The 104137-nt window shown below is 65.0% G+C and carries 86 protein-coding genes, 2 tRNA genes and 1 pseudogene (1 of these 89 running past the window's edge); 38 read left to right on the forward strand and 51 right to left on the reverse strand.

Annotated elements, in window-relative coordinates; genetic code table 11:
• Both BN3789_RS00855 and BN3789_RS00860 read left to right on the forward strand, forming a co-directional pair.
• Nucleotides 1–651: the 3' portion of an ABC transporter ATP-binding protein gene (locus tag BN3789_RS00855; RefSeq protein WP_066828805.1), read on the forward strand. Its footprint begins 204 nt before the window's first position; the window shows 651 of its 855 coding nt (coding positions 205–855); its start codon lies off the left edge, out of view; its stop codon occupies nucleotides 649–651.
• Between the two features lies 1 nt (nucleotide 652).
• Nucleotides 653–1414, forward strand: a complete 762-nt coding sequence (locus tag BN3789_RS00860; protein ID WP_066828807.1) for an ABC transporter permease — start codon at nucleotides 653–655, stop codon at nucleotides 1412–1414.
• 204 nt (nucleotides 1415–1618) lie between these two features.
• Here the strand turns inward: BN3789_RS00860 and BN3789_RS00865 are convergent, their stop codons facing one another.
• Both BN3789_RS00865 and BN3789_RS00870 read right to left on the reverse strand, forming a co-directional pair.
• The gene (locus BN3789_RS00865; protein ID WP_066828810.1) at nucleotides 1619–2443 is read right to left on the reverse strand and encodes a helix-turn-helix transcriptional regulator; all 825 of its coding nucleotides are present in this window, start codon (nucleotides 2441–2443) and stop codon (nucleotides 1619–1621) included.
• Between the two features lie 135 nt (nucleotides 2444–2578).
• On the reverse strand, nucleotides 2579–3046 hold the full coding sequence (locus BN3789_RS00870) for a DUF6568 family protein (protein ID WP_066828813.1): 468 nt from the start codon (nucleotides 3044–3046) through the stop codon (nucleotides 2579–2581).
• A 3104-nt stretch (nucleotides 3047–6150) separates the two neighbouring features.
• Here BN3789_RS00870 and BN3789_RS00885 point away from each other — a divergent pair.
• Nucleotides 6151–7053: a PPK2 family polyphosphate kinase gene (locus BN3789_RS00885; protein ID WP_079988994.1), complete on the forward strand. Its 903-nt coding sequence runs from the start codon at nucleotides 6151–6153 to the stop codon at nucleotides 7051–7053.
• Nucleotides 7054–7146: 93 nt separating this feature from the next.
• Here the strand turns inward: BN3789_RS00885 and BN3789_RS00890 are convergent, their stop codons facing one another.
• Nucleotides 7147–8100, reverse strand: coding sequence for an undecaprenyl-diphosphate phosphatase (locus BN3789_RS00890; RefSeq protein WP_066828816.1), 954 nt, complete (start codon nucleotides 8098–8100; stop codon nucleotides 7147–7149).
• A 207-nt stretch (nucleotides 8101–8307) separates the two neighbouring features.
• Between BN3789_RS00890 and BN3789_RS00895 the strand changes: the two genes are divergently transcribed.
• Nucleotides 8308–8745 (forward strand): universal stress protein, encoded by a 438-nt coding sequence (locus BN3789_RS00895; protein WP_066828818.1) that lies wholly within the window; start codon nucleotides 8308–8310, stop codon nucleotides 8743–8745.
• Nucleotides 8746–8836: 91 nt separating this feature from the next.
• Here the strand turns inward: BN3789_RS00895 and BN3789_RS00900 are convergent, their stop codons facing one another.
• The 4 genes from BN3789_RS00900 to purH form a co-directional block, all read right to left on the reverse strand.
• On the reverse strand, nucleotides 8837–9904 hold the full coding sequence (locus BN3789_RS00900) for a sensor histidine kinase (RefSeq protein WP_066828820.1): 1068 nt from the start codon (nucleotides 9902–9904) through the stop codon (nucleotides 8837–8839).
• 8 nt (nucleotides 9905–9912) lie between these two features.
• Nucleotides 9913–10578, reverse strand: coding sequence for a response regulator transcription factor (locus BN3789_RS00905; RefSeq protein WP_066828822.1), 666 nt, complete (start codon nucleotides 10576–10578; stop codon nucleotides 9913–9915).
• A 100-nt stretch (nucleotides 10579–10678) separates the two neighbouring features.
• On the reverse strand, nucleotides 10679–11374 hold the full coding sequence (locus BN3789_RS00910) for a hypothetical protein (protein ID WP_147569465.1): 696 nt from the start codon (nucleotides 11372–11374) through the stop codon (nucleotides 10679–10681).
• A gap of 80 nt (nucleotides 11375–11454) precedes the next feature.
• A complete protein-coding gene (gene purH / locus BN3789_RS00915; RefSeq protein WP_066828824.1) occupies nucleotides 11455–13071 on the reverse strand; it encodes a bifunctional phosphoribosylaminoimidazolecarboxamide formyltransferase/IMP cyclohydrolase in 1617 nt (538 codons plus the stop codon).
• A gap of 250 nt (nucleotides 13072–13321) precedes the next feature.
• On the opposite strand from purH, the gene BN3789_RS00920 reads away from it, so the two are divergent.
• Complete coding sequence (locus tag BN3789_RS00920) at nucleotides 13322–13957, forward strand: GNAT family N-acetyltransferase (RefSeq protein WP_066828826.1); 636 nt, start codon at nucleotides 13322–13324, stop codon at nucleotides 13955–13957.
• 69 nt (nucleotides 13958–14026) lie between these two features.
• Here BN3789_RS00920 and BN3789_RS00925 read toward each other — a convergent pair whose 3' ends face one another.
• Entirely contained in the window at nucleotides 14027–15940 is a 1914-nt protein-coding gene (locus tag BN3789_RS00925; protein ID WP_066828829.1) for a DUF2207 domain-containing protein, read from the reverse strand.
• A gap of 165 nt (nucleotides 15941–16105) precedes the next feature.
• On the opposite strand from BN3789_RS00925, the gene BN3789_RS00930 reads away from it, so the two are divergent.
• Together BN3789_RS00930 and BN3789_RS00935 are read left to right on the forward strand one after the other, a co-directional pair.
• Nucleotides 16106–16624: a ferritin gene (locus BN3789_RS00930; RefSeq protein ID WP_066828831.1), complete on the forward strand. Its 519-nt coding sequence runs from the start codon at nucleotides 16106–16108 to the stop codon at nucleotides 16622–16624.
• A gap of 817 nt (nucleotides 16625–17441) precedes the next feature.
• Nucleotides 17442–18452, forward strand: coding sequence for a zinc ribbon domain-containing protein (locus tag BN3789_RS00935; protein WP_066828833.1), 1011 nt, complete (start codon nucleotides 17442–17444; stop codon nucleotides 18450–18452).
• A 96-nt stretch (nucleotides 18453–18548) separates the two neighbouring features.
• Here the strand turns inward: BN3789_RS00935 and BN3789_RS00940 are convergent, their stop codons facing one another.
• Together BN3789_RS00940 and BN3789_RS00945 are read right to left on the reverse strand one after the other, a co-directional pair.
• Nucleotides 18549–21188 (reverse strand): S-layer homology domain-containing protein, encoded by a 2640-nt coding sequence (locus tag BN3789_RS00940; protein WP_161938960.1) that lies wholly within the window; start codon nucleotides 21186–21188, stop codon nucleotides 18549–18551.
• An 845-nt stretch (nucleotides 21189–22033) separates the two neighbouring features.
• Nucleotides 22034–22639, reverse strand: coding sequence for a Crp/Fnr family transcriptional regulator (locus BN3789_RS00945; protein WP_147569467.1), 606 nt, complete (start codon nucleotides 22637–22639; stop codon nucleotides 22034–22036).
• A gap of 96 nt (nucleotides 22640–22735) precedes the next feature.
• Between BN3789_RS00945 and gluQRS the strand changes: the two genes are divergently transcribed.
• Both gluQRS and BN3789_RS00955 read left to right on the forward strand, forming a co-directional pair.
• Complete coding sequence (gene gluQRS / locus BN3789_RS00950; protein WP_066828839.1) at nucleotides 22736–23716, forward strand: tRNA glutamyl-Q(34) synthetase GluQRS; 981 nt, start codon at nucleotides 22736–22738, stop codon at nucleotides 23714–23716.
• 122 nt (nucleotides 23717–23838) lie between these two features.
• A tRNA-Ser gene (locus tag BN3789_RS00955) sits at nucleotides 23839–23929 on the forward strand.
• Between the two features lie 631 nt (nucleotides 23930–24560).
• Here the strand turns inward: BN3789_RS00955 and BN3789_RS00960 are convergent.
• The 3 genes from BN3789_RS00960 to BN3789_RS00970 form a co-directional block, all read right to left on the reverse strand.
• Nucleotides 24561–26978, reverse strand: coding sequence for a tetratricopeptide repeat protein (locus BN3789_RS00960; protein WP_066828840.1), 2418 nt, complete (start codon nucleotides 26976–26978; stop codon nucleotides 24561–24563).
• A 255-nt stretch (nucleotides 26979–27233) separates the two neighbouring features.
• Nucleotides 27234–27310, reverse strand: a tRNA-Arg gene (locus tag BN3789_RS00965).
• Nucleotides 27311–27526: 216 nt separating this feature from the next.
• On the reverse strand, nucleotides 27527–27877 hold the full coding sequence (locus tag BN3789_RS00970; protein WP_066828841.1) for a hypothetical protein: 351 nt from the start codon (nucleotides 27875–27877) through the stop codon (nucleotides 27527–27529).
• A gap of 147 nt (nucleotides 27878–28024) precedes the next feature.
• Here BN3789_RS00970 and BN3789_RS00975 point away from each other — a divergent pair, with 147 nt between their 5' ends.
• On the forward strand, nucleotides 28025–29035 hold the full coding sequence (locus tag BN3789_RS00975) for a dipeptidase (RefSeq protein WP_066828842.1): 1011 nt from the start codon (nucleotides 28025–28027) through the stop codon (nucleotides 29033–29035).
• Nucleotides 29036–29157: 122 nt separating this feature from the next.
• On the opposite strand, the gene serS is transcribed toward BN3789_RS00975, so the two are convergent.
• On the reverse strand, nucleotides 29158–30450 hold the full coding sequence (gene serS, locus BN3789_RS00980) for a serine--tRNA ligase (protein WP_066828844.1): 1293 nt from the start codon (nucleotides 30448–30450) through the stop codon (nucleotides 29158–29160).
• Nucleotides 30451–30582: 132 nt separating this feature from the next.
• Between serS and BN3789_RS12950 the strand changes: the two genes are divergently transcribed.
• Nucleotides 30583–30753 carry a DUF6724 family protein gene (locus tag BN3789_RS12950; protein WP_187119094.1) on the forward strand — a complete coding sequence of 57 codons (171 nt, stop codon included), beginning with the start codon at nucleotides 30583–30585 and terminating at the stop codon, nucleotides 30751–30753.
• A gap of 101 nt (nucleotides 30754–30854) precedes the next feature.
• Here the strand turns inward: BN3789_RS12950 and glyA are convergent, their stop codons facing one another.
• Nucleotides 30855–32105, reverse strand: a complete 1251-nt coding sequence (gene glyA, locus BN3789_RS00985) for a serine hydroxymethyltransferase (protein ID WP_066828846.1) — start codon at nucleotides 32103–32105, stop codon at nucleotides 30855–30857.
• A 377-nt stretch (nucleotides 32106–32482) separates the two neighbouring features.
• Here glyA and BN3789_RS00990 point away from each other — a divergent pair, with 377 nt between their 5' ends.
• Nucleotides 32483–33481 (forward strand): hypothetical protein, encoded by a 999-nt coding sequence (locus BN3789_RS00990; RefSeq protein WP_147569469.1) that lies wholly within the window; start codon nucleotides 32483–32485, stop codon nucleotides 33479–33481.
• A 216-nt stretch (nucleotides 33482–33697) separates the two neighbouring features.
• Nucleotides 33698–34237: a hypothetical protein gene (locus BN3789_RS00995; protein ID WP_066828851.1), complete on the forward strand. Its 540-nt coding sequence runs from the start codon at nucleotides 33698–33700 to the stop codon at nucleotides 34235–34237.
• Nucleotides 34238–34362: 125 nt separating this feature from the next.
• Here the strand turns inward: BN3789_RS00995 and BN3789_RS01000 are convergent, their stop codons facing one another.
• Both BN3789_RS01000 and BN3789_RS01005 read right to left on the reverse strand, forming a co-directional pair.
• Nucleotides 34363–35223, reverse strand: coding sequence for a PRD domain-containing protein (locus BN3789_RS01000; RefSeq protein WP_066828853.1), 861 nt, complete (start codon nucleotides 35221–35223; stop codon nucleotides 34363–34365).
• Between the two features lie 130 nt (nucleotides 35224–35353).
• Nucleotides 35354–37504: a PTS sugar transporter subunit IIABC gene (locus tag BN3789_RS01005; protein ID WP_066828854.1), complete on the reverse strand. Its 2151-nt coding sequence runs from the start codon at nucleotides 37502–37504 to the stop codon at nucleotides 35354–35356.
• A gap of 518 nt (nucleotides 37505–38022) precedes the next feature.
• On the opposite strand from BN3789_RS01005, the gene BN3789_RS01010 reads away from it, so the two are divergent.
• Nucleotides 38023–38256, forward strand: a complete 234-nt coding sequence (locus BN3789_RS01010) for a helix-turn-helix transcriptional regulator (protein WP_229254097.1) — start codon at nucleotides 38023–38025, stop codon at nucleotides 38254–38256.
• Between the two features lie 75 nt (nucleotides 38257–38331).
• Entirely contained in the window at nucleotides 38332–38832 is a 501-nt protein-coding gene (locus BN3789_RS01015) for a hypothetical protein (RefSeq protein ID WP_066828858.1), read from the forward strand.
• A gap of 45 nt (nucleotides 38833–38877) precedes the next feature.
• Here BN3789_RS01015 and BN3789_RS01020 read toward each other — a convergent pair whose 3' ends face one another.
• Nucleotides 38878–39465 carry a GNAT family N-acetyltransferase gene (locus BN3789_RS01020; RefSeq protein ID WP_066828861.1) on the reverse strand — a complete coding sequence of 196 codons (588 nt, stop codon included), beginning with the start codon at nucleotides 39463–39465 and terminating at the stop codon, nucleotides 38878–38880.
• Between the two features lie 309 nt (nucleotides 39466–39774).
• Here BN3789_RS01020 and BN3789_RS01025 point away from each other — a divergent pair, with 309 nt between their 5' ends.
• The 7 genes from BN3789_RS01025 to BN3789_RS01055 all read left to right on the forward strand — a co-directional run bounded on the left by BN3789_RS01025 (nucleotide 39775) and on the right by BN3789_RS01055 (nucleotide 45913).
• Entirely contained in the window at nucleotides 39775–40416 is a 642-nt protein-coding gene (locus tag BN3789_RS01025; protein ID WP_229254098.1) for a helix-turn-helix domain-containing protein, read from the forward strand.
• Nucleotides 40417–40586: 170 nt separating this feature from the next.
• Nucleotides 40587–41327, forward strand: coding sequence for a helix-turn-helix domain-containing protein (locus BN3789_RS01030; protein ID WP_066828863.1), 741 nt, complete (start codon nucleotides 40587–40589; stop codon nucleotides 41325–41327).
• Between the two features lie 284 nt (nucleotides 41328–41611).
• Nucleotides 41612–42610 (forward strand): GNAT family N-acetyltransferase, encoded by a 999-nt coding sequence (locus BN3789_RS12955; RefSeq protein WP_202615042.1) that lies wholly within the window; start codon nucleotides 41612–41614, stop codon nucleotides 42608–42610.
• A gap of 41 nt (nucleotides 42611–42651) precedes the next feature.
• Nucleotides 42652–43062 (forward strand): DUF5655 domain-containing protein, encoded by a 411-nt coding sequence (locus tag BN3789_RS01040; protein ID WP_066828865.1) that lies wholly within the window; start codon nucleotides 42652–42654, stop codon nucleotides 43060–43062.
• 58 nt (nucleotides 43063–43120) lie between these two features.
• The gene (locus BN3789_RS12960) at nucleotides 43121–43462 is read left to right on the forward strand and encodes a hypothetical protein (protein WP_066828867.1); all 342 of its coding nucleotides are present in this window, start codon (nucleotides 43121–43123) and stop codon (nucleotides 43460–43462) included.
• On the forward strand, nucleotides 43411–43974 hold the full coding sequence (locus BN3789_RS12220; RefSeq protein WP_202615043.1) for a fructosamine kinase family protein: 564 nt from the start codon (nucleotides 43411–43413) through the stop codon (nucleotides 43972–43974). The genes BN3789_RS12960 and BN3789_RS12220 overlap by 52 nt, the downstream gene beginning before the upstream one ends.
• Before the next feature lie 457 nt (nucleotides 43975–44431).
• The gene (locus BN3789_RS01055) at nucleotides 44432–45913 is read left to right on the forward strand and encodes an ATP-binding cassette domain-containing protein (protein ID WP_066828871.1); all 1482 of its coding nucleotides are present in this window, start codon (nucleotides 44432–44434) and stop codon (nucleotides 45911–45913) included.
• An 82-nt stretch (nucleotides 45914–45995) separates the two neighbouring features.
• On the opposite strand, the gene BN3789_RS01060 is transcribed toward BN3789_RS01055, so the two are convergent.
• The 5 genes and pseudogenes from BN3789_RS01060 to BN3789_RS13135 form a co-directional block, all read right to left on the reverse strand.
• On the reverse strand, nucleotides 45996–47348 hold the full coding sequence (locus BN3789_RS01060; RefSeq protein WP_066828872.1) for an alpha-amylase family glycosyl hydrolase: 1353 nt from the start codon (nucleotides 47346–47348) through the stop codon (nucleotides 45996–45998).
• 123 nt (nucleotides 47349–47471) lie between these two features.
• Nucleotides 47472–48167, reverse strand: a complete 696-nt coding sequence (locus BN3789_RS01065) for a DUF3784 domain-containing protein (protein WP_066828876.1) — start codon at nucleotides 48165–48167, stop codon at nucleotides 47472–47474.
• A gap of 456 nt (nucleotides 48168–48623) precedes the next feature.
• Complete coding sequence (locus BN3789_RS01070) at nucleotides 48624–49283, reverse strand: YczE/YyaS/YitT family protein (protein ID WP_066828878.1); 660 nt, start codon at nucleotides 49281–49283, stop codon at nucleotides 48624–48626.
• Nucleotides 49284–49362: 79 nt separating this feature from the next.
• Nucleotides 49363–49584: a macro domain-containing protein gene (locus BN3789_RS13130; protein ID WP_066828880.1), complete on the reverse strand. Its 222-nt coding sequence runs from the start codon at nucleotides 49582–49584 to the stop codon at nucleotides 49363–49365.
• Nucleotides 49585–49630: 46 nt separating this feature from the next.
• Nucleotides 49631–49894: pseudogene (locus BN3789_RS13135) on the reverse strand (macro domain-containing protein); the annotation flags it as partial.
• A 554-nt stretch (nucleotides 49895–50448) separates the two neighbouring features.
• Between BN3789_RS13135 and BN3789_RS01080 the strand changes: the two are divergent.
• Nucleotides 50449–50886 (forward strand): Rrf2 family transcriptional regulator, encoded by a 438-nt coding sequence (locus BN3789_RS01080; protein WP_066828882.1) that lies wholly within the window; start codon nucleotides 50449–50451, stop codon nucleotides 50884–50886.
• 385 nt (nucleotides 50887–51271) lie between these two features.
• Nucleotides 51272–51793 carry a nitroreductase gene (locus BN3789_RS01085; protein WP_066828884.1) on the forward strand — a complete coding sequence of 174 codons (522 nt, stop codon included), beginning with the start codon at nucleotides 51272–51274 and terminating at the stop codon, nucleotides 51791–51793.
• A gap of 90 nt (nucleotides 51794–51883) precedes the next feature.
• Here BN3789_RS01085 and BN3789_RS01090 read toward each other — a convergent pair whose 3' ends face one another.
• The 8 genes from BN3789_RS01090 to BN3789_RS01125 all read right to left on the reverse strand — a co-directional run bounded on the left by BN3789_RS01090 (nucleotide 51884) and on the right by BN3789_RS01125 (nucleotide 62502).
• On the reverse strand, nucleotides 51884–52867 hold the full coding sequence (locus tag BN3789_RS01090; protein WP_066828886.1) for an SGNH/GDSL hydrolase family protein: 984 nt from the start codon (nucleotides 52865–52867) through the stop codon (nucleotides 51884–51886).
• A gap of 63 nt (nucleotides 52868–52930) precedes the next feature.
• The gene (locus tag BN3789_RS01095; protein WP_066828888.1) at nucleotides 52931–54496 is read right to left on the reverse strand and encodes an MBOAT family O-acyltransferase; all 1566 of its coding nucleotides are present in this window, start codon (nucleotides 54494–54496) and stop codon (nucleotides 52931–52933) included.
• Nucleotides 54497–54523: 27 nt separating this feature from the next.
• The gene (locus BN3789_RS01100; RefSeq protein ID WP_066828890.1) at nucleotides 54524–54757 is read right to left on the reverse strand and encodes a phosphopantetheine-binding protein; all 234 of its coding nucleotides are present in this window, start codon (nucleotides 54755–54757) and stop codon (nucleotides 54524–54526) included.
• A gap of 186 nt (nucleotides 54758–54943) precedes the next feature.
• Entirely contained in the window at nucleotides 54944–56188 is a 1245-nt protein-coding gene (locus BN3789_RS01105; protein ID WP_066828892.1) for a diaminopimelate decarboxylase family protein, read from the reverse strand.
• Nucleotides 56189–56353: 165 nt separating this feature from the next.
• Nucleotides 56354–57946 (reverse strand): amino acid adenylation domain-containing protein, encoded by a 1593-nt coding sequence (locus tag BN3789_RS01110; RefSeq protein WP_066828894.1) that lies wholly within the window; start codon nucleotides 57944–57946, stop codon nucleotides 56354–56356.
• 731 nt (nucleotides 57947–58677) lie between these two features.
• Nucleotides 58678–60327: a sensor histidine kinase gene (locus BN3789_RS01115; RefSeq protein ID WP_066828897.1), complete on the reverse strand. Its 1650-nt coding sequence runs from the start codon at nucleotides 60325–60327 to the stop codon at nucleotides 58678–58680.
• 40 nt (nucleotides 60328–60367) lie between these two features.
• Nucleotides 60368–61126: a response regulator transcription factor gene (locus tag BN3789_RS01120; protein WP_066828899.1), complete on the reverse strand. Its 759-nt coding sequence runs from the start codon at nucleotides 61124–61126 to the stop codon at nucleotides 60368–60370.
• A gap of 224 nt (nucleotides 61127–61350) precedes the next feature.
• Nucleotides 61351–62502, reverse strand: a complete 1152-nt coding sequence (locus BN3789_RS01125; RefSeq protein WP_066828901.1) for an aldo/keto reductase — start codon at nucleotides 62500–62502, stop codon at nucleotides 61351–61353.
• Between the two features lie 179 nt (nucleotides 62503–62681).
• Between BN3789_RS01125 and BN3789_RS01130 the strand changes: the two genes are divergently transcribed.
• Both BN3789_RS01130 and BN3789_RS01135 read left to right on the forward strand, forming a co-directional pair.
• The gene (locus BN3789_RS01130) at nucleotides 62682–62948 is read left to right on the forward strand and encodes an autorepressor SdpR family transcription factor (protein WP_066828903.1); all 267 of its coding nucleotides are present in this window, start codon (nucleotides 62682–62684) and stop codon (nucleotides 62946–62948) included.
• Nucleotides 62949–62950: 2 nt separating this feature from the next.
• Nucleotides 62951–63628 (forward strand): SdpI family protein, encoded by a 678-nt coding sequence (locus BN3789_RS01135; RefSeq protein WP_066828905.1) that lies wholly within the window; start codon nucleotides 62951–62953, stop codon nucleotides 63626–63628.
• A 159-nt stretch (nucleotides 63629–63787) separates the two neighbouring features.
• Here the strand turns inward: BN3789_RS01135 and BN3789_RS01140 are convergent, their stop codons facing one another.
• Nucleotides 63788–64729 carry a LysO family transporter gene (locus tag BN3789_RS01140; protein ID WP_066828907.1) on the reverse strand — a complete coding sequence of 314 codons (942 nt, stop codon included), beginning with the start codon at nucleotides 64727–64729 and terminating at the stop codon, nucleotides 63788–63790.
• A 217-nt stretch (nucleotides 64730–64946) separates the two neighbouring features.
• Between BN3789_RS01140 and BN3789_RS01145 the strand changes: the two genes are divergently transcribed.
• Together BN3789_RS01145 and BN3789_RS01150 are read left to right on the forward strand one after the other, a co-directional pair.
• Nucleotides 64947–65687 (forward strand): SDR family NAD(P)-dependent oxidoreductase, encoded by a 741-nt coding sequence (locus tag BN3789_RS01145; protein WP_066828912.1) that lies wholly within the window; start codon nucleotides 64947–64949, stop codon nucleotides 65685–65687.
• A 160-nt stretch (nucleotides 65688–65847) separates the two neighbouring features.
• Nucleotides 65848–66504, forward strand: coding sequence for an MBL fold metallo-hydrolase (locus tag BN3789_RS01150; protein WP_066828914.1), 657 nt, complete (start codon nucleotides 65848–65850; stop codon nucleotides 66502–66504).
• A gap of 121 nt (nucleotides 66505–66625) precedes the next feature.
• On the opposite strand, the gene BN3789_RS01155 is transcribed toward BN3789_RS01150, so the two are convergent.
• The 4 genes from BN3789_RS01155 to BN3789_RS01165 form a co-directional block, all read right to left on the reverse strand.
• The gene (locus tag BN3789_RS01155) at nucleotides 66626–69760 is read right to left on the reverse strand and encodes a vitamin B12-dependent ribonucleotide reductase (RefSeq protein WP_066828985.1); all 3135 of its coding nucleotides are present in this window, start codon (nucleotides 69758–69760) and stop codon (nucleotides 66626–66628) included.
• A 322-nt stretch (nucleotides 69761–70082) separates the two neighbouring features.
• Nucleotides 70083–70817 (reverse strand): class I SAM-dependent methyltransferase, encoded by a 735-nt coding sequence (locus BN3789_RS01160; RefSeq protein WP_202615045.1) that lies wholly within the window; start codon nucleotides 70815–70817, stop codon nucleotides 70083–70085.
• Nucleotides 70818–71407: 590 nt separating this feature from the next.
• Nucleotides 71408–71665 (reverse strand): hypothetical protein, encoded by a 258-nt coding sequence (locus BN3789_RS12880; RefSeq protein WP_161938961.1) that lies wholly within the window; start codon nucleotides 71663–71665, stop codon nucleotides 71408–71410.
• A gap of 138 nt (nucleotides 71666–71803) precedes the next feature.
• Nucleotides 71804–74320 carry an excinuclease ABC subunit UvrA gene (locus BN3789_RS01165; RefSeq protein ID WP_066828916.1) on the reverse strand — a complete coding sequence of 839 codons (2517 nt, stop codon included), beginning with the start codon at nucleotides 74318–74320 and terminating at the stop codon, nucleotides 71804–71806.
• Between the two features lie 166 nt (nucleotides 74321–74486).
• Here BN3789_RS01165 and BN3789_RS01170 point away from each other — a divergent pair, with 166 nt between their 5' ends.
• The 3 genes from BN3789_RS01170 to BN3789_RS01180 all read left to right on the forward strand — a co-directional run bounded on the left by BN3789_RS01170 (nucleotide 74487) and on the right by BN3789_RS01180 (nucleotide 79092).
• Nucleotides 74487–75470: a LacI family DNA-binding transcriptional regulator gene (locus BN3789_RS01170; protein WP_066828917.1), complete on the forward strand. Its 984-nt coding sequence runs from the start codon at nucleotides 74487–74489 to the stop codon at nucleotides 75468–75470.
• 157 nt (nucleotides 75471–75627) lie between these two features.
• On the forward strand, nucleotides 75628–77607 hold the full coding sequence (locus BN3789_RS01175) for a PTS sucrose transporter subunit IIABC (protein ID WP_066828918.1): 1980 nt from the start codon (nucleotides 75628–75630) through the stop codon (nucleotides 77605–77607).
• Between the two features lie 66 nt (nucleotides 77608–77673).
• Nucleotides 77674–79092, forward strand: a complete 1419-nt coding sequence (locus tag BN3789_RS01180) for a glycoside hydrolase family 32 protein (protein WP_066828920.1) — start codon at nucleotides 77674–77676, stop codon at nucleotides 79090–79092.
• 123 nt (nucleotides 79093–79215) lie between these two features.
• On the opposite strand, the gene BN3789_RS01185 is transcribed toward BN3789_RS01180, so the two are convergent.
• The 3 genes from BN3789_RS01185 to BN3789_RS12230 all read right to left on the reverse strand — a co-directional run bounded on the left by BN3789_RS01185 (nucleotide 79216) and on the right by BN3789_RS12230 (nucleotide 80928).
• Nucleotides 79216–79545 carry a TFIIB-type zinc ribbon-containing protein gene (locus BN3789_RS01185; protein WP_066828922.1) on the reverse strand — a complete coding sequence of 110 codons (330 nt, stop codon included), beginning with the start codon at nucleotides 79543–79545 and terminating at the stop codon, nucleotides 79216–79218.
• A gap of 316 nt (nucleotides 79546–79861) precedes the next feature.
• On the reverse strand, nucleotides 79862–80452 hold the full coding sequence (locus tag BN3789_RS01190) for an HdeD family acid-resistance protein (protein ID WP_066828924.1): 591 nt from the start codon (nucleotides 80450–80452) through the stop codon (nucleotides 79862–79864).
• A gap of 326 nt (nucleotides 80453–80778) precedes the next feature.
• Nucleotides 80779–80928 carry a hypothetical protein gene (locus BN3789_RS12230; RefSeq protein WP_229254107.1) on the reverse strand — a complete coding sequence of 50 codons (150 nt, stop codon included), beginning with the start codon at nucleotides 80926–80928 and terminating at the stop codon, nucleotides 80779–80781.
• A 48-nt stretch (nucleotides 80929–80976) separates the two neighbouring features.
• On the opposite strand from BN3789_RS12230, the gene BN3789_RS01195 reads away from it, so the two are divergent.
• Entirely contained in the window at nucleotides 80977–81324 is a 348-nt protein-coding gene (locus BN3789_RS01195; protein ID WP_066828929.1) for a hypothetical protein, read from the forward strand.
• Nucleotides 81325–81372: 48 nt separating this feature from the next.
• Nucleotides 81373–82329, forward strand: coding sequence for a 2-hydroxyacid dehydrogenase (locus BN3789_RS01200; protein WP_066828931.1), 957 nt, complete (start codon nucleotides 81373–81375; stop codon nucleotides 82327–82329).
• A gap of 166 nt (nucleotides 82330–82495) precedes the next feature.
• Here BN3789_RS01200 and BN3789_RS01205 read toward each other — a convergent pair whose 3' ends face one another.
• The 12 genes from BN3789_RS01205 to BN3789_RS01255 all read right to left on the reverse strand — a co-directional run bounded on the left by BN3789_RS01205 (nucleotide 82496) and on the right by BN3789_RS01255 (nucleotide 98686).
• On the reverse strand, nucleotides 82496–83458 hold the full coding sequence (locus BN3789_RS01205) for a hypothetical protein (RefSeq protein ID WP_161938962.1): 963 nt from the start codon (nucleotides 83456–83458) through the stop codon (nucleotides 82496–82498).
• A gap of 407 nt (nucleotides 83459–83865) precedes the next feature.
• The gene (gene nifJ, locus BN3789_RS01210; protein WP_066828935.1) at nucleotides 83866–87393 is read right to left on the reverse strand and encodes a pyruvate:ferredoxin (flavodoxin) oxidoreductase; all 3528 of its coding nucleotides are present in this window, start codon (nucleotides 87391–87393) and stop codon (nucleotides 83866–83868) included.
• A gap of 438 nt (nucleotides 87394–87831) precedes the next feature.
• Nucleotides 87832–89994, reverse strand: coding sequence for an ATP-binding cassette domain-containing protein (locus BN3789_RS01215; protein ID WP_066828938.1), 2163 nt, complete (start codon nucleotides 89992–89994; stop codon nucleotides 87832–87834).
• Between the two features lie 10 nt (nucleotides 89995–90004).
• On the reverse strand, nucleotides 90005–92248 hold the full coding sequence (locus tag BN3789_RS01220; RefSeq protein ID WP_202615047.1) for an NHLP family bacteriocin export ABC transporter peptidase/permease/ATPase subunit: 2244 nt from the start codon (nucleotides 92246–92248) through the stop codon (nucleotides 90005–90007).
• Nucleotides 92249–92710: a hypothetical protein gene (locus BN3789_RS01225; protein ID WP_066828940.1), complete on the reverse strand. Its 462-nt coding sequence runs from the start codon at nucleotides 92708–92710 to the stop codon at nucleotides 92249–92251.
• A gap of 9 nt (nucleotides 92711–92719) precedes the next feature.
• A complete protein-coding gene (locus tag BN3789_RS12560; protein ID WP_154018713.1) occupies nucleotides 92720–92893 on the reverse strand; it encodes a hypothetical protein in 174 nt (57 codons plus the stop codon).
• Between the two features lie 126 nt (nucleotides 92894–93019).
• Complete coding sequence (locus BN3789_RS01230) at nucleotides 93020–94927, reverse strand: PP2C family protein-serine/threonine phosphatase (protein WP_066828942.1); 1908 nt, start codon at nucleotides 94925–94927, stop codon at nucleotides 93020–93022.
• Between the two features lie 192 nt (nucleotides 94928–95119).
• Complete coding sequence (gene recR, locus BN3789_RS01235; protein ID WP_066828944.1) at nucleotides 95120–95716, reverse strand: recombination mediator RecR; 597 nt, start codon at nucleotides 95714–95716, stop codon at nucleotides 95120–95122.
• Between the two features lie 68 nt (nucleotides 95717–95784).
• Nucleotides 95785–96105, reverse strand: a complete 321-nt coding sequence (locus BN3789_RS01240) for a YbaB/EbfC family nucleoid-associated protein (RefSeq protein ID WP_066828946.1) — start codon at nucleotides 96103–96105, stop codon at nucleotides 95785–95787.
• A gap of 337 nt (nucleotides 96106–96442) precedes the next feature.
• Entirely contained in the window at nucleotides 96443–96727 is a 285-nt protein-coding gene (locus BN3789_RS01245; RefSeq protein WP_066828948.1) for a hypothetical protein, read from the reverse strand.
• On the reverse strand, nucleotides 96706–98082 hold the full coding sequence (gene dnaX, locus BN3789_RS01250) for a DNA polymerase III subunit gamma/tau (RefSeq protein WP_066828950.1): 1377 nt from the start codon (nucleotides 98080–98082) through the stop codon (nucleotides 96706–96708). The genes BN3789_RS01245 and dnaX overlap by 22 nt, the downstream gene beginning before the upstream one ends.
• Before the next feature lie 409 nt (nucleotides 98083–98491).
• On the reverse strand, nucleotides 98492–98686 hold the full coding sequence (locus tag BN3789_RS01255) for a hypothetical protein (RefSeq protein WP_066828952.1): 195 nt from the start codon (nucleotides 98684–98686) through the stop codon (nucleotides 98492–98494).
• A 158-nt stretch (nucleotides 98687–98844) separates the two neighbouring features.
• Here BN3789_RS01255 and BN3789_RS13140 point away from each other — a divergent pair, with 158 nt between their 5' ends.
• The 5 genes from BN3789_RS13140 to BN3789_RS01280 form a co-directional block, all read left to right on the forward strand.
• Complete coding sequence (locus BN3789_RS13140; protein ID WP_079989000.1) at nucleotides 98845–100338, forward strand: protein kinase domain-containing protein; 1494 nt, start codon at nucleotides 98845–98847, stop codon at nucleotides 100336–100338.
• Nucleotides 100250–100528: an FHA domain-containing protein gene (locus tag BN3789_RS01265; RefSeq protein ID WP_229254111.1), complete on the forward strand. Its 279-nt coding sequence runs from the start codon at nucleotides 100250–100252 to the stop codon at nucleotides 100526–100528. The genes BN3789_RS13140 and BN3789_RS01265 overlap by 89 nt, the downstream gene beginning before the upstream one ends.
• 6 nt (nucleotides 100529–100534) lie before the next feature.
• Nucleotides 100535–100948: an FHA domain-containing protein gene (locus BN3789_RS01270; RefSeq protein ID WP_066828962.1), complete on the forward strand. Its 414-nt coding sequence runs from the start codon at nucleotides 100535–100537 to the stop codon at nucleotides 100946–100948.
• Nucleotides 100945–102822, forward strand: a complete 1878-nt coding sequence (locus tag BN3789_RS01275) for a Stp1/IreP family PP2C-type Ser/Thr phosphatase (RefSeq protein ID WP_147569475.1) — start codon at nucleotides 100945–100947, stop codon at nucleotides 102820–102822. The genes BN3789_RS01270 and BN3789_RS01275 overlap by 4 nt, the downstream gene beginning before the upstream one ends.
• Nucleotides 102822–104137: FtsW/RodA/SpoVE family cell cycle protein (locus BN3789_RS01280; protein ID WP_147569477.1), on the forward strand; the 1316-nt coding region annotated here is incomplete at its 3' end. The genes BN3789_RS01275 and BN3789_RS01280, both read left to right, overlap by 1 nt.

The following is a 104137-nucleotide window of genomic DNA, read 5'->3' on the forward strand; positions in this document are numbered from 1 at the left end:
GGCCGTCCCATCGAGAACGCGAGCGGCGCCGACTACGATCGTATCGGCATCCTGTCGGACACGAGCGCCCTCTACGAGCGGCTCACCATCGAGGAGAACCTGCGCCTCTACGCTCAGGTCCGCGGGCGCGGCGGACGCGGCATTCCCGCCCTGCTCGAACGCGTGGGCCTCGATCGCGACCGCAAGACGCTCATCAAGAACTGCTCGAAGGGCATGCGGCAGCGAGCCGCCCTCCTGGCGACGCTCGTCCACAGCCCGGAGCTCGTCTTTCTGGACGAGCCGACAAGCGGGCTCGACCCTGCAGCGCGCGCCGAGGTGCACAAGATGCTCGCCGATCTGCGCCGCGCCGGAACCACGGTGTTTCTCACCACGCACGACATGGCTGAGGCCGAGTCCTGCTGCGACCGGCTGGCGATCCTGAACGAGGGCCGCATCGTGACGATGGGGACCCCGCGATCGCTTACCATGGAGCATGCGCGCAACCGCCTGGTCGTGACGACGCGCACGCACGGCGTCGTCGAGCTCACCAAGGACGCCGCCAGCGCCGACACCGTGCGCGACCTCCTCGCCGCCGGCGAGGTCCTATCGCTGCATTCCGACGAACCGAACCTCGAAGAGGTCTTCCTCGAGCTCACCGGAAAGGAGTTCTAGCATGAACGCGACGTTGCGCCGAGTGGGCGCGCTGGTCGACAAGGACCTCATGGACCTCATCAAGAACCCCACGATGCTCGTGGTGCTGCTCATGCCCATCGGGTTCATGCTGCTGTTCCGCCTCGTCATTGGGGACACCGCCGCCGATGCGGGGCTCACCGGGGCCGACCTCGCAAGCGTTGGCGGCGAGATCGACAAGTTCTTCCTCGGCTCGGGCCTGTGCATGAGCATCGGCATGGTGGCCTCGATGGTGCTGATCTACGGCATCGCGGAGGAGAAGGAGAAGCACACCCTGCGCACGCTCATGCTCGCCAACGTGGGCGCAGGCGAGGTCGCGGCGTCCAAGGGCGGCGTGGCGCTCCTCGCCGTCGTGGCCGTGGGCGCGGCGTGCTTCTTCCTCGCGGGCGGCGAGCCCGGGCTGCTGCCCGTCTACCTTGCGCTCACCGCGCTGGGGGCCGTCCCCGTGGTGCTCATCTCGCTCGTGCTCGGCCTCGCCTCGCGCGACCAGATGACGGCGGGATTCTACAGCGTGCCGGTGATGCTGCTAGCGCTCGTGCCCACGTTCGGCATGGCGAGCGAAGCCATCAAGACCGCCGCATCGTTCACACCGCTCGGCGGGGTCTACGACCTGCTCGGCCTCGCCTACGACGGGCATCTGCTCAGCGCAGACGCGCTCATGCCCCTCGCCGTGACGCTCGCGTGGGCGATCGCGGGCGCAGCGGTCTTCGCCGCGCTCTACCGCAGGCTCGCACGGGACAACTGACGCATCAGGACTGAGCTGAGCAAGTCGATGGCGGGCCACACTCGATCCTGCCGCCCGCCATCGACCACTTTTTCATGAACGAAGATGGGTTGAATCGACATTTCCGCAGGATTCGCACTCCCGACCCGACACTTTTTCATGAAACAGGACCGCCGGAACGATGCCGACGGCCCTGGCTTGCAGCCATCCGCGAAAAAGAGTCGCCTACCCTGTGCGCCTTCTTGCGATCACCCAGAACACGAGCAACACGACTGCGCCGCCTGCGATGACAAGCCAGTCGCGGGGAGAGTCGAGGCCGCCCGTCACAACTCCGAGGGCGGCAGCACTCATGACCCAAAGCGCCGGCAGGATGGCCGCCGTCCATACCGGACGCGTAAAGCGCCCCAAGACGAAAGACGCCGTAAGCGCGACAGCAACGCCGAGAATGACCACCAGCTTGCGGAACGCCTGCGCATCAAGCAGGACGTCTCCCACCACAAGCACCCCAATACCGACAGCAAGACCCACGAACACCTGAAGCACGAGCCGCATCCCAAAAGCGGCACCGCTCTCACGTGCCACCTCGACCGGATCACCCGTCGCGGCGCCAAGGAGCTCGGCGGCGCTTCTCGCGTCCTCGCTGCCATTCTTTCGGCGCGCAACAAGCATCACGACCGAAAACACCAAGACGAGCACGGTGAGCAGCAGGCGCAGCACGGGTTCCAGATAGTCGCGCCCCGCCACCGCCGTCACGGCGAGCGCCGTGATCACGACGACCTCGACCGTCGCCAGCGCCACCGCGAAGACCTTCGTCCTTCGCTCGCTCTTCTCGACCATCTCGCGCATCTCGTCCACGTCCCCTCTCACCAGCTCGTCAATCGTGGTGTCGAAGAGGTTCGCGAGGAGCAGCATGCTTTGGACATCCGGAAGGGTCTTGCCCGTTTCCCAGTGGCTGATCGTGACACGGCTCACGTACAGCCTCTGTGCGAGTTCATCCTGCGAGAGCCCGAGCCGGGCGCGCCGTTCTCTGATCTGGTTGCCGATGTCCATGCGTCTTCCGCCCTCTCGATGCCTATCCGACGCCCCAAACGTAGCCGACGGGGCCGCACGACGCAGTAAAAAGTGGTTTACAAGCGCTCTGAGCAGGCATGATGGCGAGATGGACAGATGGTGCCAAATAGCAGGTTACGCGAGCTCGCGCTCGATCGCCTCGCACAGCGTGTCGTCGTCCACGTCGAGATCGACCTCGAGGCCGCGTACCGAACCCGCCGCGTCGAAGTGCAGCACCGTCGGCACCCAGGTCACGCCGTAGCGCGTCCTGAACGCAGACAGTCCCTCGTCCGTCTTGCTGTCCGTGCTATCGAGGTAGAAGACATCGATCGCGCGCTTCGCGAACACGGGCGCCATCACCGGGATGAGCCTGCGGCACCAGCGGCAGGTCACCCGGCCGACGTACAGGTAGAAATCCCGGCGCTCGGCGATCATGGCCTCGATCGCCGGCACGTCGACGGCATGAAACCCCCGCACGATCTCGCGATAGATTTCCGACTCCCGCTCGACGCGCTCCTCGTCCGATGCGGGCGCAGGCACGCTGCAGGTTCCGTCGATCGAGCAGACCGCCGCAATCGGCTGTACGTTCTCATGCTCTGCCACAGCTGACCTCCTGACTAGCTCAGTTTGACGATCGGGGCGAAGCCCTTCATGAGCTTCTTGGTCTTGCCGCTCTTGTCGAACTGCACCTCAATCATATCCCCTTCGGCCGAGATCACGGTTCCCGTGCCGAACGTCTTATGGCTCACGGTATCACCGGGCGCGAACGTCTCCGCCGCGCGCGCGACATCGGGACGGCGCTGCTCGACCGCGGGCGACGCGGACGCCTTCGCACGCGTCGTGTGCGCGACGCCACTGCCGAACGTGGCGGGCTTGAGGCCGGCATCCGGGCTGATGCCCGTGTGGCGCGACACGCCCGATCCGCCCGTGGAGCGCGTGCGGGAGCCGAAGACGCGCCCGCCGTACATATCCGAACCCATGCCCGAGCCGAACGTGCCGCGGCGGTCGCCGCGCTTCTCCCAGCCGGTGCCCTCGAAACCGGACGACCCGATGCCGGAGAACTCGATGTGCTCCTCGGGGATCTCGTTGACGAAGCGCGAACGCGGGTTGGCCTGCGTCGAGCCGTACGTACGGCGCGTCGCTGCATAGGTCAAGAACAGGCGCTTGCGCGCACGGGTGATGGCGACGTATGCCAGGCGGCGCTCCTCCTCGAGCTTGCCCGGGTCGTCGGCCGCCGCGAAGCCCGCCACGTGCGGGAAGATGCCCTCCTCCATGCCGGCGACGAACACCGCGGGGAACTCCAGGCCCTTCGCCGAGTGCACCGTCATCATCGTGATAGCGCTCGCCTGCCCCGATAGCGCATCCAGGTCGCTGCGCAGCGCGAGCCACTCGAGCAGCGCGGGCAGGGCCGCGCAGGCGAGCGGGCCATAGGTGCGCTCGATCTCGTCGGCGACCAGGGCGGCCGGCAACGGCTCGACGGAGATCGGAAGAGCACACGTCTGAACTCCAGTCACCAGATCATCTCGTATGCCGTCTTCTGCTTGAAAAAAAAAAAAAAAAAAAAAAAAAAACAAGCAATGAGAAAAATACCAACTGTAAAAAAATTAGAAATAAATTCATACAAAAGTAACAACATCAACACGGCAAGCGCAGGAACTACAACGGACACAACAAAGAACACCACAACATAAACTAACAATTCTAAATTACCAAATGCGAACGAGACATATGACATAACACAAAACAACTCGCACTGACACTACCAGAACACACACAGCACGGCGGAAGCCTCGCCAGATCCGCCCGCCCCAGCCGGCAGGTCCGAGATGCCGGCGGCGCGCAGCTCCTCCAGGCTCTCGAGCGTGCCCTCAATATCCTCGTGCGTCTCCTCGAACTCCGCGGCGACGCCCAAGAATTCCTGGATGTTCTCCGCCCGGCTCTCGGCTTCCATGGTCCCCTCGGCGCGGAAGGCCTGCACCAGGCCGGCACGGTCGACGATCGCCTCGACGACGTCCTTGAGCTCGCCGCTCATGCGACGGCCCTCGCGCACGATGCCCACGAACGACGCGAGTCCGTTGCGGACCTTCGCGGAGAACATCCCCGTCTCCGCCGTCGCCAGCTCGCACGCCTGGAAGAACGAGCAGCGGTTCTGCTGGGCCAGCTGGTCGATCTTGGCGATGGACGTCGACCCGATGCCGCGGCGCGGCGTGTTGATCACGCGCTTGACGCTCATCTCGTCGGCGGGGTTCACGATCATCTTGAGATACGCCATGACGTCGCGGATCTCGGCGCGGTCGAAGAAGCGCGTGCCGCCCACGATGCGGTAGGGCACGCCGGCGCGCAGGAACATGTCTTCGAGGATGCGGGACTGGGCGTTCGTGCGGTAGAACACCGCGATGTCGTCGTAGCTCGTCCCCGCATCGTGCAGCTTGTCGATCTCCGCGGCGATCCAGCGGCCCTCGTCGCGCTCGTCGCTCGCCTGGTACGCCTGGATCTTCTCCCCGTCGCCCGCGTCGGTGAACAGGCGCTTGTCCTTGCGCTGCGAGTTGTGGCGCACCACGGCGTTCGCCGCGGCGAGGATGTGGCCGGTCGAGCGGTAGTTCTGCTCGAGCTTGACCACCTTGGCGTCGGGGAAATCCTTCTCGAAATCGAGGATGTTCGAGATGTCGGCGCCGCGCCAGGAATAGATCGACTGGTCGTCGTCGCCCACGACCATGAGGTTGTGGTACTTGGCGGCGAGCAGGTTCGCGATCTCGTACTGCACGTGGTTGGTGTCCTGGTACTCGTCCACGCTGATGTAACGGAAGCGGTCCTGGTACTTCTCGAGCACCTCGGGACGCGTGCGCAGCAGCTCCAGCGCGCGCACGAGCAGGTCGTCGAAGTCCATGGCGTTCGCGGCGCGCAGGCGGCGCTCGAGCTCCGCGTAGACGCGTGCGGCCTTCTCGGTCCTGGGGTCGTCGGCGCGGCTCGCCATCTCGTCCGGACCGATCATGGCGTTTTTGGCCGTGGAGATCTTGGAGCGAATCATGTTGATGGGGTACTGCTTCTGGTCGATCTCCATCGCGGCCATGATGTCGCGCACCAGGCGGCGCGAGTCATCGTCGTCGTAGATGGTGAACTGGCCGGTGTAGCCGAGCAGGTCCGCGTCCTCGCGCAGCATGCGCACGCACATGGCGTGGAACGTGCACACCCACATGCCGCGTGTGCCGTCCGGAAGCAGGGCCTGCAGGCGCTCGCGCATCTCGGCCGCGGCCTTGTTGGTGAAGGTGATGGCGAGAATCTGCCACGGGCGAACACCCAGGTCGGCAATCATGTGCGCGATGCGGAACGTCAGCACGCGCGTCTTGCCCGAGCCCGCGCCCGCAAGGACGAGCAAGGGGCCCTCGGTCGTGAGAACCGCTTCTTTCTGCGCGGGATTCAAGCCGTCGATGTCGACGACGGGACGAGCCGGCGCAGACGGCGCGGGCGCATCGTAGACATCGAGCGGGACCTGCTCGTATGCGGGCTCCTCGGCCGCACGGGCGGCCTGCATGTTTCTCTCCCACGGTAGTTGTTGCGGCAACGGCATGCGCGTACTCCAGACGATCGGCGGCCCGCTGCGGCGGGCCTGAGTTTGAGCCAAACCAGTATACCCGCACGCGTGGACAGCCCTCCTGCTCGGCCGGCACTTTTTGGGGAACAAGAACGAATGACGGACGGAGGAATCTATGAAGGTCGAAAAGGCTCTGAGCAACCTGACCATTACGAGCGGCAAGGGCTTCAAGCTCGAACGCGTGCCCTGCTCGTTCAAGGTCGACAAGCAGGAGCGCCCCGCCTGCGAGCAGCTGCTCGCCGAGAACAAGGCACGCATCGAGGAGCTGCAGGGGGCGCTGTACGCCGATGCGCGCGAGGGCGTCATCATCATCCTGCAGGCCATGGATGCCGCCGGCAAGGATTCGATGATCCGCCACGTCCTGGGAGGTATCAACCCCATCGGCATCGACGTCCGCAACTTCAAGCAGCCGTCGAACCTCGCCCTCACCCACGGCTTTCTCTGGCGCTCCTTCTCCGCCCTCCCCGCTCGCGGCAAGATCGCCGTGTTCAACCGCTCGTATTACGAGGAGTGCCTCGTGGTGCGCGTGCGCGGCATCTGGCGCACGTACCGCATGCCCGCGCGCTGCCTCGATATGGACGAAGACCAGTATTTCTCGGAGCGGTTCGAGGACATCCGCTGCTTCGAGCGCTACCTGACGCGCATGGGCCACCGCGTCGTCAAGCTGTTCCTCAACGTCAGCGCCGCCAAGCAGCGCGAGCGGTTCCTCGAGCGCATCGACGACGTGTCCAAGAACTGGAAGTTCTCGGAAAGCGACCTGTCCGAGCGCCTGCTGTGGAGCGACTACCAGCGCGCGTACGAGGAGATGATCGCCGGCACCGCCACCAAGCGGGCGCCCTGGTACGTCATCCCCGCGGACCAGAAGTGGGTCGCCCGCGCGTTGGTGTCCCAGATCATCCTCGACACACTCGAGGACATCGACCCGCACTACCCCGCGCTCACCAAAGAGCAGCGAGGGCGCCTCGCCGCATGTCGAGACGCCCTCGTGACCGGTCCCGCCGCCGACGTGGACCGGTAGGGATAGTACCGAAAAACAATGACAAACTCGTATTCATGCCTTCCCGGCGCGGCCGGGGCCGCCGTGCGCCCCGTGAGGAGCGCCGACCGACCGTTACAGGCCCAAGGCGGGAGCGATCGCGAAGAAGTACGCGAGCACCAGCACGCCGAGCACGATGCGGTACACGCCGAAGCCCTTGAAGTCGTGACGGCGCACGAAGCCCATGAGCCAGCGGATGGCGATGAGCGACACCACGAACGCGGTGAGGCAGCCCACGCCCATGATGGCCAGCCCGTTCGTGCCGAACGTGCCGCCGTCCACCACGAGGTACTTCACGAGCTTGAGCGCGCTCGCGCCGAACATGACGGGCACGGCGAGGAAGAAGGTGAACTTGGACGCGACGGTGCGCGTGCAGCCGAGCAGCAAGCCGCCGATGATGGTCGAACCGGAGCGCGACGTGCCGGGGATCAGCGACAGCACCTGGAAGCACCCGATGCCGAGCGCCGTCTTCCACGACAGGTCCTCAAGCGTGGTGATGGATCCGAAGTCCGTATCGCCCTCGTCCTCGGCAGGCGCCGCCGGGGTGGAAAAATGCGCGCCCGCGGGCCTGCCGACCACGAGCTCGCCGCTCTCGATCATGCGGCGGCGCTTGGCCGCGCGCCAGTTCTCGATCACGATGAACGCGATGCCGTAGACGATGAGGGCCGCTGCGACCACGGTCGAGTTGTAGAGATGCGCCTCCATGAAGTCGTCGAGCGGGATGCCGATTGCCGCGGCGGGGATGCAGCCGAGCACGATCTTGCCCCACAGCCTCCAGGTATCCTTGCGGCCCTGCTTGCCCTTCGAGGGCGAAAACGGATTGAGGTCGTGGAAGAACAGCACGCAGACGGCGAGGATCGCGCCCAGCTGGATGACCACCTGGAACATGTTCCAGAACTCTTCGGTGACGTTGAGCTTCACGAACTCGTCGACGAGGATCAAATGGCCCGTGGAGGAGATGGGCAGCCATTCGGTGATGCCCTCCACGACGCCGAGAAAAGCTGATTTCACAAGCTCGATGATATCCACAAGCACGCCTTTCACACGCTGAACAGGTCTTTCCGCCGCCGGAGCGGGGCGTTGACCTCTCATTATCGCCCGCCGTCCGTACCTGCGCAAAAAAAGCTGCGCGTTCACAGAATTATTTACCAACATGGAGAAGGTGCGGGTATAACGAGAGCAAGGCACGAAGGCCGAGTGGCGCGCCGTGCGCGCCATACGTTTAAGGAGGTACTCATGAACGAGGGCTATTCCAAGGTATTCGTTTCGCTCGACGGCACCGAACAGCAGGATTTCGTGCTGGCGCGCGCCATCAAGGTCGCAGCCAACAACGGCGCGAAACTCTACATCGGCCATGTCATCGACTCGACCGCGCTTGAATCGGCCGGATCATACCCGGTCGATCTGGTGAACGGGCTCGAGGAGGCCTTCCGCAACTCCATCGCCGAACAGGTCCAGGAAGCCGAGGAGAACCCCGATATCGCCGGCGTGGAGATCATCATCAAGGCAGGACGCATCCGCGAGACGCTGAAGGACGAGATGCTCGATGTGATCCAGCCCGACCTGGTGATGTGCGGCGCCCGCGGCCTCTCGTCGATCAAGTACGCCCTGCTCGGCTCCATCTCGACCTTCCTGCTCCGCAGCACGGAATGCGACATCCTGGTCGTGAAGTAGCTTCCGAGCAACAACAACGCGCAGAAACGGCACCTTCGGGTGCCGTTTCCATGATGGTGCCTATTGGGACGGGGTCATGCGCCCCACCCTGCTAATGCTCGAAATAGTGCATCTTGTTGGCCGGGAAGACGAGCGTGATCGCAAAGCCCTCCCCTTCCGTCGAATCCGCCCGCACGGAGATGCCCATCTTGTCGCACAGGCGGGAGACCAGGTACAGCCCGATGCCGGTCGAGCGCTTGCCGCTCCTGCCGTTCTCGCCGGTAAAGCCGCGGTCGAACACGCGCGGCAGGTCGGCCTCCGGCACGCCGCAGCCGTTGTCGCGCACGGTGAGCTCGATGCGCTCGTCCGCCTGCCCGCTTTGCAGCACGCGCCCGGAGAACTCGATGACGGCGCCCTCGGGACGCGCGTATTTCACGCTGTTTTGGATCAGCTGCCCTAGGATGAACTCCATCCACTTCTCGTCGGTGAAGACCTCGATATCGAGGTCCTTGCGCATCGGCGCCACGCGCGCGGCGATCATCGCCCGGGCGTTCGCCTTGATCGCGGCGGTCACGAGCACCTTTAAGGAGTAGCTGCGAATGAGGTAGTCGCGGTCGAGCGTCTCGGAGCGCGCAAAGAACAGCGCCTGCTCGATATAGCCCTCCACGCGGTCGAGCTCCTCCTCGAGGGCGTCGGCCTTGCGCAGCACCGCTTCGGCGTCGTCGTCGGCGGGCACCGCGTCGACAAGGTTCTCGAGCGTGAGGTGGGCGGCGGCCAAGGGCGACTTCGCCTCGTGCACCCAGGTCTCGACGTACTCGCGGTAGTCGGTCGTCTGGCGCCGGTACTCCGCCACGTCGTCGTTGGCCGCCTTTGAGATCGCGCGCAGCGCATCGTAGACGATCTCGCCCTCGATGAAATCCGGACGATGGATCATCTCGGTGATCCAAAGCGGGTGCTCGACATCGGCGGCGCCCGCACTCAGATCGCGGTAGAACGAACGGCGCTGCAGATACGACGTGACGCTCTCCAAGATGCCCGCGAACACGATCAGGGCCGCCACGAGCAGGGCGATCGCCAGGCCGGTCCCCGCCACCACCAGCATGAAGCAGCAAAGCATCGCCGTCGCCGCCACGATGAACACGTTGAGGTAGGACGACTTGAGATACGACCAGTACGACATGCGGCCCCCTACACCGAGTAGCCGCGTCCGCGATGCGTGGCGAGGTACCCCGTGACGCCGATCTTCTCGAGCGTGTTGCGCAGGCGGTTGATGTTGACCGTGAGCGTGTTGTCGTCCACAAAGGCGTCGGAATCCCACAGGTCGCGCATGATGGCCTCGCGCGACACGATCGTGCCGGCGTGCTTGATGAGCAGCGACAGGATGCGCATCTCGTTTTTGGTGAGCTCCACCTGCTTTCCGTTCGCGCTGGCGACGGAGCGCGCCAGGTCGAGCTCGACGCCGTTGTGGGAGATGACGTTGCGCTCGGGTGCCGCGGACACGCGCCGCAGCAAGGCCTGGATGCGGGCGACGAGGACGCGCGAGCTGTAGGGCTTGGACACGAAGTCGTCGGCGCCCATCGTCATGCTCATGACCTCGTCGATCTCGGTCACGCGCGAGGTCAGGACGATGATGGGGACCTCAGAATGCTCGCGCAGCTCGCGGCAGACGAACTGCCCGTCGGTACCCGGCAGGGTCAAATCGAGCAGCACGAGGTCGGGAGCCGCGGCGACGATGTCGTCCACGACATGGTCGAACGTCTCGCACGCCGCCGTGCGGTACCCGTTGCGCGCGAGCACCTGCGCCAGCTCGTGCCGAATCGGCTCGTCATCCTCGACGATATAGATCAACGCCATGCGGCCCCTCCTGTCGTGTTGTCGTCTGCCTCCATTATGCCGCGCGCGACGCTTTTTGGGACGGGGCCGACCGGTGCGAAAGCAATTGGCCAGCGCGTCCCTAAGCGAAGAGCTTGGCCACGCCGTCTGCCAGGAGCTTGGCGAAGGCGGCGTCAGCGTCCGAGGCGGACGCATCGCTTGCGGGCACCACGCCGTGCTCGTCGGAGACGAGCAGGACGGTACCGGCCGGCAGAGACCCCTCGGCATGCACGACGTTATGCCCGCAGGTTTCCGCCAGCTGCTCGACGAGCGTCATGGCGCCGCAGAGGGGCTCATCGGGCGCCGCGTCGACGATGAGCGAGCCGTCCGCCACCGCGCAGAGCACCTCGGGCGCCACGCCGGTCTCATCGCGCTCGGCGCGCGCGAGGGACGCCCGCGATACCAGCGCGGCAGCGGACGTATCCTCCAGCGGCTCGTACGCGCCGACCGTCATCGCGGCGTTGCCGTTCACGTCGACGACCATCATGAGCACGCCGCACGGGTCGTCGTACTCGCCTTCCGCCAGCGACCATTCCACATGCTGCTTGGCCCATGAGAGCATGTTGCGGGCGAGCGGCGCACCGTTGACCGTGCGCTGCGACAGCGCGCGGATATGGCGGTTGAGCAGCGGCACGCGGCGATGGGCCATGCGCCAGCGGCACACAAGCGCCGGCTGGTCGAGCGAGAACGTCTGCTCGCGCTCCTGCTGCTCGCAGAACTCCTCGTATTCCCGCTGCTCTTGCGGCGTGGAGAATATCTCGCTATCGAACTCGCTCATCGAACTCACTTTCTCGTAGGGAACAAAAACGGGGTGCGACCGCAGCCGCACCCCGTTAGGTCAGCTCGCGCCGGCCGCAGTTAGTGGCGGAAGTGGCGGGCGCCGGTGAACACCATCGCGATCCCGTGCTCGTTGCACGCCTCGATGGACTCATCGTCGCGCTTGGAGCCGCCGGGCTGGATGATGCAGGTCACGCCATGGGCCGCGAGCACGTCGACGTTGTCGCGGAACGGGAAGAAGGCGTCGGACGCGCAGGCGAAGCCGCCCTTCTCCCAGCCCATGCGCTCGCACGCGTCCTCGGCGCGCTCGCAAGCGAGCAGCGCGGAGTCGACGCGGTTCGGCTGGCCGGGGCCCATGCCGATGCCGGCGTTGTTCTTGGAGATGAGGATGGCGTTGGACTTCACGCCCTTGCAGACACGCCACGCGAACATGAGCTCGGCCATCTCGGCGTCGGTCGGCTTGCGATCGGTCGGGCAGGTGAAGGTCGCCGGGTCCTCGGCCACGGTGTCCACGCACTGCACGAGCACGCCGCCGTCGACGGAGCGAAGCTCGAGGGCGGCATGGCCCACGGCGCCACCCGTGGCGAGCACGCGCAGGTTCGGGCGCTTGGCCATGCGCTCAAGCGCCTCGGGCGTGTAGCTCGGGGCGATGATGACCTCGACGAACTGCTTGTTCTCGTCGGCGAAGTGCTCGACGAGCTCGAAGGGGACCTCGCGGTTGCACGCGATGATGCCGCCGAAGGCGCTCTTGGGGTCGCAGGCGAAGGCCATGTCGTAGGCGGTCGTGATGTCGTCCGCCGTGGCGGAGCCGCACGGATTCTGATGCTTCAGGATCACGCAGGCGGGACCGTCGAACTCGCGCACGAGGTTCCAGGCGGCGTCGGCGTCCAGGTAGTTGTTGTACGACAGCGGCTTGCCCTGGATCTGCTCGGCCCCAACCAGCGGGTTCGCCGAGGAGCCCTTCTGCGCGAAGCCGTCGGCAAAGCGGTAGATCGCGGCGGTCTGCTGCGGGTTCTCGCCATAGCGCAGGTCGTCGACCTTCTCCAGGCGCAGGTCGAAGGACGCGGGCGGCTCCGCCTGCTCAGACGCCTCGGACGCCTGGGCGGCGAGCCACGTGGAGATCGCGGTGTCGTAGGCGGCCGTGGTCTGGTAGACCTTCAGCTGCAGGCGACGGCGGGTCTCGAGCGTCGTGGCGCCATCGTGGGCGGCCATCTCGGTCAGGATGCCGGCGTAGTCGGACGGGTCGGACACAACGGTCACCGAGTCGGCGTTCTTCGCGGCGGAGCGCAGCATCGAAGGACCGCCGATGTCGATGTGCTCGATGGCGTCGGCGAAGGTGACGTCGGGGTTGGCCACGGTCTTCTCGAACTCGTACAGGTTCACGACGACCATGTCGATCATGCCGATGCCGTGCTCAGCGGCCTCCGCCATGTGCTTGGGGTCGTCGCGACGGGCCAGAAGGCCGCCGTGCACCTTGGGATGCAGGGTCTTCACGCGGCCGTCCATCATCTCGGGGAACCCGGTGTACTCCTCGATAGGGATGACGGTGACGCCGCCCTCTTCCAGTGCGCGAGCCGTGCCGCCCGTCGAGATGATCTCCACCCCGTAGACGGTCTGCAGCTCGCGAGCGAACTCGACGACCCACGTCTTGTCGGTCACCGAGATCAAGGCGCGCTTGATCTTCACGTCTGTTGCCATGCAACCCCTCCTTCTTGTTGGCGCCCGCGGCGGTCGTACCTTCAACGGGCGAACTACCTTTCTAATGTAGCGCAACGCCTGCAGGCCGACCGGAACGCGCGAGACATTTTGAAGAAAATGCCAAGATGCCGTGGCGCTCATGAGGAAAAGCGCCTCCGAACGGAGGTAAACACGAAGACGTCATATCTCGGAGGGCATCTGGTGATAGAACCGACATGTAACGATACGCATCGACCGCACGGGAGCCGGCATGGTGTCAAAGGTCTCGTACCGCCCTTTCGATGAAACCGATTTCGACGAGCTCGCAGCCATCATGCAGCTCCATTGGCATGCGAGGAGCGCCAACGACGCCTACAACTACCTCGAGGCGTGCGACGATCTTGCCTACTGCCTCTCCACCTCGACGTTTTCCCAGGTCGCACGTATCGACGATACGCCATGCGGCATCGTGCTGGCACGCGCCGGCGCCGTCGACGGCAACTGGGAGAGGCGCTGGCTCGACGCCTCGAGCGACTTCATGGAACAGATGCGCGCAATCGACCCGGACGCCCAGCGGCGCTATCGCGACTTCATCGAGGCGTCCGTGCGCGTCAACGAGGACATGATCGGCCGCGCGGGCATCAACACCGATAGCGAGATCACGCTGCTCGCCGTGGCTTCGACGGCGCAGCATCTGGGCATCGGCTCCGTGCTGCTCGATGCCGCCTCCTCCTACGTGGCATCATGCGGGTTCACGGAGACGTACCTGTGCACCGACACGGACTGCACCTGGAAGTTCTACGAGCAGCGCGGGCTCAAGCGCATCGCGACGCACCGCGCGACACGCGAGGAGCGCCACCTGCTCCCGCGCGAGATGTACCTCTACAGCCTGGACCTCTCGAGCTGAGCAGCGACGCGCCGGGCGCCCCATAGCGAATAGGGGCACCCGGCGCAAAAGCAGGCGATCGGCGCTTTCCTAAAACGTGCCGCCTCCGCCACCGCCGACACCGCCGCCTCCGCCGACGGAGAAGCCGCCTCCCGTGCCCGCCCCCGAGCTGTCGAGACTCGTCGCGACCTCTGCCATGGATGCCGTCTGGACCTCGTTCATCTCGTGCGTCGGCGCATGCAGGCGGCCGTGGGGATAGCACCACCAGTAGATCGGGTAATAGTAGCCGCCGTATGCGTCCTCGCGCAGGTCGCGCGGAACGGCATCGGCGAGCTGGCGCAGCACCTCGTCGGACACGCCCAGGGCGACCGCCATGACCAGCAACTTGTTCCACAGCACCAGATCGCCCGGAACCGCCTCGTTCAGGCGCGTGAAGTCCTCGAGCCACCGCTTGAGGGCCTCGCAGCGCTCGCGCAGCTCAACGCCCTCCTGCGAGTACACGCGATACGTCATGGCGACGACGACGGCCACCACGAGCAGGGCCGTCGAGATGATGAAGGCCGGAAGATTCGCGAGGTCGGTCGCAAAGAAGAAGACGAGCGACGCGATGAACAGCGCGGCGGCGATACCCACGGCGACCGCCTTGAACGAACCGCCGTCGGTGCGGACGAGCATCCTCATCTCCAGGGCCGCCCGGATCTCCGCCTTCATGTTCTCGACGCGGTCGTTGTAGCCCTCGACGTCATCGGCCGCGGCATCTTTCATCTGGTCGAAGCGTATCTCCGTGACCCCGTCCGCAGCATCGCCGAAATACAGGTCGAGCGCCGCGCGGTCGATGGGAGCGGTCGCGGCATCGCGGTCGACCAGATGCAGTCGGTACTCGTCGCGCTGCTTCGTGCCGAACAGCCCGTCCTCCTCGATGGTCTGCACGTCGAGGGAGATGACGCGGTCGTCGGTCAGCTTCATGAGCGTCGCCACGAACGCGCGGTTCGGCACGTCCCCGTCGTCCATGAACGTCGCGATGACCGCGGGGTGATCGGCAGACGGCACATCGCGGAAATAAGTCTCCTGGAACACCGGCTTGGGGCTGCGCCCGCGCGTGTACTTGAGGTAGCCGATGATCGCGAGAAACAGCGCGGGCAGGCCGACCTGCGCGACGCTTCCCGCGGCGAGGACGGTGCGCGCCTGCTCGCGGCGCGCGTTCGCCTCCTCCGCCCATGCCTGCTCCTCGTCGAGGATCTTGTCGAGGCGGATCTCGGCAGAAGCCTGCAGGGTCGGCACCCACGATACCGGGAACGCGGCGCGAACCTCGGAGAACTCCCCCTCATGAACGCGCGGCACCGCGCAGCGAACGGCATGCGCGGCCTCGTCGATGGCGACCGTGCCGTCGAGCGGGCCGTGCGCCCACGCGTGCAGGCTCGATCCGTCCGATGCCGAAGATGCCAAGGCGCCAGCGAAATCAACGGTCAGCTCGACGTCGCAGGAGTCCTCTTCCCAATCCGGGCCGACGAACTGCCAGTACAGCTCCGCGGTGTCGACCCAGGCCATCACGGCGCCCGTCATGCGATAGGAGACCGTGACCTGCGCGGTGTCGCCGTCTTCCTGGGGCGTGAAGACCTTGAGCTCCAGCCCGTCCTCGGACGTCGACACGGTATACACGCCGCTCTCGCCTGCCTCGGCGCTCTGCGCGGGAGCAAACGGGATCGTGGCGCCGTCCTCGGCAACGGAGACGTCGGAGATCTGGACGGAAGATTCCACGCCCTGCTCGTTTTGGGAGGTGGGGATCGTCCAATACACGCCGTTGATGTCATCGTCGAACTCGAACGTGCGCGTCTCGGTCACCGCAAGCGTGCCGTCGGGCTGGACCGTCGCGTGGATACCGACGGCGGGCATCTCGAAGGAGTCGGCATAGGCCGCAGCGGGAACCAACATGCACAGGGCGCACGCCACCACCGCGAGCACATGACGGGCGCGCAGACCAACGTGGCCGGAAACGATGCTCATAAGCAGGCCTTTCAAGTAAGGAACGCTCTCGTTTGAGCATATTGTACCTAGAGTGCGCAGCGCCGCGAAGGGCATTCATGTCCGTGCGAGAGGGTATACTTTGTTCGACAGCGCGAACATGACGATTCGCGCCCCGACTGCGACGTTGATAAGGAGACAATGCACATGGCAATCAATGAGAAGGTCGCCGAGGTTCTCGAGGACCAGATCAACAAGGAGCTCTATTCCTCCTACCTGTACCTCACCTTTGCCGATTACTACGAGGATCGTGGCCTCAAGGGCTTTGCCAACTGGTACGAGATCCAGGCCAAGGAAGAGATGGACCACGCCATGGCGCTGCGTCGTTACCTGCTCGACAACGACTTCAAGCCCACGATGAAGGCCATCGCCCAGCCCGACAAGACCTTCGACAACGACCTCGCTCCGCTCGAGGCCGGTCTTGAGCACGAGGAGTACGTGACGAGCCTCATCCACCACTGCTACGAGGTCGCCCACGAGGCCCACGACATCCGCGCCATGCAGATGCTCGACTGGTTCGTGAAGGAGCAGGGCGAGGAAGAGGCCAACGCCCGCGACATGATCACGAACATGAAGCTGTTCGGCTGCGACCCCAAGGGCCTGTACGACCTCGACCGCGAGTACCAGACCCGCGTCTACACCCAGATGACCGCGCTGCCGCTGTAAACCACGGCAATCTGGCGATTCTCGGACCGAATGCCCCTGCAACGGATGCCGCTGCAGGGGCTTTTTCGGTTCTGCGCGGCTTGGGGCGACCGGGGCGCGGCTCAGCCCTGTACCCACGCCACCGCGCAGCGAGCGCGATGTGAACCCGGCACCGCCCGGTGGGGAAACCTCACCGCAAAAGCGCAGGAAAACGGGGGTTATTATATTTTCAGAATGAATTTGGTATCAACTCAGCAAGTATGGATGGGAAACGGCCATATCTGACAAGCCTTTGACCTGCGGTTTCTTCGTTCGGCCGGTTCCAGTGGCCCCGGGAAGGGCCTCGGATTCGCCCTGAAGCGGCCCTTTTAGCCCGTGAGTTGATACCAAATTCAAAACGAGACATCCGCGTACGTTGGTAAAAGGTTTTAGCAAGGTGCGGTTTTGCACCCGGGCGGATACAACGTCCTCCCCGCGCGTTCCGGACCGCCCCCACGGCAGATTCGCAGCGACAGAATCGTCCGGCACCTCATTGATCCCGCTCATTCATGAATGAACGGAGGCATTATCAGCGTTTGCCCAGGATTCCATTGTTTGACACCTCAACTATTTCATGAATGAACGGATCGGTGTCGTCGCTGGGCGAAAATGTCACCTCTTCGCCTCGCCGCCTCGTCCCATCCCCCAAGCAGTCCCGAAGCCTCAAGACAGAACGGACTCCGAAACAAAGCGTTCAAACCAGGAAGGCAAGCAGGGTTAATAAGCCACTGCGGCTCAGCGGCCTTCCTGCACGGCTGTTACAATGCTCGCAGAAAAGAATTCACGGGTAAGGAGCAGCATGTTTTGCCAGCATTGCGGAGCACGTGTTCCAGACGACGCCAAATTCTGCACCAAGTGCGGCACGCCGCTTCGAAGCGCCGCACCGCAACCGGCCCCGCAGCCGGTCGTCACCGCCTCTGAAAAAGTGCCGGTCAACCCCGTCAACTCCTATTCCGACCAAACGCACACGGCGCCGAAATCCAAGGCGCCCATGGCCGCTCTGGTGACGACAGCCGCCGCCGTGTTCATCATCGGCATCGCAGGACTGGTGACAGGGGGCTTCGGTCTGTTCGATAGCACCCAGGTAACGACGGTGGAGGACCAGCCCGCCGATACCGCATCCGAGACGGCAACCCCCGTCGAGCCCGAGACGCCCGTGACCCCCAGCTCCATTACGATCGACCTGAACCGCACGTCCGACTACCAGGAACTCAACGTCTTCATCACGAGTTTCTGTGAGCTCGCCTCGGGATTCAACGTGCAGGACCACTTCAACCGCGACGAGGAGCTCAGCGTGCCACAGCAACAGGATCTGATTCTGTTCATGCAGCGCCACATGTCCTACAACGCCAATCCGTATCTCGAAGACGTGGACGCAAGCGATCCCATGGCGGAGCTCGGGTACACCAAACGCGTCGACGTCAACTACTTCAACAGCCTCATGAGCCGCTACGTGGGCCTCACCTTTACTGACCAGCAGCTCACCACCGGCGGCAGCGAGGTGCGCGACGGCTGGTACTACTACATCGACAACGAGGGGACAACCTACCCCATCCAAAACGTAGCGGTCGTAACATCGGTGACCGACCAGGGGAACAACCGCTACGAGGTCGCCTTTAATATGTACAAGTCGACGACATCGCGCATTCCGGCAGAGATCTCTCAAGACACGCTGGGCCTGCCGCTGACCGACATGCTGGACGCGCTCGGCGCCAGCTCAAACGTTGTCTACAGCAGCACCGCCATCGTCGACGCACGCTACGATGACGACGGCAACCTGGCGTTCACGCTCTATCAGATGGGGGCGTAACGTCTGGCCCCGCCGTTGAGAACGGTTGCAGATGACAGATGCCCGGGGCGGAAATCATTTCCGCCCCGGGCATCGATGATTAGGTGACAGTTGTCTTTACGCGGTCGTGAGCACCCCCGCGTCCACGGCGTTCTTCATCATCGCGGCCATCTCGGCGCGGGTGATGTCGCGCGCGCCCTGGAGGCTGCGGGTGCCGTCGGGGTTCTCGACGCCGTTGACGACGCCGGCCTCGACGGCCCAGGCGACAGCGCTCCTGGCCCAGCCCGAGACCGAGTCGGCGTCGGAGAACCCGTCGAGCACCGAGGCGTCGACGCCCTCCAGGTCGGCGCCCATGGCCTTGGCGACCACGGAGCAGAACTGCTCGCGGGTAAGCGCGTCGCCCACGCCGAAGGCGCCAGCGCCCTCGTAGCCGGTCATGATGCCGTTCTCCACGGCCCAGTTAACCGCATCCGTGTACCAGTCGTCGGACACGTCGCCGAGGCCGGAATCGGGGGCGCCGGGCTCGCCGCCCAGGTAGTTGTAGAGCACGGCTGCCGCCTGCTCGCGGGTGAGGACGTCGTCGGGGCCGAAGGTGCCGTCATCGTAGCCGTGGAAGACGCCGGCCCCGATCGCCCAGTCGACGGAGTCGTGGTACCACTCGTCCTGGTCGATGTCGGGGAACGCGTGCGTGCCGCACAGCTCGCCGCCGTCGCAGCCGAAGACGACCTCGACCGTCGCGCCGCCCTCGGGCATCTCGAACGTGACGTTGCCGTCCTCGTCGGTCGTCGTCTCGACGCGGTTGCCCTCGGAGTCGGTCACGACAACCTCTCGCACCTCCTGCCCGGGCTCGGGCTCGCACACCACGGTCGCCGTCTCGCCGGCGGGGACCGGCTCGACCTCGACCGAGCCGCCCTCGGTCTCGGGGACGGTCACGTCCTCGTCGGAATCCGGCGTAGGCACGGGAGTCGGGTCGGGGTCGGGCGTGGGCTCGGGATCCGGATCGGGTTCAGGCTCGGGTTCCGGTTCCGGCTCGGGATCGGGGTCGGGCGCATCGGAATCGACAACGTTGACATACATGTACGCAGTATCCCCATCTGCGAACATCGCAGATTCCGTCTCGTCGAGCTGCAGCCCTCCCTCCAAGAGGTAAGACCCGGGTTTGCTCAAATCCAAGCCATCGACGTCCCAAACAACACTCGATGCGTACGAACTGCCGTCGGACAAGACGGCCGTGACCTCGGAGTGACCGAATGCCACATCGTTCACATCGACGCTCGATCCGACCTCGATGTACGCATATTCGGGCTCGATAAAGCTGCACATCAGCTTGATCTCGGAAGAAGCGACCGTCACCTTGGCGACGACCTCCCCGCCGGTTGCCGCCAGCGCGATCTGCGCTTCCTCCGGGAGCGACTCTGCGTTCTGGACCGTTCCATGAACGTCGACCGTGGTGCCGGGCTCACTGAACCGGTCTGCGGAAAGCTCCTCCCACTCGACCTCCGCCGGCACGACGCTACCATTCTCGAGCTCCACGGGGAACATCTGGGGGAGCTCCGGAACGGTACCCTGCTTGCATGTAAGCGTGAGCAGGCTGTCTGCCGCGGCGTCATCCGCGACCACCCCAGCGGCATCGGCGACATGCACCGTTATTGTTCGGTCGATGATCATGCCGTAGCGGTACGCCCCGAACGTGTTCTCGCACATCTGCACGTCGACCGTAAACGTGTTGCCCGGCGTGCTGTACAGCTCCTCCGGTACCGAAGAATAGAGGTTTGTGAACGTATACTCGCGTCCATCGGACGACTCTACCGTCATCTGCCTCGGGATCTCGGGGGCGACGCCGGGCATGGTCGTGATCTCGGGCACGAACTCCTGCGCCAGGTCGGCGACGTACACCGTGCACTCGACTTCGATACCGGGCAGAACGATCGGCTCCTCGTCTGCAAAGCGAGCGGGGGTCGATATCTTCCCCTTGACCGTGAAGGACGTGTTCAGCCGGTCCTCGGCGTACAGGGCGGGATTGACCTCGTCCCAGATGATATCGAACTCCTCGGAATCGTAGATGTCCGACCCGTTGCCGGCAGGGTTTGCGGCCCAGATATACGCCGGAAGAAGAGGTGCCTCACCAGGTTCGGTCCACACGCTCATAGCTCTCTTTCCGGAATCCGAGAACATGAAATCGGAGAACTCATCCGGCATCTCGTACACCATGACCGTAGACGAGATCGGATAGGACGTATCTCCGCAGACCAAGCTTCCAGTAATCTCATATTCCCCCGGCGTATCATAGTCAACCTGCGCGTCGTCCCATTCCGTCCACGCACCGGGCGACAGCGAAACCTCCTCTGTGCCGCTTGGACCCTCAGCAAGCACGAAGACTTCTGGCATATCGTATATATCTGGATAGCCTGCAAATGTCCACGTATCCGATACCGAACCAGCCCCGAGGGGCTTATAGACGTTATACGTCACGTACACGGGGATATCCGTGCCCTTAATCTTCCCGTTTTGTACCACGGTTCCCGGTTGCTCAAAATCCGACATGTCGACGGGATCCCACTCAACCGCCAGATCCAAGCTCCTGCCATCGTAGAGTGTGCACCACATTGTCGGATAAAGATCTGTCCAGCCCCCATCATCAGTCGTGAAGTACGTGTAGGGCCCTGGATTCCAGTTCGCCGCAGCCACCTGATCGGCTTCGACGATGTTGACGGTCACCTCGAGGGCTTGGCCAGAAAATTCCTCCTCATCGCTCACGGTCGTCCCGACAGCCGTATACGTTCCCGCCGGAAGATCAGCGAGCTCCCCATCATATCCGGATACAGTCCACGTTGTTTCGCACTCCGTGCCGTAAGCGTTCTGAACGATCCAGTCCCCTTCTCCGGTCGGATTGCCCTGCTCGTCAGCCCACTGGTGCCATTCGTATTTGAATACCCGTAAAGTGGGAAACTCGAGATATCCCTCCACGGCGTTGACGGAATAGTGGGTAACCCCGTCCTCGTCGGCAACCGCTTCATATATCATTGACGGCTGAGTTTGGTAAACGATATCCCCCGGGTCAGCATGATCGGGCAAGCCAGGAATACTAGAGCTCCGCGATATGGAATCCTGAGCCTCCGTCGCCATCGCGGACGCGTTGTAGCCGGCACTCTCACCAGTCGTCTCTTCGACAGTGCTCGGCACGGTCTCTTTCGCGAATGCGGGCGCCGCGCCCAGAGACAACGCGGCCATCAGACCGGCGGTGACGGCAACATGCAGATGCTTCCTATTCATGTTGTAACCCCCTATCAAGAACCTCTTCCCGAGGAACTGCAGCAACACAACAGCGACGCGCAATGCGCGAAACGGCAGTTGCGCGGATTGTAGAATCCCGATTAAGGGGGTTGCATTATCAATAGCTAAAAGGGAGCTTGTTTTTCTCCGGACGGTCGGATAAATCGGTCGCGCATCCCTCAATTATTATCAAAATATAACTGGAAAATACCATCGTTGATTATTGTTAACAACCAGCCTCGAGCGCACCATAGCGCATGACCACATAAAAGAAAACGCCCCCACTTCGTAGAGGCGTCAAACAATCAATGCTGCAGCCCAGCCAGCCGTCAGTCCTCCTCGGCGCGCAATGCCGAACGCAGCCTCGAGAGGGTCACCGGGGTCATGCCCAAAAACGTTGCGATATGACGTCCGGGAACGATGTCGACCACACCGGGGAACTCCTTCAGGAACCACAGGTAGCGGTCCTTGGCCTTGCATTGGCTGACCACGCGCTTGATCGCCCAGTGATAATCCCACGAGCGCAGTAGCAGGAGATTGTAGAGCCTGTTCAGGCCGAGACTCGTTTCAAGCAGATCGATGATGCACTTCATGTCGATCATGAGGACGTCGATGGCGCTCACCGCTTCGAAAAACACGGGCGAGGGGGTCTGGAGACCCGCCGCGGGGGTAAGCACCTCGCCGGGGCGCCATGCGATGCAGTCCGTGGCGTCCTTGCCCGCAGCATCGATGTAGTACCCGCGCGCCACGCCAGATATCAGAAGCGTCACCGCCGTCGGAACCTCGCCGACCGAAACGAGCTGATCGCCCTTCCCAAAATGCTGAATGCGCGAAGCAGCGGCCAGGGCAGCGACGTCCTCGTCGCTCAAAAGGCCGGACCCAATCGCCCGAATAGCCTTCTCTATGCTCTCCCGACCAGTTGTCGACTCACTCACGCTCTAACCTCCCAACCCGATGTGGGTATCATTGTGCCGTATCGCACTTCCCGACGCATTAGCAAACGACAATACGACCCAGCGAAAGTACACGCAATGGAACTTGTACCATCTAACAACACGTTAACGTATCACACGCCTGTCGGACGCTTCGCCCCCTCCCCCTCGGGCCGCATGCATCTGGGTAATATCTTCTCGGCGCTGGTAGCCTGGCTTTCCGTGCGTTCCCAAAACGGTCGTATGGTCCTGCGCATCGAAGACCTCGATCCTCGATGCTGCGACCCCAAACGTGCACAGCAGATTATAGACGACCTCCGATGGCTCGGGCTCGATTGGGACGAGGGCCCCATCTACCAGCATGATCGCCTCGACCTGTACCGAGAGGTGACCGCCGAGCTTCACGCGGACGGCCTCACCTACCCCTGCTTCTGCACGCGCGCCGAGCTCCACGCCGCCAGCGCACCGCACGCAAGCGACGGCACACCCGTGTATGCAGGCACGTGCCGCAACCTGACCGCGCAGCAGATCGAAGAGCGGCAGCAGGTCCGCCCGGCGGCGCTGCGCCTGCGCGTACCCGATGCGGACGACCCTGCAGGAACCATCTCGTTTGTCGATCGCGTCTACGGTAGCCAAACGGAAACGCTCGCCCGTGACTGCGGCGACTTTCTCATCCAGCGCAGCGATGGCGTGTACGCCTACCAGCTGGTCGTCGTGGTAGACGATGCGGAGATGGGCGTTACCGAGGTCGTGCGCGGTCGCGATCTGCTCTCGTCCGTGCCGCGTCAGATGTACCTGCAGCGACTACTTGGCTTCGCACAGCCTGCCTACGCCCATGTGCCCATGTTGATCGCCCCCGACGGGCGCAGGCTCTCCAAGCGCGAGCACGACTGCGATATGGGCGAGCTCAAGCGCGCATTCGATACGCCGGAGCGTCTGCTGGGACAACTCGCCGGCGCCGCGGGCATCGCCCCCGACTCGACCCCGCGCTCGGCTGAGCAGCTTATCGACCTGTTTTCATGGGACGCCGTCGCCGCTCATCATACAGACATCGTCATCGACGGCACGTTCTTCGAGTAATCGCAGAAGCGCGCCGGGACTTGGACGGTCGGGAAGGCGGGCATGTTGTGCAGGCTCGACGCGTGTGCAAATTCTTCTTGCATAGGTACGCATCTGTGCGCTAATATTAGCGTCACTGTTCCGGAGAGCTGACCGAGAGGCCGAAGGTGCTCGCCTGCTAAGCGAGTATTCCCCACAAGGGAATCTGGGGTTCGAATCCCCAGCTCTCCGCCAGTTGAATGCGCAAGCCCGTCACCCTCGCGGTGGCGGGCTTTTTGCTGTCGAGGGCGCTGGGGGTTCGAACCCGGGAGGGCCCCATGGTGAGCAAAGCGCGAAAGCGCCTTTGCCAGCATGGGTCGCAAGGAGGCCCGCAGGGCCTCCGCAGCGGAGGGCCGCAGCGAAGCGGCGGCCGAATCCCCAGCTCTCCGCCAGTTGAATGCGCAAGCCCGTCACCCTCGCGGTGGCGGGCTTTTTGCTGTCGAGGGCGCTGGGGGTTCGAACCCGGGAGGGCCCCATGGTGAGCAAAGCGCGAAAGCGCCTTTGCCAGCATGGGTCGCAAGGAGGCCCGCAGGGCCTCCGCAGCGGAGGGCCGCAGCGAAGCGGCGGCCCGGATCCCCAGCTCTTCCAGCCAGAGCCGCGGGCTCGCCGCCGCGAGGACGACGGACGTTTTCGCCCAAACGCGCACAGAAGCCTTCATCCCCAACGTGCCCCCAAAGAGGCTCGGCAATTCATGAAAAACCTAACCCGGCTTCGACATTTCCCCAGGAAAGAACTGATTGCCCTCCTACTTTTTCATGAATCTGCAGGGCCAACGGACGTGCGGCAGGAATCCTGGAGCGCCGAAGCAAGCATCCAGCGCGTGACGCTAATCAAAGAGCAGCGACCTACTGATCACACCGAGCTCATCTTTGCCGTACATCCGCCACATCGCGTAGACGCAACGCGCGGCGAGGTACAGAAAGCCGGCATCCATCAGCAGAACCGCCGCATCTGCCACCTGGTTGTACAGCTCATCGGTCGGCGGAATCGGCACGCCCGCCGCCTTGGCGATCGTCACCGCCTCCGCGAACCCGAGGGGCTCGGCCAGCCCCATCCGGTTCATGAGCTCGCGCGCCTCCTCTTGCGCCACCGCGGCGATCTGCTCCCCCGCAGGCACCAGTCGATAGCACGCGAGCGCCGTTAGCTTGTCGCCCTCGTTCCAATAGGCAAAGGCCAGCCGATAGAACAGATACGCTATGGCGTCGCGGTCGTACGCAGCCCGCAGCCCGTGCTTGGCGACATCGATGACCTCGTCGAACATCTTCTGGCGCGCCAGCGCGCTGATGAGCGTGAAATGCGCCTGCATCGACGTCGTCGCCATGTCCAGCAGCCGCCGGGCCTCGAGAATCGCCTGCTCGACCGCCCCGCAATTGAGGTATATCGAACAGAGCTCGTACTGCGCGAAGAAGAGCGCGTCGGGCGCGCGCAGCACGCGAACCGACGGATCGTCGATGAACAGGGGCAAAAGGATGCGCCCCAGATGGTTTTCGCAGAACTGCGTTCGAACCGGCCGGTCCTCTTCCAGCTCCGAGACGGCGCACGCCGTCTGCATCTCATCGATAAAGGCTCCGAGCTTTGCCTCCGCCTGCGCCGGATCGAGAGGGCCCTCCCCTTGGAGCTGCGCGAAGCGCAGAACGAACTCATCGTCCTTGTCCTCAACGACCTCGAGCTCTCGCGCAAAATCCGCGTGCAGAAGATCGCGAAGCGCCTCGGGCAGCCCACGCGCATCATCACGGGGCGCGGCGGTCCGCTCCGGCGCGGCGATGCGGCGAAAGCGCTCAGAGGTCTCCGAGGCGCGAAGCGCGCTCGCAGCACCTCCCGTCGCCAGCGGAACGCCCACCAGCTCGAGCGCCTTGGGCAGCAGATCGACCATAAAGGCAGTCCTATTGAACGCAAACGACCTATAGGTCTGCCCAATAGGATCATGCTCCTCCACCAAGCAGTTCGAGATCGTGGGGCTCGCCGCAAAGGCCGCAGCGGCAAGCACCATCACGATGCGGCATCCATACTCAGTGGCCGCACGCTCCCTCGCCCCATCATCGACATCGGTCCACGAGGAGGATGCCTCGTCGTACAGCGAGCTCGGCATCGACGTCGCGGAGATCTTGGTGAACTGCAGGGCGATACGGTGGGACTCCTCGCAGTAGTCAAAGCGGTACTCCAGGCGCACCAGCAGGTTGAGCCCCTCGCAGAGCTCCGCCACATGCATCCTGACGTCCCATTCGCCGCCTGGCTGGCACGCGACCGTGCCGGGCGCGTTCCAGGAACAGCGCGGCGCGTGGTCGCCCTCTCGGATCAGCCGCCCGACGTGGGAAGTCACTTCTTCGAACCCCATGCGGTCGAGCAGCGAGCACGCTTCCTCGGAAGGCGAGGTGCTGGCAGGCGACAGTCCCACGCCGATTCTCTTGAGCACCGCCAGCACGCGGTTGAGCCGAGACTCGACCCCGTAGAGGAACACCACGTCTTCGGGCGACATCGCCTCACGGTTGAGGTTGATGTAGAACCCGTCCATGTTCTCGATATGGGCGAGGCTCACCTCGCCCACCGTCACCAGCGTGCGCAGACGGGCAAGGTCGATTTCCGAGAACAGGCTGTGGGCGAACTTCTCGATTCCCGAGGGATGCTCGTTGCGCTCGATACGAAACAGGAGCGCTGAGATCGCGTCGGCGAGAAGCGCCTCGCGAAAGCCCTTGAAGATCTCGACCGGTGCCACCAGCTGCTCGGCTCGCAGAACCATTGCCTCACCCGCATCATCCGTTGCGGACACGTGGACCGCCGGTGCGTGGAAGACGCAATGGCGCAGGAACATCGTTGCCATGAACTCGCGATAGACCAGGCTGTGCTCGGTATTCCACGTCGCCTCTTCCGCGACCTCGCGCATGGTGCCCGCCGTGGACCCCCGAAACGCGCTCGTATGAACCAGGCGCCCATCGTCGGACTTGACGTAGACGTCGCCGACACGGTTTCCCCGCTCGCGCACCAATATAAGGCACGCGTCTTCGTCGGCGGGAACATCGTCGGAGGGCGCAAGCGCCCGGTACACGCGCCCGTCGCCGCTCACCAGGCCCATGATCTTGGCGCGGGAGCGCTCGATGAATTGAACGATGTAGCACACAAAGCCCTGAGGGATAGGGCATGCATCCCACACGATGCCGAACACCGTGCCCGACGGCTGCTCGGGAAGCACGGGAAGGCGCTTGCGACGCGCCAAGAACGAAAGCCTGATCGTTGTCCCCGTCTCCATAGCCACAGCCTCTTCCACGCTTCTCGCACACGCCCGTTTAACGCCTTGTATCCCATTGTGAGCGCATTTTTACACGCTGCATCGACCTTTTCGGCGACAGGCGAGGCATGAGGGCCCCGCAAGCGCAAGATGTCCCGTCTGGCGAAAGATCTCGATGGGAGTCACGCGACTCTTTATACCCGCAGCTCCGAACTCGGGTTTCGCAAGGCATACATAACAAAAAAGGTGCTCCGAAGAGCACCTTTCGATCTCAACTGGTGCGGCGTACAGGATTCGAACCTGTGACGTTCTGATTCGTAGTCAGACCCTCTATCCAGCTGAGGTAACGCCGCAACGCGAGGTATATAATGCTCTCAGAGGGCCCATGAGTCAAGCGCGAATCCCACTTTTCTGAAAATATTTTTTGCCATGCTCAACTACCTGCGAAAACAAGATACATCTCGTCTGTGGCGTTCTTCACAATTGCGTCAAACTCTAGGGAAGCACCGATTGATTGCTTCCGCGCACCGCGATCCCGAGACGCACGAAAGCGCGTATCCGGCACCTCCCTATCGGACGATCCGCGATTCGCTCACGGCATAGGGCACTCCGCCCTCCTTCAGGCACTCCCGCAGCCGCATCGCCCCGTCGTAGCCGGCAAACCGAATCTGAAGCGCAGCGGGAAGTTGCTCCGCGGCGTCAAGCTCCAGCAGCGCTGCGAGCGCCCGAGCCCCTTTGGCATCGATGCTCATCTCCACATCATGGGGCGTCTCCTCAAAGCACCACCGCGTAAGCGGTCCGGCACTCGTCTGCCGCACGCGCAGCGACCCCGCATGATCGATGATGCCCTCGATGCGCAGCCGCTCCTCATCCGGACCGCTTTCATAGAGCAGAACCCTCGTCTCGTGCCGTTCGTCCATCGCTCCTCCTCTATCGAACATGTGTACGCTATTACTGTACCATAGAATAAGAACATGTGTTCGTGTTTTTGAAAGATTGCAATCTTTCTCAGCGCAGAGGTGCTAGGATGCTTTGGGCACCCGTACCCTAGACGATTGGAAGCTTTCATGGCATTTCCCGTGTTAGATATGCACTGCGACACCGCCGACCGCATCGCCTGGCCCTCACTCGACCCGCTGTTTTACCAGCGTGTGGGCCATGCGCAGTTCAATCCCGATGACCCTGCCGCCGCCGAGGACACCGCGCTCGACGATAACGGCTGCCACCTCTCGCTCAACAAGATGGGGGATATCCCGTGGGCGCAGTGCTTCGCCTGCTTTATCTACGACGAGTTCTCCCCCGAAGAGTCGATCGCGTTCTACCGCCACGTCATGGGCCATCTCGACGATGAGATCCGTGCGCACGCCGACCGCATCGCGCAGGCGCGCACCGCGGCGGACATCCGCCCGCGCCTGGAATCGGGCGGGCACGTGGCCGTGCGCACCATCGAGAACGCGCGCCTGTTCGCCGCCGATCCGGACCTCGTCGGCGCGCTTGCAGACGAAGGCGTGCTCATGGCCTCCTTGAGCTGGAATGCGCGCGGTCCGCTCGCAAGCGGCAACGACGCGCCCGAGGCGGGCGTCACCGAGCTGGGAGCCGAGATCATCCGCCGCATGGAAGACGCGCGCATGGTTCTCGACGTGTCGCACCTCAACGACACCTGCTTTGCAGACGTGCTGCGCCTGACGACGCGCCCCTTCGTCGCCAGCCATTCGAACAGCCGCGCCGTCTGCGGGCATCCGCGCAACCTCACCGACGCCCAGTTCGCTGAGATCCGCGACCGCGGCGGCGTGGTGGGCCTCAACTACTGTCCCGACTTCCTGCGCGACGACGCCTCGTCCGTCGAGCCCACGTTCGACGACCTGTGCCGTCACGTTGAGCACTGGCTCGATCTGGACGGAGAGAACTCGGTCGCCCTCGGCAGCGACTTCGACGGGACGGACCTGCCGTCCTGCATCTCGTCTGCCGCCAAGACGCCCGAGCTCCAAGCGGTCTTTGCCGAGCGCTTCGGCGAGGAGATCACGCGCAAGCTGTGCTACGAGAACGCCCTGTCGTTCTTCGAGCGCTGGGGACGGTAGCAGAAGCCCGATAACCCCGCGGCGCCCCCGCCATCGGGAGCGCCGCGGGGCTCTTCCACAAAAAACGGCGACGAACCCCATCGGTTCGTCGCCGTTTTGCTTGCGTATGGTACTCGCCTCACCTACGCGCGCGGCTCGATGCGCTCGCGGCCTCCCATATAGGGGCGCAGGACCTCAGGAATCGTGATGGATCCGTCGGGGTTCTGGTAGTTCTCCATGATGGCGGCCATGGTGCGGCCCGTGGGCAGACCGGAACCGTTCAGCGTGTGCACGAAGCGCGTGCCCTTGAAGTGCTCGGGATCGCGGTACTTGATGTTGGCGCGGCGAGCCTGGAAGTCACCGCAGTTCGAGCAGGAGGAGATCTCCTTGTAGCTGTTGTAGCTCGGCAGCCACACCTCGATGTCGTAGGTCTGGCGCGCGGAGAAGCCCAGGTCGCCGGTGCACAGGCTGATCACGCGATAGGGCAGCTCGAGCAGCTGCAGGATGTGCTCGGCCTCGGCGACCATGGACTCAAGCTCGTCGTCCGACGTCTCGGGCGTGGCGAACTTGACCATCTCGACCTTGGTGAACTGGTGCTGGCGGATGATGCCGCGCGTATCGCGGCCGGCGGAACCAGCCTCCTCGCGGAAGCACGGGGTGCCCGCGGTGTACCACAGCGGCAGGTCGGCGGCGTCGAGCACCTCGCCGGCGTGCAGGTTGGTGAGCACAACCTCGGCGGTGGGGATCAGGAACTGGTCGTCGCCCACGTGGTAGGCGTCGTCCTCGAACTTGGGCAGCTGGCCCGTGCCGTACATGATCTCGCGGTTGACGACCACCGGCGGGATGAACTCGCGGAAGCCGGCAGCCAGGTGCGTGTTCAAGAAGAAGCTCTCGAGAGCGCGGTCGAGCGTGGCGCCGTCGCCGGACAGCACCGTGAAGCGACCGCCGGAAAGCTTGGCGCCGCGCTCAAAGTCGAGGATGCCGAGATCCGTGCCCAGATCCCAGTGCGGCTTGGCCTCGAAGCCCTCGGCAGCGAAGTCGCGCGGCGTGCCCCAACGACGGCGCTCGGGGTTCTCGGTCTCGTCCTTGCCCACCGGGGTCGCCTCATACGGCAGGTTGGGCAGGTGCGCCATGAAATCGGTGAGCTGCGCCTCGAGCTCGGAGCGGCGGGCGGCAAGGCCCTCGATCTTCTCGTTGACCTCGCGCACGGCCTCCTTGGCCGCCTCGGCCTCGTCGCGCTTGCCCTCGCGCATGAGCACGCCGATCTTCTTGGACTCAGCGTTGCGCGTGGCCTGCAGCTCCTCCACCTCGGCGATCACCGAGCGGCGCTCGTCGTCGAGCTCGAAAAACTTCTCACGGTCCCACGAGGTCTGGCGATGCGCCATGGCGGTATCGATCGCGTCAGGGTTCTCGCGGACATATTTGATGTCAAGCATGATGCCTCCAGTTGGAACGCGCCCGCCCGAATACTGCACCGATGTGCAATTCAGGTTGGCGTCATGACTGTGCACAGGCAAGTATATACTTGTGTGAGTTTTTTCCGAAGTAAGAAGGCGAGAAGGCATCAGATGGACGCGTTTTTTTCCTTTTTGTTCGGCACGCGCGAAGGCGTAGCCGTGCTGTTCGTGGCAGGTATCCTCATTTTCGGCATCGTGGCCTTCGTGCTCGAGAAGCGCACGCATAAGCTCTATGTCGACCGCGGGCCCAAAGAAGACGGCGACGACGATTTCTGGGGATAGGGAACCGCCCGAACGAAAACGATGGGTAACGAGGCAGCGCCCTCGCGCCGACAGCACCGGCGCGAGGGCGCTGTCTCGTCGTTTTTCAACCCGCTACTTGCCTACAGCCCAGGGTACAGCGCATGCGCGGCGAGCAGCTCGTCCACGCGGGCACGGACGGCGCGAACGACCTCGTCGTCTTGCGCATGGAACACCGTGCGCGCAATCAGAGCGCCGATCTCGTGGAACTCCGCCTCGGTGAAACCGCGCGTCGTGGCTGCCGCGGACCCCACGCGGATGCCGCTGGTCACGAACGGAGAGCGCGGCTCCCCGGGGATTGCATTCTTGTTGACCGTCAGCCCCGCCCGTTCCAGCACGCGCTCCGCGTCTTTTCCCGTCACGTCCGCCGGCGTCAGGTCCACCAGGCACAGATGGTTGTCGGTGCCGCCGGACACCAGGCGCAGCCCGCCCTCGGTGAGCCCCTCTCCCATGGCGGCGCAGTTGGCGACCACGCGGTCGATGTAGACGGCGAACTCCGGACGTAGCGCCTCCCCGAACGCCACGGCCTTGCCCGCAACCACGTGCATGAGCGGTCCGCCCTGCGTGCCGGGGAACACCGCCTTATCGATGGCGCGCGCAAGCTCCTCGTCATTCGTGAGGATAAACCCTCCGCGCGGCCCGCGCAGCGTCTTGTGGCTCGTCGAGGTCACGACATCCGCGTACGGCACCGGCGACGGATGCGCGCCGGTCGCGACGAGGCCGGCGATGTGCGCCATGTCGATCATGAGGCGCGCGCCGACGCTCTTCGCGATCGCGGCCATGCGCTCGAAGTCGATCGTGCGCGGATAGGCACTCGCCCCGCCGACGATCAGCGCAGGGCGCTCGGCATGCGCTAGGCGCTCGAGCTCGTCGTAATCGATCGTCTCCGTCTCGAGGTTGAGCCCGTAGGGGACGAACCGATACAGGCTGCCCGAGAAGTTGACCGGGCTTCCATGGGTGAGGTGGCCGCCCTGATCGAGGCTCATGCCGAGCACGGTGTCGCCCGGCTTGATGAGCGCCGTGTACGCCGCCATGTTGGCGTTCGCGCCCGAATGCGGCTGGACGTTGGCAAAGCGGCAGCCGAACAGCTCGCATGCCCGCGAGCGCGCGAGGTCCTCCACGCGATCGACCTGCTCGCAGCCGCCGTAATACCGGCGCCCCGGATAACCCTCCGCGTACTTGTTGGTCAGCACGCTGCCGACCGCCTCCATGACGGCAGGGCTGCAGAAGTTCTCCGATGCGATGAGCTCGATGGAGGTGCGCTGCCGTCCGAGCTCGGCGTCCATCAGGGCTGCGAGCTCGGGATCGGTTGCCTTCAGATGCTCGAGTGCCATGCGTACCTCCTTGTGCCGTCGCGTCAGGGGACGCGGGATGCAGAGCAATGTTTTCACCCTACGCCGAGGGGCGTCTATGCGCCAGAGCCAATCGATGGGCGCACCCGAACACTCCGTGCGCGGGACGGCGTTCTCGAAAACCTCTGTTAGACCACCGTGGATACGGGGCGCTTCCGTTCCGGCTCGCAGGGGCCGCAGGTGCCGCCGGATGGGTTAAAACGAACCCGTCCCCAAGCAGCTCACCGCGATGGGTTGGAACGAACCCATCCCCAAGCAATCCACCCGCCATTCGCACTGACCAAGCGCTTACCATGCTCGCGCGCGCAGCCGGTATATACTTGCATCAGCATCGAACCCAACGGGAAAGCGAGGCGCCCATGAGCCGTCATGATTCCCATATCGACCCATTTAACGCTGGCGAGCCCGAACTCCCGTGGGAGGCACCCGATGAGGTGCCCGCAGACCAGCTCGACACGGGTCCGCAGAGCGTGGACGGATATCAGAGCCCCGTTAAGCAGCCCGATGCCTACGATGCACCCGATAAATCCGAATCATCCGCAAAAACCCGAACCAGACCTGCCAAGAGGCGTCCACAGAAGCCGTGGACCAACCAGAGCCCGCGTCCCGAGGAGCCCCGATCCCCTCGCAAGAAGCGCGGATGCGGATGCGGCACCGTCATCCTCATCTTCCTCATCATCGACCTTGTCTTTTTCGGCATCGGCTCCATCCCCATGTGCACCAGCGGGGCCCTGTCGGAGCTGATGGGCGATGATGCGCCGGTGGCATGGGATTCCGAGTTCCTGTCCACCGATGCCGCAGATCCCGATGATCCCACCGATGACGAAGTCGCCGTCGAGGAGCAGGCGCGCGCCCTGCTCGAGACCATCGCCGCCCCGGACAGCCGCGCCCGCACGCTCATCATGGAGGACTTCGCCCAGATGTTCCAGCAAACCCTGGGCTACACTCCCTATGACTTCGGCATCGATCCCGGCAGCTATGCCGACTGGGCTCTCACCGACTTCAGCTATACGATCACGGACGTCTACGCTTTCGATGACAGCGGCGATGAAGCGGACGGCTCGGTGTTCTTTGACGCCACGACGCGCGACACGCGCGGCTTTACCGACGAGTTCTATATGCGCGTATTCGACTACCTGCAAGAACAGGGCCTGACCGACAGCACGGTTGTCATGCCCAACGACCAGCAGCGCGCCGAGGTCCAACGGTTATTCAACGAAACGCTCGCCAGCCACGAGCAGGGGCGCACCGAGACAGAGGTCGCCATGCTCGAGTTCACGCGCGAAGGCGATACATGGCAGGTGACCGACGAGAGCTACACGGATACCGCAAGATACCTGTTCTACCTGTATTCGTAACGCTTAACGACGCGCTGCGCGAGGGAATCCGCATATCAGGAACGTGTAAGGGTTGCGCCATCTCCGGGCTGCAGGCCTGGATTCCATATACCGTGAAAGCATCAGATCCGTCGCGATGAAGCCGCCCGTCGATGCTATGGCGCAGCTCGTCATCGGCCCAACGACGACGGCATCCTTGAGCATCGAGCGGGCACTCGTGCCAAAAAGGAGGATTGTATGCGCGCGCTTGTTGTGTACTGCTCTCAAACAGGTTCGGCACAGACCTACGCCGATTGGCTCGCCGAGGATCTTGGCTGCCCGTGCGTGCAGCTCGACCGGCTTGACCGTGACGGAGCCGATGCCGACCTGATCGTGCTGTGCACCTGGTTCCACGCCGCCTCGATGAAGGGCTCCAAGCAGTTCAAGGCGTATATGGCCGCCCATCCCGAAAAGCGCTACGGCGTGGTGGGCGTGGGTGCCACGCCCATGCCGTGCGACGAATGGCCCGAAAGCGAGATCGAGGAGGCGTTCCGCCGCTCCTTCCCCGCCGCGGAATACCCTGATCTCCCTTGGTGCTACTGCCAGGGCAATTTTCACTTTGAAAAGCTCGGCGCACTCGACAAGATCGCCATGCGCATCTACTTCCGCATGCTCGAAAGCCAGATCAAACAGGGCGAGACGCGGCAGGTCACCGCGCTGCAGAGCATGCGCGAGGGTTTCGACGGGTGCGATCGGCGCTATCTAAAGCCGTTCGTCGAACGCCTGAAGAAGCTCTAACCGATGCAAATGGGGGACGTACCTTCCGCATGCACTTCTGCACGCCGAAGGTACGTCCCCCATTTGCATAAGTGCAAGCCGAAGGTACGTCCCCCAATTTGCATCCGTGGGGATGAGGGCAAGCGTTACCTGTGTGAGGCGGCCCGCGACTCCTCGCCGGCGACGCGGGCGATGTGCATGGCGAGATAGCCCACCTCGAGCTCGCTCACCGGCGTGCCCATGAGCCGCTCCATCTCGGCGCACACGGCCTCTGCGGCCCGATAGCTGCTGGGCGCGCTCAGCTTGATGGTCTCGTTCACGTCGATGCTCAGCCGCTCCCCGCGGATGATGCGCGTGACCATGTACTTCACATGCGTCATGAGGCGGTTGTAGTCGTAAGACGACACGTCGATGGCGCTGCCGGTGAGCCGTTCCACCGCGCCGATGCACGCGCGCGTGAGCTGTGCGACCTGTATAGCCTGGTCCACATGGCCGTCATCGAGCGACGAGTGCACGTGCAGGGCGATAAGCCCCACCTCGTCGTCACCCAGCTCCACGCCCATCCGGTCTGCCAGCTCGGCCACGCCTCGCCGCGCCACCTCGAACTCGCGCGGGAACAGCGCGCGGATATCCTCGGTGAGCGGGTTGCTGAGCCCTCCGCCCTCGCGAACGCGCGCCACGGCGAAGGCAAGGTGGTCGGCAAGCGGCAGCAGCATCTTGGGATCCGCCTTGCCGAAGGTGTCGCGCACGTCCTCGTAGATTCCCTCGGCCACGTCGAGCACGACCGGGTCTATCCGGGCGAGCAGGTCGTGCGCGTCGCCGCGACCGCCGGCAGCCTGCGACAGCAGGTAGCGCTGCGGCTCCACGGCCCCTCCGAAATCCTCCACGCGCTCGCCCGGCTTGCGTCCGAAGCCGACGCCGCGTCCGACCACCAGGTACTCGCGCGCATCGTCCATATTGAACGCGAGCAATGCGTTGTGGTTGAGCGGTTTGGTGATGCGGTACATACGGCCGTCTCCTTAGGCGAAGCGCTGGTCAATTCGTTGTCGCGCGCGATGCGCCGACCCCGCCGTCATCCTCAGGCGGCGGCATCCCGGCCGCACGGCGCACCGGGATGCCGAAGGGCCACGCCCCCTGTTACGCCTCGTAGATATCGACGGCGAGCAGGTCGTCTCCCTGGTTCACGTGACCGAACGCAAGCTGACGGACCTTGTGGCGATCGTCCATGTCGGTGATGAGCACCGGCGTGGAGATGCTGGGGGCGTTCTCGCGGATGTAGTCGAGATCGAACGTCAACAGTGTATCACCGCGCTTGACCTCATCGCCCTGCGCCACGTGCGCCGTGAACGGCTTGCCGCCGAGCTTGACGGTGTCGATGCCCACATGGCACAGCACGCCCGTGCCGTCCGGGAGCTCCAAGCCGACGGCGTGCTTGGTCTCGAACACGAAGGCGACCTTGGCGTCGCAGGGGGCCACGAGCTCGCCGACCGCGGGCACCACGCAGGCGCCGTCGCCCATCATCTTCTCGGCGAACACCGCGTCGGGGCAGGCGGCGAGCGCCAGGGCCTCGCCGGTCAGCGGGCTGCCCAGGGTGATGGTGGCAACCGGCTCGCGCGGGGTCTCGGGCTCGGCGGGGGCATCCTGCTCAGCGGCGGCCGAGGCGTCGGATGCGGAGCTTGCGGGATGTGCGGCCAGGTAGGCCTCGAGGTTCGTCTTGATGACGTTCACCTGCGGGCCGTACACGACCTGCACGCCCTCGCCGCGACGGATGACGCCGGCCGCGCCGGTGCCCTTGAGCACGCCTTCCTGGACCTTGGTTCCGTCGTGCACCGTCACGCGCAGGCGCGTGGCGCAGCAGTCGACGTCGCGGATGTTGGCGACACCGCCCAGGCCCGCGGCGATCTGCGCGGAGCGCTCATCATCGGACGAGGCGGCAGGGGCGCCATCGGCGGCGTTGCCCTCCTTGCGGGCGTTGTAGTCGGCCTTGGTGTAGAGCTTGGTCTCGGCGTCGCCCTCCTCGCGACCGGGGGTCTTGAAGTCGAACTTCTTGATGAGGAAGGTGAACAGCAGGTAGTACACGGCAAAGAACGCGATGCCCAGCGGGATGATGAGCAGCCAGCTCGTCTTGTCGTTGCCCTGCAGGATACCGAACATGAACAGGTCGAGGAAGCCGCCGGAGAAGGTGAGGCCGACGGTGATGTTGAGCAGGTAGCACAGCATGTAGGCGAGGCCCGCGAACACCGTGGAGATGCCGAAGAGCACGGGCGCCACGAACAGGAACGAGAACTCGAGCGGCTCGGTGATGCCGGTGAGCATGGAGGTCAGGGCAGCGGAAAGCAGCAGGCCGCCGACGGCCTTCTTACGCTCGGGCTTGGCCGCCTGGTACATGGCCAGGGCGGCACCGGGGAAGGCGAAGATGTACAGGACGAACTCGCCGGTGAAGCACCAGGTGCCTGCGGTGGAGAAGTGGGTGACGGTGGGGTCGGCGAGCTGGGCGAAGAAGATGTTCTGGGCGCCGTAGACCATCTGGCCGGCGACCTCCATGGAGCCGCCCACGGCCGTCTGCCAGAACGGCAGGTAGAATACGTGATGCAGGCCGAAGGGGATGAGCAGGCGCTTGATCATGCCGAACAGGAACACGCCCACCGGGCCGGCGCTCGCCACCGCGTAGCCGAGCGCGTTGATGCCCTCCTGCACGGGCTGCCAGATGAAGAACATCGCGATGCCCACGAACGTGAACACCACCGTGGAGATGATGGGCACGAAGCGCGAGCCGCCGAAGAACGACAGCGCCTGGGGCAGCTGGATCTTATAGAACTTGTTGTGCAGCGCAGAGGTGCCGAGGCCCACGATGATGCCGCCGAAGGCGCCCATCTGCAGCGAGGTGATGCCAAGCACGCTCGCGGTGGCGCCGTCGATGAACTGCTCGACCCCGCCGGTGAGGTCGATCATGGCCGAGATGGCCGAATGCATGACGAGGAACGCCACGGCAGCCGAGAGCGCGGCGACCTCCTTCTCGGCGCGGGCCATGCCGATGGCCACGCCCACGGCGAAGATGAGCGGCAGGTTGTCGAAGATGACGCCGCCGCAGGCCGACAGCACCGTGAAGACATCCCATGCGATGGTGCCCGGGCCCATGATGCCCAGCAGGTTGTAGGTCGCAAGCGTCGTCTCGTTGGTGAACGAGCTGCCGAGGCCCATAAGCAGGCCGGCAACGGGTAGGACCGCGATGGGGAGCATGAACGAGCGCCCCACGCGCTGAAGGATTCCGAAGATCTTGTCCTTCATGTGCGCCTCCTTGAGGTCGTGCGCCCTTGCGGGCGCGGGCTTTTCCGGGCGGGCGCCCGGAAGGTTCATCGCCGGCTCAGGGAGTGCGCGGATGCTGCGGCGTGTCGCGGGCGCGATGCCCGGCTGGTTCTCGGCATGAAAAAAGCACCGACCTGCGACATATCCGCAACGACGCCATGCGCCGCCCATGAGCCGAAGGTTAGTGCCTGCTTGCCAGTTACACGCCTCGTTATGCGATTCGATGTCATTGTGCCGTGCGGACGCGGACTGCCAAGGCCGTCGCCGGCGAGCGGTCGGTTTTTACGGACGAACGGCATGGGCTTTATGAGGGACCTGACGGCGATCTCAGTTTTTGCAAAGTCTGCTTGTCTTTTTTTGCAAAGTAGACTATGCTTTTCTTGCAAAGCAAACTTGACATTTGAAAGAGGTCGCCATGGATATGAACACCGTCGCCGCACTCGCAGCCATCTTCCTGTGCACATGCGGGGCGCTCGCCCGAATCCGAGACGGGCGCCGTCGTGCCTCCGGCACCCGACGCTAGCATGCGCACGCGCATCAAGGAGCTGCGCCGCGCAGCCAAGCTCAGCCAGGCGGAACTCGCCGACGCGGTCGGGACTACGCGCCAGACGATCACATCCATCGAGGTCGGAAAGTACACCGCCTCGCTTCCCCTGGCGTACAAGATCGCCCGGCATTTCGGCCTTTCCATCGAAGAGGTCTTCGATTTCTCCGAGATCGACGAGGAACTGTAAGGAGCAGCACCCATGAATCCGTTCGAAACGCTTCGCCGAAGTCTATCGTTGTTCGATGAACCGGAAGGGGTACCCATGAAACGCACTCTCGAGACCGTGCGCGCCGATGTCCGCCGCCGTCTGCGCCGCGAGACCGCCTCCGCAGCCGTCATCTGCGGCTCCCTGATCGCCCTCGGCGTGCTCAGCGCCAGCGACAGCCTCCCCGCCCTGCACGACGACATGCGCATCTCGGGGTTCCTCGCCGGCTTTCTGACGGGCCTGTTCGCCGTGGCCGGCGTCATCACCATCCGTCGGATCGTCGACATGCGCCGCGCGCTGCGCGACGATGCCGCGCTGCGCCGGCTCCATGCCAAGGAGCATGATGAGCTGCAAGCGCACATGGAGCGGGAGATCGCCCGGACGTTCATCCAGATCATGCCCGCCCTGGCCGTGGTCGCCATCTTCGCCGGCGCGCTCGTGGGCCTCGAGGCCATGGCCGCCGTCGCCGCGACGCTCGTGTTCCTCTCGCTCGCCCTGCTCGCGGTGAAGCTGTACGTCAAAGTGGGCTACCGCCACGAGGTCGCCGAGGACGCCTAGCGTGCCGTCCGGCTTTGCGATCGAGGCGCCAGGGCGGTGCGCGGCCTACACGCCATTTTCAACAAAGCGCACCGTCGAATTATCCCAGTACCCACGGTAGACCCTGCTCTCAACCCCATCGAGGTTGAGCTGGTACATCCTGAACACGACGGGGATGTCTTTCGGCTGCCATTGCTCCTCATAGGAATATCGGTACCTCATCCCCACGTTGCGCATGACCCCGCCGCTTCTGGGATTGTTCCTATCATGCGTCGCCGTCACAAACGGCATGCCGTCTCGTTTCACCCGCTCGATGACGGCCCGCGCGGCCTCCGTCGCAATCCCCCGATGCCAGAACTCCTTGCGGAGCCCGTAGCCAAGATCATGGTGCTCCTCCATGGAGGCGTTTATATAACCGATGGGGCACCCGTCTTCCTTCAGGCATATTGCATAGGCATACGCCTGCGGCAGCGCATACAAGGGGGCGTATCGACCCTCATAGAACGCCTTCGTTTCCTCGAGGCTCTCAACGGGGTACCACGGCAAGAACCGGTTTGCCTCCTTATCCCGAAGGATCAGGAACAATGCATCGAGATCCCGTTCCGTAAATGCACGCAATACCAGACGCCTGGTCTCCAAGGCGGGCGTATTCATCCACATCTCCCTTAGCCGACACATGCACGCTCATGCCCTTTCTCCCATCATAGCGCCGGACCGTTTCGCGCTCTCAGCTTTGGCGAGCCTCTCGCCATGCCCGTCCCCGCCGCAAGGGGCAGCTTGGGGCGCATGGGGACGCGCTCAAAGTCCTCAACAAAACACCAGCTCAGAACCCCTGACAAGAACTCTTGTCAGGGGTTCTGCCGTCAGCCGGGCGCCTGTCGGGAACCTTTGATGGTAAAGTGGGACGCGCCGTGCCACCCTGCGAGGTGAAGGACGGGCACGCGAGGACCCGAAAGGAGGGACATGATGGACACGATGCAGATCGGGGCGCAGATCAAGCGACACCGCGGCGAGCTCGGCCTGTCGCAAGACGGCCTTGCTGCCAAGGTCTACGTCTCGCGCCAGACGATCTCGTCATGGGAGACGGGCAAGACCTATCCCGATGTGCAAAGCCTCCTCATGCTCTCCGAGCTCTTCGGCGTGACCGTCGACGACCTCGTGAAGGGAGACCTGGAAACCATGAACAAGGCTATCGACTCCGACATCATCTTGATGAAGCGCTTGAGTATCGCCGTCCTCGGCTTCTTGCTGCTGATGCTCGCATGCCTCATTTGGCTGAGCGTGCAGATGATCGCGTGGGACTGGACCTTTGCGCAGACGATGCCCACCGCCCTGCTCGCACTTTCCATGTGGGGCATCGCTATGTTCTTCGCCGTCTGGACGGAGCGGATCAAGAAGGACCGAGACCTGATCACCTATCGGGAGATCAAAGACTTCCTGGCGGGCCGCACGGTCGACCGCAGCACGGAGCGCGGCCGGCGCGAGCGCATGATCCCGGGCTGGATGAAGATCGTCCGCACCGTGGGCCTCACGCTGCTCGCAGCCGCTATCGGAGCGTTCTTTGGATACGGCGGCGCGGCGCTTGTGGACCACCTGATGGGATAGGGCGCCGCGACGGATCTTTCGCCTTCCGGCAGGCCAGAGCTCGAACCCATCCGCCTTATGCCTGCGCCACGCTGGGCGCAACCACCGGTTGACACCTCTTGAGGGCCGAGCCGGCCGAAACTCGCTGCAGCCCGGTACAATCGGGATGACCCCGGCCAAGGGAGGCACCTATGAAGGCAGACACGCGCAACGATCGCACGCCGTCCATCGCCTGCGGGCTGGCCGAGCGCTTGGGCGCACGCAGGCGCGAGCGCGGACTCACCCAGGGCCAGGTCGCCGTCCGCCTCGGGATAAGCAGGCAGGCGGTCTCCAAGTGGGAGCACGGGCAGTCCGCCCCTGACCTGGACAACCTTGCCCGCCTGGCCGACCTGTTCGGCTGCACCGTCGATGAGCTGCTGGGGGGCACCGTTTCCGGCGATGAGCCCGACGAGCGCCACCCGGCGCGCCCGCAGGCCCCCGCCATGCAGACGCCCGCCGAGTCCGAGCGCATCGCATCCGACCGCCGCTTCATCGCGGGCGCCACCCTGGGGCGCGGAGCGCTCATAGGGCTCGGTCTCGCCCTCATGCAGCTCGCCCACGACCCCTCACCGCAACAGGACACGGGACCGCTCGCATGCGCCTACCTCGTCTTCATCCTGCTCTGCGCCATCGGGCTGTTCGCCTGCAACCTTCGCTACACGAAGCGCGGCGGCCCGAAACGAATCATCCTGTTCGACCTCGTCGCCATCCTGATGGCCTCCATCGTGCCGCATGCGCTCGGGGGAGCTCCGGCGGTACTCGCCGTCTGCGGCGTCATCGCCCTGGCGCTCACGGTCTGTTCGACCAGCATATACCGCTGGTGGCTGCTCTATCAGCGCGTATGGAACCCCGTCGAGGATCTCCGCGATCCCTGGGGACGATCTGCGCACTAGGGAAACAATGATTGAAGGGCTTCGAGCGCCGCGGACGGGCGAAACGGTACGCTATAGGCACGCCGCCCCGTCGAAAGTACGCTATGGGCACGTTTTTTGCCCGAAAGCGTGCCCATAGCGTACCGTGGATGGGTCGACGTGCAATATGCGTACCGTCGATCCGGACGGGCCCCGGGATGCGCGGCACGGAGCGATCGGGGGCAGGGCGCTTCGACCGGCGTTTGCCCCATGCGGTTTGCGGCGGGATAATCGTATCGACCACACCCGCTATCCAAAGGAGCCCCGTGCACGTTCGCGTCGAACCATACTCCCCCGCCTGGGCAGCGCAGTTCAAGGCCGAGGCGGCCCGCGTCGCCCGTGCGCTGGGCGATGCCCTCCTCGAGGTCCATCACATCGGCAGCACCTCGGTGCCGGGGCTTGCCGCCAAACCCGTCATCGACATGATGCCCGTCGTGCGCGACCTCGCCTCGGCTGACGCGCGGCGCGAAAGCCTGGAGGCCCTCGGCTACGAGTGGTGCGGGGAGTTCGGCATCCCCGGCAGGCGCTACCTGCGCAGGTCATCCCCCTCCGACCCAGACCTCCGCCTGTTCCAACTGCACGTCTTCTCGCAAGACAGCGTCGACGACATCCGACGCCATCTGGCGGTGCGCGACTACCTGCGCACCCATGCGGACGCCGCCCGCGCGTACGGTGAGCTCAAGGAGCGGCTCGCACGGCGCTTCCCCGAGGACATCGACGCCTACTGTGACGGGAAGGACGACTTCGTGCAGCATCTGCAGCATGACGCCGTTGCCTGGATGGCCGGGCGCGCCCGGTCGCTCCCCGTCATCGCGCTGCGCGATCGGCCGGACCTGATCGAGTGCGCCGCCGAGTGGTTCTCATCGATATGGGGCGTCGCGACAGAGGATTACCGCGCGAGCATGCGCGCATGCGTGCAGGGACGGACCGCGATTCCCCAGTGGTACATCGTGTGCGACAACGGACGGATCGCGGCGGGCGCGGGCGTGATCGACAACGACTTCCACGAACGCCGCGACCTCGCCCCCAACGTCTGCGCGGTCTACGTGCAGCCCGAATATCGCCGTCTGGGCGTGGCAAGGCGGCTGCTCGATGCCGTCTGCCATGACATGGCGCACCAAGGCGTGCCGCACCTGTACCTGCTCACCGACCACGATGGCTTCTACGAGCGCCTGGATTGGCAGTTCGTAGGCATGGTGCGCGACGATGACGGAGAGCTCGGACGCATGTACGCGCACCGGATGCCCGACGGGTGCGCGGAATAGCCGCTTTTGCGAACCGAGAGACGACGTAAGAAGGAGGAGCCATGGAGCACCGTGACGACGAGCTGGAACGCTTCTTTGCGCGCGACCCGCTCATGCTGCCGATCTACCGCGTCCTCGAGGACCGCATTTTGGCAGAGATCGGCGCCGACGTGCTCGTACGCGTGCAGAAGACGCAGATCACCTTCTCGGACCGTCGCGTCTTCGGCTGCGCATCGCTTCCCATCCGGCGCAAGCGCGACTGGCCCCGCCACTGCCTCATGGTGACCTTCGGGCTCGCGCACCGCGTGGACGCGCCGCGCATCGCGGTGGCGACAGAACCCTACCCCCACCGGTGGACGCACCATGTGCTCGTGGAGCGCCCGGACGAGATCGACGACGAGCTCATGGCCTGGATGCGGGAAGCGCACGCCTTCGCGCTGAGCAAGGGAGGCGCCGGCAGACCATCCGCGTGATCAGCGCCGAGAGGCCACGCTTGCCCCAAACCCCACCACGACCTTTCCTGGAGGGAACATGCCGACATTCACAGAGGACACCGTGATCAAAACCGGAACGGAGACCAGCGACGAGCTGCTGTGCGAGGCTGCCGGGCTGCGCTGGCTCGCCGAGGCCGAGGCGGACGGCGGCATTCGGTGCGCCCGCGTCCTCTCGGCATCGCGCCGTCAGCTGGTGGAGGAGCGCATCCGCACCGGCGCGCCCTCGCGCGCGGCCGCCCGGAGCATCGGCGAGGGCGGGCCGCGCCCGCTGCAGACTCGTGCCGGGTGTCGGGTGTGCGTCGGATACCTGTTCGGACGGGCGCATGGGTGTGTGGGAGGCGGGCCGGAAGCTGTCGCTTATGCACATCTAGGTGTGTAGAAGAGACAGCGGAAGCCCCCTCGTCATGGGGCGCGTTTTTCGCAACCTATCGCATACGCTACTACGTGCGCCTGCTGCGCGACGACGGCTCATTCGGCCCGCGTGAGGTGGATCTGCTCGAACGTGTGGCGTCCCGCGTGGAGCGCGGTGTTTTCGATGCCGAACAGCCCGAACTCGTGCGGGAGTCGGGTGCGGTCTGCGCGCGGCTGCACGGGGACCTGTGGGCGGGCAACGTCTTGTACCTGGCAGATCAGACCGAGCCGAGCGGCGGCGCGCTGATCGACCCCATGGCATACGGGGGACACGCAGAGACCGACCTGGCGATGCTCCAGCTGTTCGGCTATCCCTTCCTTGACGATGTAATCGCCGGGTATAACGAGGTATCGCCTTTGGCCGACGGCTGGCGCGAGCGCGTGGGCCTGCATCAGCTCGCACCCTTGCTGCTGCACTGCGTGCTGTTCGGAGGCGGATACATCGGAGAGACCATCGCCGTCGCCCGCCGCTACGCGTAAGGCGGCAAGATAGAGCAGCTTTTCATCGACACCGTGTCGATGAAAAGGAACCCGTCCCCAAATCGTCGACACCGTGTCGTTTGCTATACTCTGACCGTCAGCCGAGTGAAACATGGGGTTTTGCAGTGCGTGTGGCGGCGCCATCGGCTCGACAGGAAGAAGGCTGAACATTGCGGATTCGCTAGGGAAACGCTGATTAATTGCTTTCGCGGCGGTCGGTTCCGTGGCGAGGCGGATGCGGGCGAAGGCGAGGAAGGCGCAGTTGCGCTGCGCCGACGCAGCCTGAGCGCGCAGGCGCCCGGCACGCTTATACCCAGCGAGATGTGTATAAGGGACGCAGCCTGAGCGCGCAGGCGCCCGGCACGGGGCCGACCGGCGCGGAATGAATTGATCAGTGGTTCCCGAGACACACTCATCTGAACGCACGCGTATCGTCGCTCATCCAAGGAGTATGTCTATGCAGCTTTCGCTCACCGACGTCACCTTCGCCTACCCTTCCGCCCAAGAACCCATTTTCAACAACGTCACCGTCGCGTTCCCTGTCGGCTGGACCGGCCTTCTCGGCGACAACGGGTGCGGTAAATCCACCCTCGCGCGCATCGCCTGCGGACAGCTGCAGCCCGATGCGGGATCGGTCACGCGCGGCCTGGTCAGCATCATGTGCGCTCAGGAAGTCGACGAGGCGCCCGAGGGGCTGTACGACTTCGCGGCGGACTACGGTCGCGATGCGCGCGAGCTGCGCCGCATCTTCCGCATCGAGGACGACATGCCCTGGCGCTTCGACGAACTCTCTTTCGGCGAGCGCAAGAAGCTCCAGATCGCCGTCGCCTTGTGGCAGCGCCCCGACGTGCTCGTCGCCGACGAGCCCACCAACCATCTGGACGCAGACGCCCGCTCCCAGCTCGCCGACGCGCTTCGGCGCTTCCGCGGCATCGGAATCCTTGTTTCGCACGACCGCGACCTGCTGGACGACCTGGTGGACCGCTGCGTATCGTTCGAGGCGGGCGGTGCGCTCGTCGTGCGGCCGGGCGGATACACGGCGGCACACGGCCAAGCCGAGCTGGAGCGAACCTCCGCCCTGCACGAGCGCGCCGCCGCCAAGGAGCACCTGGCGAGGCTCACCGCCGAGCAGGAGCGTCGCGCGCACGAGGCAGCGCGCGCCGACGCGCGCCGCAGCAAGCGCAGGATCGACCCCAAGGACAAGGCCGCAAAGGCAAAAATCGATCTCGCCATCTACACCGGTCAGGACGGGGCGGCGGGAAAATCGGCCGTGCAGATGAACGCGCAGGTCGAAGCCGCCCGCAAGCGGGTCGCAGCCGCGTTCGTGCACAAGCGCTACGACGGCGACCTGTGGGTTGACGCGCAGCCGAGCCGCCGCAAGACGGTGCTGCACGTACCGGCATCTTGCATCCCCTGCGGAGCAGGAGAGCTCGTCATCCCCGAGCTGTTCGTGGGGAACACCGACCACGTGGGCATCGTCGGGCCAAACGGCGCCGGCAAGTCAACGCTGCTCGCGCACGTACGCGGCCTGGTGGCATCCGATCTACCTGTGCTCGACATCCCGCAGGAAGTCGAACCGAGCGAGCGGGAGCGCCTCGTTGCGCGCATCGTCTCGCTCTCCCCCGCCGAGCGCGGGCAGGTGCTCTCGACCGTCGCGCAGCTCAATTCCGATCCCGACCGCATCCTGGAGGGCGGTCGCACGAGCCCGGGAGAGCTGCGCAAGCTCATGCTCGCCGAGGGGCTGCTGCGCCATCCGGTCCTCATCATCATGGACGAGCCCACCAACCACCTGGACCTGCATTCCACCGAGGCGCTGGAGCGGGCGCTTGCCGGATATCCGGGAGCGCTGCTGCTGGTGAGCCATGACCGCACGTTCTTGCGAGCCTGCACCTCGAGCGTCTGGGACGTCCGTGACGGACGGGTCTCGCCCCATGCATAAGCGTGCCCGGGCACCGATCTGCCCGGGCATCCGTCTCTCACGCGCGCACGGGTTGTAACGAGCCCGTCCTGAAACGCGCCCTCTAGAGGGAGCGCAGCCAGCGCACCTCGAACGGGGCGAGCTTGAGCGACCCGTCCAGCTCAACCGGCGCGGCCCCGCGATCGAGCAGGTCGGCAAACGACCCGCGCAGCTCATCGGCCTGCAGGGTAAAGGGCTCGTCCACAGCGTTCACCGCCACCAGCACGCGCTCGGCAGGATGCTCGCCATCCATATCCGCCGCGCGCTCGAACAGCAGCTGCTTGTTGGTGATGACCACGTTGCGGTAGGACCCGTAATTGAGGGCGCGGCTGTCGGCGCGCGCGGCTATGAGCCCCTTCAGGTACTCTGTCAACTCGTTCGGCTCGGGCTCGACGAACTCGGGACGCAGATCGTAGTCGTCGTGCGCGCCCTTCACGCCGGCCTGTCCCCATTCGCTGCCGTAGTACAGGCACGGGATGCCCGGCATGCCGAACAGCACGCCATAGGCCGGACGGATGGCGCGCGGCTCGGTCAGGATGCTCGCCAGGCGCGTGACGTCGTGGTTGTCGGCGAACGAGAGCAGGTGCAGCCCGCGATAGATGCACCACGGGTCACCGCCGAACTGGCGATGCAGCGAGTGGGCGATCTCGAACATGTTCTGGGAGTTGAAGCTCGAGTACAGCCCCTTGTAGCACTCGTAGTTCGTGCACGAATGCAGCATCCCGTCGTTGACGATCTGGCTGTAATCGCCGTGGAGCGTCTCGCCGATGAGGACGAAGTCGCGCCCCGGCTCGCTCGCCGCGGTGATGTCGTTTGCGACCTGGCGCAACCGGCGGATGAAATCATGGTCGAGCGAATAGGCGACATCCAGGCGCAGGCCGTCGATATCGAACTCGTAGCGCCAGGCGCGCACGATGTCGAGCAGGTACTCGACGACCGCCGGATTGCGCAGGTTGAGCTTCACCAGGTCGAAGCACCCTTCCCAGCCCTCGTACCAAAAGCCGTCGCCGAACGCCGAATCGCCCTCGAAATTGATGAAGAACCAGTCGCGGTAGGGTGAGTCCCAGCGCTTCTCTCGCACATCCTGGAACGCCCAGAACTCGCGTCCGACATGGTTGAACACCGCGTCGAGCACCACGCGGATACCGTGGTCGTGGAGCTCGCGGACGACCTCGACAAAATCATCGTTGGTGCCCAGGCGGCAATCGATCTTGGTGAAGTCGCGCGTGTCGTAGCCGTGCGCGCTCGACTCGAACACGGGGTTGAGCAGCACGGCGCCGACGCCCAGCTCCTCCAGGTAGTCCGCCCACTCCGCCACGCGCTTGATGCGATGCTCCTGGATGCCGTCGTTATGGAGTGGCGCACCGCAGAACCCGATGGGATAAATCTGATAGAACGTGCTCTCGAATGCCCACATGACAGCTCCTCCTTTGCCGCCTGATGCCCACAAGCAAGTAGTATACCCGTCGCGGCGCAGGCGAACCGTCCGCGGGGGATGCGGAGGCGGCCGTAGCGGATGCGGCAGCGGTCGCGGCGAGAATCAGCCCATCAAAGAACCGTTGAAATGGATGATGCCTCCCAGCATCACGACAAGGCCGACACCGCACAGCACAAGTGCTGCCACCAGCAGGATCTTGACGATACGGGGCATCGGTCGACGCGTGCAGCACATGGCCAGCCCGATGGAGGACGCCAGGCCGACACCGAACACGATGGTGCCGGCACCGACCCATGCGGCAAGCGCCGGGAGATCATCGGGATCGACGTTGACGAGATGGTACCCGTGCAGCATCGACGGGTCGCCGGATGCGATCATGAGCACACCCGGCACCACGGTCGCGGCGCACACGACGACCGCGGCTAGAGCGCCGAGGCCGATCATGAGGGCACGCGATGTCCCCCGCGTGCTACCTCCCATCGTGACCAGAGAGCCGTTGAAGTGCACGATGGCACCCAGTGAGATCCCGATGCCGGCGATGAGCAGCGCGATCCCTATGACGCTCATCCAGTCGGGCATGTCGGCGGGCGGCATCAGCAGGGCGCACCCGACGCCCGCGACAAGCAGCCCCGCGCCCGACCAGCGCGCCAGCGGAACCATCTTGGAAGGCGGCACCGACGCGTAATGGTAGCCGTGCAAGATGCGCGGATTGCCGGAAACCAGCATGTAGACGCCCGTTGCGCCCACGATAAGACCGCAGAGCATGCAGGTGATGAAGCCACCCATCTGTTCGTCCATGACGAGCCTCCTCAAGGCCGCACATCCCATCGATCCGAAAGGATTGAGCAATCATAGCGCTCGGCGGCAACAGTGCAAGGTGCCCACTCGCACGTCGGCAAGCGGGGCCTTCAGAAGGATGAGCGGATGCAAATCGGGGGACGTACCTGCCGCGTGCATTCTTAGGGTGCCTATGGATAGCGGAGACATACATTTTACATATATTTATATGTATATTGCATATCGAAGGCGTACCAGCCGCACCAAAAGTGCAAATCGGGGACGTACCTTCCGCTTGCATACTTAGGGTGCCCATGAATATCGGGGATGTAGCGTTTGTGTATTTTTTTATACATATCACATATCGTAGGCGTACCCGCTGCACCAAAAGAATGCACGCGGAAGGTACGTCCCCCGATTTGCATAAGTGCACGCGGAAGGTACGTCCCCCTATTTGCGTCCCCCGATTTGCACCGATCAGCGGTCCTTCAGGATTGCGCGGATGGGCGCCGCGGTCTTGGGCAGCCAGAACTGGACCAGGGGGCCGGTGAGCAGCACGGCGACGATCGTCCCCGCGCCCACCGTGCCGCCGAGCGCAAAGCCAGCGGCCACGAAGAACAGGTCGCAGGCGACGCGGACCCAGCGGAACTCGATATTCGGAAGCTTGTCGGACAAGATGATTGCCACCAGGTCGTTCGGACCGGTTCCGGCGTTGCTGTTGATGACGATCGACATGCCAAGCGACAGCACCACGCACCCGACGAGCATGCTTGCGACGCGCAGCGCCATAGGAGACATCTCGTTGATGGCACCCTGGAGCAGCCAGGTGAACGCGTCGATGATGGGGCCGCCGCAAAACGCGCAGACCACCGTTCCGGGTTTGACGTAACCTTTCGTGGTGAGCAGCATGACCGCCATCAAGATGCACAAGACGATCACGTGGACCGTACCGACCGTCAGCCCGAACACGCGCGAGAGGCCCTGGATGAACACGGTGAACGTATCGGTCCCGAGCGACGACTGCAAAAACAGCGTGACGCCAAGATGCGCCACCGTGAGCCCGATAAGCAAGATGACCAGGGCCTTTGCCCAATCCTGTGCGCTCCTGGCAGACGTATCCGATGCGAACTGCGCCATATGGCCCCACTTTCCGACGAGAACCGATCGGCCGCATTATCTCACGTCGGCCCCGAAACCCGCGCGACGAACGGAGCGGCTAGCCGAGCAGGCGCCGGTAGATGGCGAGATCCTCGTCGAGAAAGACGTCGAACACGACGCGAAGACCGGCATCGGGATTCGCGTCGAGCCACGCGCGAACGGCTTCGACCGCGATCTGCGCGGCCTCGGCTTGAGGAAAGCCGAACACGCCGGTGCTGATGCAGCAAAACGCGACGCTTGCGAGGCTCTCCGCCGCCGCGGCGTCCCAGGCACGCCGCATAGCACCGCGCGAGCTCGCGCCGATGCCGCGCGGTGGGCGCCCCCTGCGCGATCGGCCCGACGGTATGGATGATGCAGCGGCAGGGCAGGTTGTACACACCCGTGACCTTCGCCTGCGCGGTGGGCTCGGGGTGACCCTGCGCCGCCATGATGCGCGCGCACTCAAGACGCAGCTGCACGCCGGCAAAGGTGTGGATGGCATTGTCGATGCACGAATGGAGCGGCTGCCAGCATCCCGTCATGGCGGAGTTGGCGGCGTTCACGATCGCGTCCGCGGCGATCGTGGTGATGTCTCCGCGCCACAGCCCCATGCGCGTATCGGCCGGGCAAGGTGCCACGTCCTCCACGCGCGTAATCCCTGCCTCGGCGATCGGCCCTTGCAGCAGCTCATCTTGCACCGCCAGGAACTCAGGCGCCGCAGGGGCCGGCTCGCGCGTGTTGACCAGGGCCCGAAACGCGCTCCAGAGCTCTTCGAACGAAGACCCGGGGCCTATATCATCTCCGCGGGAAGCATCCAGCCGCCCGTCTCCTCGCGTTCGCGCACCAACCACTCCACGGTCCTGCGCGCCAACGCGTAGCGACGCCTGTCGTCCACCATCGCTCCTCACCTCTTGCTCGGGAAACACCGAGTGATGCATGTTCTTACCCGGTGTTCGCATCTGCCACAGGACGGGCGCGCTTGGCAAATGCGGGCACCGGATCCGCCCATCGTCCCACGAGTTTAGCCCTCTGCACCTCACATGAGTTGTAATGTCTGCTGTTACACCATAGCGGGCGACTTCTCCACACTTCCTCCATGGTGTACTATAAACACGTACACCTCATGTCATGACACCGCTATTCACACGGAAGAAAGGGAAGCCCCATGCAGATCTCGACGCGCTTCACCATGGCCGTGCACATCCTGCTCGCCATCGGCGAGTTCTCCCCCGCCACGCGCACCACGTCGACGTTCCTTTCAAAGAGCGTCAACGCCAACCCGGTCGTCATCCGGCGCGCGTTGGGCCAGCTCAAAGACGCCGGCATCATCACCGTGGAGATGGGACCGGGCGGCGCCGCGTTCGCGCGCCCCGCAGAGCAGATCACGCTGCTCGACGTGTACCGCGCCGTGGAAAGCACCGAGGACCATCTGTTCAACTTCCACGAGAATCCGAACGCCGAGTGCCCGGTCGGCCGCAACATCCATGCCGTGCTCGACAGCGAGCTCGATGACGCCCAGAAGGCGCTCGAGGACCGTCTGGCGCAGACGTCCATCGCGGATCTGCTCGCCCGCATCGACACCCTGGTCGCCGAGCAGCAGTAAACGCAGGCAACGGGAGCAGCCGATCTGCCGCTCGCCATCCGGCCATAAAGCTGCGCGTCAAAGGGGTGTCCCCGACGTGCAAAAGCGCATGCGGAAGGTACGTCCCCGATTTGCACTCCTAGATTGAACAAAGGGGCCGATGACACAAAGCGGGCGAAATAGCACGCTAAGAGCTTTATTCAACCCCCTTTAGCGTGCCAAACGGCCCGTTTTGTGACATTTTCGCGCAACGACGACATCTGTGGGTTGGTTGGGGACGGGTTCGTTTCAACCCGTCCAGAGATCTGTTCAAAAGCGGGGCAACCCGGAAACGATATGCATCGCTTCCGGGCCGCCCCGAACGGGTACGAACCACAATGTCAGCCAACATCGCAAGGAGGTATCTATGAACACGCTCGATGCCCTCACCACGCGCCGAAGCGTCCGCAGCTATCGAAGCGATCCCGTGCCTAAAGACGCACTCGACCGCATCATCGAGGCGGGCACCTACGCCCCCACCGGCATGGGCAGGCAGTCCCCCATCATCATCGCCATCACCGACCAGAAGGTGCGCAACGAGCTCTCTGCCCTCAACGCGAAGATCATGGGTTCAGACGGCGACCCGTTTTACGGGGCGCCCGCCGTGCTCGTCGTGCTCGCTCGCAAGGACGTGCCCACGCATGTGTACGACGGCAGCCTGGTTATGGGAAACCTCATGAACGCCGCGCACGAGCTGGGAATCGCGAGCTGCTGGATCCACCGCGCCAAGGAGGAGTTCGAGCTGCCCGAGGGCCGCGCGCTGCTCCAGGGCCTCGGCATCGACGCGGACGCCTACGAGGGCATCGGCCACTGCATCCTGGGCTATGCCGACGGCGCCGAACCAGAGCCGAAGCCGCGCAAGGAGGATTACGTGTATCGCATCGCGTGATACCGCTTGAGGAATCACCGATCGATTCATTCCGCGGCAGGCGCCCTCGTGGCAAGGCGCCCGACGCGAGAGCAAGTAATCGGCGGCTCCCTAAAGCTCGGAGAGGCGCTTGACGTAGCGTCCGTGCGCCTCGTCCCAATCGGAGAATGCCTCGTCTCCGCGATGGTCGCCGACCCCATAGCGGCCCGCGAGTATCGAGCCTATGGCGCGGGTGACCTTCTGGGCGCCTCGCAGGTTGAGGTGGTCGCCGGCATCATAGGTGTCCTGCTGCCAGTCGATCTCCACCTTATCGGACCCGGAGTTGAGGTCGATGTAGTCCACGTCCAGCTCGTCGGCGACCTGAGCGATGCGGTTGTGCCGCGCCATATTCCAGTTCTTGGTGCTCGGCGTGCTCACGAGCACCAGGCGCGCGCCGGCATTCTTGCACATCTGCGAGATCTGCTCGAGGTACGCGCGGTTGAGGTCCGCCATCGGGGTCAGCTCGTCAGTCGGCTCCATATAGCCCTGCGTGTCTGCCGGCTTCGCCTCGAGCGCGCGGCGCAGGCGGAACCCCTTGAGCTCATCGGCCCAGGTGTAGCGGACCGGGCTCAGGAAGTCCTCTGCGGTGAGGATCTTCCAGCGATCGTGGTACTCGAAGACGGGGAACACGTCTTTGAGCAGGCGCCGCGCCGCATCGGCCATGGAGAATCGCGCGAAGGTGCAGTTGGTCTCCAGCACCACGACGCGCGGCGTCTGCCGCTTCAGCGCGCGGGCGAGCAGGGTGCGCGTGTAGCACAGCCGCTGCGCCGCGGTGGCGCTCACGTACGACGTGATGCCCCGATCGCCCCACAGCTGCAGCGGGGAGAACGAGCTGAACGCCTCGGAATCACCGAGGAACAGTACGTCGACGCTGCCCTCGCGCTCGCCCATCACGCCGTTGGCGCGCGCGTCGATCTGCCCGAACTCCCGCTGGTTGTTCTTGGGCATCACCACATGCGACAGCACGGCCAGCACCACCAGAAACACCGCCACCGCCGCCACGGTGCGCAAGGCGTACCGCAGGGGCAGGGGCAGCCCCTTGTTTCTCTGAATCATGTCATCTCCCATCCAACGGGCGACGGGCACGGAAGCATCGCATCCGGCACCCGCCGCCCCCTATCAGAACTGTGCGTACATGGGGTCAACCGGCTGGTAGTTCTCGCCGTACGCCCCGAACACGATGGCGACCAGAAACAGCGTCATGACCACGGCTGCGCGCCCCGCATAAGGCGCCGGACACAGCCGGGCGAGAGGATGGACGCCGCTCTCCCGCGCGCGCCCCACCGCAGCCAGAACCAGGATCGCCACGGCAACCAGGGCGAAGTCCGCGGCGTCCATGCCCAAGCCGAGGACGGTGCCGTCCACAGCCGATGCGAACGTGAACCCGCCCACGAGGCGGCCGAGCATGGCCAGCGCGTCGCCGGCGCTCGAGGCGCGGAAGATGAGCTCGCCCACCACGACCACCGCAAGCGTGCGCACGCGCTGCCACGCGCGCCAGGCGGCACCTGAGCGCGACACGCCCATGCGGCCGCAGATCGCGTCTCCCGCCAGGCCCGCGAACCCTCCGAGCCAGATGAGCACGAAGTAGTAGAGTCCGAACAGCAGGTACTGGCTGCCCGCGCCGTGCCATATCCCGTTGCCGAGCCACACGCAGCCGAGGGCGATGCCGCTCGCGGCAAGCGGCCCCACGCGGTTGCCGAGCACGCGGCGGGCGGCGCCGGTCACGCGCTTGACGGGAGCGCTCAACGACACCGGGTAGAACACGTAGTCGCGAAACCATGCGCCCAAAGAGATGTGCCAGCGCTGCCAGAACTCCGCCGCCGTGCGCGACGCGAAGGGCTGACGGAAGTTCTCAGGCATCGTCACGCCGAAGATGCGCCCCGCGCCGACGGCGAAATCCATCGTGCCCGAGAAATCGCAGTACAGCTGCAGGGTGTAGAGGGTGGCCGCCAGGGCGATGACGCCCCCGTCGTAGGCGGCATGGTCGGAAAACACCGTCTTGACCAGCACGTTCACGCGATCGGCCACGACCATCTTCTTGACCAGGCCCCACATGATGCGCACCGACCCGCTCCACAGGCCGTCGACCGTGATGGGCCTGCCCGCCGAAAGGCTCGTGCCCACCTGGCCGTACCGGGAGATCGGACCCTCCATGACCTGCGGGAAAAATGACAGGAACAAGGCGAGCCTCAACGGGTTGCGCTCCGCCTGCACCCCGCCTCGGTACACGTCGACCACGTACGAGACCGCCTGCAGCGAGTAGAACGAGATGCCCATGGGCACGCCGATACCCGAGATGTCCAGCACTCCGCCTGCGGGCACGAAATGGGGCAGATAGCGCAGCACCGCCAGCAGACCGATGTTGACCGCCACGCCCACCGTCACGGCGCCGCGACGGTAGCGACGATAGCGACGCTTCACCGCGCGCCGGGCATCCGAGTCCGCAGCCGCCGCGCGCGCCGCCGCCTGCTGCCGATCCAACGAGGAAAGCGCCAGGCCCACCAACCAGATGGATACGGCGGAGAGCAGCACGAACGCGATGAGCACCCCGCTGACGCTCGCGTAGAACACGCAGCTCGCGGCCAGCAGCACGTAGGGGCGCACGCGCGGGGGCACCAGCTGGTAGAGCAGCACGGTGAGAGGCAGGATGACCCCGAGCATCGCCACCGAGAAATACGATTCCATAGCGATCGTCCCCGAAGCCGACAGGCCCTACAGATCGGCCGCGCGCAGGCGGCTGACCATATCCCAGATCCCGGAGAGGGTGTTGAAGTTCGCGGGAACGATCTCCACTGCCGGGATGATGATGTCGAAGGCGTCCTCCAGCTCCGAGACGAGCGCGAGGATCGTGAGCGAATCGAGCACGCGCGCATCCACCAGATCGGTGCGGGTGCGATAGTCCTCGCCGGGTTTGAGGTCTTCGAGAATGTCGAGAATGGCGTCCATGGGTAGTCCTTTCCAATCGATTGATGCGAGACGGCGCGAACGCGCGCCGAGGATGACCGAGGGGCGGGTTGCACCCCAGCCGCGGGGGACGGGTGCAGGCGGCAGGCCGCCACTTTGGATTCGGAAGGATGGCGGGTACGGCGGTCTGCCGTCTGCGCCCGTTCCTCGCGGCTGCCCTTGAGCCGGTTAGGGCGTCGGGGAGTTGAGCGGATCGGTGGGAAGCGCGTCGCGCACCAGGCGGGCCTCGCCCGATCGGTCCACGACCAGCACGCGCGGCAGGTCACGGCTCAAGAACAAGGAGATGCCCTCGGTGGCGCAGTAGGCTCCCGCCGTGCCGAACGCCAGCACGTCTCCGGTCCGCAGGCCCGCAATCGGCATCTGCTTGGCGAGCAGGTCGTTCGCCGTGCAGAGCGACCCGCAGATGTTCCAGGCCTCGGATGCCAGGTCCGAACCTGCCGCGGGCGCCTCGTCCGCAGGCGCGCCGCCGGCTTGCGACAACAGCCGGCACGGGGGCTGGCGCATGGCCATCGACTGCCCGTAGTAGGCCAGATGGTGCATGCCGCCGTCCACGATCGCGTAGCGCGCGCCCGCGTTCTCCTTGGCGTCCTCGACGCGCGTCAGATAGGTGCCGCAGCTTGCGACCATGCTTCGGCCCACCTCAAGCGTGACGTGACCGCGCCACGCCATGCCCTCGAGCAGGCCGGCGAGCTCGGCGAGAAACGCGGTCTCGTCGAACGCGTCGCCCGCGAAGTACGCGACCGGCAAGCCGGGTCCGTACTCGAGCTCCGGCGCCTCCCATCCGAGCTCGTCTGCCATCTCGGACAGCAGCCGGTCGACGCGGGAAAGCTCGCGGCCGATGCGCTTCAGCGAGGTCTTCTGCGTTCCGGAGAAGAACTGCACGCCGCGCAGATCCGCATGCGGGTCGTCGAGCGCCCGACAGGCAAGCTGCTTGAGCTCGCCTGCGTCAACGCCGAACTGGTTGCCGCTCGTCAGGCGGAGCAGCAACGGAACGCAAGCCCTGTGGGCGCGCGCCCGATCCAGCACCAGGTCCATCTGGGCACGCGACTCCACCGTCACCGCGGCGGGCATCTCGGGCCACCGGAGCGCCGCGTCCACCGTCTGCGCATCCTTGTGCACGCCGGACACCACGACGGCACCGGCAGGCACTTGCATGCGCTCGCAGATGCGCAGCTCGCCCGGCGAGCACGCCTCGATACGGTCCACGAGCGAGACGAGCTCGGGCAGCACGAAGGTGTTCGCCTTCATGGCGAAGCACAGGCCCACGCCCTCCGGGAGCATCTCACGCAGGTACGCGACGCGATCAGCGAGAACGCGCACGTCGAACACATAGGACGGCGTGCCGAAGTCCCGCGCAAGCCGAAGCAGGCCCGCGTCGTCCATTCCGAGGCCCGCAGGAACCGTTACGTTCATGGGAAGTCCTTTCGTTTTCCGTTCGTGTCCGGATAAGGCCGCGGCCGCGGCCGCTTCGATCCGGGCGCGCTTTGGCCGCCTGCTCTCCCGCATGGGAGGAGACGTATGACTGTTGCGATATCGAAGAAGGGAAAGCAGCCGGCCGAAGCGCGCCCGGCAAGGTGCTCAGTTCGGAGACACCGCCCGTCGGTCCGCATGCAGGCGGAGGAGCTCGGCGCGGTCCACCTTGCCGTTCTTGGTGAGCGGCATGGTCTCCACCGGCACCACCGCCGCCGGCACGAACGGTCCGGGCAGCACCCGAGCCACGGCGTGGCGCAGGGCGCGCACGTCGATGTCCGCCCCTTCCACGAAGGCGCAGATCCGCTGTCGGCGCGCGTCGTACGCGCATCGGCAGCGCAGCACGCCCGGTTGCCGCTCGAACGCGGCATCGACCTCCTCGAGCTCGATGCGATGCCCCAGATGCTTGATCTGGTTGTCCGCCCGCCCGCAGAAGAAGAGTTCCCCGCCGTCCCCCAGACGCACCAGGTCGCCGGTGCGGTACAGGGTCTCGCGCACGAGCGGCTGCAGTGGATTGCGCACGAAGGCCCGCGCGGTGCGCTCGTCGTCGCCCGCGTACCCCGAGGCGAGCGCCGAGCCGCCCACGTACAGCTCGCCCATCTCGCCGGACCCGCGGACCTCATGCCCCGCGCCGTCCAGCACCAAAACGCGCCGGTTGGAAAACGGTTCTCCCAAAGGCATGCCGTCCCCATACGCCCGTTCGCGATCGACCTCGTGGAACAGGCAGTTGCACGTGACCTCGGTGGGGCCGTACAGGTTCACGAAGCGCGCTTGGGGCAGGCGCTCCATCCAGAGCCGCAGGTGATGCGGGGGCATGACCTCGCCGCTGAACATGACGAAGCGCACCCGCGGCAGATCCGCCCGCTCCAAGCCGCGCAGGGCGGACAGCAGGCACAGCGCGGCCACCGCCCACACCATGACGGTCACGCGATGGGCTCGCAGCGCGTCCATCAGCTCCGAGGGCGCCGAGAACAGGCGACGCGGCAGGATGACCAGCCGCGCGCCGGCGGCCAAAGACCCGTAGATGTCCTTGACCGAGACATCGAAGTCGAACGGCGCCTGGTTGCCCAAGATGTCGTCCGGACGCAGCCCGAACGTCTCGACGAACGTGCCCACGAAGTCGACGATGGCGCGATGGCTCACGACGACCCCTTTCGGCGTCCCCGTCGAGCCCGACGTGAACAGCACGTACGCGGCGTCGCTGTCCACGATGCCGCGCGCGGTGCGCGCGAGCCCAGCAACGTCTACGGGGCACTCGACCAGCTCCTCGGCAGCCAGCACGTCCGCCTCGGGAAAGCGCTCGCGCGCGGCCTCCCGGTCAGAGGCGGCGGCGATGACGGCCCTAGCGCCCGACGCCTTCAGCACCGCGCGGGAGCGCTCGACGGGCGCCGCCATGTCCACGGGCACGTAGCAGCCCCCGGCCGCAAGGACCCCGAACATGGCCGCGAGCATCAGCGAGCTCTTCTCCATGAACAGTACGACGGGCACGCCCGCATACCCGCCCGCGATCAGCCCGGACCCTGCACGGCGCGCACGGGAAAACAGCTGTCCGTAGGTATGCGACGAGCGCTCGTCCACAACCGCCACCCTGCCCGGATGACGGGCCGCCCCGCGCTCGAGAAACACAAGTGCGGTATGGCGGTACGCAGAGGCCCCCGCCTCGACGGCGGCGGGAGCGCTCTTAACAAGCACCTCGTACATCGTGTCGACCTCCTCTCGATTCCCGGCGTCTGCCGGGTCGCTCGATTTCGACTATCAAGCTTACGGAGGCCTCCTTCAGGACCCCTGAAGGGAACCTAAAGGTTCGCTAAGAGTGAGGCTGTTGGACGGAGCCGATTTGTCCAGATTTTGGTACATACGATAATTTGCATAATTCTATGGTTATTATGCAGAAATATTGGTAGTTTGCGCATTTCGCGGGAAGGCGGCTTGACCGGGGCCGAGTTTGTCATTGTTTTTGGGTCCCGTTTTCCCACCGTCGCGATGGCTTCGACATTTCCGCAGGATCCAACTGGGGAAATGTCGAGAGGTGCGGCGCATGTGGAGAATCGGCACCGAAAAACAATGACAAACTCGGTATGCAGGTTTTTTCATCTGGTCGCTGTGCAAATTGGGGACGTACCTTCCGCATGCACTTCCGAACAGCCGGGAGCGCGACCCGCCCCGCCTCCCGGCTGCGACGAGCACCGGGGGCTCGCCCAGGACGCGCAGCGCCACAAGGCGCTCGGCAACTCCATAACAGCGCTGGTCATCGCGTGGAGAGGCCGGCGCATCGAGTGAGCTCTGCCCAGTCTGGCGGAGCCGCGACTGCATATCGGGGACGTACCTTCCGCATGCGCTTGTGCACGCCGAAGGTACGTCCCCAGCGTGCAAAAGTGCATGCGGAAGGTACGTCCCCGATTTGCACACGGGCGGGTGCGGGGCGTGTTTTTCTAGCGGTCCGCCTCTTCTGCGCAGGGCAGTTGCAGCACGAAGCGGGTCGACCATGGAGCGTCAACGGCAGTGTCGAGGTAGGCCATGCCGCCCATGACCTCGGCGGCGCGGCGCACGATCGAAAGCCCCAGGCCCGTCCCGCACCCTGCGGCGCGGGCCTCATCCGAGGTCGCGAACGGCTCGAAGATCCGCTCGGCTATCGCAGGGTCAACGCCCTTTCCCGTATCGGACACCGAGACCGTCACAAGCCCCGACCCCTCGTCACGCGAACACGCCACGCGGATTCGGACGCCGGGCTCATTATGAACACAGGCGTTGTCTATCAGATTCAGCACCGAGCGGCACAACAGTTGCACATCGACCAGGGCGCGCGCCGGACCTTCCGCGCACACCTCGAGCGTGCACCCGGCGCTCTCGACCTGCCCGCGCGCCTCGTCGGCGGCACGGCGCACCTCGCACGCCACGTCGATCTCCAGCAGATGAGGCTCGTACGCGGGATGCTCCATCTTGGAGAAGCTGAACAGCAGGTCGATGAGCTCGCCCGCCGCCTGCGCCCGATCCCGCATGGAGCGCAGGTAGCCGGGCGCCTTGTCGGGGGGAACCACGCCGTCGGCAAGCGCCTGGGCGTACCCGCCGATGACTGTGAGCGGGGTCTTGAGGTCATGGGAGACGTCGGCGATGAGCTGTTGGCGTTCCAGTCGCGCCGTGCGCAGACGGTCCATGAGGTCGGTAAAGTTGTCATAGGTGGCCATGAGCTCGCGAGGGACCTGCTCGGCGGGGGTGACCTCGCCTCCGTTCCGATACGTCTCGATCGCCCGGTCCAGCGGACGCGCCGCACGCCGCATCAGGCGCGCGAGCCCCCAGGCAGCCACGACCGTGGCGATCAACCCGGCAGGAATCGCCAGCAAGGCGATACGTCCCGCATCGTCCACCACGCGCTGATAGGAGGCATCGTTCACCAGCGGGGCGGCCAGCACCAGCGTGCGCAGGTCGCCGTCAGCTGTCTGGTAATCGAGCCGCTCGACGGACATCCGCGCGTCGTACATGCCCTTGATGAAGTTGAATTCGCGACGGCTGAGCGAGGTCCTGCCCGAGAACAGGTCGCCGTCTAGAACGTTCAGGTCGGCATCGAGCAGCGCCTGAGCGTCGATGCGCTTGTAGGCGGCGTCCACGAGCACGTCGGCGCCTCCGTCCGCATCGCCGGCCTCTACGAGCACATCGTACTCGGTGGCCGAGCACATCATGATGCGATAGCACGGCTCTCCGTCGACCTGCTCGGAAAACACCTCGTAGAACAGGCCCTCCCGATAATCGTTGATGAGCGGCAGGTAGCTCGCCCTGATCTTTTTGGCAGCGACGTCGTCGGAGGCGTACAGCCGCGTCCCGTCGCCGTCGAACACCGCGATGCGGCACGAGGAGAGCTCGGGATCCCGCAGCGCGCCGAACCGGTCGTGCTCGAGATCCCCCTCGTGCGCAAGAACCGTCTCCATGGACGGAAAGGCGGTCGCCAGCAAGAACTCGCCGGCCGCCCCCACCGCGAAGGCGATAGCACCCAGCACGAACGCGTAGGCCGCGAGCACGGCCAGGCAGCGGGCGGTCAGGCTGCGAGTCGCGACGCGCAGCGCGCCGGCAAGCGATCTGCTCCTCATCCCGCGTCGCCCGGATCCACCCCGGACGCGCCCGCTTTCCTTACGCATCGAGCCGGTACCCCAAGCCGCGCACGGTCCTGATATAGCGGGGGCGCAGCGGATCGTCTTCCAGCTTGGCGCGGATGTTCGAGATATGCACCATGACGCTGCCGGCTCCGCCCACCGCAGGCTCCCCGTTCACGCAGGTGTACAGCTGGTCCTTGGAGAACACGCGGCCCGGCGAGGCCATGAAGGCGGCCACGATCTTCAGCTCCGCCGCGGTAAGCGGGACGGCGCGGCCCAGGCGGCTGAACACCAGTCGCTCCGTGTCGAACGAAAGGTCGCCGCAGGTCAAAACCGAAGAAGAGGGAGACGGGGATCTCTGCTCGCCCATCTCGGCACCCGTGCCCGAAGCGGCCTGCGGGGCGTCGCCGCCCTCGGCGTCGGTCCCCCGCATCGATGCGCGGCGCAGCACCGCGCGAACGTAGGCGGTCACCTCCAACGGGTCGAACGGCTTCGAGATGTAACCGTCCGCCCCAGCGTCTAGCCCTACGATCTTGTCGGCGGGCATCGTGCGGGCGGACACGATGATGATCGGCACGTCGCTGAACGCACGCGCTGCGCGTATGAAGTCGAAGCCGTTCATGCACGGCATCATGATGTCCACAAGCGCCACATCCACCGGATGCTCGCGCACCGTCGCGAGCGCCTGCTCCCCGTCCGCAGCCGTAAGCACCTGGAACCCAGCCGCCGCAAGATAGAGGCTCAACAGCTCGACGATGTCCGCGTCGTCCTCGGCTATCAGCACGGTCTGCGCCATGATGCACCTCCGATCTCGATCATTTGCTGACCATCCTAGCGGGTCGGAGGGCATGCCATGGGCAATTCACAGGTGTCTACAATCTGTCGACGCCCTGGTACGAGGGTGCGCCCCCATGCTCCGGGAACGAGGCAGACGACAGGGCGCCCTGGAAAACGTCGATTGATTATTTTCGCGACGCCGGCATGGGGCCAGCCGCCGCGGAAGAATCGACCAGCGTTCCCCTAGCAGCCGAACAGCTCGGCGGCCCTGGCCATCTTGTCGGCGATCTTCACGCCGAACGGGCAGCGGCTCTCGCACGCACGGCAGGCGACGCAGTCCGCGGCCGTCGCGTCGAGCGCGCGATAGTGCTCGCGCAGAGAGTCGGGCACCTCGTCGTACATGGTGGCGAGGTCGTAGAACTTGTTGATCGTCGCGATATCGATGCCGCGCGGGCAGGGTGCGCAGTGGCCGCAATACGTGCACTGGCCCACGTACGCATGGCGCGGAGCGCCCGCCAGCACGGATGCGTAGTCGCGCTCGGCTTCGGATGCCGTCTCGTAGGCGACCGCCCCGTCCACGTGCTCGGGCGTGGTGAAGCCGACCATCACGCTCGCGACCGCCGGGCGCGTCAGCGCGTAATGCAGGCACTGGACGGGCGTGAGCGCCACGCCGAACGGCGAGGTCTTGGCGTCGAACAGGCGACCGCCCATATAGCCCTTCATGACGGTGATGCCCGTGCCCGTCTGGTCGCACAGCCCGTAGAGCTCGGCGCGCTCCGGCGTCATGCCGTCGGTCGCGCTCTGCTCGCCCGCCTCGCCAAACAGGTCGTCGAGGTTCTCGGTCGCGGGCATCATGTCGAACGCCGGGTTCACGGAAAACAGGATCATCTCGATCTCGGGATTCTCGGCAGCACGCTTCGCCACCTGCGGATTGTGCGTCGACAGGCCGATATGCCGGATGGTGCCCGCCTCGTGCAGGTCGCGCACGTAGTCCATGAACGGGCCGGCGATGATCTCGTCGTACTCGTCGACCTTGTCCACATAGTGGATCATGCCGAGATCCATATAGTCGGTATGGAAGCGCGCGAGCAGGTCCTCGAACGCAGGCCTCACCTGGTCGAGATCGCGCGTGCGGACGTACTGCTCGCCCTGCCATGTCGAGCCCAGGTGCCCCTGGATGACCCACTGGTCGCGAATCCCCAGCTTGTGCAGGGCGTCACCAAGATTGGAGCGACGCATGGGATCGGGCATCCATACGTCCAGGATATTGATGCCGGCCGCATGGGCGCGCGCGACGACCTCGAGCGCCTCCTCCGGGGTGCCGTCCATCCATTCGCCGCCAAATCCGATCTCGCTGACCTTGAGTCCGGTACGGCCCAGTTCACGATACTGCATGCGTCCTCCCCTGATGTGATGTCTGATGGCAACAGCGTAGCAGGTTGCGCGGACACAGAAGAGGGAAGCATCCGAACGGAGGGGGCCATCTGCATCAAAAGGCGCCGTTCGACCGCTCGTATTAATTTGATATCTATCAAACTGTTGGGGTATACTCCGCAGAAAAGGAGGGATGCCCTATGGCAGGAGACGGATTCAAGGCACTCTCCGACCCGACCCGCAGAAAGATCCTCGAGCTGCTCGGCGACGGCGACCTCACAGCCGGGGAGATCGGCGCCCACTTCGATATGAGCAAGGCGACGATCTCCCATCACCTCGACGTGCTAAGGGAAGCGGGGCTCGTCAGCTCAGAGCGCCACGGCAGGCATATCGTCTACAGCCTGGAGACCACCGTGTTCCAGGACATCATCGCATGGTTCTACAACATTACCGATAAGGAGCAATAACCATGAAGCGTAGTCTTTCGAAAGGCGAGCTCGCATTCTGGATCGCGCTCGCACTCGCCGCGCTCGCCAACGTCGCCGTCTTTGTCGCCCTGTTGCCGACCATGCCCGATCAGCTGCCCAGCCACTGGGGCATCGATGGCGTCGACGCCTGGCATGATAAGGAGTCCTCCATCGTGCTGGCAGCCATGCCGGCAATCCTGCTCGCCGTGCTGTTCATCGTGCCGCGCATCGACCCCAAGCGGCGCAACTTCGAGCGCTTCTATGGCATCTACCAGGCCTTTTCAGCCATCCTCACCCTGTTCATGATGGCCGTCAGCTGGACGGGCCCCCTCACCGTATGGGGCTACCTCTCCCCCGACGGCGCCGTCCTGAACACGCTGCTCTTCGGCTTCTTCGGGCTGCTGTTCATCGGACTGGGCAACTACCTGCCCCGTATCAAGCCCAACTACACCTTCGGCATCCGCACACCCTGGACGCTTGCAAGCGAGGAAGTGTGGCGCCGGACGCACCGCGCCTCGGGGCCCGTGTTCGTCGTCGCCGGCATCGCGACGTTTATCGCCGCGTTCTTCGCATCGATCGCACCCGCCATTGCCATCGGCGTGATGCTCGTCACCGTCCTCGGCGCCACCGCGTTCGCCGGCGTGTACTCCTACCTCGCGTGGCGCAAGCTGTCCGCTTAACCCCCAGAGGCTCTCGTTCATTCATGAATGAACGAGGCTCCTTTCAGCATTTCCGCAGGAAAGATATGATTGGCCCCCGCCCTCGTTCATGAATGAAGGCGGGGGCCAATCGTTGCATCAAAGCCCGCATAGGCGCCCAAAGGCGCGGCACGCGAAAACTCAGCCGAAGAACAACGCGAGCAAAAAGGGAACGCACGTCGAGCAGATGATGCCGTTGACCAGCGAGAACACCACTGTCCGCTCGTCGGTGTAGCGGATCATCATGGGAAGGGTCGTGTCCTCGCTCGTAGCGGCGCCCGCGGCGATACAGGCGTAGAAGTTGAGATGGCGCGCGATCCACGGGATGCAGAAAAACGAGATGAGCTCGCGCATCAGGCTGCTGAGAAACGCGATCGCCCCGAGCTGGGCGCCGGCCATCCCCTCGATCGTGACGCCCGCCAGGCTGTACCAGCCCAGACCGCTCGCCACGCCCATGCCCTCGCGCAGGCCGTAGCCGAGCGCCACCGCGGCGAGCGCTCCTCCGACTATCGAACCCACGACCACGCCGAACGGAATCACCAGCGTCTTGACATGATGCTCGCGGATGCTCGAGATCAGCCCACGACGAAGGCCCACGCTGATGCCCACCGAGAACATCAAGAGCCACAGCACGAGCGTGCTGTGATCCGACAGGAGCGCGAACGGCGCAAAGGCGGGCGCGGCCAGGCCGGCCAAGATACCGAGCGCGAGCGCGATGAAGGCCATGATGGCGAAGCCCTCCTCGTGCACCACGGCACGGATGCGGCGCGCGATGCCGCCCGTCGCACCAGGATGGGCGCCAGCGGATGGATCGGGCCTCCCGTCTCCCATGAGCCAATTCGTGAGCAGGTAGACGAGGATCACCGAGCAGACGGTCGGCAGCAGGCAGAACACGAGGCTCTGTGCACCGAAGACGCCGAGGTTCGAGAGAAAGTCGTCTTGCGCCCCAAGCGAGATGCCCATCGCGAAGATCAGCAGCGCCGTGCAGCAGGTCTGGAACAGCTCGTTGACGCGCTTGACCGACGCGGGAACGAGCAGCCTTCCCACGACCGCGCCCGCGCACATGATGACCAGAATGTCCACCGTCGCCTCCCCCTGTCGACACAACCGCCCCATTGTAGCCGCACCGATGCGCGACGCGGGTCGTTTTCATGCGGAACACTTGGCCGATTCGGTCCCCTCCGGCAGCCGAATGCGGTGCGCATGCTGGTATATCGCACGGCAGAGCGGGTATTTCCCGAGCGACATCCAACCCATGGGCGCCCGCATCGAGCGGTGCCTCAACATGAAAGGACCAGATATGCTGCTTTCTGGAAAGACCGCGTTCATCACCGGAGGCTCGCGCGGCATCGGCCTCGCCATCGTCAAGCGCTTCCTCGAGGAGGGCGCGAACGTCGCCCTGTGCGGCAGCCGCCAGGAGACCGCCGACAAGGCCGTTGAGGCCATCGTCGCCGAGAACGCGGACGCCCGCGTCATCGGCCTGTCCCCCGACCTGACCGACGAGGCGGCCGTCGAGCAGGCCATGCGCGAGACCAAGGAGCATTTCGGCAGGCTCGACATCGTCGTGAACAACGCCGGCATCTCCCAATCGACCGCGCTGGGCGACTACGCGCCCGAGGACTTCGACCGCGTCGTCGACGTCAACATCAAAAGCGTGCTCAACGGCTGCCAGGCCGCATCGCGCCTGCTGGAGGCCGGCGGCGTCATCCTCAACACGAGCTCCATGGTGAGCAAGAACGGCCAGCCGTCCGGCGTGGGCTATCCCATGTCCAAGTTCGCCGTCAATGGCATCACCGTCTCGCTCGCGCGCGAGCTCGGCCCGCGCGGCATTCGCGTGAACGCCGTCGCTCCCGGCGTGACCGCCACCGACATGGTCGCCGCCCTGCCCGAGGAGATGATCAAGCCCATCGCCGACGCCATTCCGCTGAAGCGCGTCGGCCAGCCCGAGGACGTCGCCAACGCGTTCGTCTACCTGGCGAGCGATCTGGCCTCCTACGTAACCGGCGACGTGCTGCACGTCGACGGCGGCATGACGGTCTAGGGAATCGGGCTGCACAGCGAGCGGCGGGGCGGTGCCGTCCCGCCGCTCGTCATGTCGATTGTGTTTCCTGCGCAGATGCGAGCCGGTCTGGCAAATCCCATGGGTACAACTCCTGATGGCGCACCGCGCCTCATGCACCCGTCCAGAAAGGACTACCGTCATGGCTCATCTTGATCTCGACAACATCCGCGTCCTGACCCATAGCTGCATCCGCATCCAGAGCGCCGCGGGAACCGTCATCTATTTCGACCCGTATCAGCTGACCGAGGCCCCGCACGACGCCGATTTCGTCCTGGTGACGCACGCGCACTACGATCACTTCTCACCGGAGGATATCGAACGCGTGGCGAAAGACACCACCGAGCTCGTGGTACCCGCGTCCATGGCCGGCGAGGCGACGCAGGCGAAGGCGGCACGCGTGCACACGATGCAGGCGGGCGAGCACATCGAGCTGGCCGACATGGTCGTGAACGCCGTGCCCGCCTACAACGTCGAGCCCGAGCGCCTCGGGTTCCATCCGCGCGAGAACGCGTGGATCGGCTATATCGTGACGATCGACGGAACGCGCGTCTACGTGGCGGGAGACACCGACCAGAACCCCGATACCCTGCAGGTCAGCTGCGATATCGCCCTCATCCCCATCGGCGGCACCTACACCATGGACCCGCATCAGGCCGCGGCCTTCATCAACCGGATCATGCCGCGCATCGTCATCCCGACGCACTACGGTAGCATCGTAGGCACCATGGATGACGCCCAGACCTTCGCCGACGAGGTCGATCGACGCGTGGAGGTCGTCCTCAAGCTCGAGCGCTAGGCACGACCCGCCCGGTACGCCCCGACGCCCCTCGACAATCCGAAGCAGGGGCCGATGGCACAAACAGGCGCCCGCCCGGCATGCAGACTCCGTCTGATGCGCCGGGCGGGCGCTTTTCGCATCAGCTGCAGCCGGTGGTCGTGCCGCAATCCATGCAGACCTTGCACGTGCCGTTTTGCACCATGCGCGAGCTGCCGCAGTTCGGGCAGGTGCTGCCGTCGTACAGGCGCTCGCCATGGATCGCCGTGTCGTGCACCGCCTCGTTCACGAAGGCCGCGGTATAGCGGTCCTTGCTATCGAACGTCCCCGTCTCCTCGAGCAGCTCATCCTGCTTGGCGGCCGTCAGGCGCGTCAGCTCCTCGTCGCTTACCGCCGGCACGTCGTCGAACAGCGGATCCGGCGCGGCGGGCGCTGCCGCCGCGGGCGCGGGGACGGCGCCTGCCACCTGCGACCAACCCTCCGGCTTGACTTGGACGCGCGTGTAGTCCCCCAGCTCGATGTCGATGACCTTGGAGATCAGATCCGAGATGGAGTTGACGTACTTGATGTACGGATGGCTCTGGACGAATCCGTACGGCTCGTACATCTGCCCGCGCAGCATCTTGGAGATCCGCTCCGCGGGAATGCCGTACTGCAGCATGACCGAGATCGTCTTGGACAGCGAGTTGAGCAGGCCCATGATCGTGGTGCCCTCGCGGTCGGTCGTCACGAACAGCTCCGAGATGTCACCGTCCTCGTTGCGGTTCACCGTCGTGTAGATCTTGACGCCGTCGATCTGCGCCAGATGCGTGTGGCCGCTGCGGATGCCCATGATGCGCCGACGCTCGGCGGGCTTGTGCTCGCTCGCGAGCTTGGCCTGCGCGTCGCGCGCATAGTCGAGCAGCGCGGCGTAGCTGAGGTCGCCCAGGTCCTTGACGGCGCCGTCGTCGGTCAGCTTGGTGTTGAGCGGCTGCGCGTTCTTGGACCCGTCGCGATACAGCGTGATGCCCTTGCAGCCCGTCTTCCATGCGAGCATCACCACGTCCTTGAAATCCTGGACGGTGGCGGAATTCGGCAGGTTGACGGTCTTGGAAATCGCCCCCGAGATCAGCGGCGTCATCGCGGCGACCATGAGCACATGCCCGCGCGGATCGATATAGCGCTCTCCCGTGCCGCACGTGTTCGCGGTATCGAAGACGGGCAGGTGCTCGTCGCGCAGATGCGGCGCGCCCTCGATCTTGCCGTCGACGACCATGCCGTTCTCGTCGGTCGCCTGCACGTAGTCGAGGATGTCGGCGATCTCGTCCTCCGCGTAGCCCAGCCTGCGCAGCGCGTCGCCGATCACCGGGTTCGCGATGGTCATGAAACCGCCGCCCGACAGCTTCTTGTAGATCATGTGGCTGAAGAACGGCTCGATGGAGGTCGCGGCGCAATCCATGGCGAACGAGATGGTGCCCGTGGGCGCCATGACGGTCATCTGCGCGTTGCGGTACCCGTGCTCCTCGCCCAGCTCCTCGGCGGCACGCCAGGACGCCACGAGCGCATCGGCGAGCGGGCGCTCCCCCACCTGCTCGAGCAGGGAAAGGTCGACCGCGGGCGGCTGCACCGTCAGCTGCTCGAACGCGTCGTCGCGCGCGCCTGCCACGCGGGCGTGGTTGCGGATGACGCGCATCATGTAGCGGCGGTTGAGCTCGAAACAGTCGAACGGGCCGATCTTTGCCGCCATGAGCGCGGAGGCGGCATAGCTGCGCCCCGTGAGTGTGCCGACGATCGCCGCCGCGAGCGCGCGGGCCTCCGGCGAGTCGTAGGGCACGCCCTTGGCCATGAGCAGGCTCGCGAGGTTGGAGATGCCCAGGCCCGTCGCGCGGAACCGATACGTCCTGCGCGCGATATCGCGCGTGGGGAACTGGCCCCATGCGATGGACGCCTCGAGCGCAAGCTGGGCGATGTCGATCGCGTGCTCGTAGCCCTCGATATCGAACGCATCGGTTGCCGGGTCATAGAACCGGTAGATGTTGATGGAGCCGAGGTTACAGCTCGAATCGTCCAAGAACGCGTACTCGCCGCACGGATTCGTGGAATTCAGGCGGTTGTAGGGCGCCCCCACCTGGCCGTCCTCGCCCGCCGGGCAGGTGTGCCACTCGTTGAACGTATCCGAGAACTGCGGCGCGGGATCGGCGCACCGCCAGGAACTCTCGTTGAACACGTCCCAGATATGGGCGACCGAGACGTCGCTGTCCTTGGAGGGGTCCACGCGCCCGCGCAGACGATAGGTCGCGTCCGGATCGGCATCCAGGTTGTCGACCTTCTTCATGAACTCGTTGTCGATGCGCAGGGAGTTGTTGGAGTTCTGGCCCGAAACGGTCGAGTACGCCTCGCCGTTGAGGTCCCCATCGTAGCCCATCTTCATGAGGGCGAGCGCCTTGTCCTCCTCGACCGCCTTCCACGTGATGAACTTCTCGATATCGGGATGGTTGATGTCCAGGCTCACCATCTTGGCGGCGCGACGCGTGGTGCCTCCGCTTTTGATGGCGTCGGCGTTGCGGTCGAGGCCGCGCAAGAAGCTCATGACGCCGCTCGAGACGCCGCCGCCCGACAGCTTCTCGCCCTCCGCGCGCAGCGCGGAGAAGTTGGAACCCGTTCCGGAGCCGCCCTTGAACAGCTTGGTCTCGGTCACGAACTCGTCGGAGATGGAGTGGTCCCCCAGCAGCTTGTCTTCAACGGACACGATGAAGCAGGCCGACGCCTGCGTGCGCGTGTACTGATCGGCCGACTCCACGACCTCTCCGGTGGCCGGATCGACGTAGAACATGCCCTGCGGCTCACCGTGGATGCCGTAGGCGCGCTCCAGGCCGGTGTTGAACCATTGCGGCGAATTCGGCGCGAAGCGCTGATCGAGGATCATGTAGACGAGCTCGTCGTACAGGATACGCGCCTGCTCGCCCTCCTCCACCAGGCCCTCGTCGACGAGCGCCGCGACCCAGAAGTCGACCATGCGATGCGCGACCTGCCGCATCGAGGTCTCGTGCCCCGTGTCCGGGACACCGGCGCGCCGGAAGTACTTGGACGCTATGATGTCGACCGCATTTTGCGAATAGCGCGCCGGAAACTCCAGATCGTGCATGTCGCACAAGACCTTGCCGGTCTTGTAGTCGGTGAGATGGACATCGCGCCTCTCCCAATCGAACAGGTCGTAGACGGTCTTGCCCGCATATGCGGCATCGTCGAGCGCCGCGGTGAAGCGGCGGGTGATAAGCTCATCGATAGTCTTGGCCATGAGCAACCTCGCTTTCTCTCGGCAGCCTGAGTATCTCCCCTCGCGTGGACAGAAAACCTCATATTCGAAAGCGAGGAGAACTCAGCGGCCAGCGATATCGATTCTATCAAGGAGAGCTTGAATGTTTCTCAATATCTTGTTTTCTTCTGTGAACGGTATCACTACATGTTGTGTTTCCAAATGATAAACCTGCAGAACAGCCCGAAGCTTCCCAGCTCGAGGAGACCCCGTATCTTGAGCAGGCGCGCACCCGGTCGGGACGGACCTCTCGGTAAACAACACATTCCCTCAACGAATGCTCAAGGGACGCTTGGCAGGCGTGCTATGCGGCAACCTTCTGAGCACGCAGGCGGATGCGCACGTAATCGACGATCCACCGTCCGTCCTGCCACAGAGAGGGACGGACCGCCTCAACCGCCTCGTCGACGATGCGTTGGGCGAGCTCGTCATCGACACCCTCGAACGGCTTCTTGAGGAACATGCGGATCCAGTTGGCCATGCCGTCGGCGCCCTCTTGCGGCGTGGGGCGGTCGAACAGCGCGGCAAAGGTCACGCGCAGGCCCGCCGCTTCCATCCGCGGCGCGTACTCGCCGATCGTCGGGAAATAATGCGGATGCCGATACGTCAGCCCATGGCGCGCAAAGGCGTCGGCAAGCGCCGCATGAACCTGCGCCGCGCAGCCATATCCGCCGAACTCGCAGACCAGCTGCCCGCCCTCCACCAGGTTGGCGGCTATGTTAGCGAGCAGCTCGTTTTGGCGCTCGCTCTCGATCCAATGGAAGACCGCGTTGGAAAACACCACGTCAGCCGGACGGTCGAGCGCAAACGTCAGGGCATCCGCCTGCTCAAAACGCAACCCTGGATGGTCCCGACGCGCCGACTCGATCATGTCGGGCGAGGCATCGATGCCCGTGACCTCGAACCCGCGCCGCGCGAGCTCGGCAGTCAGCGCGCCCGTACCGCATCCCAGATCGACCACCCAAGCCCCCGGCTTCGCGTCGATAAGGTCAAGGCACAGCTGACCCGTATTCGTGCACGAATGAAAAGCCCTGCTCATAGTCGTTGGCATCCCATGTGATGTTCATGGCATGTCCTCCCTTCAGCATGGACGCATGCGCAACGAGGATATACGGTTAGCCTCTCTCGGAGCACGTTCACGGCGTTCCATCCAATGAGATACCGCATTTGAAAACAACACGTCAATAGGCTGACCCCGAGATAGACCGGCTCCCTGTCGCTGAATGAAACGAGACGCAAGGTGGTATACTGGATATGCCAGCGAAGCCCGCTTGGAGTTAAGCTAGGCGCGGGCGGCGCGGGTTATTGATTCGAGAGCCCGGTTGCCGCCGGGCTCTTCTCATCTCCCTTCGTCATCCGTTATCGCGCTGTCTCTCCTTCCACCGGTCGTACAACTCGAAGAGCGTCTTCACGGTGCTCACGATGGTCGCGAGGGCTTTCAGGAGATTGAGGATCATATCCATAGGCGTCGCCTCCCTATCGGTGGCGTCGCCCGCGCGCGGACTTCGCTGGCGATAATGAATATACCCAATACACTAAGTAGATGTACTCTTTATTATCTTCCTTAATGTGGCAACAAGAAACCGCCCGTCTCTCTGGGCTCAACGATCCTGCTGCGCGGTCGGCATATTAAACGGCTGCGCCGCCCCATTCGGAAAGAACGACTCGGTCGCTGATAGCATCGCGGGCAACACTCCGGTACACGTTGCTCAGATTTTTAGCAAGTCCCTGCCAGACCACCGTGGATACGATGGCCCCTGCGACCACGGCGGGGCGGCAGCCGGGACATACCGTCGCCCCTAAACCACCCCACACTTTTTCATGAACGCGGAGGGGCCGATCCGACATTCCCGCAGGAAGGGAGAAAGCGACCTCGTACTTTTTCATGAACAACCCCGCCCGGGCCGCCGTGCCCACGGAGGTCTAACAGGGGGTTTCAGCGAGAGCTCGCCCTGGGGCCTCCACTCGAGGCCGCGGACACCAAGCCGTTGCGCGACGCTACGTCCCGCCTTCCATCTCGCCCGGTCATCGCGCTAGCTCCTCTGCGATATAGCGCCCGGTTATGCTTCCCGGGCAGGCGGCGACCTCTTCCGGCGTGCCGGCGCACACGATGCGCCCGCCGCCCTCTCCACCGCCCGGGCCCATGTCGACGATATAGTCCGCGTTGGCGATCATATCCAGATCGTGCTCGATCACGACCACCGTGGCGCCGTTGTCGATCAGCCGCTGCAGCACGCCGAGCAGCACCTCGACGTCGAGGGGGTGCAGGCCGATGGTGGGCTCGTCGAACACGAACAGGGCGTCGCTCTGCTTGCGCGTGAGCTCGCTGGCGAGCTTCAGGCGCTGGGCCTCGCCACCCGAGAGCGCAGGCGTCGCCTCGCCAAGCGTGAGGTACCCAAGACCCAGGTCGTGCAGGATCCCCAGCTTGGACTTGACCGTGCGCAGCGCGGTCTCCGCAAGGACCTCGGACGCTTGGTCGACCGTGTAGGACAAAAGCTCCGGCAACGAGATGTCGCCCGCAAGCTTGATGTCGTACGCCTCGCGCCCATAACGCGCGCCGCCGCAGTCGGGACAGGGGATGTCCACATCGGGCAGGAACTGCACGTCGAGCGAGATCTGGCCCGTGCCGTCGCACGTGGGACAGCGCAGCGACCCCGTGTTGTACGAGAACGCGCCCGCCTTGAGGCCGCACTCGCGCGCATCCGCGGTCTTGGCGTACGCACGGCGCAGGTCGTCCAGGACACCGGAGTAGGTCCCCACGGTCGAGCGCACGTTGGCGCCGATGGGCGTCGCGTCGATGAGGTTCGCCCGCGCGATGCCGTCCGCCTCGACGCCGCGCACGTGCGCGGGGAGCGCCTCGCCCGCGATGGCGGCGCGCAGGGCCGGAATGAGACTCTCCAGCACCAGCGTGGTCTTGCCGGAGCCGGAAACACCCGTCACGGCGGTCAGCCGCCCGCGCGGGATGTCGACCGAGAGCGGTTTGACCGTATGAATCGCATCCGTGTCGAGGTGGATGCGACCGTCCGCGAACAGGTCCGACCCCTCCGCGCGCTCGCGCACGCTCACCCGCCGCGCACCGGACAGATACGGCCCGATACGCGTCGCCGGAGATGCGACGATGTCGTCGACGGCCCCCTGGGCGATCACCCGACCGCCCGCGGCACCCGACCCCGGGCCGATCTCGACGATATGGTCCGCATGGCGCAAGACGCGCACATCATGGTCGACGAGCACGACCGAGTTGCCGTCGGCGAGCAGGTCGTCCACCACGCCGAGCAGCCCCTCCACATTCGAGGGGTGCAGGCCGATCGACGGCTCGTCGAGCACGTAGAGCACCCCGCAGGTGCGATTGCGCACGGCACGCGCCAGCTGCACGCGCTGGCGCTCGCCCGTCGAGAGCGTCGAGCTTGCGCGGTCAAGCGACAGGTAGCCCAACCCGAGCTGCTGCAGGCGACACATGGGCTCGACCATCTCGTCGCAGATCGTCTGGGCCATAGGGCGCATGGATTCCGGCATGAGCGCGGGCACGCCCGGTACCCACGTCGCGAGCTCATCGAGCGTCAGCGCCGTGGCGTCGGCAAGCGTCATGCCGTCGATCACCGGGCCGCGCGCCCGCTCGGACAGGCGCGTTCCGTGGCAGTCGGGGCAGACCTCCTCCTTGAGAAACCTCGCCACGCGCGCAAGGCCCTTCTCGTCCTTCGCCTTCGCCAGTGCGTTTTCGACCGTGTACACCGCGTTGAAGTACGTGAAGTCGAGCTCCGCGAAGTTGTCGCCTTTCTTGGCCTTGTACAGGATGTGCTTCTTTTCCGCCGGCCCGTGGAACACGATGTCGCGCTCCTCGGGCGTGAGCTGGGAGAACGGCACGTCGGTGCGGACGCCCATCTCGCGCGCCACCTGCTTCATGAGGTCCCACATGAGGGTGTTCCACGGGGCGACCGCGCCCTCGTCGATGCTCAGCGACTCGTCGGGCACCAAAGACGACTCGTCCACGCGGCGCACCACACCGGTTCCGCCGCAGGTGGGGCATGCCCCGCCGCTGTTGAACGCAAGGTCCTCCGCACCGGGCCCAAAGAACTCCCGCCCGCACGAAGGGCAGGTGATGGGCAGCATGAGCGCCACGTTCATGGAGGGTTCCGCGTGCGCGCCGCAGTGCGGGCACGCATGGCTACCGAGCCGCGAGAACATGAGCCTCAGGTAGTTGAGCAGCTCGGTGGACGTGCCGAACGTGGAGTGCACGCCGGGGATGCCGGGCCGCTGGCGCAAGGCGAGCGCCGCGGGAACGTGAAGCACCTCGTCCACGGTGGCGCGCCCCGTCTGGGAGATGCGCCGGCGCGTATAGGTGGACAGCGCATCCAGGTAGCGGCGGCTGCCCTCCGCGTACAGCGTGCCGAGCGCGAGCGAGCTTTTGCCCGATCCCGACACACCCGCGATCCCCACGAGCTGTCCGAGCGGGATATCCACGTCGATGTTCTTGAGGTTGTGCACGCGCGCCCCGCGCACCTGGATATGCGTGGGCTGCAGATAGTGGTCGCTGCGCTTCATCCGCTTCCCCCTTTTTCGTCTTCCCCAGTATAGGACCACGCGCGCAAGCGGTCATCTCGACGAGCCGAGCGGCGCGGGCGGCTGTGCGTTCCGAGACGCCCGCCCTGCTGTGAAATCCTTCTCAGCCCCTGCGGTACAATGCAAGCGCACGACGGAAGGAACGAGCATGGATATCAATCAGATCGCCCAGATGGCAGGCGTCTCGCGCGCCACGGTCTCGCGCTACTTCAACGACGGCTATGTCTCCCAGGAGAAGCGCGCGGCCATCAAGCGTGTCATCGACAAGACCGGCTACGTTCCCTCCCGCCAGGCGAAGGTGCTGCGCACGGGCAAGACCGATATCGTGGGCGTCATCATCCCCAAGATCAACTCCGCGTCCGTCTCCCGCATGGTCGCTGGCATCACGCCGGTGCTCAACGATGCCGGCTACCAGGTGCTCTTGGCGAACACCGACAACGATGCGGCACGCGAGGTCGAGTTCATGCGCCTGTTCTCCGAGCGCCGGCAGGTCGACGGCGTCATCCTGGTCGCCACCATTTTCACGCCCGCCCACCTGGCGGCCCTGAAGGAGCTGAACACGCCGCTCGTCGTGCTCGACCAGAGCCTTTCGGGCTATTCGTGCGTGTACCAGGACGACTACGAGGCGGTGCGCGAACTGACCGGCCAGGTCCTCGCCACCGCAAAGGCCCCGGCATACATCGGCGTGCTCGAGGAGGACGTTTCCGCAGGCGAGATGCGCCATCGTGGCTTTTTGGACGCCTGCCGCGAGTGCGGCGTCGAGGTGCCCGAGGATGCCCAGGAGCTCGCCGAGTTCACCGTGGACTCCGGTTATTCCTGCGCCGAGGCCATCATGCAGGCCCGCCCCCATACCGATGCGATCGTGTGCGCGACCGACTCCATCGCATTCGGCGCCCTGACCTACCTGCACGAGCACGGCTTGCGCGTCCCCGAGGATGTCCAGGTGACCGGCGTGGGCGACAGCGAGCTCGCGCAGGTCGTCACCCCGCGGCTCACCACGGTGCACCACCATTACAAGACCTCCGGACAGGAGGCCGCGAAGATGCTGCTCGGCACCATGTCGGGCGACGACACCGTCGCGCGCACGATCAAGATGGCCTACGAGATCGTCAGGCGCGCGTCCACGCGCTGACGGCATGCGCCGGATACCGTTCACCGACGCATAGCGACCGTTCATAACTGGAATCGATTTCACATAGGCATATCCAGTAGCAATGAAGTATTACTGAAATTGTGAGAACGATTACATATGAGAGCGTTCCCATATTCAGTCAGCGAAAGGGGTTTCCATGGCACTCGATTACACCAAGGCCGCCCAAGAAATCTTGGACGCCATCGGTGGCCCGGGCAACGTCGTCTCCGCAGCGCACTGCGCGACGCGCCTGCGTCTCGTCATTGCCGACGACTCGAAGATCAACCAGCAGGCCGTCGACAACGCGGAAGGCGCCAAGGGCAATTTCCAGGCTTCCGGCCAGCTGCAGGTCATCTACGGCACGGGCACCGTCAACAAGGTCTACGACGAGTTCATCAAGCTTGGCAACATCACCGCCGCCACCAAGGCGGAGGCAAAGGCCGCCGCGGCCGAACAGCAGAAAAACCCGTTCATGCGCGCCATCAAGCTGCTAGGCGACGTCTTCGTCCCCATCATCCCGGCCATCGTCGCCTCCGGCCTGCTGCTCGGCATCCTGAGCGCCCTGTCCTTCATGGACTCCAACGGCTTCATCACGCTCGACACCAACAACGCCTGGTATCAGATCCTGAACCTCGTGTCGAACACCGCGTTCACGTTCCTGCAGATCCTGATCGGCTTCTCCGCCGCCAAGGCGTTCGGCGCCAACCCCTACCTGGGCGCGGTCATGGGCATGCTGCTCATCAACCCCGGCCTGCAGAACGCCAACACCGTCGCCACCGACGGCGTGCTGCAGACCTACACGGTCATCCCCGGGCTCTACAGCATCGACTGGACCGGCTACCAGGGGCACGTCATCCCCATCGTCATCGCGGCCGGCATCCTCGCGTTCATCGAGAAGCGCCTGCACAAGGTCGTGCCCGAGGCCTTCGACCTGTTCGTGACCCCGCTCGTCTCCGTCGCCGCCACGGCTTACATCGTCATGCTCGCCGTCGGCCCCGTCTTCGTGTGGGCGGAAAACGCCATCCTCGGAGCCATCCAGCTGCTGCTCACCCTGCCGCTCGGCCTCGGCTCGCTCATCATGGGCGCCCTCTACGCGCCGACCGTCGTCACCGGCATCCATCAGATGTACACCACCATCGACCTCGGCCAGATCGCAAGCTACGGCGTGACCTACTGGCTGCCGCTCGCCAGCGCCGCCAACATCGGCCAGGCCGGAGCCGCGCTCGCCGTCGCCCTCAAGACCCGCAACGTCAAGACGCGCTCGCTTGCGCTCCCCTCTTCGCTGTCCGCCTTCATGGGCATCACCGAGCCCGCGATCTTCGGCGTGAACCTGCGCTTCTTCAAGCCCTTCGTGGCCGGCTGCATCGGCGGCGGCCTGGGCGCCATGTTCGCTTCCATCTCGGGCCTCGCGGCCAACGGCACCGGCGTGACCGGCATCTTCGGCATCCTGCTGTGCCTCAACCAGCCGGTCCAGTACATCATCATGTTCGCCATCGCGGCGCTCGTCAGTTTCGGCCTCTCCTTCATGCTCTACAAGGATCCCGAGCCTGAGACCGCCGGAGGCGCCACGGTCCAGGCGGCCGCCACCGCGCCCGCTCGCGACGAGGCGGAGGCCGCAGCCCTCTCGTCTGCCGCCGCGAACGCCGCCGTCGCCGCCATCGACCAGGCGCAGGCCGCCTCGGCCCAGACCTCAACGCTCGTGGCGCCCATGTCCGGCCAAGCCATCGCCATGTCCGAGGTCTCCGACCCCGTGTTCGCCAGCGAGGCCATGGGCGGCGGCATCGCCATCGTCCCGTCCGAGGGCAAGCTGTACGCCCCCGCATCCGGCACCATCATCGTGCTCGCCGAGACCGGGCATGCGGTGGGCATGAACACCGACGCCGGCACCGAGGTCCTCATGCACATCGGCATCGACACCGTCACGCTCGAGGGCAAGCCCTTCACCGCCCATGTGAAGGTGGGCGACCACGTCGAGGCGGGCCAGCTGCTGATGGATATCGATCTCGACTACATCAAGGCGCAGGGCCTCGACACGGTCACGCCCGTGATCATCACCAACACGGCCAGCTATGAGAGCGTCGCGCCCGTTGCGCATGACACGGTTGCCGTGGGCGACCCGATCATCACCGTCAAGTAAAACCCCTCCCTGCGGGCACCGGATACCCCATGCGGTCATCCGGTGCCCGCGCTTGAAAGGATTCACATGGCACGCACGCGCTGGAGGATGGGATTTCACCTCATGCCGCCCGTCGGCTGGCTCAACGATCCCAACGGACTGTGCCAATTCCGCGGCACCTACCACGTCTTCCATCAGTACAGCCCCGATTGGCCGGCGCCGAACGCGCCGCGCGGCTGGGGCCATTTCACCAGCGAAGACCTCGTGCACTGGCGCCATCACGGCATGGCCATCGCGCCGGACACGCCGGAGGAGGCCACCGGATCGTACTCCGGCTGCGCCGTGGTGATGCCCGGCGCCGCCTCAGACGGCGGCGACCGGCTGCGGCTGTACTACACGGGCAACGTCAAGGAGCCGGGGGATTTCGACTACATCCGCACCGGCAGGCGCGCCACCCAGATCCTCATCGAAAGCGACGACGCGATGAGCTTGGGATCGAAGCGCGTCATCCTGCGCAACGAGGACTACCCCTCCGATTGCACCTGCCACGTGCGCGACCCGAAGGTCTGGCGAGACGATGACCGCTGGTGGATGATTCTCGGCGCACGCGACACCTCCGATCGCGGCATCATCCTGCTCATGAGCTCCGAGGACGGCGTTGCCTGGACGGTGGCGAACGAGCTTCGCTCTTCCGAGCCGTTTGGCTACATGTGGGAATGCCCCGACCGCATCGTCCTCGACGACCGCACCTATCTCTCCTTCTGCCCGCAGGGCATGGAGGGACTTCCCTGGGCAAACGGGGTGCGCGACCAGTCCGGATATGCGCCGTTGCCCGAAGGCTCCGACCTCAGCACCCCCGGGATATCCATCGATACCGGCGCGTTTCGCCGCTGGGACGCCGGGTTCGACTTCTACGCCCCGCAGACCTTCGTCGATGGATCCGGGCGCACCCTGCTCATCGGGTGGATGGGCATGCCCGAGGCCCCGTTCGAAAGCGCGCCCGACGGCCTGCCGTGGTGCCACTGCCTCACCGTCCCGCGCGTGCTCACGCGTCTGGGCGACGGCGCCATCGCGCAGATGCCCGTCCCGGAGCTTGAGCGCCTGCGCGAGGCCGAGGAGCTCCTCATCGCCCCGGGGACCATGGTGTTTTCCGGACAGCGCGCAGACATCGAGCTGACCGGGATCGAGGGACCGCTGCGCCTCACCCTCGACGGCGGGCTTGAGATCGCCTTCGACGGGCACGAGCTGTCCTGCACGTTCACGGAGGGGGCCGACGCTCTCGGAGCCGGCCGCACGCGCAGGGCGCTTCCGCTCGACCGCATGGGCGACCTGCGCGTTCTCGTCGACGGCTCCGCTGTCGAGATCTTTGCCGAGGGCGGTCGCGCCGTGATGTCGACGCGCTGGTTCCCCGTGGCAGATGCGCTGAGCGTGACGATCGAGGGCACCTGCGCCTCGGCGCGCGCCTGGCGCATGGGCGACGGCATGACGGGCTCCGTCGACGTATAGCGCACCCGACGCCGACGTGTCGACATGCATGCGGCGTCGGGCGAATCGCACAGAAAGGCGCCCGCGGGACATCTCCAAAAGATGCCCGCGGGCGCCCATCGCGTTCGCGCGGCGATCGGGAGGCTAATCGTCCCCACCGCCGAAGATCTCCATGATGTCGCCGAATGCCGCCATGGGACTGCTCTTCTTCTTTTTCTTGTACTCGCGGTACTCGCGCTCGCGGCGGTCATCGTAGCGTTTGTCATCGTAACGGCGGTCATCGTAGCTGCGGTCGTCTCGACGATCCTCCTCGTAGGCCGCGTACTCGCGCTGCGCACTGCGCGCCCGCTCGACGATCTTGTCGAGCTCGCCGCGATCGAGCCAGATGCCGCGACACTCAGGGCAGTAGTCGATCTCAACGCCGTTCTTCTCGGACATCAGCAACGTCACGTCCTTGCATACTGGGCATTTCATGGGTACAACCGTCCTTTCCGGAGTCGAAGGTTGGTCCACTTGTACCCCGTGCGTCGGTTTTTGAAAACGAGACCCCGCGAATGAGCTGATGCTTCCCCGGATTCGGACCCCGCTCATTCATGAATGAACGGGGTCCTTTTCGACGTTTGCCCAGGATTCGCTTGATTGACCCCCGTACTCATTCATGAATGAACGGGTCGATGGGAGTGCGGCAGGAATCTTGGAGCGCCCCTCAAAACGACACGGCCCCGCATGCGGGAATGCGGGGCCGTGAGGAAGGGGAAAGCGATGTTTACCGTGCTGTCGAGCGGTGCCTTCAGCGGTCGATGCGCTTCATGGACACCGCCTCGACCAACAGCGTGATGCCGGCGATGACCAGGTATGCGGCGAGCACATATCCGAGCACGAGGCTCGAGTACAGCGGCATGGCGATGAACATGACGCCCAAGATGACGTTGATGACGCCGGTCACCGTGCCCGCCGTGGAGTTGGGCAGGCCGAAGTACTTCATCTGGCGCGCAAAGGAGATGCGCTCGAAGCCCGTCAGGATGAAGAGGAACGCGAGCAGGAACACCAGGGTGCTGGCGGTCAGGTAGACGGGCAGCAGCAGGAACATGATGCCGAGCAGCGCGTTCAGGATGCCGGAGACGATCAGCGCCGAGCTGCGGAAGAACTCGGGCGTGCCGAAGTAGGAGATCACCTGGACCCCGCCGTGGACGAACAGGGCCACGCCAGCGAGCACCTGGATGAACGAGTACAGGCTGTACGGGGCCACCGCGCTGAAGACGCCCGCGACGACGAGCAGGGCTCCCAAAACGCCCATCGCCGCCTTGGCCTGCTTGATACGGCTGTTCCACCGGTCTATGAAATCGCCCTTGTAGTCAAAATCGGAGTCGAACATCTGCATACATATCACCTCAACAAACAGGGCCCTTCTTCGTGAATCGAAGTTCCGAGAGCCCCCTGGTGACCTTCTTCTACCCGAACCTGACCCATATTTCAGAGGAAGCGAAAATGCTTGACCCACCATATTTCCCACACACTAGATAGGTTTTTCTTAAGTACGACGACCATGCTTAAGAATCGCTGAACGATTTCCATGTCGTGCCGTCACGCCCCGCGAACGCACACAAAAAGCCCTGCCCGGGCATATGGCGCAGGGCAGGGCTTTTGATGAAAGGAGAGGCTGATCGAATACGGGCAGAGAGGGAAACCCGTACGGGACGAGAAACGCTACTCGGCGAAGCGGTTCTTGTGATCCCAGCTGTGGATGTAGAGCTTGTCGGACGTGAGGTACTCGTAGATGTCGTCGACGATCTCGATCCCGCCGGCGGCATCGCACTTGGCCTTGCGGATGAGGGCGCGCTCGCCGGGGTAGTACACCTTGTCGGAGCCGGGGCCGGGCTTGACGGCGGAAAGCTCGGCGCTCTTGTGACGTCGGGTCCCAAGGCGACGCGTTTCTCACTGTATGTCTACGCGCGCCAGCAGGACACCTGGATGGAGATGCTCGGCGTCGCCCCTGACGACGAGCCCACCCTCTCGCTCTCCCCTGACGACATCGCCGCCCTGCCGCCGACCTTCATCGCGGCGAGCACCGATGATCAGGACGTTCCCTTCAAGACGTCGAAGACGCTCTCGCGCGCGGCCCCGAACGCGCGCATGATGACTGCCTACTACCTCGAGCATGATTTCGACCGCGACACGTCCAACCCCGCCGGAGCCCAGGCTTACGCGGCGGCCCTCGCCTTCCTGGACGCGCAGATGACAGCAGACGCGTAACGGTCCGGCCCCTGGTCCTATCCACCCCTTTTTCGATTGGAGCTATCCATGAAGATCGCACTGCTTGAACCGCTCGGTGTCTCCGCCGATCGCATCGCCGAGCTGGCCCGTCCGTTGGAGGAGGCGGGCCATACGTTTACGTACTACGACACCAAGACGACCGATGCCGACGAGCTTGCGCGCCGCTCCGCTGACGCCGATGTGGTCATGATCGCCAACAACCCCTACCCCGCCCGCGTGATCGAGGGTGCAGACAACCTCAAGATGATCGCCGTCGCCTTCACCGGCATCGATCACGTGGAGCTCGATGCCTGCCGCGAGCGCAATATCGCCGTCTGCAACTGCGCCGGCTACTCCGACGTCTCGGTCGCAGAGCTCACCATCGGCCTGACTATCGACGTGCTCCGCCGTGTGGCGGAAGGCGACGCGGCCGCGCGCAACGGCAGCACCTCCGCAGGCCTCGTCGGCCGGGAGATCCACGGCAGGACCGTCGGCATCGTAGGCACGGGTCATATCGGCATCCAGGCTGCCAAGCTCTTCCGCGCGTTCGGAGCCGACGTGCTCGGCTACGCGCGCCATAAGAGCTATGCCGCGCAGGAGGCCGGCATCACGTTCGTCGGCCTTGACGAGCTGCTCTCGCGCAGCGATATCGTGAGCCTACATCTGCCGTTGAACGACACGACCCGCAAGACCTTCGGCGCCGATCAGTTCACGCAGATGAAGGACGGCGCGGTGTTCATCAACTGCGCACGTGGCGCCATCGTCGACAACGACGCGCTGGCCGACGCGCTCAACTCCGGCCATCTGGCGGGTGCGGGCATCGACGTCTTCGACACCGAACCGCCGCTCGACCCCTCCTATAAGCTGCTCTCGGCCAATAACGTCGTGCTCACGCCGCACGTGGGCTTCCTGACCGAAGAGGCCATGGAGCGTCGCGCCGTCATCGAGTTCGACAACGTGCTCGCCTACCTCAACGGTACGCCGCGCAACGTCTGCACGCTGTAGCACGGCAGACCTTGCGCCGTTTAGAGCCTTCTTTTACTAACCCACCTCTTCATTCATGAATGAAGAGGTGGGTTAGTCATTGCTTTCCTGCGGAAACGCCGTTTTGGGCCGTCTTCGTTCATGAATGAACAACGCCGCCGATTCGCGGATGGCGCCTCAAAGGCCCCTACACCGTTTTCGTCCCGAAGAGCTCTTGTCTAAGCTCGGCATTCTTGCTTTGAAATTCCTTGGTCTGGCGCATCGGCTTCAGGCCCATATGCTTTCTAATCGTTGCCACAACCGATTCCAACTCGTTTTTTCTGAGCGTTTGATACCGTGTAAGGTCAAGTACGGTATATCCTGCTTCCAGCAGATGGGTCTTCCGCGCAGCATCAAGACCGAAGCGGTCGCTTCGATTGTGATACTCATCGCCCAGATATTCGACGATGAGCATGAATTCCTTCCAGAGGATATCTGGACGGCGTTCCTCCTGTTCACCGGCTTTACAGGCGACCACAGGCTCGTTCATGGTGGGAAGCGGCAACCCGTATCCCCCCATATGCCCCGGCAGCACCAACACGATCACAACGTTCGCTTCCTCAGGAGAGGCAGCCCCATCGACGACGAAATTGAGGAGTGTTCGCACTTTCCTTGCCCCGCGAATTCCCTGTGCCGCATCGAGATACTCCTTTGCCTCTTCAACCGTCATGAGAGGCGGGCGCTCACGAAGGCCGTCTTTGCTGTATCTATAAGTTCCTGTTAACTGATATAGGCATTTGAGAATCGAGACGTCGCTCATAGAAAGCGATGCTTTCATAAGGCACGCGATGGGAGAGAGCACATAGACGTTCGGTGCGATCCGTACAAACGTCTTCTCCGGATACGGAGGTCTCCAGAGATGCGCAAGAACCTGAGTTGAGAACCGCTGTCGTTTATGCTCGTCAACAAGTACGTGAATGGGGGTCGAGCGAACTCCCAGGCGTTCCAGGACGTCTACTGGAAGCTTCGACGGGGCCACCATGTTTTCCACCGTGGACACGTACGCATTCGGGCTTATCGTGCGCGTCACCTCCTGCGCGCCAAACCAGTAGGCCAGACCGTGCGCATCGCAAAGAACCAGATTCGAGTCCCCGATCGTCCCTTTCACCATTGCCTCATCAGCTCCTCTTAGGTAGCCCCGCTGCATCTCCTTTGCGCGTAATGTTCCATATGCATCATACTAGTTCAACTTTAATATGAAGTTGGTTATTGCTAAAGTGATTGATTTTATACCAGTGGAATCTTACCGGATTCCAACAGCGCAGGTTATAGCCTCGTTGCCGCTTATGTCGATTCCTTCTGCACTCACTGGCATGAACCCTCGCCCTGTTCATTCATGAATGAACAGATGGGTTAGTAATTGCTTTCCTGCGGAAACGCCGTTTTGGGCCGTCTTCGTTCATGAATGAACCAAGACACGATCCTGCTTGTTGGTCACGCAGCGCAAAAAGGGCCCCGGAGCAGATGCTCCGGGGCCCTTGCATCACGTTGACGATCGGTCAGACGCGAGGTGCGCTCTTACTCGTTGTACAGAGCGTTGAGCTTCAGCAGGTGCTGATAGCGGTCCATAGCGGCCTGCTCGTTCTCGGCGAACAGCTCCTCGGCGCGCTCCGGGAAGGAGCGGGTCAGAGAAGCATAGCGGGCCTCGTTCATCAGGAACTCCTGATAACCGCCCTTCGGCTCCTTGGAGTCGAGGGTGAACTTCTTGTCCGCAGCGGGGTTGAAGCGGAAGAGGTTCCAGTAACCGCAGTCGACAGCCTTCTTCATCTCCATCTGGCAGTTCTGCATACCGCCCTTCTTGATGGAGTGCATCTCGCAGGGGCTGTAGCCGATGACGATCGACGGACCGTCGTAGGCCTCGGCCTCCTGGATGGCCTTGAGGGTCTGAGCCGGGTTGGCGCCCATGGCGACCTGCGCCACGTAGACGTAACCGTAGCTCATAGCGATCTCGGCGAGGCTCTTCTTCTTGATGGCCTTACCAGCAGCGGCGAACTGAGCAACCTGGCCGAGGTTCGAAGCCTTGGAAGCCTGGCCGCCGGTGTTGGAGTAGACCTCGGTGTCGAAGACGAAGACGTTGATGTTGTGGCCGGAAGCCAGGACGTGGTCCAGGCCGCCGAAGCCGATGTCGTACGCCCAGCCGTCGCCGCCGAAGATCCAGAAGGACTTCTTGGTGAGGTAGGACTTGTCGGCCAGGATCGCCTTGGCGGCATCGCAGCCGCAGGCCTCGAGGGCAGCGACGTAGGCCGCAGCGGCGGTCTTGGAGGCCTCGGCGTCGTTGCGGGCGTCGAGCCAAGCCTGACCGGTAGTCTTCACGTCCTCGGGCGTGCCGTCGGCAGCGATGAGCGCCTCGGTGTCGGCCACGAGCTTGTTCTGGACGGCCTCATAGCCGAGAGCCAGACCCAGACCGTGCTCGGCGTTGTCCTCGAACAGGGAGTTGTTCCACGCGGGGCCGTGACCGTCCTTGTTGGTGGTGTACGGGCAGCGGGCCGCGGGGTTGCCCCAGATGGAGGAGCAGCCGGTGGCGTTGGAGATGAACATGCGGTCGCCGCAGACCTGGGTCACGAGGCGAGCGTATGCGGTCTCGGCGCAGCCGGCGCAGGAGCCGGAGAACTCAAGCAGAGGCTGCTTGAACTGGGAGCCCTTGACGTTGTTGGCCTGCAGGACGGGCTTCTCGGAAACCTCGGCGACGCAGTAATCGAAGACGGCCTGCTCGGCAGCCTCCTGCTCCTGCGGAACCATGGTGAGGGCGCCCTTGGGGCAGACCTTGACGCAGTTGGTGCAGCCCATGCAGTCGAGCGGGGACACGGCCATGGTGAACTTGAGGCCGGTGTCCTTCGGCATCTTGATGTCGAGGGTGCGCAGGTTCTCGGGCGCGGCCTCGATCTCGGCCTCGGTCAGACCGAACGGACGGATGGTCGCGTGCGGGCAGACGTAGGCGCACTGGTTGCACTGGATGCACTTGGTCTCATCCCAGTGCGGAACCATGACGGCGACGCCGCGCTTCTCGAAGGCGGAGGCGCCGGTGAGGAACTGACCGTCCTCGTGGCCAGCGAAGGCGGAGACGGGCAGCTCGTCGCCCTGCATGCGGGAGATCGGCTCCATGATGGACTTGACCTGCTTGGCGATGGCGGAGCACTCGGCATCGGAGAGCTCGGCGACCTCGTCGGTGGCGTCGGCCCAGTCGGCGGGCACCTCGAACTTGCGGAACGCGGTGGCACCGGCGTCGATGGCCTTCCAGTTGGCCTCGACGATGGCCTGGCCCTTCTTGGCGTAGGACTTCTCGGCGGCGGCCTTCATGTACTCGATGGCGTCGGCCGCGGGCAGAACCTGCGCGAGCGCGAAGAACGCGGACTGCAGCACCGTGTTGGTGCGCTTGCCCATGCCGACCTTCTCGGCCAGGTCGATGGCGTCGATCAGGTAGACGTTGATGTTGTTCTTGGCGATGAAGCGCTTGGCCTCGGCGGGCATGTGCGCGGAGAACTCCTCGTCATTCCACTGGCAGTTCACCAGGAAGGTGCCGCCGGGCTTGACGTCGCGGACCATCTTGAAGCCCTTGACGATGTAGGAGGGGTTGTGGCACGCCACGAAGTCGGCCTTGGAGATGTAGTACGGGGAGCGGATCGGGGAGTCACCGAAGCGCAGGTGCGAGATGGTGACGCCGCCGGTCTTCTTGGAGTCGTACTGGAAGTAGGCCTGGACGTACTTGTCGGTGTGGTCGCCGATGATCTTGATGGAGTTCTTGTTGGCACCGACGGTACCGTCGCCGCCGAGACCCCAGAACTTGCACTCGATCGTGCCCTCGGCCGCCGTGTTGGGAGCATCCTCCATCTCGGGCAGGCTGAGGTTGGTGACGTCGTCCACGATGCCGACGGTGAACTCGCGGCACGGAGCGTCGGACTTGAGCTCCTCGTAGATGGCGAACGCGGAAGCGGGCGTGGTGTCCTTGGAACCCAGGCCGTAGCGGCCGCCGATGACGGTGATGCCGGTCTTGCCAGCCTCGTAGAGGGCGGAGACGACATCCTGGTACAGGGGCTCACCGATGGAGCCCGGCTCCTTGGTGCGGTCCATGACGGCGATCTTCTTGACGGTCTCGGGGAGCACGTCGACGAAGTGCTTGATGGAGAACGGACGGAACAGACGGACCTTGACCAGGCCGACCTTCTCGCCCTGGGCGTTCAGGTAGTCGATGACCTCCTCGAGCGTGTCGCAGAAGGAGCCCATGCAGACGACGACGCGGTCCGCGTCGGGAGCGCCGTAGTAGTTGAACAGGCCGTAATCAGTGCCGAGCTTGGCATTGATCTTGCCCATGTAGTCCTCGACGACGGCGGGCAGCGCGTCGTAGGCCTTGTTGCAGGCCTCGCGGTGCTGGAAGAAGACGTCGCCGTCCTCGTGAGAGCCGCGCGCGGAGGGGTGCTCGGGATTCAGCGCGTGATCGCGGAACGCCTGGACGGCGTCCATGTCGCACATCTCGGCCAGGTCGGCGTAATCCCAGACGGCGACCTTCTGAATCTCGTGAGAGGTGCGGAAGCCGTCGAAGAAGTTCAGGAACGGAACCTTGCCCTCGATGGCGGCGAGGTGCGCCACGGGAGCGAGGTCCATGACCTCCTGGACGTTGCCCTCGGCGAGCATGGCGAAGCCGGTCTGACGGCAGGCCATGACGTCGGAGTGATCGCCGAAGATGTTGAGCGCATGGGAGGCGACGCAGCGGGCGGACACGTGGAAGACGCCCGGCAGGCCCTCGCCCGCGATCTTGTACATGTTCGGGATCATGAGCAGCAGACCCTGAGACGCCGTGTAGGTCGTGGTCAGAGCACCGGCACCGAGCGAACCGTGGACGGTACCGGCAGCACCGGCCTCGGACTCCATCTCGATGACGTTAACGGGCGTACCGAAGATGTTCTTCTTGCCCTGCGCGGCCCACTGGTCGACATGGTCGGCCATAGGGCTGGACGGCGTAATCGGGTAGATACCCGCAACCTCGGTGAACGCATACGATACGTATGCGGCCGCCTCGTTGCCGTCCATAGACTTGAACTTACGCGCCATATACCCCTCTCCTCTCAAGTTGGGTGTACATGTTCCGGAAGCGTCCGCCCCCGGTGATTACCATGCATGGATACCTTCCGGCGATCTGGATGGCATCAGTGGACAAAAATCCGCATGCAGGATTATTGTACTCCGAACACCGGAATAGACATACGAGATCTGGGGCAGTTTTTGTCCTGCGGAATTGTTATCGGTACCAGCGGTTTGGTTGCCTTCGGCTGACCGCGCGACCTTCAGCAGGAGCGAAAAAGAACAGCCGCGGCACACTGCGCGCAATATCTGTTTTCAATCCCAACGGCACCGCATTCGTTCCGTTGCCCGTCCGGCTCGTTTGACCCCGCCGGGAGATGGGTCATTTGGGGACGGGTTCGTTCCAGCCCATCGGCGGCTGTGCAGATCACCGATGGGTTGGAACGAACCCGTCCCCAAATGACCCATTCACACCTGCTGGCGGGCGACCAGATCGGCAAACAGCCCTCCGCACTCGACGAGCTCGTCGTAGGTGCCGTCCTCGACGATGCGCCCGCCGTCGAGCACGACGATGCGGCTGCAGGCGCGAATCGTCGACAGGCGGTGCGCGATGACGAGCCTGGTGCACTTCAGCGACTCGAGCGAGTCCGACACGATCTTCTGCGTCACGTTGTCGAGCGCGCTCGTCGCCTCGTCGAACATGAGGATCTTGGGCTTGGCGGCGATGGCGCGCGCGATCATGATGCGCTGGCGCTGCCCGCCCGACATACCGCCACCGCCCTCGGTGACCATCGTGTTCATGCCCATCGGCATCGCATCGATATCGTCGGAAAGACCCGCGAGCTCGGCGGCTTCCCAGGCCTGCTCGAGGGTGAGGCCGGGCGCCGATATGGCGATGTTGTCGTAGATGCTCCCGGCGAACAACCTGCCGTCCTGCAGCACCACGCCGATGCGCTTGCGCACGCTTCCCGCGTCCACGCTCGCCAGGTCGCGCCCGTCGTAATAGACCGCGCCGCGCTGGGGCCGCTCGAACCCGAGCAGCAGGCGCATGAGCGTCGACTTGCCGCAGCCGGTCTTGCCCACGACCGCGACGTACTCCCCGGGACGGACCTTGAGCGTCAGGTCATCCAGCACCGGCCGGTCGTCGCCGTAGGCGAACGTGACGTGATTGAGCTCGAACCCGCCGGACATGCGCTCGAGGGCGCGCTTGGACTCCGAGGTCTCCGGCACCGTCTTGAGCAGCGGATCCGCCATCGACAGGTACGGACGGATGCACGCCATGTTGACCGCCGCCGAGCCGAGCGCCGCAAGCGCGGCGGAGACCGCGCCGTAGGCGGAGGTGAACGCCATGTACTCGGCAACCGAAAGACCGCCCGCCGCGGCGCTCAGGTAGAACACAATCGTGCCCAGCGAGGCTACGGCCATCTGGATCGTCGAAGAAAGGCGCGTGAGCACCGGCCCGTTGTAGGTGAGGCGCGCCTGCCGGTGGTAGAGGTTCGCCCAGGTGGCGAACGCGCGCTTCTCGGCACCGACGAGCTTGATCTTCTGCAGGCCCTCGATCAGGGCGTACTGCCAACCCGACAGGCGGGCCCCGAGGTCGAGGCGCCGCGCGGTCACGCGCATCTGTGCGGCGGCGACCAGCGCGGTCACCGCCGTGGTGAGCAGCGCCACCCCGACGGTCGGCAGCGCCATGACCGGCGCGATGGCGGCGATCTGGCCCACGTAGGCCATTGCGAACAGCGCGTTGAGGAGCGCGGTCAGCACGACGTCCTGGATGAGGCGCCCGACTTCGCCCACGATGGCCAGGCGCTCGGACAGATCGCCCGTCTGATAGCGCGAGAAAAACGATGCCGGCAGCGACAGGGCGCGCATCATCATCGCCGCGTCGAGCGGCACGCTGAGCTTGGTCGAGATGCGCGCGAGCACGATCTGCCTGATCCCGCCCACGATGACCTGCGCCACGAGCACGCCGACGAGCAGCACCGCGAGCGGCGCGATGATGCTCGCCGTTCCCGCCTCGACGACCGGGCCGAACACGATGCGGTTCACGAGCGGCGCGACCATGCCGAGCGCCGTCGAGGCGGCGGCCGCGCAGATGAGCGCGATGATGTCGCCGCGGTCGAGGGAGCGCGCCATGAACAGCAGGATGTCGCGCACGCCCAGCTCGCGCTGGGGCAACGGCCGGTAGAAGCACCAGGCCTCGTCCGCCAGGCGCTTGGCGCTGCGCTCGTTGACGCGCACGGGCCCCATGCCGTCGACGAACTGGTAGCCGCCGCGCGCCAGCGGGATCAGCGCCACGGGCAGCCCGTCGTCGGCAAAGCCGAGCATGGCCCCCATGGCATCGCGGTACCATGCGCCGGACAGGCGGACCGGGCGGCACATGATGCCCGTCGAGCGCAGGCGCTGCTGGATGAGCTCGTCCATGCTCTTCACGCCGCGCGGCGTCTCGCCGCCCTCGACCCCGTAGTAGGCGAGCACGTGATCGAGCGCGCTGCCCGCCTGCACGAGACGGGAAGCGCCCTCGGCGGTCCGCGCGCCCGTCACCGCGTCGGACAGGCGGTGCAGCGCCTGCTCGAGGCGCTCGTCGTCGAAGCGGCGGCGCGCCTCGACCTGACTCTCGAAGAGATCCATGCGCACCCCCCTACTCCGCCGTGACCAGACGCTCGTACAGGCCGCCCGCGCCCATGAGCTCATCATGGGTTCCCCGCTCGACCACCCGGCCGCGATCGAGCACCACGATCTCGTCGCAGTCCCGGATGGCCGACAGGCGGTGCGCGATGACGACCAGCGTGATGCCGCGGCGGCGGATGGCGCGCATGACCTCCGCCTCCGTCTGGGCGTCCAGGGCGCTGGTCGCCTCGTCCATGATGAGGATGACCGGATCCGCGGCCAGCGCGCGGGCGATCTCCAGGCGCTGCCGCTGGCCGCCCGACAGGTCGCGCCCGCCCTCGGCGAGCACGCCATCGTAACCGCCGACGCGCCGCATGATGTCGTCGTGGACCTGCGCGTCGCGGGCGGCGAGCAGGACCTCGAAATCCTCGATCGACTCGTCCCACAGGCGGATGTTGTTCGAGATCGTGTCGTTGAACAGCGTGATGTCCTGGTCGATGACCCCGATCGAGGCGCAGCGCGCCGAGCGCGGCACCTCCTCGAGCGGCGTGCCGTCGAGCAGCACCGATCCCGACCAGGGGCGGTACAGGCCGGAGATGAGCTTGGAAATCGTCGACTTGCCGCAACCCGACGGGCCCACGAGCGCGATGCTTCGGCCCGGCTCCACGTCCAGGGAAAAATCCTCGAGCAGGGGCTCGGCGAGCGGCGAGTAGCCGAAGGTCACGTGGTCGAGCCGCACGCCGCCGCGCAGCTTTCCCATGAACAGGTCGGCCGCGGGCGGGCGCTCTGCCGCGGGCGCGTGCTCGCTCGCATCGTCGTCGCGTTGCAGCTCGTCCTCGGCGCACAGCGGATCGGTCGGATAGTCCATCACGTCCTTCAGCCGCTCCATGTCCGTGCGCATCTCCTGAAAGGCCTGCAGGCTCTCGATGAGCCCCTGGACGGGAGCGGCGAACTGCGCGGCGAACCCCTGGAAGGCCAGAAGCATGCCGACCGACAGGTCGCCCGCGATGATGAGCCAGGCGCCGAGCACGAGCACTGCGATGTTCGCCGTGCAGGTCACGAGCTGCGGAACCAGGCCGAGATACTGGTCGATGCGCGCATAGCGCACCGTCTGCGCGTTGGCGTTCGCCTGAAAGCCCGCCCACCTGCGGAAAAAGCCCGTCTCCACGCCGGAGGCCTTCAGGGTCTCGACCATCGAGATGCCCGCCATGGTCGCGGCGGCCAGGTTGGCCTCGTCGCGCATCTGCACGCGCGCGATGTTGACGCGGCGCGCCGAGATGACGAGCGCCATCGCGACGTTGACGGCAACCGCCGCGATGCCGACGGCGGACAGCGGCGGCGAATAGGCGACCATGAGCACGAGATACGCCACGACCATGGCCGCGTTCACCAGAAGCGGGGTCAGGATGCCCACGATGGTCTTGGCGATGCCGGCGTTCGTCTGCGCACGGGCCATGATGTCGCCCGCGGCGCGCTGCGAGAAGAACTCCATCGGCAGGTGCAGCACATGCCAGAAAAACGAGGCCGCCGACGATACGGCCATCTTGCCCTCCAGGCGCAGCAGGTACACCGCGTTGAGGGCGGAGGTGACCACCTGCAGCAGGCAGGCGATCGCCAGCGCGCCCACGAACGGGACGAGCCAGTCGGGATTCGTCCCCGTGATGATGCGATCGGTGAAAACCTGGGAGACGGCGGGGGCGACAAGCCCCAGCAGCGACACGATAGCGCAGGTCAAGGTCACGAACAGCACCAGAAAACGCGTGCCGTGGAGGCGACGGCCGGCAAAGGCGGCGATGGATGCGGGCGCGCCGCCCGGCATGAATTCCGGCCCCGGCTCGAGCGCCAGCACGATGCCGGTGAACTCCCGGTCGAACTCCTCGAGGGGGACGCGGACCTCTCCGCGGGCGGGATCGTTCAGATAGGCGAAGGCGCCCTTGAAGCCGCGCAGCACCACGAAATGGTTGAACCCCCAGTGCACGATGCAGGGGAACTCGCCCTCTTCGATCAGGGCGTCCATCTCGTAGCGGAACCCCTGCGCATCGAACCCGTATGCACGCGCCGCACGCAGCATGTTCGCGGCCGACTGGCCGTCGCGCGAGACGCCGCAGTCGCGGCGCACCTCCTCGAGCGGCAGCCATTTTCCGTAATAGGCGCACACCATGGCAAGGCAGGCGGCCCCGCATTCGAGGGCCTCCATCTGCATGATCTGGGGAATGCGGCGCGCCAGCCCCCGCATGGGGGCACAGGCGCGCCGCCTGGCGAGCCTGCCGGTCATCTACGCCCCCGACAACAGCTCGAACGGCGAGTAGCTCTTGACGACGACCGTGCAGTCATAGGTGCCCACGGGCAGCTCTATGAATGCCGTGCCGACGTCGTACCAGCCGCTTTCGGGAGCCGTCGCATCGGGAACCGTCACCATGGACGCAAGCACGGGGGTTCCGCCCACCGATCCGATCGTCCCGGAGACGTCACCGACCCGCACGGTGTCCCCGCGTGACAGGTCGGATGCCTTCTCGGAGTCCATGTAGCACGTCGCTCCGTTGCGGCCCACTACGATCACGGCATCCTGGGTGTCCTCGAGTCTTCCGAACACCCCCCACACGACACCGGCGGCAAGCACCAGGATGACCGCCAAAACGATCATCCAGGCGCCCGGGTTCGATACCTGGATGTAGTCGTCCAGGTGCTCCGGCGACCGCATGTGCGCCAGGCTCTTGTCCCGAAACAGGCTCGCCATATACGTCGATTAGCGCATGCCGGGCTTGGGGCGGGAGATGTAGCCGAGGCCACCCACCACGCCGTCAAGCAGCGCGTCCTCGAGGGGCTGAGCACCCCGATGCTTCACAGGACGGGTTTCGGCAAGCTTCTCGTCCGAGCGCTCGCGAAGGTCCTGCGACGCCTTGATACGCTTGTTGTCCATTTCGCCCTCCTTACCTTCAGGCCGACGCGCGGGAGCGCCGGCGGTCTCATAATGCTATCCCAAAGCCGCTGCCCCGCGCCCCCTTGCGGGAAGCCGGAGCGAAAAGCGGAGCCGCAGCCTATGGAATCAGTGGTCGTCGCCTCGATCGACGACGTCCGCGGGATCTGTCGCGGAGCCCGCCTGGTCCGCTGCGGGCCAGGCCTCGCAGCGAAGCGCGAGCACGGTGATGTCGTCTGCCTGCGGCGCGGCGCCGGCGAAGACGTGCACGCCCGCGAGCACCTCGTCCACAAGCTCGCAAGGCTGCTCGCGGCCGCAATCCGCAAGCAGGCGTTCCAGGCGCTCCTCGCCAAAGCAGGTGCCCTGCTCGTCCATGGCCTCGGTCACGCCGTCGGTGTAGAGCACCAACATGTCGCCCGGAGCCATGGTGCGCGAGAACTGGCGGTACGGCAGCCCGTCGAAGGCGCCGAGGACCATGCCCGAACGGTCGCGGATCCAGCAGACGCCGCCGTCCGCGGCGAGATACGCCGGCGGGTTGTGGCCGCCGCACGCGAAGGCGAGCTCGCGCGTGCCGAGGTCGAGCACGCACAGCCACACGGTGACGAACATGCCCTGCTCGTTGTCGTGGCACAAGTCCGCGTTCGCGCGGCTCATGGCCTCGGCGGGCTCCAGCCCCTCCATGAGGAGCTGCTTCAAGATCGCCTTGGCGCGCATCATGAACAGCGCGGCGGGCACGCCCTTGTCGGACACGTCGGCGATCACGACCGCCAGGCGCACATCGTCGACCATGAAGAAATCGAAGAAGTCGCCGCCGACCTCCTTGGCAGGGCTCATGGACGCGGCGAGCGCGAATCCGCGACCTCCTGTGAACGGCGGAACGACCTCGGGCAGCGCGGAGGCCTGGATGCGCGAGGCGACCTCGAGCTCGGAGCGCACGCGCTCCCGCTCGCGCTCGAGGCCGGCGATGTTCTCGACATGCGCCTCGGTCTCATCGATCATCTCGGCGGTCCGGTCGGCGAGGATGCCCACCTCGTCGCGCGGCCAGGCCTCGGAGCGGATCGCCGTCGCGGTCGCCACGTCGTGGGTGAGCGCGTACTCGGTCATGAGCCGGGTCAGGCCGAGCAGCGGGTTCACGAGGGTGGAGCGGAACAGCACGAGCAGCGCCGCCAGGCAGACCACGTAGACCGCCACGGTGATGGCGAGCGTCGGCACCATCTGGGCCATGACCGCTTCGTTGAGGTCACCCGCGGGGATGGACGCCACGCACAGCCACGACTTCGCGTGAACCGATGAGATCGGTACATACATATAGTAGGTGGAGCCGTCCGGCGAGATATCGAGCGAGGCTAGGGCCTTTCCGCTCTCGAATGCCTGCCAGAGCCCGGGATACTGGTCGCGCGGGCGCTCGAGGACATCGCCCAAAAACGGCTGGTCCCCCGCCTCGATGCTCTCGTCCCCCGATACGCCGGCCGCCACGCTGGTAACCGTCTGCCCGTCGCCGTTCGGCATGATGAAGGCGAAATCGGAAAGCTGGTAGGCTTCCTTCATGCGGCTCAGCATATCCTGCAGCGAGTAGAAATACTGCGCCACGAGATACCGGTTGTACTCGTCGAGCGCCGCGCTGGCCTGGGCATAGAGGCCCGCGGCCGCCTCCTCGCCCTGCGAGGCCCGCATCTGGTCGTACTGCTCGAACAGCCCGTTGTAGGTGGCCAGCACCTCGTCAAGTCGGGCGATGAACTCCTCGTAGTCCGTCTCGCGGTTGATGATGTCGCCCATCTCGACCCAGCTGTCGTAGTCCTCGCCGGCGTCATAGCCGTTCTGGGAGGCCGACGCGCCCGCATAATCGGCGAGCTGGGCCAGGCGATTCGCCTGCGTGTCGAGGTAGGTCGTGCGGACGCTCGTGTGGATGAAGATCGCCGACAGGGTCACGGCGATCAGGGCGAAGATGGCGAACGCGGCGATGATCCGGCGCGTCAGGCGTCCCGAGCGGGCGTCGCTTTTCTGGGTGCGGTCGAGCTCCTCGTCGCCTCGTGCCATGTCCTGCCACCCCTTCGAACCTGCGCCCGGCGGCGCACAGCATAACGACTGTATCTTAGCCGCCATCCGCTCAAAGAAGAACCGGTGAAGGGAGCGAGGGGAACGAATGCCCCCGATTTTCGCATGGGTGTCCCGTGCGCATGCCGTTCGAGGGCGCCGCGAACGGTGCGAAATGAATTGATCGGTGTTTCCCTAAAGAATGCGACGGGCCTCGATGGCGCGACCGAGGGTCAGCTCGTCGGCGTACTCGAGGTCGCCGCCCACGGGCAGGCCGCTCGCCAGACGGCTCACGGCGATATCCATCGGCTTGATGATGCGCGCCAGATAGCTCGCCGTCGTCTCGCCCTCGATGTTGGGGTTCGTGGCGATGATGACCTCCTGGATGTCCTCGGACCCCAGGCGCGCAAGCAGCTCGCGGATATGCAGCTGCTCCGGACCGATCTTGTCGATAGGGCTGATCACGCCGCCCAGCACGTGGTACAGCCCACGGTAGCTGCCCGTCCGCTCGATCGCCGTGACATCGCGCGGCTCGGAGACCACGCAGATGCGGGTGCGGTCGCGCGATGAATCCTGGCAGATGGCGCACTCGTCGTCAGTCGCATAGTTGAAGCAGCGGCTGCAGAAATGAACCTGCGCCTTGACGGCAAGGATCGCGTCGGCAAGCCGGCGCGCCTCCTCGGCGTCGGCCTCCAGAAGGTAATAGGCGATGCGCTGGGCGGACTTAGGACCGATGCCCGGAAGCCTTCCCAGCTCATCAAGGAGTATCTGCAAACTGCGATCAGCGCTCATGACCCACCCGATAGTCAACTCATACAAGCACGACGGAAACCCGAGTCCGCCGGCACCGCAGGCGATACCTAGAACGGCATGCCCGGGATGTTGAGGCCGCCGGTGATGGCGCCCATCTGCTTGTTGGCGAGCTCCGTCACCTGACGGATGCCCTCGTTGACGGCCGCGACGATCATGTCCTGCAGCATCTCGACGTCCTCGGGATCGACCGCGTCGGGATCGATGGTGATGGACTCGAGCTGCATGCCGCCGTTTACCTTGACCTTGACCATGCCGCCGCCCGCGCTGGCGTCGACGGTGGTCTGGGCGAGATTCTCCTGCGCGACGGCGAGCTGCTCCTGCATCTTGCGCGCCTGCTTCATCATCTGCTGCATGTTCATTCCGGCCATGTGAGCTCCTATCCTTACGTTATTGCGTGAGCGGCCCGATTGCCTCACGGCATCGTACCATGGCACGCGGTGCATGACAGCAAGACAGGGCAATCTTGGAGCTGAGGCAAAGGTATAAGCGTTGGCGGATGGAGCGGAAAATGGGGAAGGGGCTAGCGGCCACTAGCCCCCCAACCAAAAAACTGCGCCGCCCGTAACCAGACTACGGGCTTTGCCGTTGAACGAAGCATACCCCATACGATCGCGGCCATGCCCCTTTTCTACAAGAAAATAAAGACCCCGCTCTCGTCTCACCATACGTCGTGATAATTGCCCCGTCTTGCCGTCGCGCGCCGCGTCACTTGTAGACGACGTTGCCGAAGATGCTGTTGAGCATGGCCTTGGCCTCTTCCTCCGACTGCGGGGTCTGGGCCTCCTCGGCACCTGCGGCGGGGGTGTTGGCACCCGTCCAGGGCAGGGCGCCGGCAGGCGATGCCGGCGCAGGGGCGGCAGTGGCAGCCGGAGTGGGCGCCGATGGCGCGGCCGGAGCCGCCGCGGGCACGGGTGGGATGTCGGCGGGCACGTCGAACGGCGGCACTTCTTCATCGTCATACGCCGCGATCATGGCGTCGTCGTAGGGCACCTGCTCCTCTTCCCACGCGCGACGATCGGCGTCGATATCCGGCTCGCGCACAATGGTGGGTCCGCTGACCTGATCGGGCTGCGGGGCGGGCGCCTCAGGCTGCGCGGCTTGGGGCCGAGTCGCGGCGGGAGCGGGCGCGGCGAAGCCACGCCCGCCGCCCCAACGGGCGCGCTCGGCACGCCGGCCGCAAGCTGGGCCTCGATGCGGTCGAGACGCTCCGCCAGCGCCTCGAGCGTCAGATCCGATTCGGGCCGCGCCAACCTGGTGCACGCGATCTCGAGCACCAGCCTCGCATCGGACGCGTTGCGCATCTCGATTGCCGCGTCGTCCAGCACGGTCAGCACGCGCGCCAGGCGGTCGGCGCTCTCAAAGAGGGAGGCCTCCTCCACCAGCGCGGCAACCTCGTCGGGCGTGCCGTCGAACAGCTCGAATCTGCCCCCGGCAACGCGCGCGGTATACACGTCGCGCATGTGCGCCACGGCGTCGCGGGTGAATTCGAGCAGGTCGTTGCCCTCGTCAACCTGGGCGCGAATCATGCCGAACAGCCCCACGACGTCACGGGCGGCGATACCGCGCGCGAACTGGGCGAGCACCGTGCCCGACACCTCGCCGAGCAGCGCGCGGGCGTCGGCCACGCGCACCGCGCCGTCGCCGAACACCGAGAGCTGCTCGAGCGTCGACAGGGCGTCGCGCATGCCGCCGCGCGCGTGGCGCGCTACGATCTCGAGCGCCTCGTCGTCGGCGTCGAAGCCCTCCTGCTCGCAGATGTAGCGCAGGCGCCCGACGATATCCTCGTTCGAGATGCGGTGGAAATCGAAGCGCTGGCAGCGCGACAGGATGGTTTCGAGAATCTTTTGCGGATCGGTCGTGCACAGGATGAAGACGACGTGGCTCGGGGGCTCCTCGAGCGTCTTGAGCAGCGCGTTGAACGCCGCCGCCGTGAGCATGTGGACCTCGTCGATGATGTAGACCTTGTACGCTCCGCGCACGGGCGCGAAGTTCACCGAGCTGATGATCTCCTCGCGCACGCTGTCCACGCCGGTGCGGGACGCCGCGTCGAGCTCGTAGACGTCCGGATGGGTGCCCTCCGCGATCGCCTCGCATTCAGGGCACGTCCCGTCGGGCATGCACCCGCTCGCGCCCTCCGCGCGCGCCGCGTCCGCATGCTGGCACAGCAGCGCCTTGGCCAGGATGCGCGCCATGGTCGTCTTGCCCGTGCCGCGCGGCCCGCAGAACAGGTAGGCGTGCGACAGGCGCCCCTCGGTCACCGCGTGCTTCAGCGTGGACACGATATGTTGCTGTCCCACGACGCTTTCAAAGGTCAGCGGACGGTATTTTCTATAGAGCGACTCCATGGAACCTCTCTTTTCACGCGAAACGGTTGCACCCTATCATACCCGCTGGCGCGGACCGCCCGCCATCGCGCCGCCACGAATGCCCGACAATCGGTCCGCACCGACCGAATGGCCGCAAACCGTATATTTCAATCATGAAACTGCATAAAAATTCGTTTTGGGAAATACCTACAGTAACAGTAGGCTGAGTTTGGTGCGATTTTTGAGGCCCATCTCCCCACCACCGCTACACCCCTCAGCATTTCCGCAGGAAACAACTGGGCAAATGCCGAGGGGTGCGGCGCATGTGGGCAAAGGGCACCGAAAAATCGCACCAAACTCGATATACACGTTTTTTGGACGCCTTAGGATGAGTTGATTGGGGACGGGTTCATTTCAACCCATCGAGCTGCAACGCCGAAAAGACGACCTACAGCCCGCGCTCCTCAAGACGGCGCACGACGTCCTTGAGCGTGACGCGCGTCGCGAACAGCTGGCGATAGGTTGCGGTCTTCACCTTGTTCGCGCCCCGCAGCTCCTCCATTCGAGCCGACACGTCGGCGAGCTCGGAGCGGACATCGGCGGCAAAGGCGTCGTAGGCGTCCAGGCGCTCCGCATCGTTCATGGCAGGCCTCCCTCGGTATCGTGGCTTGCGATCTCTGTTTCCAACACAGCATCATTCCACAAGGCGCCCGGTGCGGAATGAATTAATCAGTGTTTCCCGAGGGGGCGTGGTACCATCTCCCCACAGGCACTAATCGCACCATAAACGCAGGACCGCACATGCCGCTTTTTCCTACACCGCGCGCAGCGCAACCGAACAGCATACCTGAGCCCGGAGCCACGGGCACTGGGCTTTTGCGCCGCTACCGTCCGCTCAGGACACGCGCGACCGGCGGCTTCGGCAGCGTGGAGATTTGCCTCGACACCCGCCTGCAGCGCCGCGTCGCCATCAAGCGCATCCCGCTGACCTCGCAAGGCGTCCGTACGGCATCCGACAACGTCGCCGCCGCCCTCATGGAAGCGCGCACCGCGAGCATGCTGCCGCACCCCAACATCGTCTCGGTGATCGACTTCACGTACGACTCGGCATACGCCTACCTGGTCATGGAGTACGTCGACGGCATGAGCCTCGAGGAGTTCCTCGCCCAGGTCGACGGACACTCCCTGACCTATGACGAGGCGGCCAACGTCGCCGACGCGCTGGTCCAGGCGCTCAGCTATGCCCATGAGAACCGCGTGCTCCATCTGGACATCAAGCCCGCCAACGTGCTGATCGACCGCAACGGCAACGTCAAGCTCGCCGATTTCGGCATGGCGACGCTCGCCACCGCCGCGGGGTTCGGCGGCGCGCGCGGCGGCACCATCGGCTACATGTCGCCCGAGCAGCTGCGCGGAGACGCCGTCGACGAGCGCACCGACATCTTCGCGCTCGCATCCGTGCTCTTCGAGGCCCTCTGCGGCTACGCGCCGTTTCGCGCACAGACGCCCGCCGAATCTGAAGAGCTGATCGACCAGGGCGTCACCCGTCCGAGCGAGCTTTTGCCCGACATTCCGCCCGCGTCGGAGGAGGCGCTGATGAGCGCCCTCTCCCCGGCGCCCCAGATGCGCATGGACAGCGTGGAGGAGTTCGGCGACCGCTTCTGCCGCGGGCTGGGGCATGCGCGCGACGGGCGGCGCAGCTTCGCCACCCTCATCGCGCGGCTGACCTCCGACGAGCAGGACCCCGACGCCGAGGCCGACGAGCGCCCCGAGCGCACCTGGGAGCTCGATCCCAAGGAGGGCTACCTCGGAAGCCAGACCGCCCATGCGCGGCGCATCGCCGCGGGCGTGGTCGCCGGCGCGTCGGTGGCCGTCGTCAGCTGGAGCCTGCTTGGCACCGTGGGCCTGGTGGAGACGCTGCCGCGCCTGGCCTCGGCCGCGGCCATCGGCGTCGAGGCGGTGAGGGCGCGCAAGCTCACCTACTTCGTCGACTGCCAGCGCCTCGTCGGCGACCTCAAGCGCGCGGCGGAGAAGGGCGCGCTCGAGCGCAGGATGCGCTTCTACGCCCACCTCTCCCTGCTGATCGTGGACGAGGTGGGCTACCTGGACGTGGACAAGGAGGGGGCGGACCTGCTGTTCCAGCTGGTCTCCAGGAGGTACGAGAGGAGGTCGANCCCGCGCGTCCCGTCCGCAGCCGGCGGCCCCCTTGGCCGAGCTCGTCGACGTGGTCACCGGCGAGGTCCTGCCCATCACCCGCCGCAGCTGCACCGTCGGCCGCGAGCGCGCCGCAGCTGACGTGGTCCTGCGCGACCCCAACGTGAGCCGCCGCCACGCCGAGCTGCTCTACACCGGATCCGACTGGTCCATCGAGGACCTCAACTCCACCAACGGCACCTTGGTCAACAACCGTCGCATCACCCGCTGCCCGCTGCGCAACGGCGACCTTTTGACCTTCGGCCTGACTACGTTCGAGTTCAGGGGCTGATGCACCATGATCGACATCATCCTGTTCGCGGGACGCATCGTTCTCGTCCTTCTTCTGTATATCTTCCTGTTCGCCGTCATGAAGACCGGCGTGGGCCTGGTGCGCGGCCAGCGCCGCGACTCCGCCATCTGGACCATCGACGTCGACAAGGGCCCGCGCGGCATCCGCGGCATCCACGTGGACATGCTGGGCCCCGTCATCGTCGGCCGCTCCCCCAGCTCGGATATCTGCATCAACGAGCCCTTCGTCTCCGCCTCCCATGCGCGCTTCTCGCTGCAGGGGCCGGCGCTGGTGATCGAGGACCTGAACTCCCTGAACGGCACGCTCGTGAACGGGCGCCCGCTCGCCGAGCCCGCCACGCTGCGCGAAGGCGACGAAGTGCAGATCGGTGACGTCGTCATGAAAGTGAACCGTCGATGACCGACGAGAAGCGCACCTTCTCACATACGCCCGACACCCCCTACAGCTCGGACGAGCCCTCCATATCGGCACTCGAACCCCAGCCCGTCATGGACCTGGAGGCCGTCGAGGCGCCGCTTGAGGTCGTGGAGCCCGCCGCATCCGCGCATGACGGGGATGCCGGCGCCTCCGCCGCGCATTTTGCCGAGCCCGCCCACTTCGCCGAGCCCGTGGCCGACGCGGTCGCGGACGCGTTCGAGCTGAACGGGGCGCAAGAGGCCGACGAGGCCCCCGCGCATATCGGGGCGGCCCACTTCGCCGACGACGCCCCCGCCTCCAACGAGGTCGCTCCCGCCGCGGCGGACCCGCTGTTCAGCGACCTCACCGACCACGGGCCCGACATCGCACGCGAGGGCGCCGCGATCGAGGTCGCGGGCGACTACCTGGGCGATCAGGACACCGGGGAGCTTCCTCCTATCGACGCGATCGAGGCCGCCGTCGCCGCGGCCGAGCAGCGCTCGCCGGAAGACACCGCCGAGATCGACGTCGACGCGATCGAGGCGAAACTCAAGGACCCGGGCACCACGCAGAGCTTCACGCCCCTTCCCGAGGAGCGCATCGCCACCGATTCCACCTACGACGCGGGCACGACCATGTCGCTCATGTGGGGCGCCCGCTCCGACGTGGGCTGCGTGCGCTCCCATAACGAGGATTCCTATCTCGTGGCCTCGCCGCTGTTCGCCGTATGCGACGGCATGGGCGGCCACGCGGCCGGCGAGGTGGCGAGCTCGCTTGCCGTCGAGACCATCGCCAGCACCGCGCCCAAGACCGCCGACGCAGCACAGCTCGCCGCCGCCGTCGAGGCCGCCAACGCGGCCATCATCCAGGCCGCCGCGAGCGGCATCGGCCGGCCCGGCATGGGCTGCACCGCCACGGTCGCCTACATCGAGGGAAACACGATCGCCATCGCGCACGTGGGCGACTCGCGCGCCTACCTCGTGCACGACGGCGTGCTCACGCGCATCACGCGCGACCACTCCTATGTCGAGGAGCTCGTCGACGCCGGCGAGATCACCGCCGACGAGGCGCGCATCCATCCCAACCGCTCGGTCATCACCCGGGCGCTCGGCTCGGATCCGGCCATGTACGCCGACCACTTCCAGCTCAACATCGACGAGGGTGACCGCCTGATCCTGTGCTCCGACGGCCTGTCGAGCATGATCCCCGACAGCGAGATCGAAAACATCGCCGCCAAGTCCTCGACCGCGCAGATGTGCACCGACAACCTCGTCGACGCCGCGCTCGCCGCGGGCGGCGCGGACAACGTCTCGGTCGTCGTGGTCGACGTGGTGGACGACGGGCGGCTGAAGCAGGTCATCCGCACCCACCGCCGCAACGTGTTCATCGCCGTCGGCCTGCTCGTCACGGCGCTCGTGCTGTGCGCGGCCATCATGTTCTTCTCGATCTCCAATGCCATCTACCTCGGCGTCGACGGGGAGTACGTGGCGCTGTACCGCGGCATCCCCGCAAGCGTGCTGGGCATCGAGCTCAACCGCGTCGAGGAGAACACGACCATCAAGCTTTCCGACCTGCCCGAGGACACGCAGAACCGCCTGCGCGAGGGCATCTCCCAGCAGAGCCTCGACGAGGCGTGGGACACCCTGTCCGACTACCGTCGCCAAATCGAGGAGCAGCAGGCCCAGCAGCAGCAAAACGCCGAGGCCATCCGCGAGAGCGCGCAGGCCGCCGAGGCGGCGCAGGCGCAGCAGGACCAAACCGACGAGGCGGGCGAGGTACCGCAGCAAGACCAGCAGCAGCCCCAAGACGGCGGGCAGCTCGCTCCCCCCGCTGACGCCTTGACCCCCACCACCGAGAACCCAGAAGGAGGCGCATGATGGGCAGTCGCCGCAACACCGAGCTCTTCCTGCTCGTCGCTGCCGCATTCCCCGTGATCATGCTGTACGCGCTGTACGTGGTCACAACGGGCACCCAGCTCAGCTTCGAAACGCTTGCCGTACCGCTCGGCCTGTTCGCCGCCTTCGCGGCGGCGCATATCGCAACGCGCTTCCTGGCGCCGGGCGCCGACCCCGCCATCCTGCCGGTGGTCTTCGTGCTGTCGGGCATCGGCATCACGTTCGTCACGCGCCTGGCACCCGATCTGGCCATGAACCAGCTCATGATCCTGTTCGGCGCCATCGCGCTCATGGTGGTCACCCTGGCCGTGGTGCGCAACCTCGACATGGTCAAGCGCTACAAGTACACCTTCGGCATCATCGGCATCCTGCTGCTGATCCTGCCCATGTTCGTGGGTACCGAGGTCTACGGCTCCAAGCTGTGGGTCGACGTCCCCGGCATCGGCCGCTTCCAGCCCGGCGAGTTCGCCAAGATCTTCCTCGTGCTGTTTTTGGCGGGCTACCTGTCCGAGAACCGCGAGCTGCTCTCGATCTCCAACCACAGCTTTCTGGGCCTCAAGATCCCGCGCTTCCGCCTGCTGCTGCCGCTGTTCGTGGTCTGGGGCATCTGCCTGGCCATCGTCGCCTTCGAGACCGACCTGGGCAGCGCGCTTCTGTTCTACACCGTCTTCCTCATGATGCTGTACGTGGCCACCGGCCGTGTGTCGTACGTGATCATCGGCCTGCTGCTGCTCGCCGTGGGCGCGTTCGGCGCCTATCACGTGATGGCGCACGTCCAGACCCGTTTCCAGATTTGGATCGACCCGTTCGCCGACGCGCAGGGCGGCGGCTACCAGCTCGTGCAGTCGCTCTACTCGCTGGCCGACGGCGGCCTGGTGGGCGTCGGCATCGGCCGCGGCATGGCCACGATCATCCCCGTCGTGGAGTCCGACTTCATCTTCTCCGCCATCGGCGAGGAGATGGGTCTGCTCGGAGGCTCCGCGGTCCTGCTGCTGTTCATGCTGTTCGCCGTGCGCGGCCTCACGGTCGCCGCGCGCGCGAAGTCCGATCTGGCCGCCTTCATCGCAAGCGGCCTGACCGCCTCCATCTCGTTCCAGGCGTTCCTCATCGTGGGCGGCGTCACCCGCCTGGTGCCGCTGACCGGCGTGACCCTGCCCTTCATGAGCCAGGGCGGCTCCTCGCTGCTCGCGAGCTTCATCATCGTCGCTATCCTCATGCGCGCCGGTGACGAGGCGACGGGCAGAAACGTCGAGCTCGCCGGCTCCGGCACGGGCGAGGGCGCCACCCCGGCCGCCGG

It is taken from the genome of Collinsella ihumii, from assembly GCF_900046475.1.
GTDB classification, from domain to species: domain Bacteria; phylum Actinomycetota; class Coriobacteriia; order Coriobacteriales; family Coriobacteriaceae; genus Collinsella; species Collinsella ihumii.

Coding starts and splice junctions, on each gene's coding strand:
- BN3789_RS01065 (WP_066828876.1), bottom strand. CDS start 48,167: ATGGACGAACAGATGGGTGGCTTCATCACCTGCATGCTCTGCGGTCTT.
- BN3789_RS01190 (WP_066828924.1), bottom strand. CDS start 80,452: ATGCAGATGTTCGACTCCGATTTTGACTACAAGGGCGATTTCATAGAC.
- recR (WP_066828944.1), bottom strand. CDS start 95,716: ATGAGCGCTGATCGCAGTTTGCAGATACTCCTTGATGAGCTGGGAAGG.
- BN3789_RS12960 (WP_066828867.1), top strand. CDS start 43,121: ATGCCGACATTCACAGAGGACACCGTGATCAAAACCGGAACGGAGACC.
- BN3789_RS01125 (WP_066828901.1), bottom strand. CDS start 62,502: ATGCAGTATCGTGAACTGGGCCGTACCGGACTCAAGGTCAGCGAGATC.
- BN3789_RS01085 (WP_066828884.1), top strand. CDS start 51,272: ATGAACACGCTCGATGCCCTCACCACGCGCCGAAGCGTCCGCAGCTAT.
- BN3789_RS01110 (WP_066828894.1), bottom strand. CDS start 57,946: ATGTACGAGGTGCTTGTTAAGAGCGCTCCCGCCGCCGTCGAGGCGGGG.
- BN3789_RS00930 (WP_066828831.1), top strand. CDS start 16,106: ATGGCAATCAATGAGAAGGTCGCCGAGGTTCTCGAGGACCAGATCAAC.
- BN3789_RS00860 (WP_066828807.1), top strand. CDS start 653: ATGAACGCGACGTTGCGCCGAGTGGGCGCGCTGGTCGACAAGGACCTC.
- BN3789_RS01030 (WP_066828863.1), top strand. CDS start 40,587: ATGAAGGCAGACACGCGCAACGATCGCACGCCGTCCATCGCCTGCGGG.
- BN3789_RS01005 (WP_066828854.1), bottom strand. CDS start 37,504: ATGAAGGACAAGATCTTCGGAATCCTTCAGCGCGTGGGGCGCTCGTTC.
- BN3789_RS01060 (WP_066828872.1), bottom strand. CDS start 47,348: ATGTGGGCATTCGAGAGCACGTTCTATCAGATTTATCCCATCGGGTTC.
- BN3789_RS00900 (WP_066828820.1), bottom strand. CDS start 9,904: ATGTCGTACTGGTCGTATCTCAAGTCGTCCTACCTCAACGTGTTCATC.
- BN3789_RS00975 (WP_066828842.1), top strand. CDS start 28,025: ATGGCATTTCCCGTGTTAGATATGCACTGCGACACCGCCGACCGCATC.
- purH (WP_066828824.1), bottom strand. CDS start 13,071: ATGGCAACAGACGTGAAGATCAAGCGCGCCTTGATCTCGGTGACCGAC.
- BN3789_RS01220 (WP_202615047.1), bottom strand. CDS start 92,248: ATGACCGGCAGGCTCGCCAGGCGGCGCGCCTGTGCCCCCATGCGGGGG.
- BN3789_RS01025 (WP_229254098.1), top strand. CDS start 39,775: ATGATGGACACGATGCAGATCGGGGCGCAGATCAAGCGACACCGCGGC.
- glyA (WP_066828846.1), bottom strand. CDS start 32,105: ATGGCACTCGAGCATCTGAAGGCAACCGATCCCGAGCTCGCAGCCCTG.
- BN3789_RS01015 (WP_066828858.1), top strand. CDS start 38,332: ATGAAACGCACTCTCGAGACCGTGCGCGCCGATGTCCGCCGCCGTCTG.
- BN3789_RS12880 (WP_161938961.1), bottom strand. CDS start 71,665: ATGAAAAAGTACGAGGTCGCTTTCTCCCTTCCTGCGGGAATGTCGGAT.
- BN3789_RS00990 (WP_147569469.1), top strand. CDS start 32,483: ATGAGCCGTCATGATTCCCATATCGACCCATTTAACGCTGGCGAGCCC.
- BN3789_RS13130 (WP_066828880.1), bottom strand. CDS start 49,584: ATGCGGCGTGCCTGGGACGCCGCGGCGGCGGAGAGCCTCGCAAGCGTC.
- BN3789_RS00885 (WP_079988994.1), top strand. CDS start 6,151: ATGAAGGTCGAAAAGGCTCTGAGCAACCTGACCATTACGAGCGGCAAG.
- BN3789_RS01135 (WP_066828905.1), top strand. CDS start 62,951: ATGAAGCGTAGTCTTTCGAAAGGCGAGCTCGCATTCTGGATCGCGCTC.
- BN3789_RS01160 (WP_202615045.1), bottom strand. CDS start 70,817: ATGAGCAGGGCTTTTCATTCGTGCACGAATACGGGTCAGCTGTGCCTT.
- BN3789_RS12560 (WP_154018713.1), bottom strand. CDS start 92,893: ATGGACAACAAGCGTATCAAGGCGTCGCAGGACCTTCGCGAGCGCTCG.
- BN3789_RS01215 (WP_066828938.1), bottom strand. CDS start 89,994: ATGGATCTCTTCGAGAGTCAGGTCGAGGCGCGCCGCCGCTTCGACGAC.
- BN3789_RS01155 (WP_066828985.1), bottom strand. CDS start 69,760: ATGGCCAAGACTATCGATGAGCTTATCACCCGCCGCTTCACCGCGGCG.
- BN3789_RS00925 (WP_066828829.1), bottom strand. CDS start 15,940: ATGAGCATCGTTTCCGGCCACGTTGGTCTGCGCGCCCGTCATGTGCTC.
- nifJ (WP_066828935.1), bottom strand. CDS start 87,393: ATGGCGCGTAAGTTCAAGTCTATGGACGGCAACGAGGCGGCCGCATAC.
- dnaX (WP_066828950.1), bottom strand. CDS start 98,082: ATGGAGTCGCTCTATAGAAAATACCGTCCGCTGACCTTTGAAAGCGTC.
- BN3789_RS01115 (WP_066828897.1), bottom strand. CDS start 60,327: ATGAGGAGCAGATCGCTTGCCGGCGCGCTGCGCGTCGCGACTCGCAGC.
- BN3789_RS01175 (WP_066828918.1), top strand. CDS start 75,628: ATGGCACTCGATTACACCAAGGCCGCCCAAGAAATCTTGGACGCCATC.
- BN3789_RS01200 (WP_066828931.1), top strand. CDS start 81,373: ATGAAGATCGCACTGCTTGAACCGCTCGGTGTCTCCGCCGATCGCATC.
- serS (WP_066828844.1), bottom strand. CDS start 30,450: ATGCTTGACATCAAATATGTCCGCGAGAACCCTGACGCGATCGATACC.
- BN3789_RS12950 (WP_187119094.1), top strand. CDS start 30,583: ATGGACGCGTTTTTTTCCTTTTTGTTCGGCACGCGCGAAGGCGTAGCC.
- BN3789_RS01090 (WP_066828886.1), bottom strand. CDS start 52,867: ATGATTCAGAGAAACAAGGGGCTGCCCCTGCCCCTGCGGTACGCCTTG.
- BN3789_RS00905 (WP_066828822.1), bottom strand. CDS start 10,578: ATGGCGTTGATCTATATCGTCGAGGATGACGAGCCGATTCGGCACGAG.
- BN3789_RS00960 (WP_066828840.1), bottom strand. CDS start 26,978: ATGGAGACGGGGACAACGATCAGGCTTTCGTTCTTGGCGCGTCGCAAG.
- BN3789_RS00995 (WP_066828851.1), top strand. CDS start 33,698: ATGCGCGCGCTTGTTGTGTACTGCTCTCAAACAGGTTCGGCACAGACC.
- BN3789_RS01225 (WP_066828940.1), bottom strand. CDS start 92,710: ATGGCGAGCCTGTTTCGGGACAAGAGCCTGGCGCACATGCGGTCGCCG.
- BN3789_RS00895 (WP_066828818.1), top strand. CDS start 8,308: ATGAACGAGGGCTATTCCAAGGTATTCGTTTCGCTCGACGGCACCGAA.
- gluQRS (WP_066828839.1), top strand. CDS start 22,736: ATGGAACTTGTACCATCTAACAACACGTTAACGTATCACACGCCTGTC.
- BN3789_RS01240 (WP_066828946.1), bottom strand. CDS start 96,105: ATGGCCGGAATGAACATGCAGCAGATGATGAAGCAGGCGCGCAAGATG.
- BN3789_RS01000 (WP_066828853.1), bottom strand. CDS start 35,223: ATGTACCGCATCACCAAACCGCTCAACCACAACGCATTGCTCGCGTTC.
- BN3789_RS01255 (WP_066828952.1), bottom strand. CDS start 98,686: ATGAACGATGCGGAGCGCCTGGACGCCTACGACGCCTTTGCCGCCGAT.
- BN3789_RS01120 (WP_066828899.1), bottom strand. CDS start 61,126: ATGGCGCAGACCGTGCTGATAGCCGAGGACGACGCGGACATCGTCGAG.
- BN3789_RS01055 (WP_066828871.1), top strand. CDS start 44,432: ATGCAGCTTTCGCTCACCGACGTCACCTTCGCCTACCCTTCCGCCCAA.
- BN3789_RS01170 (WP_066828917.1), top strand. CDS start 74,487: ATGGATATCAATCAGATCGCCCAGATGGCAGGCGTCTCGCGCGCCACG.
- BN3789_RS00910 (WP_147569465.1), bottom strand. CDS start 11,374: ATGAGCGAGTTCGATAGCGAGATATTCTCCACGCCGCAAGAGCAGCGG.
- BN3789_RS01130 (WP_066828903.1), top strand. CDS start 62,682: ATGGCAGGAGACGGATTCAAGGCACTCTCCGACCCGACCCGCAGAAAG.
- BN3789_RS01185 (WP_066828922.1), bottom strand. CDS start 79,545: ATGAAATGCCCAGTATGCAAGGACGTGACGTTGCTGATGTCCGAGAAG.
- BN3789_RS01080 (WP_066828882.1), top strand. CDS start 50,449: ATGCAGATCTCGACGCGCTTCACCATGGCCGTGCACATCCTGCTCGCC.
- BN3789_RS01180 (WP_066828920.1), top strand. CDS start 77,674: ATGGCACGCACGCGCTGGAGGATGGGATTTCACCTCATGCCGCCCGTC.
- BN3789_RS01105 (WP_066828892.1), bottom strand. CDS start 56,188: ATGAACGTAACGGTTCCTGCGGGCCTCGGAATGGACGACGCGGGCCTG.
- BN3789_RS01230 (WP_066828942.1), bottom strand. CDS start 94,927: ATGGCACGAGGCGACGAGGAGCTCGACCGCACCCAGAAAAGCGACGCC.
- BN3789_RS01270 (WP_066828962.1), top strand. CDS start 100,535: ATGATCGACATCATCCTGTTCGCGGGACGCATCGTTCTCGTCCTTCTT.
- BN3789_RS01095 (WP_066828888.1), bottom strand. CDS start 54,496: ATGGAATCGTATTTCTCGGTGGCGATGCTCGGGGTCATCCTGCCTCTC.
- BN3789_RS00970 (WP_066828841.1), bottom strand. CDS start 27,877: ATGGACGAACGGCACGAGACGAGGGTTCTGCTCTATGAAAGCGGTCCG.
- BN3789_RS01165 (WP_066828916.1), bottom strand. CDS start 74,320: ATGAAGCGCAGCGACCACTATCTGCAGCCCACGCATATCCAGGTGCGC.
- BN3789_RS00935 (WP_066828833.1), top strand. CDS start 17,442: ATGTTTTGCCAGCATTGCGGAGCACGTGTTCCAGACGACGCCAAATTC.
- BN3789_RS01150 (WP_066828914.1), top strand. CDS start 65,848: ATGGCTCATCTTGATCTCGACAACATCCGCGTCCTGACCCATAGCTGC.
- BN3789_RS01205 (WP_161938962.1), bottom strand. CDS start 83,458: ATGGTGAAAGGGACGATCGGGGACTCGAATCTGGTTCTTTGCGATGCG.
- BN3789_RS00865 (WP_066828810.1), bottom strand. CDS start 2,443: ATGGACATCGGCAACCAGATCAGAGAACGGCGCGCCCGGCTCGGGCTC.
- BN3789_RS01040 (WP_066828865.1), top strand. CDS start 42,652: ATGGAGCACCGTGACGACGAGCTGGAACGCTTCTTTGCGCGCGACCCG.
- BN3789_RS01145 (WP_066828912.1), top strand. CDS start 64,947: ATGCTGCTTTCTGGAAAGACCGCGTTCATCACCGGAGGCTCGCGCGGC.
- BN3789_RS01070 (WP_066828878.1), bottom strand. CDS start 49,283: ATGGCGCAGTTCGCATCGGATACGTCTGCCAGGAGCGCACAGGATTGG.
- BN3789_RS00920 (WP_066828826.1), top strand. CDS start 13,322: ATGGTGTCAAAGGTCTCGTACCGCCCTTTCGATGAAACCGATTTCGAC.
- BN3789_RS01275 (WP_147569475.1), top strand. CDS start 100,945: ATGACCGACGAGAAGCGCACCTTCTCACATACGCCCGACACCCCCTAC.
- BN3789_RS01020 (WP_066828861.1), bottom strand. CDS start 39,465: ATGAATACGCCCGCCTTGGAGACCAGGCGTCTGGTATTGCGTGCATTT.
- BN3789_RS01100 (WP_066828890.1), bottom strand. CDS start 54,757: ATGGACGCCATTCTCGACATTCTCGAAGACCTCAAACCCGGCGAGGAC.